At 47.0% G+C, this 115343-nt stretch carries 114 protein-coding genes and 1 tRNA gene (2 of these 115 only partly in view); 75 read left to right on the top strand and 40 right to left on the bottom strand.

The window, feature by feature from the left end:
- The 3 genes from H6626_14330 to H6626_14340 all read left to right on the top strand — a co-directional run.
- A protein-coding gene (locus tag H6626_14330; GenBank protein USN47345.1) for a hypothetical protein crosses the window boundary here: on the top strand, positions 1-333 show its 3' portion. 1983 nt of this gene lie to the left of the window's left edge; the window shows 333 of its 2316 coding nt (coding positions 1984-2316); its start codon lies beyond the left edge, outside the window; its stop codon occupies positions 331-333.
- A gap of 139 nt (positions 334-472) precedes the next feature.
- The gene (locus H6626_14335) at positions 473-2578 is read left to right on the top strand and encodes a hypothetical protein (protein ID USN47346.1); all 2106 of its coding nucleotides are present in this window, start codon (positions 473-475) and stop codon (positions 2576-2578) included.
- Positions 2579-2648: 70 nt separating this feature from the next.
- On the top strand, positions 2649-3965 hold the full coding sequence (locus tag H6626_14340; GenBank protein ID USN47347.1) for an amidohydrolase family protein: 1317 nt from the start codon (positions 2649-2651) through the stop codon (positions 3963-3965).
- Here H6626_14340 and H6626_14345 read toward each other — a convergent pair.
- The 7 genes from H6626_14345 to H6626_14375 all read right to left on the bottom strand — a co-directional run bounded on the left by H6626_14345 (position 3962) and on the right by H6626_14375 (position 7299).
- Positions 3962-5020, bottom strand: a complete 1059-nt coding sequence (locus H6626_14345) for a hypothetical protein (GenBank protein USN47348.1) — start codon at positions 5018-5020, stop codon at positions 3962-3964. The two genes, H6626_14340 and H6626_14345, sit on opposite strands and share 4 nt — an antisense overlap.
- A gap of 10 nt (positions 5021-5030) precedes the next feature.
- Positions 5031-5510, bottom strand: a complete 480-nt coding sequence (locus H6626_14350; protein USN47349.1) for a hypothetical protein — start codon at positions 5508-5510, stop codon at positions 5031-5033.
- Positions 5507-5674 (bottom strand): hypothetical protein, encoded by a 168-nt coding sequence (locus H6626_14355; GenBank protein USN47350.1) that lies wholly within the window; start codon positions 5672-5674, stop codon positions 5507-5509. The genes H6626_14350 and H6626_14355 overlap by 4 nt, the downstream gene beginning before the upstream one ends.
- Positions 5650-6309, bottom strand: a complete 660-nt coding sequence (locus tag H6626_14360; GenBank protein ID USN47351.1) for a hypothetical protein — start codon at positions 6307-6309, stop codon at positions 5650-5652. Before H6626_14360 ends, H6626_14355 begins: the two co-directional genes overlap by 25 nt.
- Positions 6306-6701 (bottom strand): hypothetical protein, encoded by a 396-nt coding sequence (locus H6626_14365; protein ID USN47352.1) that lies wholly within the window; start codon positions 6699-6701, stop codon positions 6306-6308. Before H6626_14365 ends, H6626_14360 begins: the two co-directional genes overlap by 4 nt.
- A complete protein-coding gene (locus H6626_14370; protein ID USN47353.1) occupies positions 6698-6949 on the bottom strand; it encodes a Flp family type IVb pilin in 252 nt (83 codons plus the stop codon). The genes H6626_14365 and H6626_14370 overlap by 4 nt, the downstream gene beginning before the upstream one ends.
- A 137-nt stretch (positions 6950-7086) precedes the next feature.
- Entirely contained in the window at positions 7087-7299 is a 213-nt protein-coding gene (locus H6626_14375; GenBank protein ID USN47354.1) for a hypothetical protein, read from the bottom strand.
- 518 nt (positions 7300-7817) lie between these two features.
- Between H6626_14375 and folD the strand changes: the two genes are divergently transcribed.
- Positions 7818-8696 carry a bifunctional methylenetetrahydrofolate dehydrogenase/methenyltetrahydrofolate cyclohydrolase FolD gene (gene folD / locus H6626_14380; GenBank protein USN47355.1) on the top strand — a complete coding sequence of 293 codons (879 nt, stop codon included), beginning with the start codon at positions 7818-7820 and terminating at the stop codon, positions 8694-8696.
- Between the two features lie 193 nt (positions 8697-8889).
- Here the strand turns inward: folD and H6626_14385 are convergent, their stop codons facing one another.
- Entirely contained in the window at positions 8890-10758 is a 1869-nt protein-coding gene (locus H6626_14385) for a hypothetical protein (GenBank protein USN47356.1), read from the bottom strand.
- 206 nt (positions 10759-10964) lie between these two features.
- Here H6626_14385 and gcvT point away from each other — a divergent pair, with 206 nt between their 5' ends.
- From gcvT to H6626_14410, 5 genes are all read left to right on the top strand, one after another.
- On the top strand, positions 10965-12068 hold the full coding sequence (gene gcvT, locus H6626_14390; GenBank protein USN47357.1) for a glycine cleavage system aminomethyltransferase GcvT: 1104 nt from the start codon (positions 10965-10967) through the stop codon (positions 12066-12068).
- A 1-nt stretch (position 12069) separates the two neighbouring features.
- A complete protein-coding gene (gcvH, locus tag H6626_14395; GenBank protein USN47358.1) occupies positions 12070-12459 on the top strand; it encodes a glycine cleavage system protein GcvH in 390 nt (129 codons plus the stop codon).
- Positions 12460-12528: 69 nt separating this feature from the next.
- A tRNA-Leu gene (locus H6626_14400) sits at positions 12529-12613 on the top strand.
- 19 nt (positions 12614-12632) lie between these two features.
- Positions 12633-12839 carry a hypothetical protein gene (locus H6626_14405; protein USN47359.1) on the top strand — a complete coding sequence of 69 codons (207 nt, stop codon included), beginning with the start codon at positions 12633-12635 and terminating at the stop codon, positions 12837-12839.
- Positions 12839-13387, top strand: coding sequence for a hypothetical protein (locus tag H6626_14410; GenBank protein ID USN47360.1), 549 nt, complete (start codon positions 12839-12841; stop codon positions 13385-13387). The genes H6626_14405 and H6626_14410 overlap by 1 nt, the downstream gene beginning before the upstream one ends.
- 82 nt (positions 13388-13469) lie before the next feature.
- Here the strand turns inward: H6626_14410 and H6626_14415 are convergent, their stop codons facing one another.
- Positions 13470-13760 (bottom strand): hypothetical protein, encoded by a 291-nt coding sequence (locus H6626_14415; GenBank protein USN47361.1) that lies wholly within the window; start codon positions 13758-13760, stop codon positions 13470-13472.
- Positions 13761-13910: 150 nt separating this feature from the next.
- Here H6626_14415 and H6626_14420 point away from each other — a divergent pair, with 150 nt between their 5' ends.
- Positions 13911-14513 (top strand): hypothetical protein, encoded by a 603-nt coding sequence (locus tag H6626_14420; GenBank protein ID USN47362.1) that lies wholly within the window; start codon positions 13911-13913, stop codon positions 14511-14513.
- Positions 14514-14701: 188 nt separating this feature from the next.
- Positions 14702-14974, top strand: a complete 273-nt coding sequence (locus H6626_14425; GenBank protein ID USN49049.1) for a carboxymuconolactone decarboxylase family protein — start codon at positions 14702-14704, stop codon at positions 14972-14974.
- A 6-nt stretch (positions 14975-14980) separates the two neighbouring features.
- On the opposite strand, the gene H6626_14430 is transcribed toward H6626_14425, so the two are convergent.
- The 3 genes from H6626_14430 to H6626_14440 all read right to left on the bottom strand — a co-directional run bounded on the left by H6626_14430 (position 14981) and on the right by H6626_14440 (position 17577).
- On the bottom strand, positions 14981-15235 hold the full coding sequence (locus tag H6626_14430; protein USN47363.1) for a hypothetical protein: 255 nt from the start codon (positions 15233-15235) through the stop codon (positions 14981-14983).
- A gap of 90 nt (positions 15236-15325) precedes the next feature.
- The gene (gene pip, locus H6626_14435) at positions 15326-16267 is read right to left on the bottom strand and encodes a prolyl aminopeptidase (protein ID USN47364.1); all 942 of its coding nucleotides are present in this window, start codon (positions 16265-16267) and stop codon (positions 15326-15328) included.
- Positions 16268-16278: 11 nt separating this feature from the next.
- A complete protein-coding gene (locus H6626_14440) occupies positions 16279-17577 on the bottom strand; it encodes a UDP-glucose/GDP-mannose dehydrogenase family protein (protein USN47365.1) in 1299 nt (432 codons plus the stop codon).
- Between the two features lie 213 nt (positions 17578-17790).
- On the opposite strand from H6626_14440, the gene H6626_14445 reads away from it, so the two are divergent.
- Together H6626_14445 and H6626_14450 are read left to right on the top strand one after the other, a co-directional pair.
- Positions 17791-18450: an SOS response-associated peptidase family protein gene (locus H6626_14445; protein USN47366.1), complete on the top strand. Its 660-nt coding sequence runs from the start codon at positions 17791-17793 to the stop codon at positions 18448-18450.
- 25 nt (positions 18451-18475) lie between these two features.
- Positions 18476-19447 carry a ChaN family lipoprotein gene (locus tag H6626_14450; protein USN47367.1) on the top strand — a complete coding sequence of 324 codons (972 nt, stop codon included), beginning with the start codon at positions 18476-18478 and terminating at the stop codon, positions 19445-19447.
- Between the two features lie 59 nt (positions 19448-19506).
- On the opposite strand, the gene H6626_14455 is transcribed toward H6626_14450, so the two are convergent.
- The 3 genes from H6626_14455 to H6626_14465 all read right to left on the bottom strand — a co-directional run bounded on the left by H6626_14455 (position 19507) and on the right by H6626_14465 (position 21481).
- Positions 19507-20310, bottom strand: a complete 804-nt coding sequence (locus H6626_14455) for a hypothetical protein (protein USN47368.1) — start codon at positions 20308-20310, stop codon at positions 19507-19509.
- Positions 20311-20319: 9 nt separating this feature from the next.
- Positions 20320-21048, bottom strand: a complete 729-nt coding sequence (locus H6626_14460; GenBank protein ID USN47369.1) for a hypothetical protein — start codon at positions 21046-21048, stop codon at positions 20320-20322.
- A 103-nt stretch (positions 21049-21151) separates the two neighbouring features.
- Positions 21152-21481, bottom strand: coding sequence for a hypothetical protein (locus tag H6626_14465; protein USN47370.1), 330 nt, complete (start codon positions 21479-21481; stop codon positions 21152-21154).
- 157 nt (positions 21482-21638) lie between these two features.
- Here H6626_14465 and H6626_14470 point away from each other — a divergent pair, with 157 nt between their 5' ends.
- Together H6626_14470 and msrA are read left to right on the top strand one after the other, a co-directional pair.
- On the top strand, positions 21639-22619 hold the full coding sequence (locus H6626_14470) for a TIGR01212 family radical SAM protein (GenBank protein ID USN47371.1): 981 nt from the start codon (positions 21639-21641) through the stop codon (positions 22617-22619).
- Positions 22534-23166, top strand: a complete 633-nt coding sequence (gene msrA / locus H6626_14475; GenBank protein USN47372.1) for a peptide-methionine (S)-S-oxide reductase MsrA — start codon at positions 22534-22536, stop codon at positions 23164-23166. Before H6626_14470 ends, msrA begins: the two co-directional genes overlap by 86 nt.
- 285 nt (positions 23167-23451) lie before the next feature.
- Here the strand turns inward: msrA and H6626_14480 are convergent, their stop codons facing one another.
- Positions 23452-24471: a hypothetical protein gene (locus tag H6626_14480; GenBank protein ID USN47373.1), complete on the bottom strand. Its 1020-nt coding sequence runs from the start codon at positions 24469-24471 to the stop codon at positions 23452-23454.
- Positions 24472-24557: 86 nt separating this feature from the next.
- On the opposite strand from H6626_14480, the gene H6626_14485 reads away from it, so the two are divergent.
- The 4 genes from H6626_14485 (at position 24558) to H6626_14500 (ending at position 27597) form a co-directional block, all read left to right on the top strand.
- The gene (locus tag H6626_14485) at positions 24558-25220 is read left to right on the top strand and encodes a class II aldolase/adducin family protein (protein USN47374.1); all 663 of its coding nucleotides are present in this window, start codon (positions 24558-24560) and stop codon (positions 25218-25220) included.
- Complete coding sequence (gene mtnA, locus H6626_14490) at positions 25217-26242, top strand: S-methyl-5-thioribose-1-phosphate isomerase (GenBank protein ID USN47375.1); 1026 nt, start codon at positions 25217-25219, stop codon at positions 26240-26242. The genes H6626_14485 and mtnA overlap by 4 nt, the downstream gene beginning before the upstream one ends.
- A gap of 2 nt (positions 26243-26244) precedes the next feature.
- Positions 26245-27093, top strand: coding sequence for an MTAP family purine nucleoside phosphorylase (locus H6626_14495; protein USN47376.1), 849 nt, complete (start codon positions 26245-26247; stop codon positions 27091-27093).
- Positions 27094-27177: 84 nt separating this feature from the next.
- A complete protein-coding gene (locus H6626_14500; GenBank protein USN47377.1) occupies positions 27178-27597 on the top strand; it encodes a hypothetical protein in 420 nt (139 codons plus the stop codon).
- A 3-nt stretch (positions 27598-27600) separates the two neighbouring features.
- On the opposite strand, the gene gcvP is transcribed toward H6626_14500, so the two are convergent.
- Both gcvP and H6626_14510 read right to left on the bottom strand, forming a co-directional pair.
- A complete protein-coding gene (gcvP, locus tag H6626_14505) occupies positions 27601-30471 on the bottom strand; it encodes an aminomethyl-transferring glycine dehydrogenase (protein USN47378.1) in 2871 nt (956 codons plus the stop codon).
- 17 nt (positions 30472-30488) lie between these two features.
- A complete protein-coding gene (locus H6626_14510; protein ID USN47379.1) occupies positions 30489-30974 on the bottom strand; it encodes a hypothetical protein in 486 nt (161 codons plus the stop codon).
- Positions 30975-31127: 153 nt separating this feature from the next.
- Here H6626_14510 and genX point away from each other — a divergent pair, with 153 nt between their 5' ends.
- The gene (genX, locus tag H6626_14515; protein USN47380.1) at positions 31128-32471 is read left to right on the top strand and encodes an EF-P lysine aminoacylase GenX; all 1344 of its coding nucleotides are present in this window, start codon (positions 31128-31130) and stop codon (positions 32469-32471) included.
- A gap of 56 nt (positions 32472-32527) precedes the next feature.
- Here genX and H6626_14520 read toward each other — a convergent pair whose 3' ends face one another.
- From H6626_14520 to H6626_14545, 6 genes are all read right to left on the bottom strand, one after another.
- Complete coding sequence (locus H6626_14520; protein ID USN47381.1) at positions 32528-32812, bottom strand: integration host factor subunit beta; 285 nt, start codon at positions 32810-32812, stop codon at positions 32528-32530.
- Positions 32813-32957: 145 nt separating this feature from the next.
- Entirely contained in the window at positions 32958-34202 is a 1245-nt protein-coding gene (locus H6626_14525) for a glycosyltransferase family 4 protein (protein ID USN47382.1), read from the bottom strand.
- 397 nt (positions 34203-34599) lie between these two features.
- Positions 34600-37332 carry a hypothetical protein gene (locus H6626_14530; GenBank protein USN47383.1) on the bottom strand — a complete coding sequence of 911 codons (2733 nt, stop codon included), beginning with the start codon at positions 37330-37332 and terminating at the stop codon, positions 34600-34602.
- Between the two features lie 172 nt (positions 37333-37504).
- The gene (locus tag H6626_14535; protein USN49050.1) at positions 37505-37939 is read right to left on the bottom strand and encodes a (deoxy)nucleoside triphosphate pyrophosphohydrolase; all 435 of its coding nucleotides are present in this window, start codon (positions 37937-37939) and stop codon (positions 37505-37507) included.
- Positions 37909-38937, bottom strand: coding sequence for a quinone-dependent dihydroorotate dehydrogenase (locus H6626_14540; protein ID USN47384.1), 1029 nt, complete (start codon positions 38935-38937; stop codon positions 37909-37911). The genes H6626_14535 and H6626_14540 overlap by 31 nt, the downstream gene beginning before the upstream one ends.
- A complete protein-coding gene (locus H6626_14545; protein USN49051.1) occupies positions 38931-40148 on the bottom strand; it encodes a Glu/Leu/Phe/Val dehydrogenase in 1218 nt (405 codons plus the stop codon). Before H6626_14545 ends, H6626_14540 begins: the two co-directional genes overlap by 7 nt.
- Before the next feature lie 266 nt (positions 40149-40414).
- On the opposite strand from H6626_14545, the gene rfaE1 reads away from it, so the two are divergent.
- From rfaE1 to H6626_14575, 6 genes are all read left to right on the top strand, one after another.
- The gene (gene rfaE1, locus H6626_14550) at positions 40415-41440 is read left to right on the top strand and encodes a D-glycero-beta-D-manno-heptose-7-phosphate kinase (protein USN47385.1); all 1026 of its coding nucleotides are present in this window, start codon (positions 40415-40417) and stop codon (positions 41438-41440) included.
- A 48-nt stretch (positions 41441-41488) separates the two neighbouring features.
- The gene (rlmN, locus tag H6626_14555) at positions 41489-42565 is read left to right on the top strand and encodes a 23S rRNA (adenine(2503)-C(2))-methyltransferase RlmN (protein USN49052.1); all 1077 of its coding nucleotides are present in this window, start codon (positions 41489-41491) and stop codon (positions 42563-42565) included.
- Positions 42566-42675: 110 nt separating this feature from the next.
- The gene (locus H6626_14560; GenBank protein USN47386.1) at positions 42676-43590 is read left to right on the top strand and encodes a sugar kinase; all 915 of its coding nucleotides are present in this window, start codon (positions 42676-42678) and stop codon (positions 43588-43590) included.
- Between the two features lie 68 nt (positions 43591-43658).
- Complete coding sequence (locus tag H6626_14565; GenBank protein USN47387.1) at positions 43659-44624, top strand: hypothetical protein; 966 nt, start codon at positions 43659-43661, stop codon at positions 44622-44624.
- 5 nt (positions 44625-44629) lie between these two features.
- Entirely contained in the window at positions 44630-45997 is a 1368-nt protein-coding gene (locus tag H6626_14570) for a GGDEF domain-containing protein (protein USN47388.1), read from the top strand.
- An 8-nt stretch (positions 45998-46005) separates the two neighbouring features.
- The gene (locus H6626_14575; protein USN47389.1) at positions 46006-47082 is read left to right on the top strand and encodes a metallophosphoesterase; all 1077 of its coding nucleotides are present in this window, start codon (positions 46006-46008) and stop codon (positions 47080-47082) included.
- 209 nt (positions 47083-47291) lie between these two features.
- On the opposite strand, the gene H6626_14580 is transcribed toward H6626_14575, so the two are convergent.
- From H6626_14580 to H6626_14600, 5 genes are all read right to left on the bottom strand, one after another.
- Positions 47292-48938, bottom strand: a complete 1647-nt coding sequence (locus H6626_14580; protein ID USN47390.1) for a PhoH family protein — start codon at positions 48936-48938, stop codon at positions 47292-47294.
- A 288-nt stretch (positions 48939-49226) separates the two neighbouring features.
- A complete protein-coding gene (locus tag H6626_14585; GenBank protein USN47391.1) occupies positions 49227-50345 on the bottom strand; it encodes a Fic family protein in 1119 nt (372 codons plus the stop codon).
- Between the two features lie 285 nt (positions 50346-50630).
- Positions 50631-51716 (bottom strand): hypothetical protein, encoded by a 1086-nt coding sequence (locus H6626_14590; protein ID USN47392.1) that lies wholly within the window; start codon positions 51714-51716, stop codon positions 50631-50633.
- Positions 51717-52112: 396 nt separating this feature from the next.
- Positions 52113-53024, bottom strand: coding sequence for a hypothetical protein (locus H6626_14595; protein USN47393.1), 912 nt, complete (start codon positions 53022-53024; stop codon positions 52113-52115).
- A gap of 35 nt (positions 53025-53059) precedes the next feature.
- Positions 53060-53527 carry a hypothetical protein gene (locus H6626_14600; protein ID USN47394.1) on the bottom strand — a complete coding sequence of 156 codons (468 nt, stop codon included), beginning with the start codon at positions 53525-53527 and terminating at the stop codon, positions 53060-53062.
- A gap of 648 nt (positions 53528-54175) precedes the next feature.
- On the opposite strand from H6626_14600, the gene H6626_14605 reads away from it, so the two are divergent.
- The 4 genes from H6626_14605 to H6626_14620 all read left to right on the top strand — a co-directional run bounded on the left by H6626_14605 (position 54176) and on the right by H6626_14620 (position 57638).
- Entirely contained in the window at positions 54176-55408 is a 1233-nt protein-coding gene (locus H6626_14605) for a glucose-6-phosphate isomerase (protein USN47395.1), read from the top strand.
- A gap of 34 nt (positions 55409-55442) precedes the next feature.
- Entirely contained in the window at positions 55443-56384 is a 942-nt protein-coding gene (locus tag H6626_14610; protein USN49053.1) for a GGDEF domain-containing protein, read from the top strand.
- A gap of 316 nt (positions 56385-56700) precedes the next feature.
- Entirely contained in the window at positions 56701-57303 is a 603-nt protein-coding gene (locus H6626_14615; GenBank protein USN47396.1) for a sigma-70 family RNA polymerase sigma factor, read from the top strand.
- Entirely contained in the window at positions 57303-57638 is a 336-nt protein-coding gene (locus H6626_14620) for a hypothetical protein (protein ID USN47397.1), read from the top strand. The genes H6626_14615 and H6626_14620 overlap by 1 nt, the downstream gene beginning before the upstream one ends.
- 18 nt (positions 57639-57656) lie before the next feature.
- On the opposite strand, the gene H6626_14625 is transcribed toward H6626_14620, so the two are convergent.
- The 3 genes from H6626_14625 to H6626_14635 all read right to left on the bottom strand — a co-directional run bounded on the left by H6626_14625 (position 57657) and on the right by H6626_14635 (position 60203).
- A complete protein-coding gene (locus tag H6626_14625; protein ID USN47398.1) occupies positions 57657-58709 on the bottom strand; it encodes an aminopeptidase in 1053 nt (350 codons plus the stop codon).
- The gene (locus H6626_14630; protein ID USN47399.1) at positions 58697-59317 is read right to left on the bottom strand and encodes an outer membrane beta-barrel protein; all 621 of its coding nucleotides are present in this window, start codon (positions 59315-59317) and stop codon (positions 58697-58699) included. The genes H6626_14625 and H6626_14630 overlap by 13 nt, the downstream gene beginning before the upstream one ends.
- A 64-nt stretch (positions 59318-59381) precedes the next feature.
- The gene (locus H6626_14635; protein ID USN47400.1) at positions 59382-60203 is read right to left on the bottom strand and encodes a TonB C-terminal domain-containing protein; all 822 of its coding nucleotides are present in this window, start codon (positions 60201-60203) and stop codon (positions 59382-59384) included.
- 88 nt (positions 60204-60291) lie between these two features.
- Between H6626_14635 and H6626_14640 the strand changes: the two genes are divergently transcribed.
- The 9 genes from H6626_14640 (at position 60292) to H6626_14680 (ending at position 67910) form a co-directional block, all read left to right on the top strand.
- Entirely contained in the window at positions 60292-60819 is a 528-nt protein-coding gene (locus H6626_14640) for a PilZ domain-containing protein (GenBank protein USN47401.1), read from the top strand.
- 85 nt (positions 60820-60904) lie between these two features.
- Positions 60905-62236 carry a PhoH family protein gene (locus H6626_14645; protein ID USN47402.1) on the top strand — a complete coding sequence of 444 codons (1332 nt, stop codon included), beginning with the start codon at positions 60905-60907 and terminating at the stop codon, positions 62234-62236.
- Positions 62237-62316: 80 nt separating this feature from the next.
- Positions 62317-62592, top strand: a complete 276-nt coding sequence (locus H6626_14650) for a cytochrome (protein ID USN47403.1) — start codon at positions 62317-62319, stop codon at positions 62590-62592.
- Positions 62593-62603: 11 nt separating this feature from the next.
- Complete coding sequence (locus tag H6626_14655) at positions 62604-63116, top strand: hypothetical protein (GenBank protein USN47404.1); 513 nt, start codon at positions 62604-62606, stop codon at positions 63114-63116.
- A 5-nt stretch (positions 63117-63121) separates the two neighbouring features.
- Positions 63122-64222, top strand: a complete 1101-nt coding sequence (locus H6626_14660) for a CpaF family protein (protein USN47405.1) — start codon at positions 63122-63124, stop codon at positions 64220-64222.
- Between the two features lie 117 nt (positions 64223-64339).
- The gene (locus tag H6626_14665; protein ID USN47406.1) at positions 64340-65767 is read left to right on the top strand and encodes a hypothetical protein; all 1428 of its coding nucleotides are present in this window, start codon (positions 64340-64342) and stop codon (positions 65765-65767) included.
- 22 nt (positions 65768-65789) lie between these two features.
- Complete coding sequence (eno, locus tag H6626_14670; protein USN47407.1) at positions 65790-67055, top strand: phosphopyruvate hydratase; 1266 nt, start codon at positions 65790-65792, stop codon at positions 67053-67055.
- A 334-nt stretch (positions 67056-67389) separates the two neighbouring features.
- Positions 67390-67662 carry a BrnT family toxin gene (locus tag H6626_14675; GenBank protein ID USN47408.1) on the top strand — a complete coding sequence of 91 codons (273 nt, stop codon included), beginning with the start codon at positions 67390-67392 and terminating at the stop codon, positions 67660-67662.
- Entirely contained in the window at positions 67659-67910 is a 252-nt protein-coding gene (locus tag H6626_14680; protein USN47409.1) for a hypothetical protein, read from the top strand. The genes H6626_14675 and H6626_14680 overlap by 4 nt, the downstream gene beginning before the upstream one ends.
- Before the next feature lie 232 nt (positions 67911-68142).
- Here H6626_14680 and H6626_14685 read toward each other — a convergent pair whose 3' ends face one another.
- Both H6626_14685 and H6626_14690 read right to left on the bottom strand, forming a co-directional pair.
- Positions 68143-69933: an ABC-F family ATP-binding cassette domain-containing protein gene (locus tag H6626_14685; protein ID USN47410.1), complete on the bottom strand. Its 1791-nt coding sequence runs from the start codon at positions 69931-69933 to the stop codon at positions 68143-68145.
- A gap of 7 nt (positions 69934-69940) precedes the next feature.
- Positions 69941-70186 (bottom strand): hypothetical protein, encoded by a 246-nt coding sequence (locus H6626_14690; protein ID USN47411.1) that lies wholly within the window; start codon positions 70184-70186, stop codon positions 69941-69943.
- Between the two features lie 217 nt (positions 70187-70403).
- On the opposite strand from H6626_14690, the gene H6626_14695 reads away from it, so the two are divergent.
- From H6626_14695 to polA, 4 genes are read left to right on the top strand one after another with little or no spacing between them, the layout of a single operon-like run.
- The gene (locus H6626_14695; GenBank protein ID USN47412.1) at positions 70404-70718 is read left to right on the top strand and encodes a septum formation initiator family protein; all 315 of its coding nucleotides are present in this window, start codon (positions 70404-70406) and stop codon (positions 70716-70718) included.
- Positions 70719-70752: 34 nt separating this feature from the next.
- The gene (locus H6626_14700) at positions 70753-70968 is read left to right on the top strand and encodes a cold shock domain-containing protein (GenBank protein USN47413.1); all 216 of its coding nucleotides are present in this window, start codon (positions 70753-70755) and stop codon (positions 70966-70968) included.
- A 34-nt stretch (positions 70969-71002) separates the two neighbouring features.
- A complete protein-coding gene (locus tag H6626_14705; protein USN47414.1) occupies positions 71003-71299 on the top strand; it encodes a hypothetical protein in 297 nt (98 codons plus the stop codon).
- A gap of 28 nt (positions 71300-71327) precedes the next feature.
- Positions 71328-73916, top strand: a complete 2589-nt coding sequence (gene polA / locus H6626_14710) for a DNA polymerase I (protein ID USN47415.1) — start codon at positions 71328-71330, stop codon at positions 73914-73916.
- A 177-nt stretch (positions 73917-74093) separates the two neighbouring features.
- On the opposite strand, the gene H6626_14715 is transcribed toward polA, so the two are convergent.
- Positions 74094-74573: a hypothetical protein gene (locus H6626_14715; GenBank protein USN47416.1), complete on the bottom strand. Its 480-nt coding sequence runs from the start codon at positions 74571-74573 to the stop codon at positions 74094-74096.
- A 118-nt stretch (positions 74574-74691) separates the two neighbouring features.
- Positions 74692-76038 carry a hypothetical protein gene (locus H6626_14720; GenBank protein USN47417.1) on the bottom strand — a complete coding sequence of 449 codons (1347 nt, stop codon included), beginning with the start codon at positions 76036-76038 and terminating at the stop codon, positions 74692-74694.
- A gap of 304 nt (positions 76039-76342) precedes the next feature.
- On the opposite strand from H6626_14720, the gene H6626_14725 reads away from it, so the two are divergent.
- Positions 76343-77776, top strand: coding sequence for a hypothetical protein (locus tag H6626_14725; protein ID USN47418.1), 1434 nt, complete (start codon positions 76343-76345; stop codon positions 77774-77776).
- 34 nt (positions 77777-77810) lie between these two features.
- Here H6626_14725 and H6626_14730 read toward each other — a convergent pair whose 3' ends face one another.
- Positions 77811-78455 (bottom strand): hypothetical protein, encoded by a 645-nt coding sequence (locus H6626_14730; GenBank protein USN47419.1) that lies wholly within the window; start codon positions 78453-78455, stop codon positions 77811-77813.
- Positions 78456-78541: 86 nt separating this feature from the next.
- Here H6626_14730 and H6626_14735 point away from each other — a divergent pair, with 86 nt between their 5' ends.
- Positions 78542-79504 carry a flagellar basal body-associated FliL family protein gene (locus H6626_14735; GenBank protein USN47420.1) on the top strand — a complete coding sequence of 321 codons (963 nt, stop codon included), beginning with the start codon at positions 78542-78544 and terminating at the stop codon, positions 79502-79504.
- A gap of 25 nt (positions 79505-79529) precedes the next feature.
- Here the strand turns inward: H6626_14735 and H6626_14740 are convergent, their stop codons facing one another.
- On the bottom strand, positions 79530-80783 hold the full coding sequence (locus tag H6626_14740) for a sigma 54-interacting transcriptional regulator (GenBank protein ID USN49054.1): 1254 nt from the start codon (positions 80781-80783) through the stop codon (positions 79530-79532).
- Positions 80784-81051: 268 nt separating this feature from the next.
- Between H6626_14740 and ysxC the strand changes: the two genes are divergently transcribed.
- The 14 genes from ysxC (at position 81052) to H6626_14810 (ending at position 96972) form a co-directional block, all read left to right on the top strand.
- Complete coding sequence (gene ysxC / locus H6626_14745; GenBank protein ID USN49055.1) at positions 81052-81657, top strand: ribosome biogenesis GTP-binding protein YsxC; 606 nt, start codon at positions 81052-81054, stop codon at positions 81655-81657.
- A complete protein-coding gene (gene kdsB / locus H6626_14750) occupies positions 81654-82397 on the top strand; it encodes a 3-deoxy-manno-octulosonate cytidylyltransferase (protein USN47421.1) in 744 nt (247 codons plus the stop codon). Before ysxC ends, kdsB begins: the two co-directional genes overlap by 4 nt.
- A 76-nt stretch (positions 82398-82473) precedes the next feature.
- A complete protein-coding gene (locus H6626_14755) occupies positions 82474-84174 on the top strand; it encodes a CTP synthase (GenBank protein USN49056.1) in 1701 nt (566 codons plus the stop codon).
- A gap of 5 nt (positions 84175-84179) precedes the next feature.
- Positions 84180-85163: a KpsF/GutQ family sugar-phosphate isomerase gene (locus H6626_14760; protein ID USN47422.1), complete on the top strand. Its 984-nt coding sequence runs from the start codon at positions 84180-84182 to the stop codon at positions 85161-85163.
- 89 nt (positions 85164-85252) lie between these two features.
- Positions 85253-85981 (top strand): outer membrane beta-barrel domain-containing protein, encoded by a 729-nt coding sequence (locus H6626_14765; protein ID USN47423.1) that lies wholly within the window; start codon positions 85253-85255, stop codon positions 85979-85981.
- A 438-nt stretch (positions 85982-86419) separates the two neighbouring features.
- Entirely contained in the window at positions 86420-87235 is an 816-nt protein-coding gene (locus tag H6626_14770) for an outer membrane beta-barrel domain-containing protein (protein ID USN47424.1), read from the top strand.
- Positions 87232-88839, top strand: a complete 1608-nt coding sequence (locus H6626_14775; protein ID USN47425.1) for a hypothetical protein — start codon at positions 87232-87234, stop codon at positions 88837-88839. Before H6626_14770 ends, H6626_14775 begins: the two co-directional genes overlap by 4 nt.
- Complete coding sequence (locus H6626_14780; GenBank protein ID USN47426.1) at positions 88814-92023, top strand: tetratricopeptide repeat protein; 3210 nt, start codon at positions 88814-88816, stop codon at positions 92021-92023. Before H6626_14775 ends, H6626_14780 begins: the two co-directional genes overlap by 26 nt.
- 1 nt (position 92024) lies before the next feature.
- Positions 92025-92840, top strand: a complete 816-nt coding sequence (locus tag H6626_14785) for a tetratricopeptide repeat protein (protein ID USN47427.1) — start codon at positions 92025-92027, stop codon at positions 92838-92840.
- A 68-nt stretch (positions 92841-92908) separates the two neighbouring features.
- Positions 92909-93151 (top strand): hypothetical protein, encoded by a 243-nt coding sequence (locus H6626_14790; GenBank protein USN47428.1) that lies wholly within the window; start codon positions 92909-92911, stop codon positions 93149-93151.
- A complete protein-coding gene (locus H6626_14795) occupies positions 93148-95211 on the top strand; it encodes an AgmX/PglI C-terminal domain-containing protein (protein USN47429.1) in 2064 nt (687 codons plus the stop codon). The genes H6626_14790 and H6626_14795 overlap by 4 nt, the downstream gene beginning before the upstream one ends.
- Before the next feature lie 105 nt (positions 95212-95316).
- Positions 95317-95913 (top strand): MotA/TolQ/ExbB proton channel family protein, encoded by a 597-nt coding sequence (locus H6626_14800; GenBank protein USN49057.1) that lies wholly within the window; start codon positions 95317-95319, stop codon positions 95911-95913.
- Between the two features lie 7 nt (positions 95914-95920).
- Positions 95921-96388, top strand: coding sequence for a biopolymer transporter ExbD (locus H6626_14805; protein USN47430.1), 468 nt, complete (start codon positions 95921-95923; stop codon positions 96386-96388).
- Entirely contained in the window at positions 96388-96972 is a 585-nt protein-coding gene (locus tag H6626_14810; GenBank protein USN47431.1) for a biopolymer transporter ExbD, read from the top strand. The genes H6626_14805 and H6626_14810 overlap by 1 nt, the downstream gene beginning before the upstream one ends.
- On the opposite strand, the gene H6626_14815 is transcribed toward H6626_14810, so the two are convergent.
- Entirely contained in the window at positions 96969-97670 is a 702-nt protein-coding gene (locus tag H6626_14815) for a DUF4339 domain-containing protein (GenBank protein ID USN47432.1), read from the bottom strand. The genes H6626_14810 and H6626_14815 overlap by 4 nt on opposite strands.
- A 117-nt stretch (positions 97671-97787) precedes the next feature.
- Here H6626_14815 and lptC point away from each other — a divergent pair, with 117 nt between their 5' ends.
- From lptC to H6626_14835, 4 genes are all read left to right on the top strand, one after another.
- Entirely contained in the window at positions 97788-98774 is a 987-nt protein-coding gene (gene lptC / locus H6626_14820) for an LPS export ABC transporter periplasmic protein LptC (protein ID USN47433.1), read from the top strand.
- Positions 98771-99493 (top strand): LPS export ABC transporter ATP-binding protein, encoded by a 723-nt coding sequence (gene lptB / locus H6626_14825; GenBank protein USN47434.1) that lies wholly within the window; start codon positions 98771-98773, stop codon positions 99491-99493. Before lptC ends, lptB begins: the two co-directional genes overlap by 4 nt.
- A gap of 9 nt (positions 99494-99502) precedes the next feature.
- Positions 99503-100945, top strand: coding sequence for an RNA polymerase factor sigma-54 (gene rpoN, locus H6626_14830; GenBank protein USN47435.1), 1443 nt, complete (start codon positions 99503-99505; stop codon positions 100943-100945).
- A gap of 243 nt (positions 100946-101188) precedes the next feature.
- Positions 101189-101647 (top strand): methylated-DNA--[protein]-cysteine S-methyltransferase, encoded by a 459-nt coding sequence (locus H6626_14835; protein ID USN47436.1) that lies wholly within the window; start codon positions 101189-101191, stop codon positions 101645-101647.
- Between the two features lie 38 nt (positions 101648-101685).
- On the opposite strand, the gene H6626_14840 is transcribed toward H6626_14835, so the two are convergent.
- On the bottom strand, positions 101686-103164 hold the full coding sequence (locus H6626_14840) for a prepilin-type N-terminal cleavage/methylation domain-containing protein (protein USN47437.1): 1479 nt from the start codon (positions 103162-103164) through the stop codon (positions 101686-101688).
- Positions 103165-103682: 518 nt separating this feature from the next.
- Here H6626_14840 and raiA point away from each other — a divergent pair.
- The 12 genes from raiA to carB all read left to right on the top strand — a co-directional run.
- Complete coding sequence (raiA, locus tag H6626_14845) at positions 103683-104027, top strand: ribosome-associated translation inhibitor RaiA (protein ID USN47438.1); 345 nt, start codon at positions 103683-103685, stop codon at positions 104025-104027.
- A gap of 422 nt (positions 104028-104449) precedes the next feature.
- Positions 104450-105469: a sigma-70 family RNA polymerase sigma factor gene (locus H6626_14850; GenBank protein USN47439.1), complete on the top strand. Its 1020-nt coding sequence runs from the start codon at positions 104450-104452 to the stop codon at positions 105467-105469.
- 182 nt (positions 105470-105651) lie between these two features.
- Positions 105652-106818, top strand: a complete 1167-nt coding sequence (locus H6626_14855; protein ID USN47440.1) for a methionine adenosyltransferase — start codon at positions 105652-105654, stop codon at positions 106816-106818.
- A gap of 20 nt (positions 106819-106838) precedes the next feature.
- A complete protein-coding gene (locus H6626_14860) occupies positions 106839-107066 on the top strand; it encodes a ribbon-helix-helix domain-containing protein (GenBank protein ID USN47441.1) in 228 nt (75 codons plus the stop codon).
- Between the two features lie 8 nt (positions 107067-107074).
- Positions 107075-108886: an elongation factor 4 gene (gene lepA / locus H6626_14865; protein ID USN47442.1), complete on the top strand. Its 1812-nt coding sequence runs from the start codon at positions 107075-107077 to the stop codon at positions 108884-108886.
- A 34-nt stretch (positions 108887-108920) separates the two neighbouring features.
- Entirely contained in the window at positions 108921-109628 is a 708-nt protein-coding gene (lepB, locus tag H6626_14870; protein USN49058.1) for a signal peptidase I, read from the top strand.
- A gap of 44 nt (positions 109629-109672) precedes the next feature.
- Positions 109673-110377, top strand: coding sequence for a signal peptidase I (gene lepB / locus H6626_14875; GenBank protein USN49059.1), 705 nt, complete (start codon positions 109673-109675; stop codon positions 110375-110377).
- Positions 110378-110386: 9 nt separating this feature from the next.
- On the top strand, positions 110387-111136 hold the full coding sequence (gene lepB / locus H6626_14880; protein ID USN47443.1) for a signal peptidase I: 750 nt from the start codon (positions 110387-110389) through the stop codon (positions 111134-111136).
- A gap of 44 nt (positions 111137-111180) precedes the next feature.
- On the top strand, positions 111181-112122 hold the full coding sequence (locus H6626_14885) for an aspartate carbamoyltransferase catalytic subunit (GenBank protein USN47444.1): 942 nt from the start codon (positions 111181-111183) through the stop codon (positions 112120-112122).
- Between the two features lie 3 nt (positions 112123-112125).
- The gene (carA, locus tag H6626_14890) at positions 112126-113196 is read left to right on the top strand and encodes a glutamine-hydrolyzing carbamoyl-phosphate synthase small subunit (GenBank protein USN47445.1); all 1071 of its coding nucleotides are present in this window, start codon (positions 112126-112128) and stop codon (positions 113194-113196) included.
- On the top strand, positions 113193-113849 hold the full coding sequence (locus tag H6626_14895) for a hypothetical protein (GenBank protein USN47446.1): 657 nt from the start codon (positions 113193-113195) through the stop codon (positions 113847-113849). Before carA ends, H6626_14895 begins: the two co-directional genes overlap by 4 nt.
- Positions 113850-113857: 8 nt before the next feature.
- Positions 113858-115343: the beginning of a carbamoyl-phosphate synthase large subunit gene (gene carB / locus H6626_14900; GenBank protein USN49060.1), read on the top strand. It continues 1715 nt past the right edge of the window; only the first 1486 of its 3201 coding nucleotides appear in the window; its start codon is at positions 113858-113860; the stop codon falls past the right edge of the window.

Genomic DNA, 115343 nt, shown 5'->3' on the forward strand with positions numbered 1-115343 from the left:
ACGGTGGGGGCCGTACTAGAAGGCGGTGGTCGCTGTTCAGCCGCCAGACAGCTGTATCAATTGAAGGGCCCAGGGAAGTCTTACACCACTGTGAATTTTCACTCTTATTTGGTGAAGGGCACAGGCCCCCAAGATCAATACCAGAGGGTGACCGGTGTTGTGGACAATGATTTTACCTATCATGTGGAAGCGGGCCAATTTCTACAAGGTGACTATAATTCGCAAAAAATGACCATGCACGTGAAAGAAGGGTGCGGAGATATTTATAATCGAACGTACGATTACCCCTGGAGAAAGGTCCGGGAAGCGCCCTTAAATAAAGGGGCTCGCTAGGCAGCGGTAGATGGGGGTTGGGTTTGTATAGGGGCTGGCAGCGACCAAGGTCAAGAATGCGGCACGAAGTGTAAAGTTTAGATTGAGAGAAACCGAACTAGGTCCAGGAGAAAAAGACTCGATAAGGAGTTGAAGGGTAATGAAGAAAATAGTGTTGATACAATTCATCGTAGCTATGGCGGGTGCCAGCTTTGCTCACGCTCAATTTTACGTGGGCGGTGGTGTTCAAGGTGGTATTAACGGATGTCCCTACCCTTATGGTTCTGGTGCCGGCGCCGAAAGTAAGAATGATAAAATTGCTGATGCAGAGCGGGACATTAAGGAAAAAGAAAAGGCTATTTCGGATGCTAAGCTAGTAAAACTTCGGGCAGAATCTGAGTTGAAGCGGCATGAACTCAATATTTCTACCGTGCTAAAAACAAAAGCAGAGGGTGGCGCCGATGTTTTTAGCGCCGTAAAGTACCACATTGATGACCAGAAAACATTGGACATGTATGGCGTGTGCGGCAAGGTTCAGCAAGGTAAGGATATACGAACAGCGTATTGTGTGCCAGCGGAGCTTTTGGCGGGCGCCGAGTCCAGAACTGGATCATCATATGTGTCCTTTGATGAACTTGCTAGGCGAGACGAGGAGGATTTGCGCAAGACCTATGAATCATTGAGTCGTTCGGGAGGCGCTTCTAGCCTAAAAGATTGCAAAACTACAAGAGTTGCCAACCAAGACAAAATAGAAATAGTCGACGAGCAGCCTTGGGAACGATTTTGTGGCGATGACCGTAGACACGCAGGTATGTGGGATTTTAATAGTTTTATTGGTGATTTTGGATTAGTGGAGCCTGGAATTTGTAGTAAGGATTCATTCATTAAACCAAGATATCATGTGGGTCAGTCAAAGAGCGATTCGGCCCAGAATGCCAGAGACAAGTGTGCCACCAGCATAACAGGATACATCGAAGTAAAAGCTAAAATTAAGGAAGCTGATAGTATAATTAAAGACAGCGAAGGAGAATTGACGAACTTAAAGAGCATACTCGAACTGGAAAAGAAAATCTGGAAAGAAGAGCAAAAACAAGCTCTCCGCGAAGGCCGTCAACCGGACCCTGGCGTTACTGAAGCCGGTGTTTGCACCACTGGAAATTGCCCCGGGTATCGTAAAGTGGACACTTGGGATCGTATCTTAAATGTGGGAATGGCCGCATTGGGCGGATACCTTTCTTATCAGGGAGTGAAATATGTCACAGACGCTAACACTTCATTGGGCTGGCAAACGAATCCCTATTTAGCTGTTGGCATTGGTTATCCCTTTTTGGCTGCGGGTCTCTATGGAGCCTTCGGCGGTGGTATAGGGGCCGGCGGTTTTGCTTGTGGTGGTTATCCGGCAGGTCCTTACGGCGGCATGGCTGGAATGTATGGTAACTTTGGTGGTGGGTTTGGCTTTCCCCCTGCCTGGGGAGCCGGTTATCCCGGGGGACCCTTTATGCCAGGCATGGGCCCATGGGGAATGGCCGGACCCTACGGCGGTATGGGTATGGGATATCCAGGAATGGGCGGTATGGGCTTTGGCATGGCAGGCGGTTATCCTGCAGCCGGAGGTATGGGCTTTGGCATGGCAGGCGGTTATCCTGCAGCCGGAGGTATGGGCTTCGGTATGGCCGGTGGATACCCAGCAATGGTGGGTTATCCCGCAGCTGGTGGTATGGGCTTCGGCATGGCTGGTGGTTATCCAGCAATGGCCTATCCCGCAGCAGGCGGCATGGGCTTTGGCATGGCTGGCGGTTATCCCGCAGCTGGAGGAATGGGCTTCGGAATGGCCGGTGGCTATCCTGCAGCAGGTGGCATGGGCTTTGGCATGGCTGGTGGTTATCCAGCAATGGGCTATCCCGCAGCAGCAGGCGGCATGGGCTACGTGGGTGGTTACCCAGCCATGGGTGGAGCGGGCTCGATTCAGATGCAGCAACAGTTAATGCAGCAACAAATGGCAGCCCAGCAGTACTATTTGCAACAGCAACAACGGTATTTCGCTGAACAACAACAGCGGTCTGTTTTGGTCGGACGACTGCAGCAAGAGCTTGTTAAGATTCAACAACAAATCCAGCAGATTTCTATGGGCGGCGGTGGCTATGGCGGTTACTCCGGTGGAGGATACTTGGGCGGCGGAGTCAATTTTGGCTATGGCGGCTCGGGTGGTTATGGAGGCGGCGGTTATTACGACCCTCGCAACACGGATCAGCAGCCAACAAGATAGTAGACAGGGCGCCCTATGCGCTCCGTTTGAAATCACGATATAAAGACCTCGCACATGGCGAGGTTTTTTTATGCCTATAGAGCGAATCGATCATTGTTATGACAGTCACGTTCATTGGTTGGCCACGGGTGAGATGCAATCCCGTTTAGACCTTCGTTCCCTTAAAAAGGCCGAAGACGTGGCTTCACTTTTGGTATTGCCTCAACATTTTAAAGATCGCTGGCTCATCGGATTTGGTTGGGATGAAAGTCTTTGGAGTTCTCCCGATGGATTAAATAGAAAAACTTTGGATCGACAGTTTCCTGATCATCCGGTGTGTTTTTCTCGGGTGGATGGGCACACGGTATGGCTCAATTCAAAGGCCCTAGAAGAACTGGGTTGGCTGAGAGGAGATTTGCCTCAATTTCAGGGTGGAAAAATCATTATGGATGACACCAACACACCAACGGGAATCGCCATCGATAGTGCTGCTAACTTTGTTCGAAAACAGATTCCGAAGGCCAATGCCACGCAGGTGGCGGCCTCATTGCTGCAAGCGGTGAGAGTGTTCAATAATCAAGGGATCACTCATATTCGCGATATGACTTGTTCCATAGAGCAATGGAGCGAGGCTGTGCGCTTAGATGACAGTGGTCTACTCACTCTAGCGGTAGAGCAATTTTTTAGCGCGGATGATCCAGCTGATTTTGACGATGCTTTTGAATTGGCCTTGCAGGCGAGAAAGACAACAACACCTCGGTTGCGAGCAAAAGGATTAAAGGTTTATTACGATGGAGCCTTGGGGTCTGAAGGCGCTTTTTTAAGTCAAGATTACCCCTCAGGGTCGGGTCGAGGCCTGGTGCTCATTGAACCATCTGAATTAAAACAGATGCTGAGGCGCTCATGGGAGCAAAAATTTGATATTGCCGTACACACCATCGGGGATCAAGCAGCCCAGGATGTGGTCGAAGTGGCCTGTCAGCTTTGGGACAAGGGGTTTAAAGGTCATCTGCATTTAGAACACGCCCAAGTGTTGCGACCAGAAACAGTTTCTCTGCTTGTGGGCAAAACCGTCACATGTCATTTACAGCCCAGTCACTGGCTCAGTGATAAACGCTGGCTAAAAGAAAAATTGGGGTCTTTATATGAATTCAGTTTTCCGTGGCGACAGCTGCAAGAAGCTGAAATTGAGTTTTATTTTGGAAGCGATAGCCCCATCGAGCCGGCAGATATCCCCCGTTCACTTTCTGCCCTGAATGACAGTGCCCTGCACGGCATCCCCAAACTACTGGGGCCGGGTCTGAAATACCACACCCATCCCGATCCCACCTGGGTGCCGGGCACTTTTTCTGAGTTTTCTAACGACCAAGTAAAAGCGGTGGTGTTTCAAGGTAAACATTTGTTTTAAAAACCATGTTTGTGGGTGGGGGGAGCGGCCTCTTCCACCACTTTTTGCGGTAAATTGTTCTTTACGATGAGAGCGCCAGTTACACCAGCCCCCAACCAAAACCAGGGATTCTTATACCAGGTTGTTGTTGGTTTTTTAAGGGCGTCAATGGGGATCGTCTTCGCAGATATTTTTGTATCAATAGGGCCAAGTTTTTGCTGTGGTTTTCCGATGCAATTCCCGTCAAAATAACCCCGGAGAAGACCTTTGTTTGTGAGACTCAACAACTGAGGGTCAACCTCCATCGATAAGCAGCTGCCCCGAACGGAGGGCCTTCTTTGCGGAGACCACCTTGAAAGATGTTTGCCCAACCCCGAATAGGTTTGTCGAACAAAGCTATTTGAATACAAAGTGATTCGCATTTGCTTTTTCGGTAGGCGAAGGATTGTTCCAAAAGAGAGATCTATCACTTCGCCATCAATGTGGGCCTGGGTGAAGTCGTTCCACTTTTCATCAACAACCCAGCTGAAAAAACTTTTGTGTTTTAGCACATCTTGAAATTTCTCAATAAGGGGTGGTGGAAAGAGATCTTTATTCGCGGTTGATTCACTTCCAAATTCTGCAGCCAAAGAGATCCAGTTTGACGATCTGTCCTGATCCAATTGAGCCAGTCGAAGTAGAGAAGTCATAATCAGTTTTCTCTCCGGAAGCTTCCAGTCTTCTAGAAACGCAAATCTCGACACTTCTGTAAATTTTTGCATGGATTCGTCGAGATGGCCTTGTAGAAACTGAAGTTGGGCTTCTGCAAACAGGTCTGTCAAAATTTTAATTTTGTCAGCTGTGGGAAACTCCCGGATTTGAAAATCCACGACCGGTTCAAAGTTGTCATTTACAAGCAAAAAAGCCTGAAAATCATTGTGACTTTTCGGGTTGCTATTGACTAGCACCAGCGCAGGAGGCTCCGCATGAGAGAGGTGCGAAAAACCAAGTGCAAATACGATCACGGCTAAGCAAAACCATTTCAATAGTGCCTCAGGTTGACGAGATTTTTTATTTTCTAATTTATCGGTCACCATGAGATTTCGCTTACTCCTCAGAAAGGTCAATAATTCGACGTCTTGCCGGTTTTCTATTTACAATCTTCGTTCCAGTTTTTTCCGGACTTTGCACGGCCACCGAAAATCGAGTGCCATTTTGTAAAATGGGGTTAACAAGATCGTCTCGTACAAGAACCGCTAGATGTTCTGGGCTGTTAGGGCTTCTCAGGATTTTTACTCCCTGCGCCACAAGCGTGGATTTGCCCTGTCCCTCGGTGGCCGTGTAAAGATCGACCACGCCGAAATTTCCAAGAATTTGGTCCAAGGCCCGATAATTTTCCACTTCAATGGGGAGCAACACATGACCTTCCGGAATATAAGTGTCAGCAGAAGCTGGATGCGGGTCTGTGTGGGGTGGTTTTTGGTTTTCCCACAGCCAAGACAGTAAACCCAACGCGAGAATGACGGCGCCGAGGGTCCATGGTGGCAATTTTTTCATTGAATAAGTGGACCACTTTTTAATGTTCATCTGTAGACCCTTTCCACAGTGTATTGAAATTTGTCGAGCGACCGGCGAGTTTGTTGATTCATAGAAAATGCCAGATAAACAAATAACATGATGGTGGTGATAGAAATCATCACCTCTACAATGACCTGACCGTTTTCATCTAGATGCTGAGGGCGGGATACCATTTGTTGTTCTCCTTTTTGATTGTGGCGGCACAGTGGCCGGGAAATAGACCTCTCACGATATTTTTAAATTCAAGTAAGGGCCCTTCAAAAGTTTTGATGGACCATCCCCAATTGATATGGGCTTTTTGTAATTGCGAAAAAAACGGCAAAGGATGATAGCTGGGAGTGAGCGAGGTCAGTGGAAGCCCTGAAACCGCCAAGTGGGGTTGATGAATCTGGACATTCTGAACCTCCGCAGATGCCGCGCCTGCAAGTTTTTGGGGAATAATCTGCTTGAATCGGTAGATCACACTTTTAGATTGATTCAGCAGAGACTGCTGCTCTTTTCGTAGGGCCACTTGCATAGCGATTACAGCAGAGAGGTGGGCGCGGGTCGCCGCAATGGCCGGGGCCACGTGTGAGGCCAGCGCAATTTTAAGATTTTTTTCGGCAATCGTTCTTTTCTTTCGAAGGCGTTCGGCCTTTGGGTTCAACTGCAAAAGGCGATGGAGAAGGTTTGCCAGTTCAAATTGCGTAGCCATTGTGTGAGATTGGCAAACGAAGTTGAGTTTTTGCCGAGTGATCAAGATTTGTGAAAGAATCGAAAGAGCGGCTAATAGAGTGATTATCACAGGTAAAAAGGTCAACAGGCTCACCACAACATACCCCTGTTGGTTTTTTTTGATTGTCTTAAAATTTGAGATTCCTTCAGAGACACTGTTTGGTGACTGTCTCCAATAGCCGGAATGGACCACGTGATATTCGCTGTGTAGACCTGTTGAGGCCGAGGGCCGGAGCGATGCAGTCTTAGGCTTTTGATGCCACCCCACTTGAGGACATTGGTGATTTGTTTTTGCGAAAGCCTTTCGCAAACCGAAGGTGATTGATCTTTGGCCAAACACAGGGCCGCCTCGTAGGTTGCAAAGTGAATCCAAACACTCACCATCAGAGAGTAAAGAATCACCAAAGCCACAGCCAGACCTGCAGACACAAAGGTTAGGCTCAGCGCCGCTTCGATGCTGACCCAGCCTTGTTGTGATCGAATCATTTTGATTTGCCACTGGTGGACCCATTCATAAAGTCGCTGAGGTCACGTTTTTTGTAAATGGACTCGTTCACAGCGTCCTTTTCGGAACGTTTTTTTGATCCCTTGATGGCGTAAATCACATCAGTGAATTGCGCATTAACGGTTTGATTCAGCGTTCGCACCACGCCGAGAGTGGCCACGGCCATCAGGGCTACAAGGATCAGGTACTCAACCAGTCCCTGGCCGCGAGAATTTTTTAATAGCTTCATAACAGACTCCTAAGGTTCTAGGATCTGTGAGAAGCAAATGCGTGCCAGTTTTCTATTTCGGTTTTATTCAACAATGGCGTCCGACTGCGGACGTTGAAGTTCGGATTTCAGGCCCTTACCAAAGGGCCACGGCGAGCCTAGTTCTTCTTTTTGCCTCTTGCGGCCTTTCGGCGCTCCACAATCTGGCAAAGAATATCATAGGCCTCTTTGCGTAATCCGTTATCAAAAATGAAACTGTAAAATCCTTGAATCTCTGGACTTTGACGAAACTTTTTTGCCGATGAGGGCAAGCTGTCAGACTGCTTAAAGACAATAGAACTTCCGTCTTTTGATAAATTCACTTTTGACATGAGGATCTCCTGGATGGGGACCAAGATATGTAACATCGTGCATCCAGTCAAGGTGGAGGTGTCGTTAATATAAGATAGTGGCTGCGCCTCGGCGTTGCCAGAATCTGTACTTGGGCACCGCCAGAATCCGCACCTCGGCGCTGCCATAATCTGTACTCGGGCACCGCCAAGATCCGCACCTCGGCGTTGTCATAATCTGTACTCGGGCACCGCCAAGATCCGCACCAAGGCCAGGCAAAGGGGGCCAGGCGAGGGGGCGTCGACGACCCACGGCACGAGTGGCCGCAGGTCGTCTTCGGATGGCGTCACTGCGTGCCGCCACCCGGATACGCCCTGCACATCGTGATGTGGGTCGTCGACGCCCCTTCGCCTGGCCCCCTTTGCCTTGGCCTTGGTGCGGATCTTGGCTGATCTTGAGGGTTTTTGTGGTCCTTATTTTTGGGTCATCTTTGTTTATTTCCTGGTTTTTGTTTGGTTTATTGGGGATACATTTTGGGTCAGCATCTGGAGGAAACACTATGATCATGATGGACGGTAAGGCTGTTGCGGCCTTGCATCGAGCGAAAATTAAGAAGCAGGTGCAATCTTGGGTGCAAAGCGGTCAGCGGGCGCCGGGCTTGGCTGTGGTGCTGGTGGGTGAAGATCCCGCTAGCCAAGTGTATGTGCGAAATAAAGGGCGAAGTTGCGAAGAGGTGGGTTTTGCTTCTTGGATTCATGCTCTCCCTAAAGAGACGACCCGCGAATCTTTGAAGGCTATTTTAGACGAGCTCAATAGGGACTCGAATGTGGATGGAATTTTGGTGCAGCTCCCTTTACCTAAACACCTTGATCCCGATGAGGTTTCTGGATGGATTTCTCCTCTAAAGGATGCTGATGGATTGACTGTTGAAAATACGGGACTGTTATGGTCGGGGCGGCCTCGGGTGAAACCCTGTACTCCTTGGGGTGTGATGTCCATTCTTGATCACTACAATATACATCTTGGAGGAAAGGAAGCTGTTGTGGTGGGGCGTAGCCATATAGTGGGCAAACCTATGGCCTATTTACTTCAAGAAGCCAATGCCACGGTGACGCTTTGTCACTCAAAAACAAAAGATCTTGTGGAACACACGCGGCGTGCTGACATCGTTGTGGTCGCAGCTGGGCAACCTCGGTTGTTGGGGCGCGAAGATTTTAAGGCGGGTTCCGTAGTGGTTGATGTGGGTATTCATCGAGATCCGTCGGGATCTTCCACCAATAAACCCGGTCTTTGCGGTGACGTGCGGTTTTCAGAACTCAATGGTTGGGTGTATGCAGCCACTCCGGTGCCAGGGGGCGTGGGGCCAATGACTATAACCATGCTTCTTGAAAATACTTTGCACCTTTACAAGCTGCATATGGGATTAGCTAAGGCTTGAAAATATAAAGAGGGTTATTAAGGCGGCCATCAGCAGGCAACATCTTCATCACAGCTTTAGGTTACCTTTAAAAGATTCTCATTCAAAAAGATCTCAACATATCGAAGGGGATACGCCTTGGCCTTTTCTCAATTGAATCTGTAAAGGGTAGCTCAAATCTGGGCGAATGCATTGCCGGCTTATGGCCGACCTATTAGATCCCTTTTAGTACTGTTGGCAGGGTAGATTGGGGATGAAAAAGAGTTTTCTTATAGGCGCTTTCATCGACACCACCACCAACACTAAAACCATATTGTTCGGGGTTGGCGCCAATGGTCTTTAACGCCAAGACGGCCCACAAGTAGCTCACATGCCGGCAATCAATCATATTAAATGCTTCCATTTGGGTGGCCGACAGGCCTTTTTCAGACAGAACTCGTAGATGTTTGTCGGCGCCGCCGGCGCCCGTATGATAGGCCATAATGGCTATGGCCGGATCGTCAGAAAATTTGCGGAAATGATCGCGCATCAATACACCTGCCATCAGCGTGGCTGATCCAAAATACCCGCGATCATCTCTTGGGTTGAGTTTTCTGGGCGACGCGGAACTCACCACCACGGGGAAGATCTTCATTTCTAAGCTAAATTCTTTTTTTAATTTTTTTTGTTGGTCGAGGGCCGTGGGCCGTTGAATTTGCCAGGGGCCAGAGGCTGCATTTTCTGGCACACTATAGCGCTCTTGATTCACCACCAGGTTTTGATAGCTGCCTGATACAGCATACTCAGACTCGATGGGCAAAATATAAGCTATCTCAGGCGTGACATCCAGCAGTCTTGAAATGCCATAAACGTATTTTCGTAAAGGAGCGGCATGGGTGAAAAAACCGTCAGCCTTTCGCTTGTTGGGTACGACTCCGCCATTGCACTTCGCCGCAAAGGATTGACCCGTCCAGGCATTCACCATGGCTTGCACGCCGGAAGAGCTATTGTAGCGGCTTAAGCCGATGGATTGCTGGCGGGCATTTTTGAGCTTCGGGTCACTTGCGGCAATTTTTAAAAACGCAGACTCTTTATTGGCATCGCCAGCTCGAGGATCACCAGTGTCCGGATTCAAAGTGGCACGTGGCGATTCAATAAAAATAAGAAGATTTTCATTGGAGTTTTTTCGATCTTCAATACTCAACACGATATCGCCATTTTCATAGTTATTGCCCAAGAGATCGCCCCGCAACGAAGGTGAACTCCCTTTGTCGAAGCCAACGACCTCCACCTTTTGCACCTCTGAGGGACCATCGTGTGTGGCCAGCAAATCCGTTTCAATGACCACAAGGGGGGGCGCCTCGGCATCATTCGGTGCCTGAATTTCAATATGCGAAAACGACCTTCCGCCGTCGATCATTACGGTAGTTCTTTCGGCCGTGATTGCGGGCCTTTCCCCAAGAGATTTGATTGTGTTCAGGGGCTTGGAGGCTATGGGTTTCGTATTCTTTGAATTTTGAATGCGCACTCTTGATTCTGTTAAAGTGATGAGCATCACCGTATCCAAGTGACTCTCGGGAGATTCTCTTCGCAACACGAGTTCGGCGATCACGCAATCGTGGTCGCGACAAGTCAACTGGGCGAAGACCTCGTCATTTGCCAGACCGGTTTTTGAGTCAGGGGCTTTAAATGGGGCTTGGTTTGAGTCGGTCAATACGGGCAGTCGAAAGCGCAAGGCCGCTTCGCTATTGTCAAATTGTGATCGTAAATAAACAGTGAGGTCGATGAGTTGAGGTTGAACTCGAGTCGGCCGGCCCTGTCCGTCGAGCAGTTTCAGCGTCACGTTTCTAACCGCACTTGAAATCTGCTCATCTGATGTGGTGCCCTTGCGCTTTTTAAGCTCCTCAAATTCCTGACTAAATCCACCTGTGGTGTAAGGAAGCTTTCTCAACTGACCTGAATAGGGGTCAATCACCGGTTTGGTACCGCCAGTTTGCTGCCAGGGTTCAAGATTATTACCCAAGTGCGGCTCGAATCCGCCCACATGACAACCGGATATCCCTAAACTGATTAAGCCCAAAGCAAGCCATCTTGTAACAATCACTGATCTCTCCTGTGCCGAAGGTGTTTTGGCCCATGACCAAAACTCCCTACCAGGCTCTATATTGAGCAAATTGGAGGCCACAAGAGGCGCCAAATAATGGGATATGGACCTGATTTCACTAATGATTTGGTCGAATTTTTCAACATCCAGCGACAAAAAATGGCAGGCCATTGACTGCGGCATACAGAACAGAGAGAAGAGGTCCCATGTCTAACTCACCTAAGAAAACCCCCTTATACCAACGCCATGTTGAGCATGGCGGTAAATTAGTCGAATTTGCCGGATGGATGCTACCTGTGGAGTATGCAGGTCTTCGTCGCGAGCATTTACATGTCAGAGAGAGTGTGGGTTTGTTTGATGTGAGTCACATGGGTGAAATTCGGGTGAAGGGCGATAAGGCGTTACCGACACTGCAGTGGTTGACGACTAACGATGTGTCGCGCCTCGAGCCGGGTCGGGCCCAATACTCCCTGTTACCCAATGAACAAGGCGGTTTGGTCGACGACATCATTGTGTATTGTCTCGAAAAAAACTCTGACTATTTGGTTTGTGTAAATGCCTCTAACACTGAAAAAGATTTTCAGTGGATGCTAAAACACAATCAGGGCGCTGAAATCACCAATGAAAGTCAAAACTGGGGACAGATTGCCGTACAAGGGCCAAAGGCGATGGCTTTGGTGGCAAAAATTTTTGGTGATGGCGTAAGTGATCTTCCTCGGTTTGCGTTCTTAGATACTGAATTTGAAGGCCAGCCTGCGCTAGTGGCGCGAACGGGCTACACAGGCGAAAATGGCGTAGAGATATTTGTGGGCTGGGATAGAACAGTCCAATTGTGGAATCGCCTGGTGGCTGACGGTAAAAGCCTCTCTGTTCAACCCATTGGTTTGGGTGCCCGCGACACTCTCAGAACCGAGATGGGCTATAGCCTTTATGGGCATGAGATTGACGACGCCATTAATCCCTATGCCGCGGGCCTTGGTTGGGTGGTGAAAGCCTCCGACAAAGACTTTTTGGGAAAAGGCCCCATGCTTGACGCTAGGGAGCGAGGAATTAAGCGAAAATTGGTGGGACTAAAGATGCTTGAGTCGGGCATTCCCCGATCGGGCTATCACCTGTTTTCTTTTGACAACAACGAAATTGGCACGGTAACAAGTGGTACGCTTTCACCGAGTTTGCAGCAGGGCATCGCATTGGCTTTTGTCGACACGGCTTTTGCCAGCGAAGGTACAGTGCTAGCTGTGCAAATTCGGCAACGGAAGGTGCGGGCCCAAGTGGTCAAGCTTCCGTTTGTGACACCTAAAGGAGTTTAAAATGGCGGGTTTTCGCGTTCCAGACGAACCCTATTACACTAAAGACCACGAGTGGGCCTTGGTGGATGAAAATTTGGTCACCGTAGGTGTCACTGAATATGCTCAAGACTCCTTGGGCGAAATTGTTTATGTGGAGCTGCCTGAGGTCGGGCAGAAGGTCACCCAAAATGAGCCTTTTGGTGTGGTAGAAAGTGTTAAAGCCGTAAGCGATTTGATGGCTCCGGTGTCTGGCACCGTCATTGAAGTGAACGAAAGCATCAACGACAATCCCGGAATGATCAACGATGATTCCATGAACGAAGGTTGGTTGGTGAAGATTGAAATGGACACGGAAAAAGAGTTAGCCAACTTGATGCGTGCACCAGAATATCGAAAATTGATTGAAAAATAAGTTGTTGCCCACGTGGTGGTGTTGGTAAAACCTTCGGACAGCTTTTTAGACTTTGAAAATAAAATAAATGCCCAATTGGTGGAATTGGCAGACACGCTAGACTTAGGATCTAGTGCCGAGAGGCGTGGGGGTTCGACTCCCTCATTGGGCACCACTTCTTTAAAGGTTCGCTGATGCGGTCCCCTTTAGATAAATCCAAAAAACAATCAGATAAGCTCACCCGCGGTCAAAAAAATATCTTAATGGCCGATCAAATGTTTAAGGATGCCTTCCTTGTTAAGAAGACCCGTTTTTCAAAATTGCACCCTGAGCTTTCGGATGAAGACCTTAACAAAATGACAGCCCAGTATTTTAGGGAACTCAACGAAAGAGAGTCCTAATGTCCGCTGGGATGCTTGATGTACTTAAAGATGTGACAGATCGTTTAGAACAGGAAAGCATTGAATACTTTCTGGTAGGCTCAATGGCCTCTATGTATTATGGTCGCCCTCGATTCACTCAGGATATTGATTTAGTTGTTAGAATTAAGGCAAGACACATTCCTCATTTTGAAAAGCTCTTTCCCATTGAAGATTACTACTGCCCACCCATAGAAGTGCTTCAAGATGAGGTTAGTCGTAAGGGGAGCTTCAATCTCATCCATCAAGGATCAGGTATTAAAGTGGACATTATACTTGATGCGGAGACCAGTTTTTCAGCGTCCGAGTTTTCAAGAAAGAAAAAAGTCGAAATGGCTCCGGGAATAGAAGTCTATATTGCTTCGGCTGAAGACATTATTTTAAAAAAATTAGATTACTATCGTGAAGGGGAATCTGAAAAACATCTCAGCGATATCCGTGAAATCATCATGAGTGAAAAGGTGGACAACTCCTATATTGAGGAGTGGTCCTCTCGTATGGGTTTAGAAAAATATTGGGAAAAGGTTTGATAGGGGAGCGTCAAAACAAAAGTTAAAGAACACTCTGGTTGAGCGCTACAAGGAGTGATTCAATTTTTTTTCGACTTAGCATTTAGGCCCTCGCCAGAAAATTTTTGTGTACAAAAATGTTTTTTGATCGAAATGCGTAGGGTGACTCAAGTAGCGCGGAGGCTTTTAGTGATTCAACTCCAGAGACAAACCAAGGCTGTTCCAGTGCTTTGGTGTCATTGGCCCACTTTGGAGCGGTTAAACCCACTTCTTCGCAAAGTGCGATGACGGTGGCAGCAATCAGGACGTGAATAGAGTGCGGGCATGACCGGTCGGGGTTGAGTGCGAACAGTCGCATATCACAGGTTTTTCTAAACTCATCAACCATGTCCATGAGGTGAATCTTCCAAGAATCAACCCCGTCTCTGGCCACCCGAAAACTAGGTTACACTTTTTGGGTGAATCTTCCCGTACTTAGGTCTTGTGGAGTTAAAACCCATCGGTTCCGATAAGCGAACAAAGTTCAACTCAGAGAGGGTCAACCATGAATAAAAAAATATTGTCCACGCTAGCTATTGCTTTAACCGTACTTGTTGGGTGCACCAGCGACGGCACTTCCACAGAGGCCTCGTCATCTGTTTTTGTAGGCGCGTGGCTTAAGAACAATTGCGAAGCTCTTGGATCTGTAGGCGGCAAAACGGTCTATGGGAATCAGGTGACCATGTCTATTGCGGCCAGCGTAGTTTATAATGTCTCAAGGGCATGGGTGGATGATTCATCTTGTACAGCTGATCAAGAGGCCTGGGTTGAAACCATGATTTTCAGCTATGTGACTTCGGCATCTGATTTAGGTTCGGACATCTATAATTTTGATTCCACCCTCGCTGGTGGTACGTGGGAAATCAAAACAGCAGACGGAGCCACTGTTTTAAACGGAGCCAGTCAATGTGGGCAAACAGATTGGACATCGGGCCAAACCTACGAGCAAGAAAGCAGAGGCTGTTTTGACAGCATGCCTATTGGTACGGTGTTTTACAGCATAGGCCAAGTTTCAGGAACAACTTTGACCTTTGCAGACAGTCCATCAACATCGGAGTCCACGCGCCCAACGGCATTGGGAACGGACGAGGTCTTTCAGAAGCAATAACAAAGCATTCACATTCATTTGTTGCCCTTGGGTTTGACCGCGCTATAGACTGATCAACGGTTGGCGGCCGTAGATGCCTGTGGCGTAGAGTTAAAAAATCAAGGGGGACAAAAATGAAGAACTTTCCAGCTCAATATAAGGAACTCAATGTATGGATGGAAAAGCTGGGCATGGCCCTACCAGGCCCAATGGCAGGCTTTGCCCAGCTCCATGAAAAAACCCTTGAGAAGGGCGCACTGGATTCAAAAACAAAAGAACTTATTGCCCTTGGCATTGCGATCACTGTGCGATGTGATGGGTGTATAGCGTACCATGTTCACGACGCGATGAAATCCGGCGCTTCCGAAAAAGAGATTGCTGAAACAGTCAGTGTTGCCATCCTGATGGGTGGCGGGCCTTCAGTGGTTTATGGCATTGAGGCCATGCAAGCCGTGCAACAATACAATGAAGTGGGATTGTAGTCTGACCTAAATGTTTGTTTCTGGCGGACGGGGTGTTGTTGGGCCTTTTGGAGTCTTTTGTTTTGTCGGCTGAGTACCATCAGCATCGATAGTTCGTGCGGACTCAAAATCAAAGGCCTCTGGGAGTGAGGCCATCTGTTGGGCTTCTAATTTCAGGCGTCGGCGTTTCCATAGTTGGGCATGGTTAAATCGGCCAATTCGGTCCGCAGCCGAGGCGTAGGTGGGGGCGGGAAATAGTTCAGTCCACTGTAAATCGCTCATTCCAGAACTCCTTTTTGCACCGCTTCTATGCTGTGATGCAATGCGTGGCAAGTGGTTCCGGGCCGAATGAAGATTTTTTCACGTATCTAACTAGATCGCATTAGTGAATCTTACCAGCTGTGCGGCCAGGGAGGCATCGAAACTGGCGTGGCCAGCATCGGGCACAATGGTCAGCTGAGATTTTGGCAGGGCCTTATGCAGGTCCCAGGCGCTTCGAACCGGGGTGATCACGTCATACCGGCCCTGGGCAATATTGCATGGGATGTCCGCAATGGGCTGCACATTCTCCAAAATCCAGTTGTCCGATTCGAAAAACATCTTGTTCTTAAAATAGTGGGGCCCAATGCTGCCAAAGCTTCGATAAATTCGGGGATCATCAAACGCTTTGATCAACTGAGGATCTGGAAGAAGTTTGGCCAGGCTCAGTTCCCACATGGTCCAGGATCGCATGGCCGCCAGGCGAACCTCTTCATCAGAGTCGGTGATGCGCTTGTGATAGGCATCAACAAGGTTTCCCTGTTCATTCAATGGGACATGATTTTTAAAAGTCTCAAACTTATCTGGATAAATCTCACTGGCCCCATATTGATAGAGCCATTTTACCTCAAAGTCGCGGCCCAAAAATATACCCCGAAGCTGCAATGTCAAAACACGATCTGGATGTTTGATGGCATAGACCAGCGCCAAGGTGCTGCCCCAACTTCCGCCGAACACATGCCATTTTTCAATGCCCAGATGTTCTCGTAAACACTCGATATCATCGACGAGATTCCAGGTGGTGTTCTCTTTAAGCTCGCTATTGGGACGGCTCTTACCTGCACCCCGTTGGTCAAAAAGCACCACATGAAATTTTTTTGGATCAAAAAATTGCCTGTATTCATTAACGATACCGGCCCCAGGGCCACCGTGTAGAAAAACAATGGGAATGCCGTCTTTATTGCCCACTTGTTCGTAGTAAAGAGAGTGCAAGTCTGAAACTTTCAAATGTCCTACAAAAAATGGGTCGGTGATTTTATGGATGCTACTATTCACATTGCGCCTTTTTATGACTGCTGTCCAATTCCGTAATATTCAAATCCGGCTTCCTTCATCGTCGACGGATCAAACAAGTTACGGCCATCAAACAGGATGGGGTTTTTCATAAGTTTTTTAAGTTCGGTAAAATCAGGAGCTTTGAATTCATTCCATTCGGTGACCAAAACCAGGGCGTCAGCATCTTTTGCGGCCTCCATGGCTGTGGCTGCCACAGTAAATTCGACCTCACAAGCGGCTTGGGCGTTTTCGCTGGCCACGGGATCATAGGCCACCACCTCGGCACCCTTTTCAACCAGGCTTTTTATCAACTGCAATGAAGGGGCTCTCCGAACATCATCTGTGCGGGGCTTAAAGCTCAAGCCCCACAGTGCGACCTTTAAACCCTTTAAACTGCCGAACCTTTCAAACAACCGCTCTGCCAAAATGGCTTTTTGGCGCTCGTTCACATCATCAGCTGCTTGCAATAAAAGTAAGTCAAGTCCGTGAGTTTTACCCGTCTGAATCAGGGCTCGTACATCTTTAGGAAAGCAGCTACCGCCATAGCCAAGTCCCGGATAGAAAAACGCCGGATTAATTCGATTGTCCGAGGTGAACCCTTTGCGAACCTCAAAAATATTCGCGCCCAATTTGTCTGCCAGCAATGAAAGTTCGTTTATAAAACTGATTTTCATCGCCAGAAAAGAATTAGCTGCGTACTTGGTCATTTCCGCTGAGGTGTTATCCATAAAATAAATGGGTGCATTGCTGTTTTTTAAAAAAGGCTCGTAAAGTTTCTGCATTAAATCCCGAGCACCTTGGCTCTTACAGCCAATCACCACCCGGTCGGGATGTAAAAAGTCGTTCACCGCCTCACCTTGTCGCAGAAACTCGGGGTTATTTACAATTTCAATTTCTGCACTGGCATGATCCCGGCAAAAGGCTTCGCATTCTTTGGCCGTACCGATGGGCACGGTGCTTTTCAAGACCACGTATTTCTTTTTTGTGGCACTTTTGCAGATTTCTTTGAGTACATGAAAAGTGGCCGTCATATCAGCACTGCCGTCAGGCATCTCTGGAGTGCCTACTGCGATAAATACTAGATCTGATTTTTGCACGGCCTCAGCAATGCTACCAGTAAATGCCATCCGTGCAAAATTACGCTGAAAAAGATCGTTAAGACCTGGTTCATAAAAGGGGAGTTTTTTATCTTTAAGTTTATTTAGTTTTTCTGGATTAGAATCTACACAAGTTAACTCATTGCCGGCATCTGCAAAACAAACACTCGCCACCAGGCCCACGTAACCTGTTCCAATAACTCCCACTCTCATTTGCTATCTCCCTCGGAAAAAACCACCTTGCAACAAAAGCTATCACAGAGCGGCATAGGGGTCTACCAAAGAGCCGAACAGTCTCACAATGTTTAAATATCAACAAATCTTGTTTTCAACCGTGAAAAATGACGTGGGTTGTGTGCAACAGAATGTTGCAGGGCGGTAGTTGTCGTTGTTGCTGGGAGCAGACAACTTAGCTAGCCTATCGACATGTGTGCGCAGTTCATTGTTAAAGGACACCTTAAGGATCTTGAAAAATTTTACGGAATAAGTGTGCCAGAGACTTGGTCGAAATCAGTGAATGTGCGAGTTCTTCCCCACCAACAAGCGCCAGTGATTGTGGCTAGTGGTGAAGCCTTGAATCTTGTATCTATGAGTTTTTCATTGATCCCCTCGTGGTCAAAAACGCGTCGAGTTAAGTTTGCCACACACAATGCTCGATTAGAAACGGTGGCTGAAAAGCCCACTTGGCGACGGCCTTTTGCTGAGGCCCACTGTGTGGTGCCAATGACATTCTTTGTCGAGCCTATCTATACCGGAGAATATGCTGGGCACATGGTGGCATTTTCAGAAAAACAAGAAGCTTTTCTACTGGCAGCTGGTGTATGGGATAGTTGGGTGGATCCAGAGACGGGGGAAGTTTTAGATTCTTTTGCCATTCTTACGGATACGCCAAACGAATTTGTTGCCCACACAGGCCATGATCGAATGCCGTTGTTTCTTGATCCATCGCATGTACCGCTGTGGTTAAAGGCAAAGGATAAGGCGCCCGGTGATTGGCTGAGCTTTTTAAAAGCTCATAGGGCGACATTGGGGATGAAGGTCAAAAAGGATCGAGCCATGCGCCCGGGGTGGGAAAAGCGGGCGTAGGTCCATGCACAATTGAGGGGGGAAAATGTTAGTTAAAAATTTATTGAGTTTTGTTTTTGTGGGGCTTGCTTCCACCCAGATGGCCGTGGCTTCCATTGATGCCGATACGATTTACGATGGACACCGGGTTGAGCCACAAAGCCTAGATAGTGTGATCGAAAAGATTCAGCCAGGAACTGTGGTGGTGCTCAGTGAATACCACGACTCTGTGGATCACCATAAAAAACAAGCATTGTTTTTACATCGGCTGGCCGAGGCTGGGTTTAACGTTAGCGTGGGTATGGAATTCATCGGCTACCCTTTTCAAAAACAGGTCGATGATTTCTTGGCTTCAAAAATCACTGAAGACGAGTTTTTAAAAGCCATTTTGTGGCCCGGAAACCCCTTCGAATTTTATCGTGAATTGGTGTTATTTCCGGCCCATCATTCGGGGCGAACCCTCGGGTTAAATGCCCCACAGTGGTTATCTAGAAAAATCAGTCAAGGGGGTTTTGAATCACTAACTCCTGAAGAGAAAGAATTCATGCCTCCTAATTTTGAGATGGGAAATGATCTCTATTATGAGCGGTTCAAAGAAGCTGTGGGGGGGCATGGTGCCGCTGCCGATGATGAGATTAAAGCCGAAGTGGCCATCAATGAAGAACCTTTTGATGATGGAATAAAATTGCACTCTCAAATGGTGAAGCACTCAAAAAATGAGGATGATAGACTTTATCGCTATTTCATGGCGCAAAGCCTTTGGGATGACACCATGGCATGGCAGGCCTCCTCTTACATAAATGAAAATCCGGATCAAGTGCTAGTGATTATTGTGGGAGACTTTCATAATGTCTATGGGGGTGGATTGCCCGATCGCCTCGTCGCTCGTGGTGTCCAACAGCTTTTGACGATCTCACAAACTCGCCTCTTTGATGATTCAAAGGCTGACAATTTTGCCAAAGTAGCCCCGCATCCCCGTTATGGTAATCGGGCTGATTATGTTTGGGTTTCAGAGTAAGCGTAGATAGTCTGAAAGCGGCACCTGTTTGAGCCAGAGCACTCACTGTCGCTTTCAGGTTAGTCCAGATCGACGATGGTCATCTGTATTTTGCCGTCACTGTCCCGGTCGGGGCTGACTACGACGTTGGCTGATGAGATCAAGAAACGAATTCTACCCAAGTTATTGTAGTCGGAATCCGAAGCGGGAAGTAGGCGGTGGGAAGTGGGAATGTGAAGATCCGTACTGGGCAGCCCGTGTACATCATTGTTTGATAGGTAGGGAAGGTCATCCGGTAGATGGTCTCGAAAGAGGCCCGACTGGCCGTTTCGAATGCCTAAGTTTTCAAGGCCAAAGCGCAGTTTGAGTTGGTTTTTAAAAGCCTCAAGGTTTTCTAAATAAGTTTCTGCAAGTTCTTGTTTGGTCTCGGGGCTCACTGATCGATCAACCATAAGGCTGTGCAGGTTACGGCCTTTCACATAACTGAGGTGCAGGGTTCTTTCGTCAGGTTGTCCCAATAGTCGAACAACGGGCATGGCAAAAGACCCATGTCTTTGCCGCGAAATTTCTAAGACACGTAAAAAAGCGCGGGCCGGTGGCAAGGTGTGTTCTTTCCAGTAGGTCTTCTCGGCCATAATGGTTTTAGGATTGTTGCGTTCCATGATTTTAAACACTTGACCATATTGACCCCGGCCGAGCGGGGCGCGCTCCTTGCGAGTGATGTGAAGATAGCTTGATAATGAGGTTCGCGGCTCTTTATGGGCATAGACATTCTGTCCCGCCATCAAGGCCATGCAGTTCAAAGCGACGCCAAAAGCGGCCGCAGAGGGCAAAAACCCGCCGCAGAGTCCTAATAGACACAGTGTCCAACGAAATGGTCGCATAGGGGCGCTTCATGCACCTAATATGCCAGAGGTTGAATTTCGCTTACCACCGAAGCCAGAGCGCATTTCCACGGTAAAACCGCTCTTTAAAAGGGATCTTTTAAGGCTCCCCGTGGCTGCATAGGTTGAAAAAATGCAATGTTTGTCTGCAAAATCTTCGAAAAATCGTATAAGAAATTCCTCATTCCAAAGCTCGGGTGACGTTTTTGAGCTAAAAGCATCGTACAAAATGCAATTGAATAAGTGAGGCGGGCGCGTCGAGCCGGTCAGGGCGCCGCCCGGAAGCCAATGTTCGCCTTTTTTCATTTCAAGAAGCCACTGGCGAATGGCCTCTGGGTTGACATAAAAATGCTCGGAGACTTTTTGTAGAACGATCTCATAGGCCGCGGTGAGATCAGGAAATTCGCTTTTTTCTTCAGACAACCATTGGACAAAATTATTCGTGAGCCAGGCTTCGCTTTCAAAACTCTGAATTTTGACTTTCTCATTTGGCGCAACTTGAAGCGAAACCATGTAGCCAGAAAGTATTAACTCATTGTATCCGAGCCCAAGACCCACCGACATAAAATGCAAGGGCCATTGTTTTGTCACACAAGTCCGCATGGCCTCCCAGTAGATGTAAAGACTTTCAGAAAAAGCCCCTTCGCGATTGTGCATGGTTTCGTTTTGATCTTCGATACGACCAAACTGTAGGGTTGGACTGCCGTCGGCAGTGAGGCTGACACAATATTGAGGCACAGTTTCTATTTCCAAAAATCAATGAATGGAAGAAAAGGCCCTATCTAGAGGAGAAGCCTGGCTAAGGCAAGGCCTCTTTTATAACAAAAATCAATTTGTCGACTTACCAGTTTTTCACAATCACTTGGCCTTTATATACATACTCCCTCAGTACCACATCGGCGGAGTACTCGCACCAAACAGCAAAAACTTTGTCTTCATGCACTTGGTTGACCGTGGCCAGCGCCCAGCTCTGGCACTTCTCGCGTAAGGCATTCTTGTCGGAACCGGATCGGAAAACCATTGAAATTTCTGGCATTCCCGAGAATTCCGGATGTTCCCCTTGTTGAACCACAGGAATATCGCTGACCGTTTTGATTTCGTTAACAGATGGTGTGGGCCAAGTAAATGCGGTGAGCGCAAGAGTGGCTAAGAAGTAGAGTCCGATTTTCATGATTTTCCCCTCCCTGGAGCGTCTATATTTGAAAAAACTATGGACTATAAAAGATTAAGATCTTGCCAGGCGTAACTCAAGGCAAATCTAGGCACAATAACGACCTGGGATTGGGCAAGCTCTTGCTATTTCACCGCAGACTAGATAACTAGGTGGCATGCTTACCGACGACCTGTGGCGGGGATTGCCCTATTTTCCTATCAGTCAGTACTATCAAAGTAAATTTGGAACCAAGGTTCACAAAATACCTGTGAGCGTGGCAGAGACGTGCCCCAACCGCGAGGGGTTGCGGGGGATGAAAACCTGTAATTTTTGTGATGCCTGGGGATCTGCGGCTTACCCGGATGTGCGAGAGCAAGATTTAAAAGATCAGATTTTAAATAATAAAATGCGAGTACAAAGCCGAGCAAAAGCATCAAAATTTTTGGTCTACTTTCAAGCTTATACTAATACTTTTTCAAAAACAGAGCGATTGAGGCAACAGTTTTCTGTGGCCAGCGAGTTTGAGGATGTAGTTGGGTTTGTTGTGGGAACTCGTCCGGATTGTTTGTCAGATAATGTTTTTGATCTGTGGAATGAATATGGTGAGAAAAAATATTTGGCCGTTGAGCTTGGCGTTCAGACATTTGATGAAGATCAGTTGATTTGGATGCGACGAGGCCACACAGCAAAAAAATCAATGCAAGCCATTGAGCGCATTGCCCGTAAATGTCCCCGTTTGAGTTTAGGCATTCACCTCATGTTTGGTCTAAAATCAGAAACAGACGAGCAAATCGTCGAGACAGCAAAGTTGGTTTCAACACTTCCTATTGACAACGTGAAGCTGCATAATCTGCACGTACTAAAAGACACTCCATTGGAAGAAGAGTTTTTGCGTGGAGAATTTTGGCCCATTTCAAGAGAAGACTATGCCCGGCGTGTGGTGTTGTTTCTAGAAAATCTGCGCCCGGATATTGCAGTCCATCGCTTGGCGGCCCTGGCAAGCCGGCACGACGAGCTTGTTGCACCGGCCTGGGCGAAGATGAAGATGGAAAACTACCAGTTTATATTGGATGAGTTTTCGCGGCGGGCCACTTTTCAAGGAAGCCAATGTATTTCGGTGGCCGAATTTTCGGAAATTGCGGCACCTCTGGTTTAAACAGGGAATATTTATGAGCTTTATAGAGAGTAAAGATTTTGAAACGAAGACCAGTGGTACAGGATGCGAAGTGGCAGTTTTTGGCGCCGGGTGCTTTTGGGGTGTAGAAGAGATTTTTCGTCAACTGCCTGGTGTTGCAAATACAGTTGTGGGCTATATGGGTGGTGAGCCCAATACTGCCATTTATAGTCAGGTAAAAACGGGGTCCACGGGACATGCGGAGTGTGTTCGTGTTGAGTTTGTTCCCAGTGAGATTACATATGAAACACTGTTGCAGTATTTTTTTCGGCTACACGACCCCACGACAATAAACCGACAAGGAAATGATGTGGGTTCGCAATACAGGTCTGTTATCTTCTACTATGATGATCGACAACGAACAGCCGCTGAGTGGGTCAAAGAACAGGTGAATGATTCAAAAAAATGGCCTAGGCCCGTTGTCACATCAATAGAGCCAGCCCAAGAGTTCTATCTTGCTGAAGAAGAACATCAAGACTACCTCCAGAAATACCCCAACGGGTACAGCTGCCACTTCTTAAGAGATTAGTTTTCGTCAGTCGAGTTCTCAGTCACAAGACTGATAACTGTTAAAGCCTCTTCAGATAAAGGCTGAAAAGGCTGTGCATCCACAGGTCTAATGAAAGCCTCGAAGTTGCGATCATTACTAGGGATTTGTCGACTGGCCTTCTCAACGGTGTTGAGCACAATGGTACCGATTATAGATTCAACATTAAATTTGACGTTATTTCTGTGAGTGTGGCATTGGCCAGTCGTGTCGAGAATAATATGCAATGGAGTAAAATTACCGATGACGTTACAAAAAACGGCACTATCAGATGAGCGTGAGGCCTCTGATTTCGTTTCCTTTTTTTTCTAGGTGAGGTGCAACAGGAATCAAACTTCCTCGGGGGATTTGCGGAGCCTCTCCATCGCGTTTGAGCCACCCCAAGTATTCTCTTTCATTATTGCGACAAATGGCCTGTCGGGTTTTGCCCTTCTCAAAAAGTGTATCGCCAATCACGCGAGCGACGTCGTCTGGGTGTTTGATGGGTTGGCGGCTCACCATGAGGTAAGAAAATGTCAGGGTTTTATTTTGTAGAGGAAGGTGTTTTTCAAGGTCTTTGTACCACGTGGGGAGTTCCACAAAAATTCGGTCGTGGCACCAGTCTTCTTTTGAGTGAATCAAAAGCGGGCAGTGCTGGAGATGGGTGCACGGGGCCCAGATGAACCAGCCCCTATCTATGTAATCTTGGCGAAGTTTCATTAATGCACGGCTTTGTTGTTTCGTTGAGGGCTCAACAAAGAGTAACTGACTGCAGTGTTCGGTCCACTCAGGGAGGTGATCAATTTCATTAAGTGAGTAAGAAAAAAGCCCAAGAGTATTTGGGGATGCCAGAACTTCATCGGGATTGATGCGAGGTTCTCTGAGATTGAAATGATGGAGTAGGGCTTTATGAAACTCCACCGGGCGAGAGTCTTGTTCAAGAGCCGTCCAATGCTCTGTGGATTGACCGGAGTCGAGCCAGGCCAGGTGAGCCGTTCCTGGTCCTGAACCGAAATCAATAGTATTGCTTACATTTGAAAAAAAACCGAGGGATTGGCCCTCGTGGAGCACGGCAGTTAGTCGAAGATAGTTGAGTGGCAAAAAATAGGCAAGATAGGCGGCCTGGTGTCCGGGATGAAGCCAGAGCGTGGAGAGAGCTTGCCGGTCAGCATAGAGGTCAGAGACTTTTTTCACCTGTTGTGCCAGAGCGGCGGGCTTTGCCAACGAATAACCCAATAAATTTAACTGGGTTTCTATGGCGCTGGTATATTTCTCTGGAAAACTGTAAGTGCGTCTATTGTTCATCATAAAAATTCCTGCTAAGCCTCTATACAACCCGCGAGGACAAATGCAAAGGGTTACAACCTTTGTGGGCAATATAGGACCAATATTTTATGGCACAGAAAGAATATGAGATAAAAATTTCTCAAGAAATAGTGAATGTTTGTCGACGATTGCATTCAAAAAACTACTTGGCGGCAGCCGATGGAAATATCAGCTACAGAGTGGATGAGTCTCGTATTTTAATAACTCCCAGCGGGAAACCAAAATTTTTGATAGAGCCAAAAGATATGTCTGTGGTGACTCCGTCTGGCGAAGTTCTCGTCGGCAAACCCTCATCCGAGATGGCCATGCATTTAGAAATCTACGATCGTTGCCCCAAGGCAAAGGCCGTAGTTCACGCTCATCCGCCCACAGCCATTGCTTGGACAGTGGCAGAACCAAAGCTTGAAGAGCTTCCCTGCACGGCCCTCAGTGAGGTGATTTTAGCAACAGGTGGCATCCCTATTGCGCCTTATGCGCGACCAGGTACAAATGAAATGGCCCTGCGCGTGCGCCCTTATTTGCCCCAATCTCGGGTTTTGATTCTGGCCCGGCATGGAGCCGTGAGTTGGGGAGAAAGTCTAGATGAAGCATACATCGGAATGGAGCGATTAGAGCACTCAGCTGAAATCTTAATGAAGGCTAAAATCATGGGAGGAGTCACTGAGTTGCCAGCTGATGAGGTGGATTTCTTGCGCGACTTAAGAAAAAAAATGGGACCAAAGATTTTATGAGAGATTTATTCGCCCTGTCGATTCGAAGAGTGGACGGTCAGCTGTCCATTATAGATCAAACGCTTTTGCCTCATGAAGAGCAGTGGGTGGACATCAATTCGCCAGAGGATATGGTTGCGGCCATTAAGCAACTGATGGTGCGAGGGGCTCCGTTGATTGGGGTGGCTGCCGCGTTAGCATTAGGGGATTTTGCAAATAAGGGCGCGTCTAACGAGCAGTTCTTGAACGCCGCAGAGGAGTTGCGTCGGTCTCGACCCACGGCAGTGAATCTCATGTGGGCCATTGATCGATTGTTGTCGGTGAAACCCTACAGTGCCGACTCCATATTAAGTCTTGCTGAATCGATTTTTGATGAAGATGTACAATTGTGTGAGAAAATAGCTTTAGCCGGGGCGACTCTCCTAGAAGATGGAGATTCAATATTGACCCACTGTAATACCGGTGGCCTTGCCACAGCGGGCGTGGGCACAGCATTGGGTATCATTCAACAGGCCCATCGTCAGGGAAAATCCATTCATGTGTATGTGGATGAAACCCGTCCCCTCCTTCAAGGTGGGCGACTGACAACATGGGAGCTTGAAAAACTCGCTATCCCATACACATTGATTTGTGACAACATGGCGGCCAGTTTGATGAAAGAAGGCAAGATTAGTAAAGCCATTGTGGGATCTGATCGCGTGGCTGCAAACGGAGATTTTGCGAATAAAATTGGAACCTACTCTGTGGCTGTGGCCTGTCAATATCATGGTGTACCGTTTTATGTGGCAGCCCCTTACACGACGGTAGACCTACAGTGTCCGTCGGGTCGGGAAATTCCCATTGAGATTCGGCGCCCTGAAGAAGTTAGGGGAGTAAAGGGTCAGTTTGGCGAGGTGATCTGGGCTCCGGAAAAGTCGAATGTGTATAATCCTGCTTTTGATGTGACACCTTCGGAGCTGGTTTCGGGATGGATTTTTGAACAGGGTGTGTTGTCAAAAGATGATATTAGGTCTGGGCGTTTAGCGCAGCTGAAAGGAGAATAGTGATGTGGGCCATTATTGGTGGATCTGGGTTTGAAAAATTTGATGGATTTGAAGTGATAGAGAATTTAAGCGAAGAAACTCCCTTTGGACGAACCTCTTCGGGTTTAAAACGGGTTCAAGTGGGAGACGTGGAGTGTTTGTTTTTATCGCGCCACGGATCTCATCATGAAATTTTGCCCAGTGAAATTAACTTTCGCGCCAATGTCTATGCTTTAAAAAAATATGGAGCTACAGCGATTCTTTCATTTTCTGCCATCGGAAGTCTTAAAAAAGAACTTAAGCCCGGCGACATGGTTGTGCCCACGCAATACATTGATCGAACTAAAAGTCTTCGAAATCACACCTTTGGTGGCGAAGGAGTAGTGATCCATTGCTCACTGGCAAAGCCTGTTCCTCAGCGACTCGTCGAAGAATTGAAACAGTTATCCCGCGATAAAGATTGGGAAAGTCATTTTGATAAGACCTATGTTTGTATTGAGGGCCCGAATTTTTCGACCCAGGCGGAATCAAACATGTACCGACAAATGGGGGCAGATATTATTGGTATGACAAACTACCCTGAGTTTGCTTTGGCCAGAGAGGCTGGTTTAGCCTATTTACCCTGTTGTTTTGTGACGGACTACGACTGTTGGGACGATGCCATTCCCCATGTGACGCTACCGCAAGTGATTGAAATCATGAGAAACAATAATGGAAAGGCCTTTTTATTGGCCAAAGATGTGGTGAAGATGAGCGCAGAGACAGTCTCTGAGTGTGGAATTATCGACCAGGGTCTGCGGACGGGCCTCATGACGCCCATTGAGCGGGTTCCTGAAAAGCACCGCGAATGGTTGGCCGTGCTTTTGAGTTGAGCAGAAAAATCACCATGGCCATTGACTGGCTGCGAAATATTGTACTAGTTTGCGGCCATTCCATTTAAAAAAAGGGGGGACGTCGTGATCCAAAAATTGCTGTTTATTCTGGTAAGCATTTCGGTTTTGCCGTCATACGGTCGGACGTTAGAGCACTATGAGTATTCATGCTGGAATCCCGATCGGGTTCTTGAAATCACCATGGATGCCTCAGCAGACCCGGCCTGGAAAAAAACCTTTATCAAGATTTTTAACTCAGACGGCACCTATTCTGAACTTGAAATAAAGGGGGTGGCCGGACAGCCCGTCGTCACAAGAAACAATATCTACTATCGGCACTTTGAGTGGCCCACCGGAGTCACAGGCTCAATGACGCTGTACCGCGCCTTTGATAGCCGGGAATCAAGCCCCTCAGCCCACCTTAAGCTTTTAATCCCCTACACAGCAAATGGTGAGAACTACACGCTCACTTCAGAAAATACTTTTTATTGTGAGGGCCGATAGCCCTCACGACTCACTATAAGCGTCGATACTTGGACAAGTGCACACGAGATGCCGATCTCCATAGGCATTGTCCACCCGCCGAATGGGAACCCAAAACTTATGATCTTTAACCCAAGGACGTGGAAATGCCGCTTGTTCTCTTGAGTATGAGTGCGGCCAATCAGAACCCATAAGCATTTCCATACTATGAGGGGCATTCACCAATGGGTTGTCGTTAGTTTCAAGCTTTCCTTCTTCAATGGCCTTGATTTCTTCCCGAATGGCAATCATGGCATCACAAAAGCGATCCATTTCTTCTTTGGATTCACTTTCAGTGGGCTCAATCATGAGTGTGCCGGCCACAGGCCAAGACATGGTGGGCGCGTGAAAACCAAAATCCATAAGCCTTTTGGCCACATCATCAACGCTGACTCCCGCAGATTCTTTAAAAGGCCTCAAATCGATAATGCACTCATGGGCCACCCATCCATTGTGACTTTTATAGAGGACTGGAAAATGGGGCTCGAGTTTCTTGGCGATGTAATTGGCATTGAGTACGGCCACTTGAGTGGCTTTGCGTAACCCCTCCCAACCCATCATTGCAATATAACCCCAAGATATTGGCAAGATGCTCGCACTGCCCCAAGGAGCTGCCGATACAGCAGGAATCCCAGAATCAGGGCCACAGTCCGGGACCACATCATGTGATGGCAAAAATCCAGCAAGATGTTTAGCCACACCAATAGGGCCAATTCCAGGGCCGCCACCCCCGTGAGGAATGCAAAAGGTTTTATGAAGATTTAAATGAGCCACATCTGGTCCAAATTCGCCAGGCTTTGCCACCCCGACCAGAGCGTTTAGATTGGCGCCATCCATATAAACCTGTCCACCGTTGTCGTGAATAACTTTGCAGATTTCACTAATGCCCTCTTCAAACACTCCATGTGTCGACGGATAAGTGACCATCAATGCTGCCAATTGATCTTTGTGTTTGTCGGCCTTGGCCCTTAAGTCTGCAATATCAATGTTGCCTTCGTTGTCACATCCGACAACGACCACGTTCATTCCGGCCATAACGGCACTGGCAGGGTTTGTGCCATGGGCGGATGATGGAATTAAACAAACGTTTCTTTGAGCTTGCCCTAAGCTATGGAGGTATTTTCGAATGACCAAAAGTCCTGCATACTCACCCTGTGAACCGGCATTGGGTTGCAGAGACACGGCAGAAAAGCCGGTGAGATCAGACAGCCAACGTTCCAATTGGTGAATCATTTCAAGATATCCCGTGGCTTGGTTTAATGGAGCAAACGGGTGTATTCCGGAAAATTCGGGCCACGTGACGGGAATCATTTCGCTGGTGGCATTGAGTTTCATTGTGCACGAACCCAACGGAATCATGGCACTGTTCAACGCCAGGTCTTTTTGTTCTAACCGATGAATGTACCGAAGCATTTCTGTTTCGGAGTGGTAGCTGTTAAAAGTGGGATGGGTCAAAAAAGCACTGCTGCGCTGAAGATCTTTTGCCACAGGGGAGGTTGTGGAAGCTGTGAGCTTTGTGACCAATGTCCCTTTGTTGCTGGCTTCGGCAAACAGATTGATCACCTCCAGGGTGTCATCCACTGTTTTCACCTCATCAAAGGCAATGATAAGGTCGTCTCCCACTCGGCCAAGGTTGACTCCTCGAGACTCAGCCAGCGACAAAATTTTCTCAGTGGTTTTTGCATCGGTACTCACACAAACAGTGTCAAAAAACTGGGCGTGCTTCACGGCAAAACCCAGTTTTCTAACGGCTTCGCTAAAGGCCACGGCCAAGCCGTGTATGCGTTGAGCAATGGCTTTGAGCCCCTCAGGCCCATGATAAACGGCATACATGGACGCCATCACCGCCAATAGAACTTGTGCTGTACAAATATTACTTGTGGCTCGTTCTCTTCGAATATGTTGTTCGCGAGTCTGCAAGGCTAGGCGTAAAGCCGGCTTTCCATCGACATCTTTTGAAACACCTATAATGCGTCCGGGTATGGATCTTTTGAATTCTTCTTTTGTCGCCATAAATGCGGCATGGGGGCCGCCAAAACCCATGGGAACGCCAAAGCGTTGGCTGGTGCCCACAACCACATCAGCTCCAAGTTCTCCAGGGGGAGTCAACAAACAAAGAGCCATGAGATCAGCAGCCATTACGACTTTTAATCCAGCGGCATGGGCCTTTTCGATAATGGCAGAGGGGTTTTCCACCGCGCCAGTCAGGCTGGGGTATTGAAGCAATACGCCAAATCCTCCCATTGAAAAATCGAATTGGTCAGGCGGAGCAATACACAATTCAATGCCAAGCGGCTCGGCACGAGTTTGCAACACTTCGATGGTTTGCGGCAGGCAATCAGAGGCGACGAAGAATCTTTTTTGATCTACTTTTCGTTGCACGTTCAGGCAAAGGTTCATGGCCTCGGCGGCGGCGGTTCCCTCATCAAGTAACGACGCGTTGGCCATCTCCATTCCCGTGAGGTCCATGATCATTGTTTGAAAATTGAGAAGAGCTTCCATTCGCCCTTGCGAGATTTCAGCTTGATAAGGCGTATAGGCTGTATACCAGCCGGGATTTTCAAGTATGTTTCTTAAAATAACTTTTGGGGTAAAGCAGTCATAGTACCCCATTCCAATGTAGCTTTTATTCAGAATATTTTTTTTTGCCACAGACCGGGCGAGGCTTAAAAACTCTTCTTCACTCAAGCCGCGACCAAGGTCAGCACGATTTTTCGACAAGATTGATTTGGGCGCTGCATTTTCAATGAGTCGCTCAAGTGATTCGGTTCCTACGAATTGAAGCATTTGCTCCATATCAGAAACACTTGGGCCCAAATGCCGGTCAGCAAAGCTGAGGCGAGGAGAATTTGGCATGGTTGACCTCGTCAATTTTAGGGAGTTTGTTTTTTTGTTGTTTTCTTTTTTGTAGTGGTCGCCTTTTTTGTGGTCTTCTTTTTTACCGTGGTGGCTTTCTTTCGCGTCGACCGCTTTTTTCCGGAGCTCGCTTTCTTGCTCACGTGGCTCAAGGCTTTTTCTATTTTCAGCTGTTGTTGTCTGACGTTGGTTTTAACTTCTTGAGCTTTCTTAGTGGCGTCCACTTTTGTTTTCTTTAATGTACGAAGCGCCTTGTTGAATTCGCGATCAAACTGACGTTGAGCTTTGTGTAGGGCTTTCAACAATTCATCATACTTTTTTTCAAGTTGTTTAAGGCGTGCGTTGGCGCCGGGGGTGAGGTGAGATTGAATATCGAATTTCTTTAATTCCGTTTTTATTTCACTTAACTCTTTTTTTAAGTCATCCAGATCGCGAATAGACAGCAAGTCATCAAGAATCTTCGACCAATTCACGGATTTGTTGGAATTATTTTTGGCAGTCACGATTACACCCCTTTTTTACATGATCAACGACGTTTCGTCGTGGCCTAGATTCGAGAAATTCCCAAATAAAGTCAAGTGGCGAACCTCGTAGTTTACGATTGATTTTCTAAAGGGAGATTTGACATTAGGCAATAGTTTGCTAACAACCGCCTCATGGATCGCAATAAGTATTTAGGTGAATATTGGCCCACTTATCCTTCGGCACCAGAAAACTGCCGAGACTTGCGGGATTTGGCCCTGGCGGTGAAAGTGACTCCCCCTGAGGGGCCCAGATGGTATGGCGGACGCGTACAAGGGGTCGACGACAGCCTGGTAATTTTGGCTGATGTGTGGGGAAATCATCTCAAACTACACAATCAGCACTTGTCGCCGGTGGCGTCAGGTGCCGGGGAGTGGTGTAAGGTCCTTCGTAGCGGCGATATTGTAGCGGTAAAACTGCACAGCTCTAAAGTCACCAAGGTCGAGGGAATGTGCATCTACGAGGGGGATTTGCGGGCTGAATTAGTGCTGTTGAGCATCGCTCAGAGGCAACCCATGTCTTTGTCCGTGGACCCGCAGCGGCTGGTACTGTGGCAAAGATTTTTACAAACCGTAAGAAACTACTTTTCGCAGCATGGATTTATAGAAGTCAACACCCCGACTCTGGTGGTTTGTCCCGGCATGGAACCAGAGCTGGAGCCATTTTCAACCGCTTTTGAAATGGGCCGTCGCTGGGAACAGTGGTTTTTGCCCACAAGTCCCGAGCTGCACATGAAAAAGTTATTGGGGCAGGGGCTTTATCCCATTTTTGAAATCAAAAGTTGTTTTCGTAATGGTGAAATATCGGCTCATCATCAGCCTGAGTTCTTAATGCTTGAATGGTATGAGGCCTTTGTCGGTCTTGACTCTGTTCAGAACCATATCCAGGGCCTTGTCGAAGAATTACGAAAGCATTCTATGGTGGTGGGCGAAGTCTCGCCACTAGAAGTGGTCACGCTCCCTGATCTTTTTAAACGGCATTTGGGAGAAAGACTCACTCCGCAGACCACCTACGATGAACTGGCAGCTTGGGCCAAGGAGCGTGATGTTTATTTAGCGGGAGACGAAACTTGGAATGATTTGTTTCATCTGCTGTTTTTGTCATTTATCGAGCCAAAGCTTATTCAATATGGACCACTTATACTGCGGAAGTTCCCCCCTCAACAAGCTGCATTGGCGCGCTTAGATGCTGAAGGTTGGGCCGATCGCTTCGAATTTTATTGGCGAGGTCTAGAAATAGGCAACGCCTTTCATGAACTGAATCATCCCGACGAACAACGACGGCGGTTTCAGCAAGACATCGTTACCCGCTACGAAAAAGGGCGTGCAAAGGTACCTCTTGATGAGGAGTTCTTAAAAACCCTGGATGCAGGAATGCCACCCAGTAGTGGAATTGCCATAGGGCTGGAGCGCTTATTCTTAGCTTGCCAAAATTTGCAGGATCTCAAGCAGGTGAGGCTATTTCCAAAAGATGAGTAAAGGTGGAAGTGGGGATCGCTTGACGGTTTAGCAGGGCAACCAAAGTCGCTTTCAGGCTAGTTGTTGCCTTGATCCACATCTCGTTTGAGTTCCTTTCCGGGGCGAAAAAACGGAATTTTCTTTTGATCCACATCAATCACTTCGCCTGTGCGAGGGTTGCGGCCTTTTCGCGCTGAGTATTCGCGATTTTCAAATGAACCAAAACCTCTAATTTCAATTCGATCATCTTTCATTAGAGCTTCGACCATCGAATCAAAAACAGTATTCACAACAGTTTCTGCCTTCACTCGAGTGATATTGGCCTTTTCTGAAATCAAGTTGATTAAATCTGCCTTGGTCATCGATGCCTCTCCGTTGCCGTATGCTAACGTATTGAAACCACTCATATTATAGACATTGGAGGGGCCCGATTCCAAGTTCAATCTGGTCCCAACATAAAATTCATCCAAGAAGGGTGGTTGATGTGAGACCTAAGGCCAGTAATGCCTAGCGTTGGTGGCCTGATTTCTTCAGCGTATTTCGGTAGGCTTCAAGAGTTTGATCGACCATTTTGTTAGAATCAAACAGATCAAGGACTTTGTTTCGAGCATGCTCGCCAATTTTCTCGACAGGGAGTTGCTCGGTAAAAATCTGTAATAATAAATGAGTGAGTGCCGTCGTATCAGCGGGTCGAATGAGAAAGCCGTCGTCTCCGTCTTCTACAATTGTGGCGATGGGGCTCACTTCGGAGCCAACGATGACCTTTTGTTGGGCCATGGCTTCAAGCAGATTGGGTTCAAAGCCTGTGGTGCGTGAGCTGATATTAATAAACACGTCCGCCAAGGCGATATAATCAGGGAGGTCACTGTTGCGAACCGCACCGGCAAACACCACGCGGGTGCCGAGGGCCAGCATATAAGTTTGGTATTCAATCTGTTTCAACTTAGGCCCAGACCCTACAATAATTAATCGGGCCGAGGGCTTTTTTACGGCGACTTTTTCAAAGGCAATAAGTAGGTTTTTGATTTCAGCCACCTCTTGCATATCTGTAATCGTGACGACCACTTTTGCATTGAGTGGAATACTTAGTTTTTGCCTCAATTCATTTGATTTTTCTCGGGGGGAGAGATCGCGAATTTCGATGCCATAGGGTACAAGATAAGTGTGATACTCAGGGTAAAGGTAATATCGCTCGAGGATAATTCTTTGCATGGGGTTAGTCACAAAAATGCCGTCAGCAGTTTTAAGCAATTTTCGGTCCGAGCTCCAGTAGGTGGTCATGAACTTGTAAAACACGGCAACGCTGGTCTGAAGCAGGCTACTGACAGTATCTCTGGCCATTCCTAAGATAGAAAACAGTTGGGCCATCTCAGTGGCCTCAACGTCATAGGCCATAGCGACTTTGAAGTTTTTCTTATTAAGCCCAATGAGGTAGCCATTTTTATCGATACTGTGAACAATCTGAAAAGGTTTTTCCCGATGCAAGGTCTCAAACTTTTTTAACACCAATTCCGGAAATTCGCTGCGGTCTAGGCCATAGGGCTCACCCAGAAAATAGGCCTGCACATTGTCTTGTTGAATTTCAGGCTTTCCCTGAGGATTTTTCCAAGCCAACACCGTGACATTATGACCGCGGCTAGCCAGCCCCCGAGCAATGGGCCACAAAAACCCATGGTCAGAAGCACGACCTAGTATGGGAAACCGCTCAGCCACAATACATATATTCAATGGGTCTACTAACTCAGGACTCATGGGCTCCACTTCACAGATCAGGGTCCCCACCCAAGCTCCGGGGTCAAGGAGGGGCCCACCCCGCTGGCCTCCGCAGACACGAGTGGCTGCATGTCGTCTTCGGATTGCGTCACTTGCGTGCCGCAACCCGGATACGCCATGCACATCGTGATGCGGAGGCCGGCGGGGTGGGCCCCTCCTTGACCCCGGAGCTTGGGTGGGGCTCTTGACCTAATATGCCATAAGGGTAGACCCGCCCGCAAACATCTCGGTTTCGGAGCGGATTTGATGGCGCTGGACAACTCGCCGCATCAGTGAGGCGGTGTCGCGATAGCGACCCGCCGTATCCTGAGCGAAGCGAAGGATCTCGTCGTGTTGGCAGGAATTTCGTTTATGACATTGATGGTTAACCACGCTTTTACGGCAATGTTCTCGCTTTTACTGGATGAACCAACAATTCGCTCACTTCGCTGGCAGCCGCTGAAAGGTCGTCTGACGTAAAGAGAAATTGCATAGTGCGAAGGCCTTTTCTAAATTCATCTTTGAGGTCAGGCGGAAGAGTGATCTCATATCTGTAGCGAGTGAATTTCATATCTTCACCATCATCATGGCGATGTGATCCGTAGGGGATTGGAACAAGTCGTCCCGCCACTTTGTACCGATTGATGAATCGGTCTCTTATTCCGATTTCAAAATCGTACAAATCCACATGTAACGAGTGGTCTTCCGGGATGCGTCGGCTAGTTTCAATACCCAAAACCAAAGCACCCGTTTCTTTGACCTCAAACACCTCCGAATGCCGAATGGTTTTTGGTGAGGAGATCATGTCATTCACATTGGCGATGGGCTCTTGATAGCCCAGATCAAAGGACTTCCACTTCTGACCACCAGAAAGTTCAATCACGTGGTCAAGTGCGTTCCCATTGAGATAGATATTGTAGTTCACCCCGTCGAATCCACCGTTTAGTTTTAACATGAGAAATGCCAAAACAGGATTGTGGCCCGCGGCTTCTGCCATTTTGGTGAATTGGCGAGTTCGAGCAAAATAATTTTTACCGTGTTTGATGTCTTTAAAAGCGTCGGCGAGGCGTTGAGTGAAGTCATAGAACGCAAAGCAGTCAACAAAATAGCCGTATTCTTGTAGCAAGCCCACAGCATCACAAGTTGCGGCCCCGTCGGGATTGCTTAGAAGATTGTCTCTGACCCAATGGCTCCGAGTCCTTTTATCGCGCCACACTCCCGGAAAGAAGATCTCATCGCCAATCTCATTCCAAACCTGATCAGTGCTTTGGGCGAGAATTCTAGTGATGGCCTCTTGGGAGTATTGAAAATTAACAAAGAAACTTTGGGAGGCGTCTTCTTCGAACTTCTGACTCATAAATTTTTTAAAGTCAGGGTGTTGAGTGATCTCAGGTCGGTCAGCAAAAAGATACTTTAAAAACTGCCCCATCACTTTAAACTCTCTGGGGCTGGTATAGTTATCTTCCCACAAGTAGCTGAGTGAAACCTCTGAATTGATAACCCCTTTGTCTTGTTTGGGTTCAATAGCCGATTCACCCATAAGATCGTTTCTATCATCTAAATGGGTAACAACCACAGAATTGATGATGCGATTTTCATCGTCTTTTTCACCATTGCCAAGATTGTATTTAAACGATCGACTAAACTGACTTTGTCCAGTGAGCACATTGGAGATCAGTTCATCTTGGTCTGAAGTGAATGTTTTTTCTTGTTTAACCGCTGATAAAGAATTTTTTGAGTAATCCAGGGCAAAGGGAAGATTCAAATTAAATTGTCCCGACCGCAGTTGAGTGAGCGTTTCACGGCGACCGATAACACTGGCAACCCAACCGCTTTTGTTTTGTATGGCCCGAAAAGTGGGTCCCACTTGCATCTTTAAAAGGGCATTAAATGCTTTTTGGGCGTCTGGATGCGAGAGGTCATAGTCGTAGACAAATTCAACGGCCTTGGTTTGTCCATCGGCCTGAATGAGTCGAAAGTATTCATAGTTTAAACGAGCAAAACCGAGAGACACACCCACTTCGCCCCTGACTCGAAGCCATTCGTAGCTTCTCGAATAGGCGATCTGCGTTTTTAGCCGCACGATACTGTCTGAAAGTTTTTTCACAGATGTGTGATAGGCAACGCGGCCCGTGGTGCTAATCCCAGCTTTTATGGTGCCGGCGCCGGCGTGGATGCCCGTTCCACCGTCAAAATAGGTGGTGAAAAACAACATTTCGTCATCTTTCATTTGCAAAACTTTTTTCCAGCTGATGGGGGCTAAATCACCATTGATGTCCATAAACCGCGCGGGCAATCTAAGAGGATCAAAGAGGCGAGCCACGTTGGCTTTGCCAGAATCGCTATCTACAAAATTGTTGGCCACACTTTGAGCGCCCTTTTCAAAGAACCCCACAATTTGGTCCCACTTGGAATCCATCTCGATTTGGGCGTCTTTTAAAACACTCTCCTCCACAAACATATTGGTTTGGTCTTCAACTGAAAAGACTGGGTCTAGCGATTCGGCCACTTCGGGGTGAATGGAATACCGGCTCGAAACATCACTCAAATGGCGAAGCTCCTGCAATTTATGAAGGTCTGTTTGTCTCACGTAGTGAAAGCTTGCGCCAGCTCCAAGAGCGACATGGGCACCCACATCGCTGTAGGGTACCACGACACCCAACCGCAATCGGGCCATCAAGCCGTTCACTTCGTAGTAGCCAAATGGTTTAGGCGAAGTGGCTGTAGCGGGGCCATCTAAAAAAATACGTCGACGAGACGCCAATTCCCAGGCGAGGTTCAAAGAGGCCTGCTGGTTGTCTTCTGTCGTAAAAAGATCTTGGCTAAAGAAATTTCCAGACACAGAAATGCGAGAGAGTCGGTCAAAAATACTATCGGTAATATTGTCTTGGCTACTCCAGAGCAAATTTCCTACCAGCGTTTCAACGCTAGAGAGTAAATTGGCATTGCCGTCCACTGTGCTCAAGACTTCGCGTGACTCCAGTGGAGTCACCTCTGATCGAGAGTATATAGGAGTCGGCGGCAGGTGCGGCTTTTCTACAGGAACATGATCAGCGTGCGCTGAAAGTTCAATTAAAGTAACAATAAATAAAGTGGCCCGTGTGGCTCGTCGAAAAAGCTGAAACACCATATATCCCCCCCAGTTTCCAAAAGGTATCGGATTACTTTTGGTAGCAAGCTTGCGTCATATTGGCGAAATTCAGATGAACAGTTGGTGCGATGAAATTCGCAGAGCGAATCTTCGTACGGTCCGCTCCTCGCAGAGAACATGATGAAAGCTCGTGCTCGGTTAGGTACCTAATTTACGGTAAAGTGGCAATGATTCGGTGCAAGACTTTTTTATTGGCCTCAGGCAGCGGTAAAGACTTCAGTTCTTTTTTGCCGGCCCATTTGAGGTCTTCGTGATAAATGGCGCGGGGCTCCCCCTGCCAATAAATCACGTCATAAAACAATATAATAACGCCCACATCTCCATAGTTGTGAGTGACGCTCAGGCGCAAAGGCCCCACTTCAACGGTGATTCCCAATTCTTCATCAAGCTCTCGGATCAGTGCGTCCTCGGGCGACTCCCCGGGCTCAATCTTACCGCCGGGGAACTCCCATACCGAGGGCACCGGTTCTTCATTGGGGCGAAAACCCAAAAGAAATTGGTCTTTCCGGCGAATCAAGCCCGCTACGACAGGGATCCATGTGGGGCGCTTCTTCTTCACTGTAGCTTCCCTGCCTTGTTGCGAGATCGGTACGCCTTAGCCGTTTGGCAAAAAAACCATGGTCCGTTAAAGATTAAAGTGGAGTAAACCTGCACCAAATCAGCCCCTAACTGCAAGCGTCGAAAGACATCTTCAGGCGTCATCACACCACCGCTAGACACAACCAATCGATCTTGGCGGTCATCTCCCAACGCCACGATGGTTTTTCGCAAAAGGCCTTCTGCTTTTTCGGCCAGCGGTTGCCCAGAGACTCCACCTTCTTGTGGTAGGCCCACGTGATTGTAAAGTTCAGTGGACGTGTTGCTAATCACCCATCCATCAATATCATAGTGAATGGAAACATCCAGCACCTGGTCCAACTGTTCGTTATCTAAATCGGGGCTGAGTTTTAGAATGAGCGGCATGGGAAAGCCCATAGTGGTGCGAATATCTCGATTTGCCTCGACAACTGGGGACATAAAGTTTTTCAAGTTTGTGGACTCTAGCAGATTTCTCAGTCCGCTGGTGTTTGGGCTACTAATATTGATCACAAACCCATCTACCAGGCCATCAAGGCCTCGAATGCATTTGATGTAGTCATCAGCAGCACTACGCAAAGGAGTTTCTCGGTTTTTACCAATGTTGGCAAAAATAGGCGTAAAGTGGGGCTGCTTCAGTGAAGTCAGTTGTGCCTTTGCATAGCTCAATCCCTTTGAGGGAAATCCCATTCGATTCCAAACGGCATGATGCCGAATGCGTCGGTCAAGTATCTTACCGGGATTCGGTCCTTGCGCTCGGGGAGTGATCGTTCCCACCTCTACAAAGCCGAGGCCGAAGCGCCACCAGGTGCGGACCATGTCTGCGTTTTTATCCACACCACCGCTAATTCCCAATGGATTATCAAATCGTAAGTGGCGCCATTTTTTGGATTCCCAAACAATTCTTTTTCGAGTTCTCAGGCGACTGAGGGTTTGAAGCATGATCGGGCTTAAGCTGTGAGCTGTTGAAGCTGGTAACCACAACCATGGCTTCAAATAATCTACCAAGCCTGCCCCCGCAACTTCATAGCCACTTCAAGCCGTTGAAGAGACACGGCCATGGCTGAGAGCCGCATATCTTTTTCATTTTTGTGGGCAAACTCCCAGACCTTGTCGAAGGATCGATACATGATCGTTTTTAGCTTTCTACGCACTTCATCTTCATTCCAGAATAGCCAGACAATGTCTTGAACCCACTCAAAATAACTAACAACCACGCCGCCACCGTTGGCCAAAATATCAGGAACAATCAGCAGGTTCTTTTCGCACAAAATTTCATGGGCCTCGGCGGTGATGGGCCCATTAGCGCCCTCAACGATGATGTCTGCTTTAACGTTGGCCACGTTTTCATGATGAATCACACCATCAAGGGCGCAGGGTGCGAGTACATCCACGTCCAATTCAATAAGATCTTGGTTACTGATCGGTTCTCCGTTAGGATAACCCGCTATGGCCCCTGTTTCTTTCGTATAGGCAACGAGTTCAGGAATGTTCAACCCCTCAGGGTGAAATAGCCCGCCCGATACATCGCTAACGGCGACCACTTTAGCTCCGAGAGCATGGGCTTCAATAGCGGCATGCATACCCACTTTACCAAAACCTTGAATGGCAATTGTAGAACCGTTGATGGTTTCATCGCGCGTCTCAAGAGCTTTTTCAATTATGTAAACAACTCCAAGCCCAGTGGCTGAGTCTCGGCCTTGTGAGCCGCCAATTTCCACGGGTTTACCGGTTACAACACCGGTTTGAGAAAAGCCTGTTTCTATGGAGTAGGTGTCAAGCATCCAAGCCATAGTCTGTGAATCGGTACCCACGTCGGGAGCTGGGATATCTTTGTCAGGACCAATAAATGGTGAAATCTCAGAGGTAAATCGGCGTGTGAGGTGTTCCAACTCATGCTTTGAAAGCGTGGATGGATCCACCTGAATGCCGCCTTTGGCGCCACCCAAAGGAAGATTCAAAAGTGAATTTTTAAACGTCATTAGAGCCGCAAGGCCGGCCACCTCACTGAGGTTCACTCCAGGATGGTAGCGTAACCCGCCCTTAAAAGGCCCAAGAGTTTGGTTGTGCTGCACCCGGTAGCCAGGAAAAACCTTAACGGTGTGGTCATCCATGCGAATCGGTACCGCCACGACGAGGGCACGTCGCGGCGTTCTCAGTCGCTCCACGGCATTAGGGTTCATGTTGATTAGTTTGGCCGCCGTATTCAGGCTGGTCATCGTATTTCGGTACAAGGGACCGTCTGTGAGCCCTTCCATTTGTGTACTCCCAAGGCGTAGTGAGGTTTTGTGAATTGCGACTTTTTACCTAAGAGCCTCAACTCATCAAACTCGATAACTTTTTATTCTTAAAAGGTTATTTAGAGTTTGGCTTGCGTTTTTGCACCGCTCATAAAAAATAGACAAACAAAAAGTAATAAAATACTGTGGCCCAAGCATTGTGGACGCATGATGTTAGCAGATCAATGAACGGGGACAGACAAGACATGACACAGAAGACTCTTGCCGGAACAGAACTCCAAGGTATTCAAAAAAATATCCTCAAGCGACTGCCTGAGTTAGAAGGCCGTAAGGTGATTGTGGTAGGCGATGTGGGCCTCGATGAATATGTTATGGGAAGTGTATCTCGAATTAGCCCAGAGGCTCCAGTTCCTGTTTTGGATGTTTCTGAAGAAGATCAACGGGTTGGATTGGCCGCCAACGTGGCGCAAAATATTGCCAGTCTTGGCGGTATCCCGCTTTTGGTGGGCGTGGTGGGAGATGATGCGGCCGCCGATGCTTTGAAAAAACACTTAGCCGCCTCACAGGTGTCTAATGATTTTCTCATCACTGACAAAACAAGACCCACCACTCGTAAAACCAGAGTGATGGCAGAACACCACCATTTGGTGCGCGTTGACTATGAGCATCGAAGATTTTTGTCAGCGGATGTGGAGGCCCAACTTTTAGAAAAAGTAGAGTCGCTATTGCCAGAAAGCGATGGTGTGATTTTGCAGGATTACGCTAAAGGTGTGATCAGTGAAAGGGGCGCTCAAAATATCATTGCCATGGCTCATCGGGCCGGTAAGCGCGTGTTAGTTGACCCTCATCGAAGCACTCCTCTTTCGTATTATCACGGAGCCGATTTGTTTAAGCCCAACCGTGATGAGGCTTTTATTCTTTCAGAGCTCAATCTGGATGAATTGCGCGAGAAAAAAGACTCCTATCTAAAAGTGGGAGAGACCCTCATGCGGCGAATTGGCTGTCAGCACCTCGTGATGACCCGTGGTAAAGCCGGCATGACTCTCTTTGAAAAAGACGAAGTGGTGGATTTACCCACCTATGCCCGCCAAGTGTTCGATGTGACCGGGGCCGGCGACACCGTTGTGGCGGCCATTGGGTTGGCCTGGCTATCCGGGCTAAGCCTTGAAGAAGCCTGTGTTTTAGGAAACTTCGCGGCCGGAGTGGTGGTCGGCAAGGTCGGTTGTGTCCCTTGCACCGTACCTGAGCTTACCGAATACATGGGCCGCTAAGAGCTACTATTTTGCATTAAGTCATAATCTGTGATAGTTACTGCCCTCATGCAAATGACGGCAGGGGCCCCAGCGGGGTCAGTGAATTTTTTTGATCTCAACGTACATGATCTGGAACGGTATCTCACAGGTTTGGGTAAGGAGCGTTTTCGTGCCCAACAACTTATAAAATGGGTTTATGGCCGTCGGATAGAGACTGTGGATCAAATGACTGATCTTTCAAAGTCGTTTCGTGCCGAACTGCCTCAGATCCTCAACTTTTATCGTCCCCCGATTGTGAGCGATTTAAAAAGTGCTGATGGAACCCGCAAGTTACTGTTTAGCGTTGGTGACGGACAAACAGTGGAGTCTGTATTGATACCGTCAGTGGGTCGGTTGACTCTTTGTGTTTCTTCTGAAGTGGGATGCAATCTTGGCTGTAAGTTCTGCTTTACGGGAAAACAAAAGCTAAAACGCCGACTCAATGCTTACGAAATTGTGGGTCAGTTTCTAGGTGCCAGTGATCTGCTTCAAGAGGGAGAGCGCATCACAAACATAGTATTTATGGGAATGGGCGAGCCGCTAGACAATCCAGATGCCGTATTCAAAAGCATAGAAATTCTCTGTAATGACTGGGGCGCCAATTTATCCCGTCGAAAGATCACCGTTTCAACTGCGGGTATTGTGCCGATGATTCCGAAGGTCACAGAGTCAGGTGCCCGCCTTGCTGTAAGCCTTAACGGCGCCGATGATGAAACTCGTGACAAGGTGATGCCGATTAATAAAAAATGGCCCATTGCAGAGCTACTTGAAGCATGTAGGCAACACGCTCGCGCCACCAAAGACAAAGTGACTTTTGAATATGTGTTGTTGAAGGGTGTGACGGACTCCATCGAAGATGCTCGTAAGCTCTACCGACTCACAAAAAGTGTTCCCTGCAAAATAAACATCATACCATTTAATGAACACCCAGGTTCAGGGTATCACCGCCCCGATGATGAACAGGTGGATTTATTTCAGGCTGAGCTGATGAGACTGGGTGCACATGTGTTGCGGCGAAAAACCATGGGCCGCGACATTTACGCTGCTTGTGGCCAACTGACATCAGCATTTGACGGGCGCCCAGAAAGAATGCACATCACATAAATCAATAAATTAAAAAGGGAAATTGACGGTGAGAGGGCCTAGGGGTTTTCTTGCAGTGCTTTTTCCATCTGTCGCCTTATATATCACGACTTACCTGTAAGGGGGATAATATGTCAGAAATACTAGTTGTTGGCAGTGTGGCCTATGATTCTATCACCACTCCTTCGGGGTATGCAGAATTCACATTGGGAGGATCAGCTAATTATTTTTCTGTGGCGGCCTCGCTTTATTCTCATGTCAATGTGGTGGGTGTTGTTGGCGAGGATTACAAAGACGAAGATTTGCAGTTACTAAAAAGCCGAGATGTTTCACTTGAGGGATTACAACAAGTGGCCGGAAAGACTTTTCATTGGGAAGGTCGGTATGAAGGTGACATGAATGATGCCATCACACTCGAGACTCAGCTCAATGTCTTTGAAAAGTTCAATCCAGTAATTCCAGATTCCTATAAAAAATCACCCTATGTGTTTCTTGCCAATATAGATCCTGAATTACAGGCAGAAGTATTAGATCAAATGGAAGAGCCAAAGTTGGTGGGTCTTGATACCATGAATTTTTGGATAGATTCTAAGATTGATTCTTTAAAGGCCATTTTGGCCCGGGTCGATGTGCTCCTCATCAATGAGGGAGAGGCTCGAAAGCTGGCAGACACTCACAATACGATTCAGGCTGTGGCTCGCTTAGGGCATATGGGGCCCAAGGCGGTGGTTGTAAAAAGAGGTGAGTACGGATTTGTACTTTACACCGACGAGAAGTTTTTTATTTTACCAGCATTTCCGGTGAGGCAAGTAATTGATCCCACTGGTGCCGGCGATACCTTCGCTGGTGGATTTTTCGGGTACCTTTCTAAAATGAACGGAAGCTGGAGTGTGGACGACCTCAAGAGGGCCTGCATCCAGGGCGTATTGTTGGCCAGCTATACAGTGGAAGACTTTGGTCTTGGAAGACTGCGCCAGCTAGACTGGGCCAAAGTGGAAAAACGCTTTGAAGAATATATGCAGGTGATATCTTACCCCCACCTATAGTCTAAGAATGCCCATTTAGCGCTCCGGATTATTAATGAAAATTCAAGATTTTCCGAAGAGTTAACTGGATGAATGCGAACAAGAAAAAGAAACCGATAGCCCTTGAGCTACTTGATGATCTGTTTGACGACGGGCCTAAGTTAGATCAAGACGATGCGGTCGAACTACCTAGTATCGAGATTGAGGCAGAATCTAACAGTTCTGTTCAGCAGGGAGCTGCGCCTTTTCCACAGGCCGAGGTTCCCCCTCCATCAGTGGATCAAGTCGCTCCACACGAAGAAACAATTCCGCCTTTTTCGCCCACTACTAAAACCATGGATGCCGGTCATCCCACGATGACGCAAAGGCTAGAAACCTCGCCCACCATGGAGCAAAGTACTTTTAGCTCCCAGTTGGGCACTCAGGCCCCACACAGATTGAATGTGAAAACAGCTGGTGTTGCAGATGTAAAGCTGGCTCAGTCTGAAAATCTGCGGTTTGCACAGGAGAAAATTCTTGATTTAGAAAGTGAAGTGGAACGCTTGCGTCGAGAAAATGAAGCCCTGGCTGCAGCCGGTGAAACCTTGCGCCGGCGGGCGGATGAGTTGTTGTCGAAGTCTGAGAGTTTAGAACATCGTCTGCGAGATTCGCATTCCGATCATGCCGAAGAAAAACAGATTTTGATGGATAGCCTTAGCGAAAGAAATAAAGCCGTTGAGGGGTTACAGTTAAAAATCGACGAGCTAGAAATGCGGCTCAATGTAAATATTAAAAAAATTAGAGTGCGAGAACGAGAACTAGAGAACCGCTTGGAGTTGGTAAAAATGGAGAGTTCTGCGGTTGTGAGAAGTAAAGATGAAATCATTTTAGACCTCAAGCGACAGGTGGATCAGCTGGCGCATGAACTGGAAAACTATAGAGACAAAGGACAAGAGCTGAACAAACGTTTGGCCGACAGACAAGAGGTCTTGAGACGTACGGTTAGGGCACTACGCATAGCTTTGACTATGCTAGAGGGCAGCGAAGATGAGACATTGAAGAAAAAGGCTGAATAATCGAAATGAAAATTGTTTTTGTTGGGCACAAATCAAGTTTAAGCATGGGGTTTTCTGAGGCCTTACAGGCCTCGTCGTGGCCGCTGCTTATGCTATCGCCGGGACCCGACCTGGACCGTGAAATCTCCAATGGCGAAGTGGCCCTATTGGTTTTTGCGCCAACCGGAAAGCCTGAGGATTGGCAACAGTGCCACTCCATTTTGGCGAAGTACCCACTGTTGCCCGCCATATATATAATGCCGAATGATCATTTGTTTTTAAAACAAACCGATGTGAGGGCTCATCGTGTGGTGATCAAACCACTCACCCGGATTCACAGTTTTTTAAATCGAGTGGGTGAGCTGTTCCAGTTGGGTGAACATTTGATGAAGAATTCGAAGAGTTCATCGAATCAAGCCGTAGTTGGCCAAAGTTTTTCAATGTACAATCTGGATCACGTAATTGATCGAGTGCTGGCGGATGTGGCCAGTCTCTCAGGTGCCACAAATGCTTTTTGGATAAGTGCGATGGCCCTTTCGGGTGTGGTGCAGAAATCATTGGTGGTTTCGGAAACTTGGCCAGAGCTGGATTTGAATCGCAGAAATCTTGTGCGAGCTCATCAGGACTTCCAAATGGATGAACTTTCGACGACTCTGCAAAAGTTTTCTCAAAAGTCCGCTCAAGCAGCGTCAGTGCAGCTGCAAACGGTGAATGAAAAGGGTCAAAGTCATTTGTTGGTTCCAGTGTTGGATCGATCTTTTGGGCAACCCTTAGCCTTTGTTTTGCTAACCCAAGTGGCTTATCAAAACCTTCAGCAGGTGGCAAAAACGGTAGAAGATCGACTCAATGAGTATGCTCTCATTATCGACTACAGTCATAAATACCAATGGGCTCTTGATCAGAGTTACATTGATCATTTATCAGGTTTATATAATGACCGGTATTTGCGGTTTGCGTTGCCAGAGGTCGTTGAGCACGCCAAGATTACACAACAGAAATTTGCAGTCTTGTTTATGGATGTGGACTATTTTAAGAACGTCAATGATCGCAATGGCCATGTGGTGGGATCGAAAGTTCTACGAGGCATAGGAGATGTGGTGAAATCGTGCCTTGGCCACAATGATATCGCCTTTCGCTACGGCGGGGACGAGTATGTAGTACTCAGTTTGGGTGCAGATGTGAAAAAGTCACAAAGGCAAGCCGAGGCCATTCGTCAGAAGATTGAACAAACTCCGTTCACCATTGACGGTCAGGTACTAAATGTGACAGTTAGTATTGGTTTGGCGGTTTTTCCAGACCATGCCCAAACAACAGAACGGATTATTCAAATGGCTGATGAAGCCATGTATTGCGGTAAGAACGGCAGTCGCAACATAGTCTACGTTGCAAGTTAGGCGAAAAAGTGAAACGGATTAAACTCGTCGTCAGCGATCTACATTTAGGAGTGGGTCGAATCCTCGAAGATGGAGCGATGAACTCCTTAGAAGAGTTTTATTTTGACGACAAGTTTGCAGAATTTCTCCATTACTACACCACGGGAAAATATGCAGACTATGAAGTGGAGCTTATCCTCAATGGCGACATTTTTAATTTTTTACAAGTCGACTTCAGAGGCCATTTTCTTAGTGTTATCACTGAGTCTGTGACTCTTGAGAAATGCCAACTTATCGTCAAAGGGCATCCGGTCTTTTTTAAGGCGATTAAGGAATTTGCCGCTAAAGACGGCAATAGCGTCACTATAGTTGTGGGCAACCATGATCAGGGCTTGCTGTGGCCAGCAGTAAGAGAATACCTCAACGAGGCCACGAGTACCCACATTCGTTACAAAAACATAGTTTACTTTTTTGATGGAGTGCATATTGAACATGGCAATATGCACGAGGCGGCCAATCGACTGGATCCCCGAAAATTCTTTTTAAAAAAAGATTTGCCAGAACCCATACTGAACCTGCCCTTTGGTTCACACTTTTTCTTGGATTTAGTACTCAAACTAAAAGAGCGACATCCGCACATAGACAAAGTCCGTCCCTTCACGGCGATGGTGCGGTGGTCGCTTTTCAATGAGCCCCTGTTTGCAATTAGAGGGTTGATACTGCTTTTTTGGTACTTCTTTCGGTCAATTTTCTTTTCAGACCCGCACAGATCTTTCCCGTTTCGAAGGGTGTTGCAGGTGGTGCTTGAGAGTGCCGTATTTCCTGATCTGGGCGAAGCGGCGCGAAAGATTCTGAAAGACGATCGTATCAACACGGTTATTTTTGGGCACACCCATGTGTACCAGTACCGTCAGTATGGCGGTGGCAAAGAGTATTTTAACACGGGAACGTGGACCGAACTGACGTCTTTGGATATAGCTTCTTTAGGCAAAATAACGAAGCTCACCTATGTTCTGCTTGAGTATCCGGAAGACGACGGCCGCCCACGGGGCCGCCTCAAAGAGTGGCGGGGCTATCACCGTATTGAAGAAGACCTGGCTATTTAGCGGCTGCATCGATGGCTTAATTTAAAAATAGCCTTGTATCTGGGTAAATCGGACACAAAAAATCAGGGGCCATTAAAACCGCGTTTGCCTTACATTCGGCTGCCTTAATAAAAATGGGGGCACCAGCCACTACGGGTTAACAATGCTTTGTGAAATTCACCACGAACATTTAGTCAACGACTGAATCATAACGGTTTTTTAGCGCACTTTTATTTAAACCAGTCGGTGGCCTCGTCAGCAAGGCGCGAGCGTTCGCCTTTTTTAAGTTCGATGTGGGACGATATTTCTGAGTCCCGCGATCGCCGAATCACTTCAGCAAAACCACTAGTTACTGCAGTTAAATAAGGTGTATCAATTTGCCCAAGATCTCCCAACAAGATGATTTTAGTATTTTCCCCGGCACGGGTTAAAATTGTTTTCACTTCGTGGGGCTCTAAGTTTTGAGCTTCATCAATAATCAGTATTTTGTTCGGAATACTGCGACCACGAATGTACGACAGAGGCTCCATAGACACCACACCCAACTTGATTAAATTGTCCACAGAGGTCAGTTCGTTATCCCCATCAGGGCCATTGCCTCTAAAATCTGAATTTTGGGCGTCATACCGATGTTGGCGCAAGACCTTTTGTTGTCGGCGTTTTCTACGGCGAGCCTGTTTTGAGGACTCGGGCTGGCCAGGAGCGTATTCATTGTGGTTGTCCTCTTTAAGAGCAATGTACTCTAAGATTTGAGCCAGGTTATCATAGAAGGGTTTTAAAAACGGACCGACCTTGTCTTCGATAGTACCAGGCAGTGCTCCCGGATCTTTACCCATGGGTATAATATGTCGAGCAATCATCAGGCCGTCGTACTCTGAGTGAGAGTCGAGTAGCACTTTTTGAAGGGCCGCAGCTAGTGACAAAAAGGTTTTTCCCGTACCGGCTTTTCCAGACAGGTTTACAAGCTTAATGTCATCATTAAGCAAAAGCTCTAAAGCCATGACCTGTTCTAAATTCTTCGGGTCAATGGCCAGTTTTTTCATCTCGGTCATGTTTAGAGGAACGAGCGCTTTTTTGTGGGGATTGTACCTGGCGATCCTGTCGGCGCCCTCAAGTGAAGCCAAAGAAATCTCTTCGCGACCTTCGATGTCAAAAAGTACAAATTCATTCGGCGCCAACTCTAAGTCTTCGGGCGGAGCCATTCTTCCCGTATCCTTATAGTTCTCCCATTGTTTACCGCTTATTGTGACCTTGTGTGCGCCGCTGGGCAGGCGGTCAATTTGGCTGGTCATGGCTCCGGTACTGGCGCTATATTCATAAGCAGGAATGCCTAAGACATCGGCCTTTAGGCGTATGTTTGTGTCTTTTGAGATGAGGTGCACTTTGTTAGGCTGGCTCTTGTCGAGCTCTTTCACCAGTCGAAGGATTTGGTTGTCCATCTTGCTGAACCCAAATTCATAAGGCAGGTTTTCTGTGGATTGGTCTTTGATATAAGACACTTTGATTTTGGCGCCATTGCCGAGGTCAATGCCATCCACAAGTGGGCCCTGCTGGCGGAGCCGATCCAACATACGCGAAAATTCACGGGCATTTTTGCCGATCATTTCTTGCAGAGTTTTTTTACTATCTAGCTCCTCAAGAACAACCAACGGGATGATTACCTCAGCTCCCGGAAAGTGATAAATCGCACGGGGATCATCCAACAATACGTTGGTGTCTAGAACCACAATTTTACCGGCCCACTCAACGGGTTCAGAAAGAAGGGTTCGACATTTGTCGTCGTCTTTTGCGTATGTTGGCAAAGATACAGAAGAAAGGCCAAACAGGACTAAAAAACTCAACAAGACCGATTTTAAGTAAACAAATTGAATACCCACAACTCTCCCCCCCCAAGTTAGGAACTCGACTTAGCGATTTTGCAGTTAACGGTGACGCGAAAGTAGCCGAGGACCATGCAAGTTCCAATTTGTTCAGAAGTATTTGTAAAAATAGCCAAAGGTACCCAGCCAAAGGTACCCGGTTCAATTTTGATTTGCGCCGCATCATAGCGCCACCTGTGGGCCGGAGGCATCACCAGGTCAATGGGTGACTATTTGTCGGTTACGCTGGAAACCAATATTGAACTGGGTACCTATGTAATAAATAGGCGTAATCCGCCAACCCATTCATCGGTCAAAGTCTAGTCGTAAGGAATAGCTAATGCTGCGCCCTTTGCCTGGGTTTCGTTTAAGAAGTCCCTTGTTCTCAAGGTCGACCAGATCACGCTTAGCCGTTTCGCGGCTGACCTTTGTAATGCTGACATATTTTTTGTTGGTTAAGCCACCTTCAAATCCCTTGGGTTCAGCTTCGAGGAGTTTTTTTACCACTTTTAGTTGTCGGCCATTGAGCGTGTGGCTACTAAAATGTTGCCAAAACTTGGCGATAAATGTGGCTTTTTTTATAGTTTGTTCAGAGGCATGAATGGCCTTGGTATACGTTTCAAGAAACCATTGAAGCCATTTGGTAATATCACATTCATTCTTTTGAGACTTTTCAAGCACTTCATAATATTCCATTCTCTCAGACACAATTTGTTTGGATAAACTGTAGAGGCGGCGGGAAGAATCTTCATCTTGTGAAAGTGCCATATCTGTAATAGCTCGCGCTATTCGGCCATTGCCGTCTTCGTAGGGGTGAATAGTCACAAACCAAAAGTGCGCAATGCCCGCGCGCAAAAGCCCGTCGAGGTTTTTCGGTGGATGCTGCCACCAACGAAGAAAAACTTTCATTTCCGTTGGTACTTGGCTCGAGGGTGGTGCCAGGAAGTGGATTTTTTCCCTGCCCGGTGGCCCCGATATCACTTGCATAGGGTCCTCACCTTTGCGCCATCGGCCCACTTGAATCTTTTGAATACCAGAAAATCCCGTGGGAAAAAGTGCGGCTTGCCAGCCATGAAGCCGGTTTGTTGTCAGAGGTTCTCTATGATTTTGGGTGGCGTCCATTAATAGTTCAACCAGGCCGTCCACATGGCGACCCTCGGGCGGTAAACCCGCCGTGGGTAGCCCCAGTCTTTTGGCCACAGAAGAGCGGATAAGATTGCGGTCGATATTCTCTCCCTCAATGGCTGCTGTGGAAAAAGCTTCTTCGACAATCATCTCGGCGTGTTCCTCAAGACCGACAAGCCCTGCCTGTACAAGAATACGCCCCTGGGCCTGCCGAGCCCGACCAAGGACAGGGATCAGCTCTTCCATTTTCCAGCTAAAATGTGGCCAATCTGGTTTTTGCCAGATGTACATTAAACCCATTGATGTCCTTTTATCGGGTCAAAATATGACCCAATTACATTATTTAATTGGGTCATGATTTGACCCAATTGTAAAGTCTTTTTGGGTCAGATCATGAAAAGATCTGGCTCAATGGCTACGATTGTGGGCGTACAGGCCTACGTAAAAACGGAAAAAACGTTCTATCGATACCTTCATTAGTAGCACTGTGAGGTGGCCGCTCAAACAAGTCTGTGCAAAAAAAACGCAGCATTTGATTTCGTGGCGCGGAAGGGAGAGGCCCCATAGGGCCCCTGTGACAATCGACTACTGGGTGAGTTCAATAACACTTTCAAGTTTTTCAAGTGCGCCTTCAGATTCAAAATCAAGGTCACCGTTTCTCGTGAAATAGCAATAGCCAATAGTTGAAATGTGAAGTTGCATTGAGGCAGATTGACCTATAAAAACGGCCCCGTCTTTGGTTCGCAATCCAGGTACATTGAGCCTCAAAACTAACTTCAGATTTTCTAATTTCGCCTTATCCGTGGCATAGTCTGCGACAAATTTATTTTTATTTAGTCTTGCATAATCATTTTCGTCGAGAAGTCTATAGACATTGGCAGCTGAATTGCCTGGGCCGAGCGAGGCCCTCACTTGGCCTCCACCACGATAACTTCTATCGGCATGCCAGTTCAACTTCAGCCCAGCATATTTGTTTTTAAGGCGTTCATAGTTTGAGGTGTCAAAACTTCTTCTCAAAATACCTTGCGCAATAATAGCTACATTTGGCTCAAAAAATTCGAGAACCCAAGGCGATATGGTGTTGTTTTCGATTTGCGTACACAATGGCTTAACGAAATTAGCGGATAAAGTTGTCGTCGAATTTTCGATACTAATTTTTAATAGGGTGGGGTCATTTGAAGTATCGTAGTATATGGCACGACAGTCGTCGCTCCAGCTCAAGATTGATGCGTCAGCGGGATCAATCTTCGTTTTGACTTCAGCACAACGTTTTTCATTTGCCATGGCCTCCGCTTTTTGTTGGGCTATATGAGTTTCAATTTGGGCTTTTGTAACTTCCAACTTTAGAATTTCGTTTTTGAAAAATTCGACTTTGTCACTTTTAGGGTCTTCAACCGTGAGATGGCCATTTCCATCGGCGATCTTGCAACTTTGCAAATGGAACGAGTGAGCCATTTGAGCAATTTCAAGACAACTAATAGTTTTATCTAAATTTAAGTTCGATACCAGTTCAGCGTCATTTTGACATTCGTCTGAATAATAGGGTCTATCGTGACAGTAGGGGGTGCCGGCAAGGGGTTCTACTTCACCCATTGGTGTAATTTCTTCTATCCCGCAACCGCTGAGAATAGATAGGGCTAAAATTGAGCCAATGAAATGAAATTTGAGCATCGTCTGCGTCCTTTTTCAATGAATAGACCGTAGTCGTTAAAAACCCTAGGTCAGAACTGCAATTCATTTGCCAACGTTAATTGCTGATTATTTAGAGATGAGGTCATATGGCCAAAGATTCCGTCTCAAATTTGAGAATTCTGCTGATGGATTTTGTACCAACTGGCTCAGAGCCGCGGGCTGCTGAATACTCGTCAACATAACCCGAGAGTGCAACGATAAAAACAAAGTCCTGACGACGTTGGTTTATCTGAGGGTCTCCCAAAGAATTAAAAAACCTCTACGGTCCAACCTGGTGGCTTGCATTTTAATGGTCGAGTCCCGTCAGTCTGAAGCTAGAGTGGACCAAAATGGAGAAATGGAGGAGTTCGCCTTAGCTTCCGGAATCGTCTAAATTCAAAAAGTATCCGCATCCCATTCTGGTGGCGGGCTGGCTTCCCTTCGGGCTTGGCGAAGTTCGCTCTTCTTTAGTTCGAGAGGCGTGTCGCTCACTTCGAATAGAACATCTTGGTCAATCATTGTGTATTGAGGCACATTCTCGTAGCTCTTGTTGATTTTCCAATACATTTCATCGCCGTAGCTTGTTATTGCCAGCGGCCGACCAAGTCCACGGTTGGCAATTTGATCTTGGAGATGGTTATCTCCAAGAATGTGATATGCACCGTAAAAAACTAAATAGCGCTGATCCGGGTGGGTCTTTTGGTGTTTTTCGATGGTGTCGGCCACGGCTTCATCCCGGGCAAGCAGCGTACGATCTTCATTAAAGTTCTCTGCCAACAGCACAGAGTCTACAACCCCTTGAGATGCTGAGAGTGTTTTCAGATAGCCACTTATATCAAAGGGCCAAGGATTGGCATCATTAAGCAGGGCTTGTTTAAGAGCGTCTGCCGCGAGATCAAAATTTAAATAATCGTTCACCGGTTGTAAGTTTCGCCCATCGATCCACTCCAGCACCAATGTCACAGGGCTTTCGCCCTTGGCCATGTGAGAGAAGACCTTAATTAGTTTTTCCTGATCTTTAAGGCTTCCGTGATAGTCGGACAGTATGACAACTTGGTGTTTGTCGATCTCAGAAAAATACAAGTCGTCATCGAGGGGCTGTAGGCCTTCGGTGGCGTTCAAAGTGCGGAGATATTCTTTTTCGTAATCGATAAACTCTGGATGTTGGTAGACGGGTCCCGTGAGTTCCGAAAGCTCCCGGGTCACTTTAAGATAATCCTGGTAGTCATCCTTATATGTGAACGCATTTGCCGGATTCAGCCCTGTGAAGAATAAAATTCCGACAATCACGACCCATGTGGTGGGCATTCCCCCTCCCCCCATAAAAAATCCCCTCTATCGACCTAGCCGGCCCCTAAATACAATTCAAAAAAGATTTCGCTGCCGATGGTATTGGTATTGCCAAACCACAGGGTTTGAAAGTCTTCCATTTGCCCCAGAAGTTCAAAAAACTCGCTAAAAGCTTTTCCGTCAGCCTCGCCGTTGACAACGAGCTCGCAGCGGCCCGAGGTTGAGTTTCTTAAAAGTCTAACGGAAAGTTTCTCCACCAGTGGGCCACTATAGCCTTCGTAGAGGTAGAGAGTGGCAGCTGTGCTTCCGGATTCGGAATTGTTAAATTCAATGCCTGCGGTGTCTTCGTTAAAAACAAAGGAATCTGAAGTGTCAAACGGGTCATCGGGCATATCTTTAAAGGTATAATATTTGCCCTCAAGGTTCGCAGAGTCACAGGCAGTACTAGAGGCCTGGGCGAAATTGACGCCGGCGCTTATGATAAATCCTAGAATTAATTGAGCTATTGTTTTTGCGTTCACTACCCCCACCCCTTATTGCTGAGTGGAATAAAACCACAGGAACAAGTGTTTTGGCAGAAAAATGATTTTTTAGCCGAGATAAGTGAAGGTTATGTCGGTGAGGTTTCAGTGAGGTGAATAAATATAGCCAGCTGTCGCCTCATTAGGGTGTAGGCGTGGATTTTATTAATAATTTAAGGAAGATACGAGCTTTCGTCGGCAGCCAAACGGTCGACTAGTCGACGCGATTTCAGTTATTAAGGCGGCCAAAAATAAGGCAACATCTTCATCCCAGCTTAAGGTCACCCTTAAAAGGTTCTCAATCAAAAAGACCTCAACATAGCGTGGAGGATACGCCTCGGCTTTTTCTCATTCGAACCTTTTAAACCTGACCCAAATCTGAGCGAATGTATGGCCTCACTTATGGCCGCTTTAGCAAATATGGCGCGGATGCAGTAGGCCCATCTTGGTCACCTCGTCGGGGTCGATGATCAGCCAGAAAATTCATTTTCCAAATAACCAAATAATTGATTTCAACTGAGAACCATACCAAAAAAGCGGATTTTTATTTGGATGCAGGCATGTTATCCGTAGAAAAATCGAAATTTTTCGTTAATAATTTCTCTGCCAGAAAAACAACAAAGTTAAGCGTACGCCAGGTGAGGACTTATGATTCGATTGGAAAACACAACAGTTAAAACAGAACCCCAGTTGTTGACAAAATCTTCGAAGGGTTTTGATCAGTTGCTACAGCGCAAGGACATTGGTTTTTTTAATATGCCCGGTCGCAACGAATATTGGGTTGAAAGTGCAGTGAAAGGCGATGACCTAAGGTCTCGATATACGACGCTGTGTGTGTTAGGGATGGGTGGAAGCAGTCTGGGTACTCGGGCCATTTATGACGCTTTACACGACCCTTCTGATGGCCGCAAGCTGATGTTTTTTGACAATATTGATGCGGTTTATTTTTGGCAGCAGATGGCGCAGTTGCCAGATTTGGAAAAAGTGCACTGGCTGATTGTCACTAAAAGTGGGTCGACTCTTGAAACTTTGGCCATGGCCAACTTCGTGAATCAATCTTTGAATGAGAAAGGCCTTCAGCTCGCTCGTCATTGCACAGTCATCTCAGAAACGAAATCCAGTCCCGTAGTGGAGTGGGCCCGAGAACATGATGTTTCTGTGCTTGAAATTCCAGAGGACGTGGGCGGGCGATTTTCAGTATTAACTCCGGTGGGTTTATTGCCAGCCCGTTTTATGGGTATTGATATTGGCGAGCTAAGGACCGGGGCCCAATGGGCCCTAGAGCAGAAGTCGCTGGTCAGTGAGCTGTCTGCACAGAGTCTGCAAAGTTTTGAGAGAGACGAGTGGATCACATTGCAGTGGTCTTATTCTAATCAACTGCAGGCTTTTGGATTTTGGTGGCAGCAGCTTTGGGCTGAGTCGCTGGCAAAGAAAGTGGGCGAGAGTGAAAATCCGGTGCCTCGGGTGAGTTCGCCGTTTAGTTGTTTGGGACCTCGCGATCAACACTCCATTTTGCAGCAGGTGTTTGAGGGCTTCGGAGACAAGTTTATCTGGTTTATGCGGGTAGAGGAAGCCGAGAAGTATGGGCCTCAACTTAGACAATCCCAGTTTTCGGGTCAGGACTATACCTTGAATCGAGGTTTAGGAGAAATAATGGCAGCCCAGTTAAAAGCCACCCGTCAATCCTTGGCTGAAGTCGGGGTGCAAAGTCTCACGCTGGAAGTATCGAAAGTCGATCCCCAAACATTGGGTGCTCTTTTTATGCTCAATGAGTTGGTGGTCGGTACTTTGGGACAGTGTCTAGGAATCAATGCCTATGACCAGCCAGGTGTCGAAGTCGGTAAACGTCTAGCAAAGCAGTTTATGCAAATGGGGCATTGAGAATTTTTTTTGCAACCAGTAGAATAAAATGAGTATGTCAGACGACGATAAACAAGATGATGAGATCACCCAGGATAAGACAAGTATTGTTCAAAGCGATACTTTTAAGATGCGAGTGGCTCAAGCCAATCAAGCGCCACCGAGTCTTCTTTTATTGGTTGGCCCAGCCAGCGCTGTAGGTCGTCAGTGGCCCATTGAAGACACCGGCCGTGTGGTCGGGCGGGATGTTAATAGTCATATCTATGTAGACGATCGCAGTGTGAGCAAGGCGCATGCAAAGCTCGTGTTATCCGGCGGCGAAGTTTCTATTATTGACCTTGAGTCCACTAATAAAACAGTTGTGAATCGAGCCGTATTGTCGCCATTGACTCCATGCAAGCTCAGCAACAATGATCAGATCAAGATGGGAAATGTGATTTTTAAGTTCCTAGAACGTGGCAATATCGAAACTGTATCGGCCGCTCAAACATTTGATCGTGGACATACAGATGCACTCACTGGGATCAATAACCGCACAGGCCTCTATGTTCGTGGGACAGAAATGTTTAAGCGCTCAAGGCTTCTGGGTATTCCGTTTACCGTAATTACCTTTGACATCGATCACTTTAAAAAGACAAACGATACTTATTTGCATACAGGCGGTGATTTTGTTCTGAAAGAGCTTTCTCACGTTATTCGCGATAAGCTCATTCGAGAAGATGATTTCTTTGCTCGCTCTGGGGGTGAAGAGTTTTGTTTGTTGTTGTTGGGCAGTCCGCTGGATCGCGCCAAAGAAATTGCCGAGCGGATCCGAGCCACGATTGAACACCACGAGTTTAATTTCGAAGGCCAAATTATACCTGTGACCATTTCTGTGGGTGTATCCTTAAGTGAACCCACTGACCAAACCTGGGAAGACACCTTTGAACGAGCCGATAAGGCCCTGTACGCCTCAAAAGGGAGCGGTCGCAACCGAGTAACAGTCGCCCCCATCTAAGCTCCGAGTTAGGCGAAATACTGAGCAGCATTTAGTTTTTTATGTCCAGCTAGGGCCATTTTGCCTCTACCCCCACGTGCGGTGTCAGATCACCCCTTGAAATTATTCAGGTTATCAGGCGATTCAGTTCGGCCCCGGTTTTGCTTTATTCCTAAGTCGAGGGGCAGCCGGTGGCGTTGAGCGACCGGCACATCTAGAGAGGGCATTTTAAGTCTACTATTTTACTTTTCATCCTTGATAGCTCACACCAGTTAAAAAAATTTTTTGATTTAACCGATCTGGACCAAAGCAGAGTCTAACAAGGGGTGTGACGCTTATGAAAGCTGATCATGAAATTATCGATGCAGTAAAAAGTGGGGACCGTGCGAAGTTTTCGGTTCTTGTGAGTCGCCATCAACAGGCCATGATGAGATTGGCCGTACGGATGACCCGGGATTGGGAGCAAGCGGAGGATATTGTGCAAGAGAGCTTCCTTAAGGCCTTTCAAAAACTCAATTCATTTGAGGGGCGCTCAAGTTTTAAAAGCTGGCTGTACCAAATCACTTTAAATACTGCCAGAAACAAGCTTCGTCGAAAAAACTTCGACTTCATTGATATTTCAGATGTGCCACTAGCCGTTGGACCCAAAGTTGAAAAAGGAATGGCGCAAATGGATACACAATATATGTTGCGATCTGAGATTGAAAAGCTGCCCAGTCGTCAACGCATGGCTTTAGAGTTGCGCATTTATGAAGATCTCAGTTTTAAAGAAGTGGCAGAGATTATGGATTGCCCCTACGACACGGCAAAGGCCAATTACCGTCATGCTCTATTGAAGATGCGGCAAGAGCTAGAGGGTTTAGATGGATTTAAGTACTTCAGTGAGTTTTTGAGCTCGTCGAACGGAAATTACAAAGGACAGTATGCGGAGGTGGATTGATGTTTAAAGAGCAAAGTGCAATGGATGAAGCTTGGTGGGTAGACTACGTGGAAGGAGAGGGGGATCCGTTTTGGCGGGAAACCCTCTCAGAGCTACTGGATCACTCAGAAATGGATCGCCATATCGTTGAAAATCTAAAGCGCACTCGGAGGTGGGTTTGGCAGAGCAACCCCACCCAACAGATAAGAGAGTTCGCCCCAGAAGGATGGGAAAAACAACAGCATGATAAAATCATGCAAGCCATTATCATAGCTGATATGGAACCGTCCCCACCAACGTGGCGGTCATTTCTACAAAAAAGCACCAAGTGGTTCAAGGTGGGCGAAGCCAGGTAGGTGAATCTCCAAAAGGTTTCACTCAATCCAATTTTTCAGTTCTTTGGCGGGGTCGCCGGTGCCCTCGAGTTTCTTGCAGGCGGCGATGAGTTTTTTAAAATCGCCGTCGAATTCAATTGCTAGTTTCTCGAAATCACTGAGGTCGTGAAAGTAGGTTTTATAAGATAACAAATTCGCATTATTGAGGGGCCGACTCGTAAACTGATCGTACTTCTGTGAGAGTAGTTTTGGTTGCAACTCGTTTTTGAAGCGATCTTTTATTTGTTGAATGCGATTTTCTTTTTCTGACTTTATTGTAAGCTCGGGCGTGTTTTCATACCAAGCTTGCAACTGTTTAAGCTCATGGCCAATAAACTGTGAAAAAAGTTGATCATCGTGATTTTCGTCCCGAATGACTTTGACTGTTTTTGAATTAGGTCCTTCTCGTTCTAAGTAGTAAAGTTCAGTGCCTTTGTTTCCTAAAAAGGTGGCAAGGCTTTCATTGAAGTTGGCATGACCCTTAATAAATATGGTGGCGTGTACGGTTTCATGAATAATGACATTAACAAGATCGTGGTCACGGTAGCGAAGCATACTTGATAAAATAGGGTCATCAAACCATCCCAGGGTGCTGTAGGCCGACACCCCCCGCACATAGGTGTCATACTTTTCTTTTGGAAATTCTTTCGCAGCGTCGTGGGCTTCTTGTTCCGAATAAAACCCTCGATAGGGCATGCTGCCTACAATGGGGTACCACCAGGTGTGGGGTTTAAGTTCATAGGCTGGTGCGGCTCGCAACACCCAGGTCACATAGGGTCGATCGAGATCAACGTAAGTTGTGTAGTTATCTGTGGGTGTAAGGCCCAGGTTTTTCTCGGCAAATTGGCGAGCATCTAATGCCAGTTGCAATTTTTGTTTTTTAGCTGGAGCCACCTTATTTTCTTGCATTACCGATTGGATCTCTTGACGAGCGTTTAGGATTTTTACGTGTTCATAACTTGATTTCACTAAGTAGGTTGCAAGACACCCAGGAAGTAGAGGGGTTATAAAAGCCAAAAGGACAACACCAGACTTTTCTTTTACAGAAACCATGATAAGCCAGCTCGCCCCGCATAGTCCCAGGTGACCGGTTCTGTGGTGTCTTCATTTTGAGGGCTTGACCAAGTCTCACCACCGATCTTGATAGAAAACGTATCAGATAAACGAATCTTAATCCCTATCCCAGCACTTGGAACGGTACCGTGTTGATCACCAGTCTTAATTCGACTGCCCTCGCTGGGTACTTCGAGATAAAGATTTTTTTCGAGGTAAGCGGCGCCTAATTTTATATACGGCTGAACGGGTTGCTTGCGACTAGCAAACGAAATCACAAGATCAAGACCTGTCATCTGAAATTGTGTTTTGTAAATTCGCTGTAAGTCAGAAGTGGCTTGGGCACTGAGTTCAGAAAGGCCATCGGTGTAACTGAGTTCTAGAGCCGACATATCCCAAAAATAGTAAGAAATCGAGCCAGTGTAAGAGTTTGATTGTTGGTAGTTGGCATCATCAAAACGTGAAGCCTTGTAGTTGATGGACCCACTGATTTCCATCAACCCAGCAAATGCAGACGGCAGCAGCAAAAATTGAACAGCAAAAAAAGGCAGAAAAAATTTACCGAAAGAGCGAGAATAAATCAGAGCATTGTGAACGAAAAGTTTCATACCTTTAATCATAACAGAAGACCGTCTTTGGCTTAACAGCATCTAGGGTGAGGGCGCGTGAACTCTACCTTTCGCCACGGGCAATTTGTCGAGGGTCCCAGAAAATATGAAAGGCATAATGAAGATGAATGTACCCGTCATCTTGAATCATTTCTTCTGGGGGGTTTATAAAGGGCGTGGCCTGTAAAAAGGTCTGTGTAACAGCTTCATCTAGCTCTTCAACGCCGGAGCTCGTATGAATCAACGTTTTATGGTGTCTGCCTTGCGGGTCTAAAATAACTTCCACTTGGGTCACACGCTCTTTGTTGGACCAATTATACAATTCACTCGTAGTGGCCCTGCGAATGGCGTCATTAACCTTCCACGACCACCGAGAACCCACCTGTTGATTAATGCGGGCGTAATAGGTGTAAAATAAAAATTGATCTGTATTTAAGCTTGTGAATCCGCCTTTAGAAATCATCGGGATGTAGTTTTGCGTTCCGCCGTCGCCAATGACCACATTTTCTTGAAGGGAATTTGGCAAGACGGAGGTTTCTTTTTTCACAATTTCAGAAAAATCATTTTTTGGAACGAGATTATTTAGTTTGTTAGGGGCTTTTTTTCCGCCGGGTTTACCATGGGCAATCTGCTGTTTTTTCACTCGTTGGGTGCGCTTAGAAACCAGTTGAGTTTGTTCGTCGATTTTTTTCTTAAGCTCTTCCAGTTTAGAGGTTTGGCCTTGATCTTCTACGACGGTTTTTTGCCCGTGTCGGTCGAGCACGACGATATCCACGGCGGATTTATTTCGAGATGGGGGGCTTTCAATTTGAGCGGCCGTCCACAGTAAAAAAATGTGGATGGCAACACTCAGTATAAGACCATGAAATATAAAGGTTTTTCTCAAACTTAACCCTCCGCCTAGCGATCATACCAGCAAAAAATTCTAAAGTTGAGACAAAACCTGCCGATAAGTCCTGTGGTTGGGGGACAGTATGCAAGACAAGTTTAATAATGTCATTGAGTTGCGTAAGTATAAGAAATCACAAGATAAGGGCCGGGAGCAGGGCGGAGTCAAGCCTGGGGCGCCGGTACTGGATATGACAGAGCGGCGGCAGCAGATTATTGATGATGAGCGCCGCGAAGTAAAACGAACAATTCTGACAGGATTCATCGGTGCCTTTGTTGTGGTGCCCAACCAGGGCCTTGTTAAGGTCGCCATCTACGACATCTCAGAAAATGGAATTGCATTTGATATGGTCTCAAGTGCCGGCCAATTTAAATCCGGAGAAGAAGTGGCCATGCGAGTTTATTTGAGTCACAACACCTATTTTCCATTTGTAGTGAAGGTAAAAAATATTCGTGAAGTGTTAGACGAGGGCGTAGTCCGCCATGGTTCAGGTTTTGTTGGTGGCACAGTGAACGACATGGCCCTTGAACATTTTGTGAAGTTTATCGAGAATGTCAGTGCAAGTCTAGAGAGGGATTCTGGCGACGTGATGGTTTCTAATCTTTCACGATAGAGCCCTGAGCGACAAATCACTGGCGTGTTGCGTCTGCTAGACGATTTTTCTTCACAACTTAAGTCCAATGCGTTCTCATGGACTTATGAATGCTCAAAATCGTACAAATCGAAAAATAGTTATTGATACCAACGTAATTCTTTTTGACGCTCTAGCGATCAACAAGTTTCGCAATGCCGATATTTATGTGCCCTTCGTAGTCATTGAAGAGATCGATCGATTTAAGCGGGACCTTGGTGAAAACGGTCGAAATGCGCGGCAGTTCAGTCGATTTATTGACGTACTGAGAGGCAAGGGCTCTTTGGCTGAAGGCGTGCTGCTGGAAAACAGCGGTTCCTACTTGTACGTCAGTTCTGATGCACCAACTGCGGGAATGCCCCCTGAGCTTGAGGGAATGAAAGCGGATAACCGTATTCTAGCAAAAGCGATGGAGCTTCAAACTCAATTCACTGACGCTCAGGTGGAGTTGGTAACAAAAGACATTAATCTTCGCATTAAGGCCGATGTTTTTGGCGTTGAGGCGAAAGACTATGAACCCGAAAAAGTACACTCCGACGAGATGTACACAGGCCTTGCTGAAATTGACGTAGACCCCGAGCGCATAGATGCGTTTTACAAAGAAAAACGTTTCGATGTAAATGATGATGATACGCGAGTCTATGCAAATCAATATGTGCTACTAAAAGACAGATCTAACCCCAATCACAGCGCCATTGGACGATACAGCGCTAAGGACAAGGGCGTGGTTCCGTTGATTTCACCCACCGAGTCCATTTGGGGGATTCATCCTCGCAATATGGAGCAAAGCTTTGCTTTAGACTGTCTGCTCAATGATGAAATTTTATTTGTTTCGCTTGTGGGAAAAGCGGGCACCGGAAAAACTCTTTTGGCCCTGGCGGCGGGGTTATATAAAACTCTTGATGAGGGCCGCTTTCAACGGCTCTTGGTGAGTCGGCCGATTTTTCCAATGGGGCGAGACATCGGTTACTTGCCCGGTGACGTTGAACAAAAGCTCAACCCTTGGATGCAACCCATTTTTGACAACGTGGAATTTCTGATGGGGTCAGACAAAAAGGCCGCCGGACGGGCCCGTGAGTTGATCAATCAGGGGATGCTAAACATCGAACCGTTGACCTATATTCGTGGGCGAAGCATTCCCAATCAGTTTTTGATCGTGGATGAGGCCCAAAACCTGACTCCACACGAAATCAAGACTATCGTCACACGGGCCGGACAAAATACCAAAGTCGTGCTTACGGGCGATCGTTATCAAATTGATAACCCTTATGTGGATTCTGCTAATAGTGGACTAACCTACTCGGTAGAACGCTTTAAGGGTCAACCGCTTTCGGCTCACGTCACACTCTCTAAGGGAGAGCGTTCAGAGCTGGCAGAGCTAGCGGCGAATATTTTATAAGTCAAAGGTCCAGATTCATTTAAGTTCTCTGCTCCTATTGCCGAATCAAAGAGTGAAGAAAAGCAATAGGAGTGCGCACTATGTATTTGCAGGGAAATTTGCAAGCCGTCTTTGATGCCCTTTACCACATGGGTGTCATTGATCCGGTTTTAGATATGGATTGGTCACAAGTCATGGATGAATTGCCATACCATTACGAGCAGTTTTCGCAAGTTGTAGCCGTGGCAAATCGAAATTTGTCCGTGGATGAGCTTGTTAGAGAACTCAATCAATTTGATGAAATGAGTTTAAGTTACTTGGCGATTGAAGTGGCTAAAGAGCTGGCTGATTTTCACAGCCGGGAGACATTGCACTAAGGATATTATCAATGGGCAATAAATTGAAGAAGGCGACAATACTATTTATAGCAGTTCTCACTGCATGGCCGGCAGGCGCTGAATGGAAGATTGACCTGTCAAGGCGCAAAGAAGAACTGGCAAGGCGAGACATTGCATCGGAGCAGAAAATTGCCGGTCCGATGGAAGGTCTCTTTGAACAGCTTGTGGGCCCGAACGAGCCCATTCAAGAAGTGGTTATACTGAACACAGAAAAAGGATTCTTGCCTAATTCAGTTCGTCTTTTAAAAGATCGCTACTATAGATTTCATGTTGTGAATGTTTCTGAGAACGTGAAAAACGTGAGCTTTGTGATGGACTCCTTTTCTGAGCACCATGCCACCTACTACGGAAAGATAGTGTCTTTTTATTTGCGTCCAAAAACTGAGGGTGTATTTACATTTGAGTGTCCTGAGACATCTGCACAAGGTCGGGTTGTCGTACATCCGGCCAAGGGTGAAGAGGGCATGGGCCCAGATGTTCGCCTTCCAGCCTCGAGGAACTAATTAAAATGGGCCAGGTTGCCGCCGACGTATTTGTTAACTCTATTAAAGGTTTCCTTGCCCCAATATGGCATCTCCTTGAGGACGAAAAAGTCACTGAAGTTATGATCAATGGACCGGACGACATATGGGTTGAGGTCGCCGGAAAAGTTAAAAAATCAGATGCAAAATTTCCTGACGAAGACGCTTTGCAAGCGGCTGTAAACAATATCGCTCAAAGTGTGGGGCGAACGGTGAGTGAGCAAGAACCTCGTTTAGATGCTCGCTTGCCCAACGGCTATCGAATTCATGCGGTACTTCCGCCCTGTGCACGAAATGGCACGACGGTGGCAATTCGCAAATTTTCAAAAGTTCAGATTACTCTTAAGCAGTATGTTGAGTGGGGCGCACTCACTGTCGATGCGGCTCAATTTTTAGATCTTAGCATGAAGTTGGGTAAAAACATTCTCGTCAGTGGTGGCACGGGTTCAGGTAAAACCACTCTATTGGGTCTTCTGTGTAATCGCATTCCCTCGGGGCAGAGAGTGATTGTCATTGAAGATGCCAGCGAGTTATCCATTGAGTACGAACATGTTGTTTTCTTTGAAACACAAATGGGTGATGAGCAGGGCAGAGGCGAAGTTTCAATCACCGACTTAGTGAAAAGCAGTTTGCGTCTGCGTCCGGATCGAATCATTGTTGGTGAGGTGAGGGGTGATGAGGCCCTAGATCTCATTCAGGCCATGAACACCGGGCACAAGGGTTGCCTTGGAACCGTTCATGCGAACTCATCTTCTGATGCCCTTGTTCGCTTGGAGGCGCTGGCCCAGGGAGCCGAGGGGGGAATCAGTGAAAAGGCCCTTCGTCACCAAATTGGGTCGGCCATAGATTTAATTGTGCAGGTCTCCCGCTACAGCGACGGGTCGCGGCGTGTGGCTGAAATCTCTGAAGTGGTGGGTTTTGATGAGGACGGCAACTACGATGTGCGCCCGATTTATGAGTTGCGTCGTCTGTTGAAAGGCGAAGATGGGCGACTGCATGGGCAAATTGAGCCTTCAGGAACGCTTCCCACCTTCATGCAAGAAATCGAAGATAACAAAATTCCTTTTCCGAGAAGTAAATTTGGTTAAAAAACCAGCAATCTCATCTGGGCGCTTGGCTCTCTGGGGCGACGCACAATTTTAGACGTCAAAGAGAAAATGCTTTTACCATTGAAATGCCAATAACGAGGCGATAGAACCTTTAGCGTGTATTTCAGCGGTAAAATAACCTATTCAGTCACTCAATATCTTCTGAAAAATGGCATCGACGCAGAAGAGCTGCAGGATATTGGTGATGTCCCCGTTGAACTCAGCCGTGACCCCACCTGTTGGCTAGAAGCCCCAAAAGTGGAAGAGTTTTTACAACTCATTGATAGTGAATTTTCTCAAAGATTTCCAAGTATCAATATTGTCGAGGCCGCGGGGCATGCAGCAGCGTCTCTTCGGGCGTGGGGTGTTCTCGATAGTGTTTTAAAGATGATGCAAAAACCAAATGAAATTTACTCGCAGCCGCAGAGGATCATCTCTTATTTTATATCGCCGGCGCCCCCCATTGCGAATCTCAGTCGAAGCGACAAATCTGTGGCATTTGATCTGCCCATGGCCGACACCGAATACCCGTACGTGTCCACCTATATTCGATCAGCCCTTGAGGCGCTGCCGACTTTCATGGGTCGGGATATGGCTCAAGGCACGTGGACCAAGACTCGGGTGACCATCAACTGGAGTCAAACTCAGAGCCAGTTGTTTTCGCTGGAAGATCGCGGTCAGAATATGAAGCCCGAGTTTTTGCAGGGCCTGCTGGCCAATTTAGAAGACACGCAAAAACAGCTGGAAGAAAAAAAGAAAGAGTTGTGTTTGCAGAAACAAGAAACCATTCAGTTGCTTGAAGAAAATGAGCGATTAAAAATGTCCCATCTGGCAGCTGTTTCGGAAACCGATGAGGTCAGAGAACGCCAATCAGAAGCTGTGTACTCCGCAGTTCAAGGGCCATTGCGTTCAGTGCAGCAGCAAGTGCACAAGCTCAGTGACTACGTGGCTCGTGCAGGGCAATTGGTCACACTATTGGTGGGCCAAAACCGCATGAACCCAGAGGTGCGAGAGGCCATGCGGCGTGTGGATTGGGAAATGATTCGCAGTGAGGCGCCCAAGGTTCTGCAAGAGACCTTGTCACAGATTGAGGCTGTAAAGGTGGCGGTGAAAGAGCCTATTCTGAGAGGTGACATAGAGCCTCGAAAGGAAGAAGACAAAGTTTCAACCAATTTAAATGCCCTTGTTGAGAAGGTGATCGCTGACGTTGGAACACAACGCAAAAATCAAATTAAGATTGATTCATTGCTGTTTTTAGATCGACCAGTGAGCGTGTTTCCAAAGCATATGGAGCAGGCTATTTTTGAAGTGCTAAACCAGTCGATGAATACGCTGGCCGACGAGGGCCGAGTGCGCATCGTAACCCGCCCTAAAGGACAGAGAGCAGAAATTGAAATTTCAGACACAGGTGCTGGGCTAAAAAACAGCCAAGTAAAAAAGGCCTTGGGTCGCGCCGATACCATCGTGAAAATGCATCAAGGTAATTTGATGGTGCAAAGTCGGATCGGCGAGGGGTCAACGTTCGTTATTGATTTACCAATGTAGAAAAAGTGAAGGAGATTGTGTTGTGGCCAAAATCACAATGATTCGTGCGCGTGAAATTTTAGATAGTCGTGGCAACCCTACCGTTGAGGTGGATCTATCTTTTGAATCCCAACCTTCTGTGCGTGCAGCCGTTCCATCAGGTGCATCAACGGGGGCTTATGAAGCTCATGAACTTCGAGACAACGACAGTAAACGCTATAAAGGCAAAGGCGTTTTAACCGCAGTACACAACATAAGTGAAAAGCTGGCTTCTGCCCTAGTGGGAAAAAGCTTTTCAAGGCAATCAGAACTAGATGCGGCTTTGATTGAATTGGATGGTACAGAGAACAAGTCGAATCTGGGCGCGAATGCTCTATTAGGCATATCGATGGCCTTCACAAAAGCGCTGGCGCAAACCAATGACCAGTGGGTTTACGAATCATTGCGCACGGCTGACGAATTTAAGTTACCCGTTCCGCTTATGAATATTCTCAATGGCGGGGCTCATGCGAATAACGGCCTTGATGTGCAAGAGTTTATGATTGCACCTGTCCGTGGTGCGAGCTTTCGAGAAGCTTTGCGTGCGGGAAGCGAAATATTTCACACATTAAAAAGCCTTTTGAACTCAAAAGGTCTATCCACAGCGGTGGGTGATGAAGGTGGTTTTGCGCCAGTCCTATCGAGCAATAAAGAGGCCCTCGACCTCATCATGCAGGCTATTGAAAAAGCGGGATACCGGCCGGGGGAAGATGTTCGTTTGGCTCTAGACGTAGCGGCCACCGAACTCTTTAAAGATGAAAAATACGATTGGGAGGGCGAAAGGCTTACAGGTAAGGAACTCTCTGATGTTTATGCGGAGTGGGCCCGAAACTATCCCATTGCCAGCATAGAAGATGGATTTTCTGAAGACGATTGGGAGAGCTGGAAATCAATGACCGCCTCCCACGGTCAGAGCTTACAGTTGGTGGGAGACGACCTGTTCGTTACAAACCCCAAGCGACTAAAAAAGGGAATCGACGAAAAAGCAGCCAACGCGCTTTTGGTAAAGGTGAATCAAATCGGCACAATCACCGAAACGCAAAAAGCAGTCTCATTGGCATCGAGCCATGGCTTTCACACTGTAATGAGCCACAGAAGTGGAGAAACAGAAGATACGTTGATTGCAGATTTGGCGGTGGCTCTGAATTGCCAACAAATCAAGACGGGCAGCCTCTGTCGAGGCGAGCGAATAGCCAAATACAATCAACTTTTGCGCATCGAAGAACGGCTCAAAGGTCACTCCGAATTCTGGGGAAAGCAGGCCTTTTAAAGGCATGCTTTTCAGACGCCGGCCAACAAACCTCGTGTAGCATTTTTAGAGTCCCTATATTTTAGAACCCAAATTTTTCATAGCCATGTCTGGTCGGTGTGTTATGGCGTTTTTGACAGCAAGTGAAATTTTACGCAATATCAATAGACTTTCATTGGCTATGTAATAGCGACGATTACAGTAGAGCCCCCCTCAAAAAGTCTCACTGAGGTATATTGCATTTTAGTGAAGGAATTGGAGAAACAGCTTGTTATAAATTGCCAAGCCTAGAACTACCAAGCCCAGGGTAAGAGGTTATTGAAATAAAGACTCTTGATTTGTAGCTACAAATGAGGTGCACTTAGTCACGACTGGGCTTCGTGGCAAACGCTGGTATTTCTTCGTATTGGATGATGACAACGAATTTCACCTTTCAGAGCATGGTGTTCGTTTCTGGGAGGCTGAGGAGGTGTTTTTTAACCCTTACGTCATTACTCCGAATAAAAAGAAACACGGGCCCAATCGGTATAGAATTGACGGTAAAACCAATGGTGGACGAAGGCTCAGACTTATATTCGAGGACTTGGGTTCTTCTACGGCCCGAATAATTACTGGATGGGACTTATGAAAAAAGTGAAAAAGAAAAAGTCAACAAAACCCAAATCTTATAGGTATGACCCCAGCGAATGGGACGAGACAAAGTCTGTTGCTGTAACTCCTGAGCCTCGTATGAAATCGGGGGTTTCCACCAGTATTCGCTTGCCTAAGGAAATGGTGACAAACCTTAAGAAAGTGGCCAAGCGTAAAGGAGATGTCGGCTATCAAACTTTGTTAAAGATTTGGATTGCCGAGCGTCTAGAGAAAGAATCTGCCTAACCCGCTTCATTTGGGGTGAGAGCGGAAATGGCCAAACTGGACAGGCCGTATTTCTTGATGCTCCAGGAAATTGATTCACGGTCATCCGTATACCGGATGACCTGGTGGCGCACCGTAGTCATATATTGAGCTGTGAATTGGCTGCGGACGAGGGTCAGTTTGCGGCAGCAGGCTCAAAATGAGATGGATTTGATGCCGACCAGTAGAGTAGCGCTCAAAATCGTAGTGGCGCCTAAAGTTGATTGTAGAGGTCGTCGATTTCTTTTTGGACTTTAGCCATTTGTGATGTCAGCTCGATGAGTTTCTGAGTGTCAGTGGGCGATAAAACCAAGACCTGGTTTTGAATGGCTTGAAGGTTTTCTTCGGCGGCTTCGATTTTTGACTCCAGGGCAGCTAGATTCTTGTTCGGTTTTGTTTCAGGTGCCTTTTTTGTTGGCTCCGATTTTTGGCTGTTTCTTTGAGAGGCTTTGGCTTGTTGGAGGTTTTCTTGCCAAACCATTTGTTGTTCGTGCCACTGTTGCCATTGATCGAGTCCTACCATCGGAAGGATTATTTTTGCGCCGGTTTCATCGATGCCGAACGCCAGTATTTGATTGGTCATTTGGTCCAAGAAATAGCGATCGTGAGTCACCAATATAATAGCGCCGTTAAAATCTTGCAGAACGTTTGACAGCGAGTCCAATGTGGCTATGTCAAGATCATTGGTGGGTTCATCCAAAACCAGCAGATTAGCTCTGGTCAACATCACTCTTGCCAGCAATAGGCGGCTTTGCTCACCCCCAGAAAGTTTTCGCACCGGCGTGTCCATCTGTTGTTGATGAAATAAAAATCGCGACAAGTAACTTCGAGCATGAATCATATTGCCGGCGAATTCAACGTGATCACCCGTGGGACAAATTGTTTTGAACACGCTGAGTTCAGGATCAAGACTTTCCCGATTCTGTTCAAAGTAGGCCACTTCAAGTCGTTCGGCGTGAAAAACTGTGCCTGTGTCGGGTTCTTGTTCTTTCGTAAGAAGTTTTATCAGGGTGGATTTGCCGCAACCGTTGACGCCCATAAGGCCCACTCGGCTGCGGGGTCCGATCAGGCAATCCATTTTTGGAATAACCACTCGTCCGTCAAAGCTCTTTGAAATACCCTTCGCTTCAATCAATTTTTTTGGGTTTTTTTCTGTGGATTGAAAATGAAATCGAACTTGGCCACTGCTGTTTCTAGCAGCGATTTCGTCCACAGCTTCCGCCAAAGCATGTGTGGCCTCTTGACGAGCTTGTTGCTTAGTCTGGCGGGCCTTAGCTCCTCTGCGTAGCCATTCCGTTTCTCGTCTTAAAGTATTGCGCAGCTTTTGCTCCTGGGTTTGTTGCGCTGACAAGAGATCCTCTCGAGATTCTAAAAAATCAGCATAACTGCCGCGAACGCTCAAAAGCCCCTCGGGGTGGCGACGGTCGATCTCAATAATTCGGTTGGCAATCTTTTGTAAGAACAGTCGATCGTGGGTGATTGTGACCGTGGCAAAAGGCGCTATTTCCAGCCACTCTTCGAGCCATAAGATGCTTTCTACGTCTAAATGGTTCGTGGGTTCATCGAGAAGGAGTAAGTCTGGTTGTTTCAAGAGTTCACGAGCCAGGGCTACTCGCTTCTTCCAACCGCCTGAGAGTTGGCCTATAGGCATTTCTTCGCCCCACTGAGTCAGGTCTAGCTTAGAGCAAAGTTCTTGGGTCCGAGACATCTCTTCCCAATCATAGGGATCTTCAGCTCCCTCCATAACAGTCGATTGAATGGTCGCGTCTGGTGAAAACTGCGGGACCTGTTCCAGGTACCCCACGCGCAATCCTTTTGTAAAGGTGAGTTGCCCATCATCGACGTTGATCTGGCCGGCCAGAACCTTCAGGAGGGTTGATTTGCCCGCTCCGTTGGGGCCGATCAGTCCGATGCGTTCGCCGCTCTCAATTGAAAAAGTGAGGTTTTCAAATAGCGGGCGCGCCGTGAAAGATTTGGTGATTCGGTGGGCGCCCACAAGGATCATAAAAAAATCAATCTTTTGTCTTTAAGCGATCATTGTTGTCTTCAATGAACGTTTTAATTTCATCAGAAATGCTCAAAAGTTTAAGCCATTGCTCTTTGTAGAGAGTCACAGGGAATCGGCCCATTCCGTAAACCGAAAGAGCACCTTTTTCACTCACTTTCATAGATAATGTTCCCCGGGGAGGCTTGGCGCTTTTTAAAGCGGCATTCTCAGCCTTTAGCCGTTCTAACTCAGCCTTTAGATCTTCAGACATATTTCACCTCAAAATAAGTTTTTTGCGACTATATCACAGACTCGTATGGGGCACAGGTTTCCTTGGCCAATTTGTAGAGACTAATGGATAGCGACACATGACTCGTGGCAGCATCGACAAGGGTACACTGAAGCCCCCGGACTTGCCGAAGCTCCACGCCGCTCTATGCCAAACCTAAAAGGTACACTTTGCCGTAGGTCGCGCTATAATCGTCCCAATGATTGTTTCTCCTTTTAAGCGGTTTTTTTCAGCCCTGAACGATCTGTTACATCACCCCTGGCGGGTTTTTTTCATCTGTTTAGCCTTTTTGTTTGTCAGCCTTGTCATAGAAGGCAGCCTCCTTCAATTGTGGCGATTGAATCGGGATGCCGAAGATATTGACCGTCGTATGCACCTCGTAAGGGAAGAAATTTCGCGATTAGATATGAAGATTGAAAAGGCCTCAGACCCCAGCTTTATCGAGCTTGAGGCTAGAGAGAGGTTTGATTTGGCCTCAGAAGGGGACCTCATTTTCGTTTTTTCAGAGCCATAAGATAATGGCTTCTGTAATGGCCAAGGAGGGAACTATGCACAATACCGGAAGAGTCATGTTTTTTGACCCGCAGCAGGGTTACGGCTTTATCGAGCACATCGATGGTCGCCAGGTCTATTTTCATTACACGGCCATCGCCAGAGAAGTGATAAATAAACATGTCTCATCGGGTATGAAGGTGTATTTTGACCTCCTTGAAACCACTTCTGGTTGGGAAGCGGCCAACGTTGTGGTATTCAACGGGTCGTAACAGGCCGGGTTGATCTTGGGGTGAGGAGTGAGAGATGAATTGGTCGCCAGAAAAAATTCGTGAGCTTCGACTGCGGTTGGGGTGGGATCTGTGTCAGTTTTCGCGCCGCCTTGGTGTTGATACTGAAATTGTGCGAAGCTGGGAACAGGGGGAAGAGCGCCCTTATAAAGAGTGCCTTCGCGAAATGAACCAATTGCATATGTATGCGGAGCAAAATTCGGAACACACCGCCTGTCAGCCTCTGGCAGATACGTTGATGCAAGAATACTCTTTGGATCAAATCACTATTTCCGAAGTGGTCAATAGCTCCTTAGACAACGATCCCACATAACATTTCATAAGCTACATATAAGGATCACATGAAAAATCTCTACCTCGTTGACGTCAGCAACATGTTTTTTCGCGCCTATTACGCTATTCCCACAATGAATAATTCAAAAGGTCTGCCGACCAACGCTCTTTATGGTTTTTTGGCTATGTCATTAAAGTTGCTCAGGGAGATTAAACCCGATTATTTGGTTTATTGTTTTGACCGAAAAGAACCTTCATTCAGAAACGAACTCTACGAAGAGTACAAAGCTAACCGAACAGAAATGCCTGAGGATTTGGTGCCCCAAATCCCTTACATTCGAAAACTCACGCAAGCTTTAGGTATAAAAGATCTGGATCTGCAAAACTACGAAGCTGACGACATTATAGGTAGTCTTACGGAGTGGGGAAAAAATCAGGGTGTCGATGTCACCATTGTTAGCGGTGATAAGGATTTTGCGCAATTAGTAGGGCGTGGGGTGACCTTGTACGACACCATGAAAAACGTGCGCTACGATGCTAGCGGAGTGGCAGAGAAATGGGGTGTGCAGCCAGAGCAAATCATTGATTATTTAGCCCTTGTGGGTGACAGCAGCGACAATATCCCGGGAGTGCGAGGCGTGGGGCCCAAGGGCGCAGAGAAACTTTTAGCAGAATATAAAACCCTCGACGGCATTTATGAAAACATTGATAAGATCTCGGGAGAAAGCCTTAAACAAAAACTGATCGACGGCAAAGATTCGGCTTATTTGGCTAGAAAGCTTGTCACCATTGTTTCTGATTTACAGTTTGATGTGGGGCCAAGTGATTTGAGCCTGAAGGCCATCGACAAAGGACATCTCTCAGAGTTGCTGGCTGAACTTGAATTTCAAAGTTTCGCAAAAAAACTCTCCGGTGACGTGGCCGTCGAACAAGAGCCCACTCCGGCGGGACAACAAAAAGGCAAAAAATCTACGTCTAAATCAGCAGCTGCACCAGGGGCACCGGTAAAGGTATCCTCGCTTCCGGTAGATAAACTCAAAACTGAAACTTGGTCTCTTGAAAAGTTAGATAAGAAAGTGACGCCTTATAGTGAAATATGGGCTGTGATCAACGAAAGAGGTTTTTGTCTTGGTGTAGGTGATACGGCTGTGCAGGTGGAGGCTTCACTAAATGAAGTGGGCCAAGTGCTAGACAACAAGTGGCTGTCTTGGTCTGGTTTTGACCTAAAACAAATTTGGACAGAATTAAAATTAGAAGCCCCAGGCCATGCCCAAGCAGACCAAATGTTGTCGGCCTATGTTTACCGTCCGGGCAATGTCACTGACTTTTCAAAGGTGTACAACCAAATAAGCGGGCAGGCATTGCCAGATTTAGCCAGTCCTTCAGATATTTTAGCGGCTCAATTGCAACTGGCCCCTTTGCTGGCGGACAAGGTCGTCGAAGTCAAGGGTGAGGGGGTATTGAAAACAGTCGAGCTTCCTCTGATCAAGGTCTTGTACCAAATGGAGAGGCGAGGCATTGGTATCGATAAAAAAGAACTTCATCGGCAAAGTGAGACCTTGGCTGTTGATATTGCTTATCTTGAAAAGAAGATTTTTAAAGAAGCCGGTGAGAGTTTTAATATTTCAAGTCCCAAGCAGTTGGCTGAAGTATTATTTAACAAAATGGGCTTGCCCGCGGGCAAAAAAACAAAAACCGGATACAGCACGAACAGTGACGTTCTGGGTAAGTTGGTTAACACTTATCCAATTGCGCAATATGTGCTCGACTATCGTGAATTGGCAAAGTTGAAATCCACCTACGTAGATGCTCTGCCGGAGATGATCGATTCAGTGTCGGGTCGGGTTCATACAAATTTTCGGCAAGCACTTACGGCAACAGGAAGGCTTTCCAGTGCAAATCCCAATTTGCAAAACATACCGATTCGAACAGAGCGTGGTCGTGAAGTAAGAAAAGCCTTTGTTGCGGCACCCGGTTGCCAGTTTATTTCTGTAGATTACAGCCAAATTGAACTTCGAATATTAGCTGAGATTTCTGGCGATGAAGGTTTGCTGAGAGCTTTTAACCACAATTTAGACGTGCATGCGGCCACGGCCAGTGAGATTTTTGATGTGAAACTTGAGGATGTGTCTCCTGAAATGCGGCGAATGGCGAAAGCTGTCAATTTTGGTATCGCCTACGGGCAGGGCGTCTTTGGTTTATCTGAAACATTAAATATCGACCGTGGAGAAGCCGCTGAAATCATAAACAATTATTTTTCGCGGTTTAAAAGAGTGAAAGACTATATGGAGTCCACCGTTGCGGAAGCCTACAAAACAGGTTACGTGGAAACCCTATTTGGCCGTCGCCGGTATATTGATGAGCTTAAGTCTAGAAATAACAATTTAAAAAAATTCGGTGAACGAGCGGCCATCAATGCTCCCATACAAGGGACCGCCAGCGACATTGTCAAACTAGCCATGATCAGCGTGTTTAATGATGTGTCCGCAAAGATGATCTTGCAGGTGCACGATGAACTGCTGTTTGAGTGCCCCACTGATGAACTAAATATTCAGTCTCAAGAGATCCAACAACTGATGGAGAACGTCGTCAGCTTGAAGGTCCCATTAAAAGTGAATGTGGCATCTGGTAACAATTGGGAAGATGCCCACGCTTGAGCAATCTAATTTTGGTGATGCTGATGGAATGGAGGGCGAAGTGAGGAAGGTCGTGGTTGAATTAAAGTTAAGTCGTCGTAGATGATTGAATTTGATTCGTGAATATTCAGGTGAGCTTTTATGAAAGCGAAAAAAAAGGCGACAGAAGTCGCCTTTTTTACCGGTAGATTTTAGTTATTACGGCATCACTTGGCAGTCTGAGTCTGTTAGAGCACCATTGGATAGGGCACTGTCTTTACAACAAAAAATGTCCCCCGTTTGCGGGCCGTCATCGCTGGGGCCGCCACCATTGTCCACAAAATTAAGCCATGCAATAGCTGTCGAGGCTCCGGGAATAGATGAAACGGGGTTGTCATAGTCGTCAAGCCATCCAGTAGATCCTGTGAACGAGCAGCTGCCACCAGAGCAGGTTGCAGCACCACTAATAAACGCGATCACAGAGCCTGTGAATTCGGCGCAGGATTGCGTGGCCCATCCCACATAAGTTTCGTTGCCATTCCCTCCGGTATCGCAAACCGAATCAAGGCCTGATGTGCAAGTGACTGAAATGCTGGGGATACTCGAGCTGCTGCCAGAGCTATCACTGTCTGACTTTAAGCAACCAGAAATAGCTAGCGACGTCACACCAATGATCACGGCCATTAAGGATTTTTTCATAGGATTCTCCTGTAGTCGTTAATGATTATTTTTGGAACCAATCATAACTATGAGGCTCGCCAACAGTGCGCTCAACTAGGGGAGAAATCCGTTTGATAAATCTGGACGTAGGTATTGTCTATTCAAGTCCAAGGGCGCGCAAGTCATCAATGGTGACGGCAGCGGCCCTGTCGTCTATCTCTACTACATAGAATAGCCCACGAATTCGGGATTCGTTACGAAAGGTGGGTGCGAGGCCAGAGGCCTTCATCAGTTCATTGAGTAATAACTGTTGGTCATTATAGGTTAAATCGTCATAGGTCTTTTCTCTTTGTGACACACAACCGATAGTTTTCACAAAGGGATGATAGGGGGCAGACGAGTCAAAGCTCCACCATCCGGTTCCATGGATACGAAAAAGACCACGGCCGGCATCGCGCGCAATACTCGCTTGCCGCCACCAGGTTTGGGTATGGTTTGATGGAGGGAGCAACAAACGGGTTTGGGCCTCATCGTTGCCGGCTTCTACAAAATTCATAATCACTCTTCTAAAATCACCATATTTAATTTTATTATCAGTGTCAGGCATCACCGAATCCAGTCGCCAAACACCTGCCGGCGTGTCGCCATTAGATTGGTAGTAGGGGCGGTCCTTTCGCGAATATCCCAGTGCCGGCTGTGACCAAAGTATTCCGTTGGTGTTTCTGACTAAGTCATGAGAGCGATCTGACAAAATCATCAGGCAAGGATACTGACGATGGCTGCGGCAAAACATAAATAGGCGAGGGGTATTTAGATAGCGACCATTCTTGTAATCAGCAATTCCCTCCGCAGGTTGCAGGACCAAATCACGAACCACATAAGCTGGCAGAGGACCTTTGCCTTTTGTTTTTGTCCAATCCCACTGGGGCTCTCGGATAGAAAAAAACATCTTACGCCAGTGTTCAAGCTTGGTGTTCTGCCAAAGCTTTTCTCGTGCGATCATCAAGACTGATACAGACTCGTCGAGTTCAGATTTTTCATGAAGGCGCGCCAGAGTCACATCAATGATTCGGCCGCTTTCTTTCGGTGCTACAGCAATAGACAATCCCGCCAGTCGAATCAGTGTGGCCAAACTGAGAGCGTTAAGATTGAGGCGATGGATAATCTCTGTTGTCTTATTGAAAAATCGACCGTCATCCACAAGAGTTTCGATCTGTTGGAGGGCGATATTAACAACTTCTCGGCAAGTGGAGTCAGTGCCAGTACATTGGAGCATCTCCACCAGGGCATCCATATCATTGGCCGCAAAAAGCGCAGGAATGCTCTCGTAAAGATTTTCCTTCTCCACTTCACTCAACATCGGCTGTGCCGATAAATGAAACGCCCCGCCAGCCATCAATAATAGAAAGAAACCAAAAACTCTGACCATGCCCAACGGTACCCGGTTCCGTTTGTAATAGGTACCTGCTTCCCTTTGTGGCGACAGTGCGTCAGGCGAGCCCATGCTCCCCACACACGGGCATCGACGTCCTCCCGATGTGCATGGCGTATCCGGGTTGCGGCACGAAGTGACGCAATCCGAAGACGACATGCGGCCACTCGGGTCGGCGTCGATGCCCGTGTGTGGGGAGCATGGGCTCGCCTGACGCACTGTCGCCACAAAGGGAAGCAGGTACCTATTACGCGTCGATGGATCTGAAAAAATTATAAAAGTGTCGCCCTGTTCGGTTTTTCTAAAAAGTTCATCGAAGTCATGGAAGCATCTCCCACTGAGGTCGGGGGACCTCGTTAAAACAGGAGGGGGGAATATGAAATCACCTTTGGGTCGATGGAAAAAGGCCGTGGTGTTGCTGGGTCTTACTAGTCTAGTGGCAGCTTGCGGATATGAATACGAAGATGATGACACGCAGCCGGCACCGCACACCGGAAACTCAATATACGAAAAGCAAGTGAGTCCGTTTTCACTTTTGGCGACACCGGCGAATCCGGGCCGAAGGATGTACGTGTACGCATCTCGCTTGCGAGTGAGATCGACACCAGAGATCAATGAAGACAACATTGTTGGCATACTGTCGATGAACGACGAGGTGGAAATTATCAAAGACGGTTTTGAAAACAGTTTTGTTGAAATCGCCATCATTACCACCAGCGATGATGTGGATCCGGCACCTCATTACTACGTTTCGAATCGCTATCTTGCAGATAAACAAGTGCAAGAGGTTGATAGGGTTAATAGCCCCTATTTTATGATTCAAAATGTGGCCACTGAAAAATTGCGGATTTACGAGCGCTCTTGTGCTTCGCGAGGATGTATCCATAAGATGGTGCTTGAAGCTGATTTGGCTGTGGGTGAAAAGACCAGGAACCGCCAGACCATGACCGTGATGGGAAACTTTAACATTATGTCGTGGCACAAGTTTTACCAGGATGCGGGAGCACTATATCCATCGTGGTATGATCCCACGTTTCCATCGCTGCCGCAGCCTGGAGCCTCTTTGACCTCGTGGTTAAGCAAGGATCTGTTGCCTGCATGGGGCGGATCATTGCGTGGCGCTTTTGGTTGGTACACCGCTAAAGTGGGCCCAGATGCGCGCTATCAATGGACTCACGGTACGTTTGGGTGGGGTGAGGATAAGAAAAAGTTCATTGAAGCCACCCGGGGTTTTTGGGCCAATTTGTTTGCAGACCCACGAAGTCACGGCTGTTCTCGTACAGACAATGAATCCATCGCCTACGTAAGACACCTGCTGCCTGTGGGTAGTCCTATAATCAAAGTATACGCCAAAGAGGCCTACGCGGATTCTCAACTGAGAAGCTATTCTCAGTCTAAACAGCGATGGGAATATATTCTTACCAAAAATGGCGTGCGACAGGATGGGCAAAAGCCTGACCGTCAAGGTGTGTTATCAGCAGGCACACCAAGCCATCAATGGCTAGAAGAGGGCACGTATCAGGTCAATGCCTGGCCGCAAGCCAAGGCATTTAGAGAGGGGTCTTTTGGTGCGACCAGTGGCGAAAATGGAAATGTCTATGCTCTGGATGACGATGAAATGCGAGGCGTGTTTCTTATCGACCAGGGGCGGTTGATCAACTACCGGCATCCATCAAATTTAGGTGTAGGTGGGTACAAAGACCAGTTGCTTCCAAGCTACGTCATAGCTGAGTCGGGCCTCGACTACACACTGCCAGAGCCGCCACCCACTTGGAATGATGAAGACGATGAGTACGATTATTTGAAATAATAATTCAGCACTAGTGGTCGGTGAGGAAAGTGCATTACTCGTATTTTTCCCAGCCGGCCACTCTGCCAGCTTCAAAGTAAATCACCCGTAGCTCTTTTTTATAACCCTCACTGGATGACACATAGGTTTTATATTGCCAGCGTTCATTGCCATACAGAGGGTTACCGGCCACTTCTACAAGATCGGGGTCGCCCCAACTTTGGCTCACCGCTTTTTTTGTCATTCCAACAACAATGTCTCGATTTTCAATGAGCTCTTCGACGGCGTCGGAATAGGCTTTTTCTTGGCTGCTGATTCCGCGGGTAGCGGCCCAACGGCTGCGGGCTGAATCAGAGGGAATACTCAGGTATTGAATGCGTTCGGCATCTGATTGTAGGTGAGGTTTAACTCGATAATACTGTTCTTTTGATCGCGATGATCCGAGTTGTCTCTCTAGTCGTTTCAGCTGCAGCCTTTGGTAAACTCGTTGTTGTTCAGCCGGGGTCAGCGGGCGCTCGGTGGCTATGCCTAAATCTTCTTGGGCTTGAATTCGTTCATGTTGCCATTTTTCTACCTGATATTTCTGGGCTGTTGATTGACTGAATCCGTAGTCAGATGTGTATCCACTGTATGGGCTTCGCTCAAAACTAGTGCAGGCCGAAAGTCCGGATATAACGCTGAAAAGAATAATTGTCCGCATAGTTACTCCTTGGATAGTTTCAAATCGGTACACGAGCTAAAAAAATTTAGACCCAATGAACATTTTTTTTGCAATAATGTTGAAATATGGCCGACGAAGTAAAAACAGATGACGAGTCACTTACCGAAGATGGGGATCTCTTTTCTTTAGATGACCTCGACAAAATGCTAGAGGACACCGATCCTGAGTTTGCTCAATCCCTCGACGAAATGAAAAACGACAAAGATCTACAGTCGGCTGAGGTTCAAGATATTGAGATCGATGAAGGTGAGTCCAGCGAACCAGGTCAACCGTCGAAAATGAAGTTGGCATTGAAGAAAGTCCTCAGGCCAATCAAAAAAAAGGTAATCACCCCCGCTCGAAAAATAGTGAATGCCGCAATTGGCCGGTTGGTCTGGACCAAGGCATGGGTTAAACGTACAACAAAAGAAGCAAAAACATTTGTAATCAATGATCTTCCTGACCGAATTAAATATTTTCGTTCCCATTTTAAGAAAACGGCCCATGACAGATGGTTGTGGTTTAAAGCTTTGTCTGGGATGCAAAAGACCCTGGTGGCCCTGGTTGTGCCGTTCATTAGCTTGGTCTCTGCACTGGTAATTATGGTTACAAAGGGGGTCTCACTACCTATGCTAGAGCCCCCGCTTATTGGAAATCTAGAGGAGTATGCCGACTCGGTGGTCAAATACAATGTGGCCACAGATATGGTCAATTACTACCGGGCATTTCGTCAAAACGAGTTTACAGTTCAACTGGATCGCATCGTTGTAAATATTCGTCCCAGTCAAAGTTCATCGTCGCTACCCATGGCTGCAATAAGACTGTATCTAGCTGGTTCAACACAGCAGACAGCCATTGAAATAAAAGACCGAGAAAAAGAGCTAAAAGATGTGATTTCTCGAGTGGTCGAAGACATGTCTTATGACGACTTAAACTCCACTCGCGGAAAAGAACAACTTAAAGAACGGGTGATCAATGCCGTCAATCAGCGCCTCAACGTGGGAATCGTGATGGCTGTCTACATGGAAACTTTTGTGATCAAACCCTAAATACAGATTGCTAGCGAAAAATACTTTATTTAAAGACTTTCACATCAATACTGTAGCTTCGAATGCGATCGTGCAAAGTGCTTTTGGCCATGCCTAGTTCTCGAGCCGTTTTGCGTTGATTGCCATTGTTTTTTTCCAGGAGTTCTAAGATTAGATTTTTTTCCATCTCTTGAATCATGTTGAGCCCGTTGGGGCGAGGAAACCAGTCCATATTTGAAATTGGCAAACCTTGATCGACAATCATAGGGATATGGTTGGGCTGAACGGCATGCCCATTAACGAGAGCCGCAGCTCTGGCCACCGCATTGCGAAGCTCTCGAATATTGCCGGGCCAAGAATAGGCTTTAAGTTCTTTAATTGTGGCCAGGTCAAATCGAACACGATATTTCTGCGCAAAAAAAGCCAAAAGTTCTTCAAAGTCCTCCATGCGTTCGGAAAGGGCTGGTGTGCGAATCTCCACCACGTGCAGTCGATAGAAGAGATCTTCTCGAAATTCTCCCGATTTAACTTTTTGTCGAATGTTCTTATGGGTAGCGGCGATGATTCGAACATCTGTGGAGACGGATGTGTCAGATCCCACGGGTTTGATTTCATTGTTTTCAAGGGCTCGCAGCATTTTTGGCTGTAGATTTATTGGAAGGTCGCCTATTTCATCGAGAAATAGCGTTCCACCTCTTGCGGCGTTAAATGCGCCTTTGCGGTTGTCGGTGGCTCCCGTGAAGCTGCCCTTTGTGTGGCCAAACAGCTCACTTTCAACCAGCGACTCGCTGAGCGCACTGCAATTGATGTTAATAAGTGGGCCACTTGAGCGTTGAGAAAGTTTGTGAAGAGTTTGGGCAACCACCTCTTTGCCTGAACCAGATGGACCTGAAATAAGCACAGGTAAATGGGATTGTGCAATCGCTGGTAGGCGGTTCAGTTGAGCTTGCCATTTGGCATTTTTGCTTGAATTTAGGACTTTCAGCTCAAGATCACCCAGTCGTTGAGAGAACAAAATTTGTGTTTGCCCCATTCGAACCTGATCATGGTGGCGCAGACGGGCGTGTAATACTTGGGCTCCGTTAACATAAGTGCCGTTGCGACTGCCAAGGTCTTGAATAAAGAATTGTCCCTCTTTATTTAGCACTCGCGCGTGCCTTCCTGAGGCAAAATCATCTTGGATCACCAGGGTATTGTCGGCACTTCGTCCGATGCTAGCAAATTGCCCAATTTCAACAGTGCGAACGGTTTTTTCAGAAACCAAGGTGAGGAATCCACGTTGGTTATATACTTCGGGCATCGATTCAATGGATTTTGTGGCCACGTTTTAACTCCTTGCTCTTAAAAGTCCCTCTACGTCACCGAAGGCAAATTCAATGGCTGTGCCAATGCAAAATGCGTTAAAATGCATTTAGAAGCCGGTTTGCCGGTGGATTTGTTTTGTTTTCTGGATTTTTGGACCGACTCTTTGGACCGCGCAGAGTTTTTCATGGATTCCGATAAAAAAATGGGTTTGGCCCCAGTTCAAACGTGGTTGTCGCCGAAGATTTGTGCTAACTTACCGACCCATGCGAATTCAATTTGTAAAAAGTGCAACAGAGCCAGAGCACTGGCCACAACCTGTGCGGCCGGAAGTGGCTTTGGCTGGCCGATCTAATGCGGGCAAGTCCTCCTTTCTCAATGCTCTTGCCGGCAGTAAAGTGGCAAAAGTGAGCGGCACGCCCGGTAAGACTCGTTTGCTTAATTTTTTTGATGCCGGAGAGTTTTACCGGTTTGTGGACATGCCGGGATACGGCTACGCGGCCCGGTCAGGTGGCGAGCGCCACAATTGGCAGCCAATGATCGAACGGTTTTTAACAGAGCGTGATGTGTTGGTGGGATTATTGTTGATTATGGATATACGACGGGAGTGGTCTGAGGATGAAAGTCTTTTGAAAAATTGGACAGATCGACAAAACGTGCCCTTAGCTTTGGTTTTGACAAAAAGTGACAAGCTGTCACGGGGAGCGGCCTTCAGCCGAAAAAGAAAATTGCAAAAAGACTCTGGGGTCAACAATGTGTTTATTGTTTCTTCATTAAAAAGAGATGGCCTTAAAGATGTGGAGCAATTTGTTTTTGAATCTTGGATTCGTTCCGTCGATGAGTTCGATGCCGAGGAGGAGTTGGAAAGATGAGAATCGTCGGTGTCATTCCTGCTCGCTATGGGGCCACACGATTTCCGGGCAAACCATTAGTGAAAATCGCAGAAAAACCCTTATTGCAATGGGTAATTGAAGGGGCCAGGCAAAGTAAAAAGTTAGATGAAGTGATTGTAGCGACGGACCATTCAGAAATTCAAGAGTTGTGTCGTGGATTATCGTGTGAAGTGGTCATGACAGATCCCGATCTTCCATCAGGCAGTGATCGAGTGTGGGCCACAGTGAAAGACGCTTCCTGTGACGTGGTCGTCAACATTCAAGGCGATGAACCTCTTATATCGGGTGATTGGATAGACCAATTAGTGACGCCGTTTGAAAATGACCCCGCCCTTGCCATGGCCACTCTGGGCCGTCCCTTGAAGCCAGGTGATCTTGAGTCTTCAACCACAGCAAAAATTGTGATCAACAAGAAGGGAGAAGCCATATACTTTAGTCGCTTCCCCATACCCTACTCTCGAAATGATGCAGAGCATTTTCCAGAGGGCTGCTTAAAACACATAGGGATGTACGCATTTTCAAAAAGTTTTTTAAAAGAATTCTGTGGGCAACCTCCCACGGTCATCGAGCAGGCGGAGGGCCTCGAACAGTTGAGAGCCCTTTATCTTGGGGCTCGCATTCATGTGGTGCCTGTTAACTACGAATCTTGGGGAGTTGACACACCCGAAGATGTGAAGAAAATTGAGTCCATTCTAAAAGGGGCGTCCTATGGCAGTTAGAACATCTAAAAAGAAAAAAGCAAAGTCGGTGAAAAAACGTTCCACAGCCAAGCGGAGCCCACTTAAAACCACAAAAATGCCCTTAGTACAAAAGTACATTTTTGTAACCGGTGGAGTTGTTTCTTCTATCGGCAAGGGGTTGACTGCTGCCAGCTTGGGAACACTTCTTGAATCTCGTGGTTTGAAAGTGACATTGATGAAGTGTGATCCCTATATCAACGTAGATCCGGGGACCATGTCGCCCTTGCAACATGGCGAAGTTTATGTGACTGAAGATGGGGCAGAGACTGACTTGGATTTGGGTCATTATGAGCGTTTCACCCATGTTTCTGTGAACAGAAGCAATAGTGTGACCGCCGGTCAAATTTATGAAAGCGTCATCGCAAAAGAGCGTCGAGGCGATTACCTAGGGGGCACGGTTCAGGTGATTCCCCATATTACAGACGAAATTAAATCCCGCATTCATGAGGCGGCTCAAGGTTCTGAGATCATCATTGTTGAAATCGGTGGTACCGTAGGGGATATCGAAGGCCTCGCTTTTTATGAAGCCATTCGGCAGATGCGGGTGGATGTGGGTGATGAAAACTGCATTTATGTACACGTGACTTACGTGCCCTATATATCGGCAGCGGGTGAGCTTAAAAGTAAACCTACTCAGCACTCGGTGAAAGAATTGCGTGAAATCGGTATTCAGCCGGACTTCTTAATTTGCCGTTCAGAAAAATCCATTGATCAAGAGTTGAAATCAAAAATTGGTTTATTTTGTAGTGTCAGACCCGAAAATGTAATTGCGGCTTCGGACTCAAGCACCATTTACGAAGTTCCCTTGGTCTTACATAAAGAACATTTTGATGAAAAAGTGGTGAATAGACTGGGGTTGGCCACACCAGAGCCGAAACTTGATGGTTGGCGTGAAATGGTGAAAACCTTAAAGAATCCTGAAAAGGAAACAACCATCGGTATTGTTGGAAAATACGTAAACCTAAAAGAGAGTTATAAGTCTCTCCACGAAGCCATCGTGCATGGTGGGATTGCCAATAGCACCCGTGTGAACGTGGTGTATATTGATTCAGAACCGCTGAATGCTAGTAATATTCACGAAGCGCTTGCTGGCGTGGGTGGTGTTTTAGTTCCCGGCGGTTTTGGCGAGCGGGGTGCAGAAGGTAAAATAGCAGCCATCCAATATGCGCGCGAAAATGCCATACCATTTTTTGGAATTTGTTTTGGAATGCAACTTGCGACCATCGAGTTTGCACGGAATGTCTGTGGAATAGAAAACGCCACCAGCCGAGAATTTGATACACCGGGAAAAGGTGTGAGAAATCTAGTTATTGATTTTATGGCTGATCAAAGAGATTTAAAAAATAAAGGTGGCACGATGCGACTGGGTGCTTATCCATGCAGTCTGCAAAAAGGCACTCGTGCCTATGAAGTGTACGGCCAATCGTTGATCCACGAGCGGCATCGTCATCGTTATGAATTTAACAACAAGTACAGACCGCTATTTAAAAAGAACGGAATGAATCTTTCAGGAATTTGTGAAGACAGAGATTTGGTAGAGATCGTTGAAATCAGTGAGCACCCATGGTTCGTTGGAGTGCAATTTCATCCTGAGTTTCGTTCGCGCCCCATGGGGCCACACCCTCTGTTTACGAGTTTTGTAGAAGCCGCATCGAAGTATTTAAGGCCACAACGTCGCTCGGAAAAAGCGGCTTCAGAACGCAAAACGCCTCGGAAGACTCGCCGGTCATCGGCATCTGTGCAGGTGGGGAGCTAGAGAACATGGCGAGAGAAGATATTGAAGAGGGGCGACGAGTTCTGCGAGTGGAGGCCGAAGCTATCTTGGCGGTGGTTGAGCGTTTGGATGACCAGTTTGCTCAAGCCGTGGAAAAGGTCTCTGGTTGCACCGGCAAAGTGATTGTTACCGGCATTGGTAAATCAGGGCAGATTGCTAGAAAGATTGCCAGTACAATGAGTTCTACCGGCACACCGGCTTTGTTTGTTCATCCCGCTGAAAGCTCCCACGGTGATTTGGGTGTGATTGCCAAAGATGATTTGGTGATCGCCATCAGTTATGGAGGTGAATCTGAAGAAATGGCTGCCATTTTCAACTATGTGGGGCGAAAAGGAATTTCACTGATCGCCATGACAGGCCGGCCAGAGAGTTCTCTGGGGCGCGCCGCCCAATTGGTTTTAGATATTTCAGTAAAGGAAGAAGCCTGCCCGCTTAAGCTTGCACCCACATCCAGTTCCACGGTGTCGTTGGCATTGGGCGACGCCTTGGCTATGGCTGTATTAAAACGCCGAGGGTTTAAGGAAGCTGACTTTGCAGAATTTCATCCGCGTGGGAGCCTGGGGCGAAAATTGCTGACCAGAGTCTGTGATGTTATGCACACAGGAGAGTCAGTGCCTCTTGTTCTTGAAGATGTAGATATGGTTCAAGTTATTGGCCAGATGACATCCAAAGACGTGCGGGGAGTGGCAGGAGTAGTAGATTCTAGTGATAAACTGATTGGTATTATTACCGACGGAGATATTCGTCGGCGTTTGGAAAAAAACAACAAACCCATCACGGAGCAGGCCAAAGATCTCATGTCGTGGGCGCCAAAGACCATTGACGCCAATGAGCTGGCAGTAAAGGCCTTGTTTATGATGGAGCAGTTTCAGATTCAAACTCTGTTCGTCACAGACCGGTCAGCGAACAACCCCTCAAAACCCGTGGGCCTCATTCATTTACAAGACCTTATTAGGGCAAGAATCAGTTAACTGGCCTTTAGGTGAGGCTGCGTGGTCGGGAATAGCTATTTTTTGGTCAAAGCATTAGGCTAGAAGGTACCTTTTATTAGGAGACTTTCATGCAAAATCTATTGCTTGCTTTGTTGCTACTTGTATCACTGCCGACATTTGCTGAGACCATTGAATTTTCAGAAGATGAGTTAGCCACTGAAACCGTTCTCCCGGTTTTTGATAAAACTCAAGTGGTTAAGAATCGAACCATATCAGTAAGTAAAAGATTTGAATTGGGTGCCGGCGCCGGTGTGAATATGACAGAGGCCCTCTATAACAATTTGATTCTAAATATTAGTGGGGCCTATCACTTTGATGAAATCCACGGGATTAATGTGAACGCCACATTAACCGGGTCAGGACTCTCTGCCATGGGAGAAAACTTAGCGCAGGGTATTGGGATGCAAGCTTCAGGACGAAAACTCGATGCGAGTCGGGCACCCTCAGTTAAGTATCTTGTATTAGGAAACTACCAATTGACGGCCTACTACGGAAAAATCAGCGTATCTAAGCAAACCACAATGAATCTTTCCCTTTACGGGTTAGCGGGTATGGGTCTAGTGGGTTTTGATGATTCCACAAATCTGGCCATGAGTTTTGGCTTCGGTCAGAAAGTCTATTTCACCAAGGAATTGGCCCTACGTCTAGATATGCGCCTCATTACCTATCAGGGTCCTGATGTAACAACAACGACGGACAATCTAGAACCAGGGGGCCCAAAACTAACTTCAGATGACCTGAGCTCCACAAACTTCTTCCACACCCACCTCACTCTAGGTCTAGTCTATCTCCTATAACCCATCCCCTCCCAGCAAGAATCCAGAAGACGAAGCCAAATCCAAAAAAGCCCAAACCAGGGCCCGGGTTCCATCTGCCGCTCACGGTGTGCATGGCGCATTGATTTGATGCAGAGGCAACCAGGGTTGCCGAACAACAAATCAATGGACTTGGGTTCGGGCTCTGATGCGTCCGTGCCAATTGCACGGCGCACCAGGGGGCGAACCTTCATTACATGGGTTGCGGCACGAAGTGACGCAATCCGAAGACGACATGCGGCCACAAGTGACAGGCAGATGGAACCCGGGCCCTGGTTTGGGCTTTTTTGGATTTGGTTGGCGTATGGCCTTTCGGCTAATTCTATAATGCTGGTCCAGATTCTTCTGCAATCAATTAGAAAATATCAACCATTTTGATATCTTAATAAGGTAGCAGCGAGTTTAATTGGAGTGCATCAGGTGACTACAGCAACGGCAAAATTCGTATTTCTAGCTGTCATTCTTGGAGCTATGAGTGGTGGTATATGTTCAAAGCCATCCTATGCTCAGGAACCAGCAGATGAAGTGGAATCTCTCTACGATCGTTTTGAAGATAAAGAAGAAAAAGAATCGCAATCCCGTCAAGAAGCTAAAAAATCACAAAAAACCATAAAACCATCACATATTTCTGATTTGGCTCAGCTCTCACCATTTGAAGATATAGCTGTGATCCAACGTCGATTCTTACCAAAAACCAATCGCTTTGAAGCGTCTCTTGTGGGAACCATTGCAACGAACAATGCTTTTTTCAATACGAATGGTGCTGCCTTAAAAGCGGCCTACTTCTTTAAAGAAAAGTACGGTTTAGAGTTCACCTACATGTTTATTAATAGCCAAGAAAGAACCATCACAGAAAACCTGCTAAATGTGCAACAGATTCAAACCTCAAGCTTTGTTGAGCCCAAAAACTATATGGGGTTGTCATTTAAATGGTCTCCCATATACGGAAAAGTGGCCTGGCTCGATAACCGCATTGTGCCCTTTGACATTTACTTTACGCCGGGGTTTGGCATGACAAAAACGGCGCTCGGAAAATCCGAAATGACCGCAAGTCTAGGGTTTGGCCAGAATTTCGGCTTATCAAAGAACTGGGCGATTCGGTGGGATTTCAATTGGAACTTCTACCAAGCCACAGTTATCAACCAGACTACAAGCCTAGAAGAAAACAAATTTCACAGTGATCTATTTTTATCACTCGGAGCGAGTTGGTACTTTCCGGAGGCGGACTACCGATGAAGAAGATTATACTCTTAGCTCTTGCCCTTATAGTTCCATTTGTCGCGCCAGCCAGTCCACCATTGGTATCACAGGCCCCGCAAATGGCAACGCCCCTATTGGTTGCCCAAGCGGCAAAACAACGTCGTAGCAAGAGCACTCGCAGTTCAGGCAGCGAGCTTGGCGAGGCTCTAAAGCTCGCCAGAGAAGGGAATTACCCGAAAGCCTCAGAGATGCTTTTTCGCCTCAGCCTTGATCCAAAATACAGATCAAAACGAACGCGCATCAAATATATTCTTGGTTTAATGCTCTATCATATGAAACTTTACCAAGTTTCTGCGTTTCAATTTATTAGTGTTATCCGTGAGGGGAACACAAAGTTTTTAAAAGAATCCCTAGAAAAACTCTCTCTCGCTGCGGATGCCTTGGGTGACGACACACTATTGAACTATGCTATCTCTCGAGCCAAGGCCGAGTCATTTCCTCGGGTTCACAGAGATATGCTATTTTATCGAATTGGTGAGTTTCAGGTTCGTCAGCAGCTATTTAAAGACGCAGCCCGCAGTTTTGATCTGGTAAAACCATCAAGCCCGTTTTACAGCCGAGCCAAGTATCAACAGGGATTTGCCTATGCCAAATCAAATGAGATCAAAGATGCCTTGAAGGCCTTTGAAGAATTGATGGATTCACGCATCGGACACCCGGTCACCGATCCGGCAAGGGTATCAGGTATGATGGGTAAGGCCCGAGTTCTCTATCAAATGAAAGATTGGGAAGCTGCCGTTGAAGCCTATCGAAGTATCCCTCGAGACACAGACGCTTGGCATGACACGATTTTTGAAAGCAGTTGGGCCATGTTGCGTTCGGGTCGATTTAGATCAGCATTGAGTAACTTTCAGTCTTTACACTCGCCCTACTATGAAGACACATACTTGCCCGAGTCATTGCTCCTGCGGGGCATAGTTTATCTTTATATTTGTCAATACGACGAAATGGACAAAGTTTTAAATATGTTTGATCGAATTTATGATCCTGTTTATCAAGATGTGAGTCGTTATCTAGATCAGGTAAAAAATTCGACGACCTACCTTAAAGATATGGTTAAAGCCCTCAAGGCAGCCAAAGAAAAAGGTTTCGAGCCCGCCAGTGCCAATTTACCCATTCCATACATTGTCGCGCGACGAGTGGCGAAAGAGGGCGATTTTCAAAGATCCTACGACTACATCAAGCAGCTCTTAACTGAAAGCCGACGCATGCGAGCTCAACCCGCCAGCTGGCGACAATCCGGAATTGGCAAATATGCGGAAAGAGTTCTTAAGCGAAGAATTGTAAAGGCGCGTACCCGTGCCGGGCGGCAGGTGCGAAGCCATATGGTTGAGATTCGACAAGAGCTTATTGATCTTATTGAACAAAAAGAACTTATCTACTTAGAGATGGTGAATGGTCGAAAGCAACAACTAGAGCAAAAAGTGGCCGGCAAAGACTTGCCCAGCGTACAAGTGGATGAAGACAACGAGAGAGATTATTACATTCAAAATGGATATGAGTATTGGCCATTTAAAGGCGAATATTGGTTAGATGAACTAGGTAACTATCACTATGTTGGAACGAGAAGTTGTCAGTAAATTAAAGTCTGGGCGCAGCCTTGCATTGATAATGCCGCTGATTATTGGCATTGTTGTCGGGATTTCTCCGCCAATGGCATTCTCCCAGCAGCAGAAGAAAAACCGAACTGTCGGTGATATTTTAAAGACCATTGAAAAACAGGCGCGCGAGAGCCAAATTCAAAAAGAAAAAAGCGCTCTCCCAGAAGCGGCCGCTCAACAAAAATCCGCACCTAAGACCTATAAGATCACGGCGCCGAAGTCTTCAAAGTTTTATTACGAGCAAGGCAGTGACGAAGGGGCTTTGGAGCAGGCCACAGACGACGCCATCAAGCAGACAGTGCGTGTGATAAAGCGTCTAGGGCGAAGTCCAAAGAGGGGCGAGCTTTGGTTGCGTTTGGCTGAACTCTATGTAGACAAAGCTAGGCTCATTGATTTTCGAATACAGAACAAGTATGACGAACAGCTTAAACTATACCAAGAAGGTAAAGTGAAGAGCCGTCCGAAATTAGTTTTGGATGAAGCTAATAAATACAATATTGAGGCCATCAAGCTATACGAACTATTTCTGAAAGACTTTCCGAAAGACGATAAGGTTCCGCAGGCACTTTACTTCTTGGGGTACAATTATTTCGAATTAGGTGATGTGGCTAAGGGCGAGGTTTTCTACCAGAGGCTGACAAAAGAGTATCCCAAAAGCACATATGTCACAGAGTCAAATTTCACATTGGGTGAGTACTATTTCGAAAAAGAAAACTACAAAGAGGCCCACAAGTACTACGTGCGCGTTGTAAAAGACAAGAGTCACAGGCTATACAGTTTTGGCTGGTATAAGCTAGCATGGAGTCTATTTAAATTAGGCGAGCATTCAAAGGCAATTGCAGGATTGCGCCAGGTTATTTTTATTGGTCGAAAAAATAAAGGCCAATCAGAATCTGATGGACGGGTGCCGCAAATTAAGCTGGCCTCAGAGGCCATCAAAGATCTCGTTTTGTTTTATGGAGAGTCGGGCAAATATAAAACGGCTCGTAGCGATTTCAAAAAGATTGTTGGAACCAAAAACCTAGACCGTATGATCGAGCGTCTGGGCTATTATTATGTAGACACCGGCAATCGCGATGGGGCGAGATATTTATTCAAGCAGTTGATCGAATCGGATCCCAATGCTGAAAAGGCGTTTGATTACCAATATCAAATTGTGAACCTTTATTCTTCGGCAGGCTCATCAAAAGTTCTTCGCTCAGAACTTTATGGTTGGATTCAAGGCTATGGGCCCGGTAGCTTGTGGGCGAAGTCAAATGCCCAAAATCCAGAACTTGTGACAAAATCCCATGCGTTGATTGAGACAACGCTCCGAAACTATGTTTTGCGCCAACATCAAGCGGCTCAAAATTCAAGGTCGAAATTTTCGCAGCAGCAAGCCAAGGCTGGATACCAGTTGTACTTTAATACATTCAAACAAACTGAAAAATCAGATGAAATGCATTTCTTCTTTGGTGAACTCCTGTTTGATGTGGGTGACTATGAACGGGCAGCGTATCACTATTTGTGGGTCTCTGATAACGCTCCCAATAGCAAGTACATGGAGCAGGCTTCTCTTAATGCCCTTTTGGCGTTAGAGAAGAATCTGCCTCAGCCTGCTGAGATTCGTAAAATTGTTGGTAAAAGCATCAAGCCTGTGCCATTTGATCGCACGATCAATGCTTTCATAAAAGCCGCTGGCAAATACACTAAATCCTACGGAGAAAGCGACAACTACGTAGCTATTCGGTACAAGGTGGGAAGTTTATACTACTATTACAATCATTTTGACGAAGCTTTGGAAATTTTTTGGGACCTTGTAGAGAAACACTCTAGCACAAAATACAGTCAATTTGCCGCTAATAATATTCTTGATATCTATAATCTAAAGAAAGATTACGTGGGTCTAGAAAAGGCGGCGGAACGACTTCTGGGTGTGCAGAATATTGCAAAATCTGATGTCGGGTCTCAGATAAAAGATGTGAAATTAAAAACCGCATTTAAGCAGGCCCGTCAACTTGAAGAAGGAAAAGACTATGCCGGTAGTGCGAAAGCCTATGAGAATTTTGCACTTAAAAATCCAATGAGTGAACTCGCAGTGAGTGCCTCGTACAATTCGGCAGTAAACTATGAGCGCGCGGGCAATCTAGCAAAAGCCCTGGGAATGTATGCCATTGTTTTAAGAAGTAACGATAAAAAGAACGAAGGGCTAAAGAAAGACTCTTTGAAGTTCTCTGCACTGGCCTATGAAAAAACGGGCCAGTATTTGAGCGCAGCTGAAGCCTACGAGAAATATGCAGCGCAAAACCCAAAGGACAGTCAGACTCCCGATTTTTATTTTAGTGCAGCCGTTATTAGAGAAGGCGTTTTTCAGTACTCATCGGCGCTATCGAGCTACCAAAAATACTTGGACAAATCGGGTCGAAAAGATCGCTGGGAAGCCCTGTATTTGATGGCAGGAATTTGGGAAAAGCGAGGCAAGTTGTCGAAGGCGGCGGAGCTTTACGAAAAATATATTATGAGCCCTTCGCAGAACTTTGCTGGCATAGTTGAGGCCATCCATAAGGTGGCGTCCCTTAATGAAAAAATGGGTCGAACATCTAAAGCCAACGAATGGTACACGAAGACCATTAGAGTTCAAAAACGATTTAAAGCCAGAGGCAATGACGTGGGTGTACGTTTTGCCGCAGATGCCCAGTTCAAATTGATCTATAAAACCTATGAAGAGCTGCGAGCCATCAAGTTGCCGAGTCCGAAGAGCCTAAAAGATCAAAGGCAGGTTTTGGCGTTTAATAAAAAACTTCAAAAAATCGAACAGCTGCAAAAAGAATTAAAGACAGTTGTGTCTTACGATGATGCAGACACCATAGTAGCTGCGTTAACACTTCAGGGCCAGGCGTTTCATGATTTGTCAGCAGCACTTGCCAACGCCGATTTGCCGCCAGGCCTAAATAATGATCAAAAGAAAATGATACGGGATGGTTTGAATGAGCAGGCCAAAAAGAACGCTGAATTAGCCTTTGGATTTTACGAAAATGCACTGACAAAAAGCTACAGTTTACATGCCTACAATATATGGACAAAGACAGCCCGACTGGGAGCTAACCAATTGGATAAGACAAAATATATTGATTATGGCTTTGAGATTTTCAGTAGCCAACAGGTGGACACTTTAGGGTTGTAGTATGCAAAAATGGATACAAATTTTAATTCTCACGATAAGCTGCGGGGTCGCACAATTGGCGGTAGCCCAATTTGAGGATTCTTCAGGCAAATTGGTGGAGAATACAGAGGCCAACGTTGATACGGTGACCCGAGAAAATCGAGACGCCCTAGAAAAGGCCTTCAATGGTTCAGATGAGCAGGCCTTCCTGGATGCAGTAGCCGTTGTTCTGGGTAAAGATGCCAAAAATGCTGAAGGCTTAAATGCTCTGGCAGCTTGGTACATTAAAAACAAAAAGTCCGGTCTTGCCGAAGTTATTTTGAATCGAGCTTTAGAAAGTCACCCTGAAGACCCCGCTTTACATAATAATTTAGGCGTAGTTTATCAAATGCAGGGCAAGTTTTTTGAGGCCATTGCGTCGTTTCGAAAAGCTGTGAGTTTTAAGACTGACCATATTGCCGCCGGCATTAATCTGGGTAGTGTTTATCTGGCCTATGGTGATTTCGAAAAGGCCGTTGAAGCATTAAGGCCTGGATATTTAAGTTTAGGTTCAGACCTTGGTCGCGGAAAAACACCTGCCGTAGAGGTGGCCAACAATTATGCAGTGGCCATGTTTGAAAAAGGTGACGGTGCTGAGGCGACAAAGATTTTTCAAAAGATTGATGAAAGTGAAGTTCGAAATGAGGTGGTTTTATTAAATTATGCTATACTATTAGCAAATACAGAGTCAGATAAGAAAAATGCGTTGCGGGTTATTAGTCGCCTTCGATTTCTGACGGAAGATCCGGGTGTTAGGAAGCGCCTTGATCAAATTGAACAACAGATGGATTCAAAGTGATGAGCCAAGGACGGATAAGATCAAAGAATTATGTCAGGCTGCTTGGCCTTTTCGGGGCATTCATTGTTGTGACAGTGTTGTCTTTCGCAACCCACGCACAATCTAAAAAATCAAAAGGCGACAGTAAGAAAACGCAGTCAATTAATTTTGAAGATGAGCTGATCGAGGGTGCGGGAAAAAAGCCTGATCTATTTTGGTTGCAAAGTAAAAAGAAGTTTAATTTTAGAAAGTTAATTAAATTAAGAAATGATTTTTTGCCTGAGATGGAACGAACGGCAGAGGACCTCAAAAGAGCAGGGAGTGCAGATTGAAGCAGCCAGTGTTCTTAAGAATATATAAAGGCGATCAGTTGGTCGAGGTTAAACAATTCGATCAACAACAGGTGGTGATTGGCAAAAATGGCGATTTGGACATTGCCTTGCAAGATCAAAACGTTTCGCCCATTCACGCTATGATCGAAGAGCGAGATAGCGGCTACTACGTGTCCGACTTGGGTTCGCAATTAGGCACCTTTCATAACGGTGAGAAAACCTTTGACGGCCAACTGAACTCGGGCGACGAGCTGACCATTGGCGCTTATAAAATTCAGTTTTTTATTGGTATTCCAAAGCCAGTGCAGCCACCTCAGGCCGCAGCAAAACCTGGAGCTGCGGGACTATCTTCCGACAAAGCTGTGTCTGGTGAAACAAAAATTATTCCGCCCGTTCCAGGCAAGGCACACGAGGCCGCAGCGGTCACGCCAGAAAGTGAAATATCTTTAGATGAGGAAACGGCCACAGGAATCGTATCTGAAGAAAATGAGATCACGCGAGAGATTCCCATTGATGGAGACACTAAGCGGATTTCACTTTCTGAACTTGAAAAGCTAGATGAAGCTTCGCAACCAGCGTCCAGTTCTGCCGGTGGCACTTTTGCGCCATCAAGTGAAGTGAGTGACCTCAGTGAAATCATCAAGCCTGACAAGGGACCCATAGTTGAAGTCATTGTGGCGTGGAAAGAGCGAATCTTAAGTACCAATCACTTTAGTGAAAAAGGCATCGTTTATATAGGCTCAGACCCAAATTGTGACATTGTAGTGCCCCTACTTGGTGTTGAAATGGGGCGCTATCCACTTTTGAGTTTGGACGCGCTGGCAATTATTAAAGTGCTCCCTACAATGGGTGGTCACTTTGTTCGCGGCAATAAGACAGAGCCCCTTGGTGATTTAATAAAGCAAAACCGACTAGTGTCTGTTGGCGGTCACTACGAAATGCAATTGGGCCAAGGTGAACTTCTAAACCTTCAATTAGAAGACGGCCTGATCAATGTGTATATTCGCTATGTTCCTGAAACACCCAAGCCAATAGCAGCACCACTTTTAGATCTGACCACGTCAGAAGCTGCAGGGGTAGTGGCAGCTATTGCGGTGGCCCTTATTTTTGCGCTGTATATGGCGGTGTATGCTCCTGGAAAGCTTGAAGATGAAAATCGTGTGGAAGAGCCCATTCGTAAGGCCATTGTTAAATTTACGCCACCCACTCCACCTAAAAAAGTGGAGGTGAAGCAAGAAACTGTCCCGACCCAGAAAAAAATCGTGAAGGTGACAGAGAAATCAAAAAAAGCAGAGGCTACAACAAAAAAAGAGCCAGGGCAGGCAGCACAAGTAAAACCAAAAGAGACTCAAACTAAAAAGAAAGTGGTTACTTCTGCCCGTCCAGGCGGTTCAAAAAAAATGGGTAAAGAAGCCTCTTCAGCTAAAACAGTAGAAGTGGACCCAACGCAAGTGGGGCTTCTGGGTGCATTTGCCGGCCGAGGAATGCAACAAAAATTGGATAAAGCGGCCACCGGAGCAGGGAGTCTGATGGGATTAGCTGATCAGCAAACCGGTCGCTCCGGTATGGGCGAAGACCGGCCCGGAGATCGCCTTGGAACACGTGGGTTTGCTGACGGAGCTGGTGGTAAGGGGTCATCCACAGTGGGCATTGGTGATGTGGGCATTAAGGGTGGCCGAGGGACCGGAAATTTTGGAAGTGGTGTTGGCGGAATTGGTCAGCGAGGACGGGTGGACGTAAATATTGGTGGGGATGATGCTGAGTTTGAAGGCACCATCGACCGCGAAGCCATTCGACGAGTGATTCTTGCCAACAAAAGGGCGATTAAAGCCTGTTATGAGCGAGCCTTAACCAGAAACCGCGGGTTAAGCGGTAAACTCGTTCTGCAATGGAATATCGAAGAAAGAGGCCGTGTGACAGCGGCCAAAGTCGTGAGTAACCAGCTCGACGACACTGTATCAAGTTGTATTATTCAGCGATTGAAAACATGGAAGTTCCCTGAACCACCCGCCGATCAAATTGCGCAGGTTCAATATCCTTTCGTGTTTTCGTCGCAATAATTTAAGGGGGTAATTAAAGTGGAAGAAACAGCCGTTGAAGTGGTACACCAGTGTGCCAATATAGACAATTTTATAGGTCGCGCATTTTGCGAAGGCGGGCCAGTGATGTATATCATCGCAGTGGTTTTCGCAGCAACAATGGTATTGGTTATCGAACGTATTTTGACGTTGCAAAAACTGACCATTGATAAAAGCAGTTTAAACGAAAGTTTATTCAGCATGATTTTACGGGGAGATCTCAAGCAGGCGATCACATTTTGCGATCGAAAGCCAGCTCCCGTGACAAACACATTGAAGGCCGGATTGGTGCAGGTGTTGAATCGCCGCCCAGATGAAGAGGTGCAAGTGGCAATGGATGCATCTGTTCTTCGCGAAACACCACGCCTTGAGGGGTGGACCGCATTTTTGGCTGTGTTCGGTAACGTCGCAGTGCTGATTGGTCTTATGGGTACCATCTTTGGACTGATTGCTTCATTTAGAGGTGTGGCTAATGCAGATGCGGCAACAAAGGCACAGATGCTTTCTGCCGGTATTTCTGAGGCGCTTAACTGTACAGCGTTTGGACTGCTTGTTGCGATCATAGCGATCGTGTCTTACGGGTTTTTCCAAATACGTATTGGACGGGCTATTAATGACATGCAAGAAAGTAGCATGAATCTTATGAACTTGGTTGTAGCAAACCGCGATAAGATTAAGGGTTAAGGTCTAGATGGCACATATTGAAGAAGGTGGCTCAGGTCGGCAAGCTAACGTAGAGGTCAATATCGTCCCCTTTATTGACCTTATGAGCGTGTTAGTGATCTTTTTGTTGATCACTGCCGTGTGGTCGCAGGTTTCAATGATTCAAATCGGAAGCTCAGTGTATGGGCAAAAGAGTGAGGATGAATCGGTTAAGCCTCCAGATCGTATTGAAATTCCATTTCGTGTGGATGTGAAAACGAGTGGTTACCGAGTTCAAGTAGGGCCGCAGAGTACTGTGATACCCAAGGTTGGTGAAGAGTATGATACGGCTCGGTTATTGACTGAGGTAAAAAAAGTGAAAGAGATTTACCCTGATAAAACTGATGTCGTAATCACTGTAGCCGATTCATTGCCATACAAAACTTTAATTGGTGGGATGGATGTTCTGCTGCAGGCAGGTTTTCCCCAAATTGCTGTGACGTCGGAGGTGCAATAATGCCAATCCATGTACCTGGTGTTCGCAATCGTCGTGGCCGCGCCGCTGGTGCTAAAAGAAGTGTGGTAGCGGTATTGTCATTAACTGCTATGGTGGATTTGTTCACGGTGCTAGTTGTATTTTTACTGCAAAACTACAACGTCACAGGACAAGCTCTTGAGATTCCAAAGGGCGTTGAACTTCCCTCGGCTCAAGAGGTCAAGGAGTTAAAGCCGGCCAATGTGGTGATTGTGGGAGAAGATTTTGTGAGATTGAATAACGAAGTCATCATACCTGTGGCAGATGTAAAACGCCAAACAGCGTGGGAAATTGACAAGCTGATTGCGCGGTTAAAGGAATTGATTGAAAAAGGTAAAAAAGAAGATCAATCGGTAGCCACAAAACTGCGTGACGCGGTCAAAAGAAAGTCTGAAAAGGAAGGCGAAGAGGAAGAGCTGCCAGAATACCGAAAGATAACAATTCAGGCTGACAAAGAAATAGATTTTCTATCCATTAAAAAGCTGATGTATTCAGCCACTCAGGCGGGAATTTACGAAATCAATTTTGCAGTGATGAAAAGAGCCGGAGAAAAAGACGCTTCTTAAGCGGCTTTTGCAGCTGTGGTTTTGTTGACGTATGCAATAATCTCATTTTGTGCTTCGGCAGAAATCCGCTCGAATTTGAACCCGACAAATCCTTCTTGGCTGACATACTGAACTATCGCGCGTACCTTAATCGACTCCGAAAGGAGTTCCGTTTTCAGTTCTGCAGTCACTAAGTTTCCTGCAGTGATACTGTCATCCAGTTGTACGGCTCCAAAACCACCGGCTCCAATGGTTGCGAGTCGGCCAATGACCACTCGTTCATCAGAATGAATGACCACAGATCCGGTGACCCGGGCCCGCGGAAACTCCCTGCGGTTAATCCCAAGGTCTTCGATAATGTCTTGAAAGTGAAATAAATCGGCCCAGGACTTCATTCCCTTTGTCCAAATGAGCACTTCTTTTTTTGTATCGATTTTCGCAAGAGCGTCTAAGAGTTCAGTTCGGGGCAAAGGTCCGAAGCTCTCTCCGAGGTAGGCATAGTGCCACATTTGCGGTCGCTTATTTTGTTGACTGGGCTGATTCAGAAGCTGATCCAATTGCGCCCGCCACTGTTGGGCGGTCAGCCACTCTGCCATAGCGCGTCCCCAGATCATCATCTCAGAGGAAAACTCACCAGTGTCTAATCCTTGTTTCACCTGATCGGTGGTGTAAGGTCCAGAGACTTCTTCATTTAAGCAGGCATACCATTTTATCATCATACATGACGTATCGGGTTATAATGGCAAAAACTTGAGTGCATAGGGGGAATATTTAAACAAATTTTTACTGCGTACGCTAAAATCGTGCCACTTTCGTGATAGAATGGAACAGTGAAAATGTTGGAGAAAAAATGGGCCAGTTGGGCTCTCACAGTGCTTTTTACTCTGTTGGCCGTGGAGATCATCATCGTGGCTCCCGATCATTTGGAGATTTCTCAGAGCCCTTCGGCCGAGTCTCAATCGGCACTCGCTGAAAGTCCAGATAGAGCCAGTCAGACAATGACCGGTGTGCACTTAGTGGAGACGCGAGAAAAGGCCAAGGAGTGGGAGTTGTGGGCGAAAAAGGCGGTGGGATTTGACCAGCGTGAGTCGTGGGCCTTGAACGATATTCGCGCCATGTTTTTTTCATCTGATGGCGTCACATTTACAGTGACAGGCGATCACGGCCGAGTGGATTTGGTGACTAAAAACATGCGCGTCACGGGCAACGTGGTGACTCGCTCCTCAAACGGCTATGTTTTTCAAACAGATAACGTGGAGTACAGATCGGATAAGCGAATTCTTGAAAGCGCGACTAAGGTGTTTATGGCGGGCCCCAAGGATAGACAGGGCGAGCGTCTGAAGCTGACTGGCTTAAAAATGGTGACGGACCTTACGGACTCCCTCATGAAGGTGTTTGATGAAGTCCGTGGCCAAAAAAAGACAAAAGACGAAAAGGTCATATCGGTGCAGAGTGAGCAAGCGGAATTCAGTGGTCGGTCCCAGCAAGCCCGCTTTTTGAAGAATGTGAAAGTGGGACTTGGTCCTATGAGTCTTACGGGCCCAGAGGTGGAATTTAATTTCGATCAAGATGCCGGGCAATTCACTACGATGGCGGTTTCCGGCGGGGTTAAAGTGAAAGACAAAGACAAGCAGGCCACTGCGGAAAAGCTTCACGTGGACTTGTCAAAAAATAAATTTGTCTTTACTGGTAATCCGAAAGTGATTCAGGATGACGATGAGTTGCAAGGGGATGAAATAGTCTTTCTCGACGGTGGACAAAGCGTGCGTATCAATAAAGCCCGCGCTAAAATGGGGGCTGATCGATTGGAGAGTGGATATTGAATCAACTAGTGATTAAAGGAATTAGTAAATCTTTTCGTCAACGTCAGGTTGTCGATCAAGTGTCGTTTGCCATCCATAGCAAGGAAGTGGTGGGACTTTTGGGGCCTAATGGGGCGGGTAAGACGACGAGCTTTTACATGGTTGTGGGACTGCTCACACCAGATAGCGGCACGATTTTATTGAATGACAATGATATCAGTCAGTTGCCCATGTATCAGAGGGCCAGGCTCGGGTTGAGTTATTTACCCCAAGAGCCCAGCATATTTCGTCGCTTGACTGTGAGAGAAAATCTTATGGTGGCGCTTGAGGCATTGTCCCTGACATCGGCAGAGCGGAGTGAGCGCCTAGAAAGTTTACTTGAGGAATTTAGCATTCAACATATTCGTGACAGTTATGGTTTTTCACTTTCAGGTGGTGAGCGGCGGCGTGTTGAGATTGCTCGATCTTTGGCTGGGCAACCTAAATTTCTGCTTCTAGACGAGCCTTTCGCCGGTATCGATCCCATTGCGGTGGGTGATATTCAAGATATTATAAAAAAACTTAAAGAACAGGGACTGGGCGTATTAATTACAGACCACAATGTCAGAGAAACCTTGGGAATTTGTGATTATGCGCATATATTAAAAGATGGGAAGGTTGAAGTTGCCGGTAGCCCTAATGAAATTGCGGGTTCAGAAGTGGCTCGTAGATTTTATTTGGGCGAAAACTTCACACTTTGAGGAGTCAGGATGGCGATTAATCTGAAAATGTCCATGAAGCTTTCGCAGAACTTGCGAATGACGCCCCAGCTGCAACAAGCAATTAAGCTTTTGCAGTTGTCGCGAATGGAATTAGAGACAGAAATTCGAAAAGAGTTGCTCGAAAATCCTGTACTCGAGGAAGTTGTTGATACGTCAGATGATGATCCCGCTAAAAGAGATCAGCAAACCGCTAGTGATGTTGCAAACAATGAGGGCCAAGACGGCTCTGATCAAGATCCCAGAAAGCAAGACGAATTTGAATGGGAAAATTATCTAGATAGCAACTACAAGACACCGCAAAGTTCAGGCGGTGGCAATGAAGAGATCATGAACTATGAAAACTTGATCTCAAGTAAACAGACATTGTCGGATCATTTGTTTTGGCAGATGCATTTATCTGGGTTTAATGATGAAGAAGAAGGTATAGCCACCGTTTTGATCAATTACATTAATGACGACGGTTACATTTCAGCACCCCTAGAGCAGATATCTGAAGATGAAAACATCAGTGTGCAAGACCTAGAGGATATTCTGCCTTTTGTACAAGAATTTGATCCCCCAGGTATTGGTGCCAGAAACCTGAAAGAGTGTTTGCTCATTCAAGCCCAACATTTGCAAGAAGATACCAATGACCTTGTCGCTTTGATAAATAATCACCTCTCAGATCTTGAGAAAAAGAACTATCCGGCCATTGCCAAAGCCATGGATCTAGATGTGGAAGTGGTTTTGGATATGGCAAAAATTGTTTTAAGTATGGATCCAAAGCCAGGGCGAGCGTTTGTAAGTAATGACACTCACTACATTACTCCTGATGTCTATGTATACAAAGTGGGCGAAGAATATGTGGTCTCGCTCAATGAAGAGGGATTGCCTCGACTTCGTGTCTCGAATCTTTACAGAAGTCTATTGCAGGCAAAAAAGCAGGCGAACCAAAGCGATACTCAAGAATACGTTCAGGATAAATTGCGCTCGGCCATATGGTTAATTAAATCAATCCACCAGCGGCAACGAACTATTTATAAAGTGACCGAAAGTATCGTTAAGCACCAGGAAGAGTTTTTTGAAAAAGGGCCAGGCTTTATTCGGCCAATGATTTTAAAAGACATTGCCAATGACATTGGTATGCACGAGTCCACTGTGAGTCGGGTGACAACTAATAAGTATGTTCACACCCCGCGGGGAATTTTTGAACTGAAGTATTTCTTTAATTCAGGGATTTCTCGAAGTGACGGCGACTCGGTAGCTAGTGAATCAGTAAAATTAAAAATCAAAGATATGGTCGATAACGAGGACGCGAAAAAACCACTTTCAGATCAAAAGATCGTGGACCTATTGAAAAAAGACGGCATCGTGATTGCCCGTCGAACTGTGGCAAAATATCGAGATATGCTAAAGATATTGCCATCATCAAAGCGAAAAAAGTATTACTAATAGGTACCTGCTTCCTTTTGTGGCGACAGTGCGTTGGACGAGCCCCCCCCCGTCCCACACGCGGACTCGCTGCCGGCCCGAGTGGCCGCATGTCGTCTTCGGATTGCGTCACTTTGTGCCGCAACCCGGATACGCCATGCACATCGGGAGGGCAGCGAGTCCGCGTGTGGGAAGGGGGGGGGATCGTCTAACGCACTGTCGCCACAAAAGGAAGCAGGTACCTATTACTTAGATGGGAGTGTTGTGTTTGATTCGGTTTATTTTTTGTCTCCGGTGGGTTGGCTGAGGATTTTTGCCGACGGGGGGGTCATTGTTCGAGTTTCATGGGTGCGCCGGGGGATTCCTGGTGACGCGTCTTCGCCGCTGTTGAGGCAGGCGCTCAAGGAGTTGGGCGAATATTTTTCTGGTGAGCGGAGGCAATTTGATGTGCCCGTGCGGGCCTTGGGCACCGAGTTTTCAGAGAAAGTATGGCATCGTCTTGCAGCAATTCCCTACGGCGAGACCCTTTCGTATTCCGCACTGGCTACTGATGTGGGATGCCCCGGTGGTGCGAGAGCCGTGGGTTCGGCCTGTGGTCGAAATCCCGTTCCGATAATTATTCCCTGTCATCGAGTGTTGCCACGTTCTGGGCAGTTGGGTGGCTTTGCGTGGGGGCAGAACGCCAAGCGAGTTCTTTTGCAGCTGGAAAATCAAACGTGGTAAAACCCAAGGTCACGGTGTAATCAACGCCAGAATGGTGATTAAAATAAACTGTTAAATGTGCAGTTCACCTTAACTCCCTCAGTGATACCCGTGCTTCCTGTTGGGTCAACAAAGGTGACCTCGGCTTTAGCCATCGAGCCAATGGGATCGGGGAGTTGGATAAATTTAATTCCCGCCTCCATATGAGAACTACCGGCTTGGCCCCATAGTGTGCATGACTGCATAGTGTGCCAGTTGCCGTCTGTCCATGCCATCGTGTTTGTGTCCCAACCTGAATCGCATTGGCCATTTTGGCCGGACAGATAATAAGTGGCATGTCCAATCTTATCGGTGGCAGTTATTCGGAAGTGTCCGTAATATCCAGCTTGCGGCGAACCCCAGAACTCCACCCAAGCTTCGACTCGATAGCTGCCGTTATCGCCCACACAATGGTCGTGGCCTAACAGGGAGCCTCCGCCGGAGTAGCCCGAGTCATAGGGGGATTCACCACCTGTGGGCGGGGTTTCATCTGTTCCGGTGCCACTTCCCGCCGCCACGCAAATGGGGTTGCCGCTGCTGTCATAGCCACTGATGGCTTGCCCTGAGGCGCAGTCGGGTAGATCGGTGCACACGCGGCTGCCATCTGCGTTGATGCCCTCTTCTTTTTGGCCGGGTAAGCAAGCAGAACCTAGTACAAAGTTGACGGGCTGGCATTGTTTTGTCCCATCGGCGTTGATTCCCGTCATCATTTGCCCGGCAGGACAGCTGCCCACAGCGGGATTGGTGAATGAACACCCACCATCGACAAAGGCCCCGTTCAAGGATTCGCATAGGGCTTCGGGATCCTGCCCGGTCCCATCTCCCGAAGGCAGTGCGCACAGTCCAGTGGCGTTGTCATAAGTCCCACCGATAGATTGGCACATCGTATTCACTGTGGCTGGGACGCCAGGACGCATAAGATCGAAATTATAGCGGGCGATATTAACGGGAAAACTACCGGTGCCTTGGTATTTTTCAAAGGTCACTTCCACAGTCACCGTCGGTGATTTACATGATGCGGTTGTGCACCCGGCCCCAATCATGGGTTTCCACTGGGCTCTCACGCCGATAGGGCACTCTATTGAAGGATAAGTGGAACAAGCCGATCCATTTTTGTCAAAACCTCTACCGTTATCTATATCCAGGTCGTAAGCCAGGTCATTGCTACTATTTACGATGGCTCTTATTTTGTTGGGAATGTCATTAGAGGTATTTTCTGCCGCTGTTTTGCACTCAAAACTATTGGCAACGTCTTTTAAACAGGCAGTGTCGTTTTGATCGGTGCCATTGTAGGAAACCGTATTGTCCCAAGGCACTTCATGGTTGATTAAAGTCTTGATGCTATCTCTGAGATCTTGAACGGCATAACGAAAGCTGAGGTGACTTTGAACGCGTAACATGTCGGCCATCATTGTGAGCGTGACACTCAGTATGATACTGAATATCCCGATTGTGACCAGCAATTCCACTAACGACAGACCACGTTTATTTTTAACCATGGGCCCCCCCCATTGATTCGATAATTATCCCATAAAGATATATCGGGCATTGCCGATAAAACTTTAGTCTGTACTTTGCCTGCCGGACGAATTTTGGTTAAAATTTGGCAATCTTGTTTTGTTAAAGAGAGAGATTTCAAGGAGTTGGGGCTGCTGTGAAATCTGTTAAATTTTGACATAAAAATTATTTGGGTGTCTCAAATTGGGATAAATTCGAATTGCTGGGCAACGCGACATACGAACAAAAAATTGATTTAAACACGTCCAGCCGGAAGGCGCCTTCGCCGCATCAAAGTGCTGCCAAAAGGTTACCTCTGCAACATAAAGGCCACGGCCAGATGTAGATCACAGGGGTCTCGCAAGGCTTGTCTAACAACGAAACAAAGATTTTAAGCGTGCCCTCAGAAAAAAGTTTATGTTTTTTTTCAATAGTAAGAACCTGAAAATATAAGTAATGCAGGCTAAGAGTGGGGGTTGTTTTTTAATCTCTTAGCCCATTCATAGACTTGGGGGACAGAATGAAAATAGAAATCCAGTTCAAAAGTTTAGAACACTCACCATCACTTGCCGGATACACCGCAGACCGATTACAGAAATTAGATAAACTCACAATGAAACACAAAAAGGCCCGAGTCCATTTCAGTGCCGTTCGCTTTCTTAAACAGGTAGAAATCGTCATCTATGGCAACGGGGCCACACTCTCGGCTTCAGCCAAATCCGATGATTTTCATACGGCGGTCGATTTAGCTGTTCACAAGTTGATGCGACAGCTTGAAAAACAAAAATCAATCATTCAACGCCACAAAAACTACGCTAAATCCCGAGCGGGGCGCTTAGAAAGAATGTTAAAAGAAGCGGCCTGAGTCTTTTTGAAAATTCATTTCGAGGCCTAGTATTAGTGAGACGCTTGTTCAAGTCTTGCGTAGCTGAGCCTCGCTATCAAGGATCACGACAAATTTTGCAAGTAGTGTGAGAAGGCCGCTACCGTGGATTTGTTTTCTTGTGCGATATTTTTTTCGTTTAATTTTACCGAAGGACCTCGAAAGTTCGTGGTCTGACAGTGGGTGACCGTGCGGTTTACGTTGCTTTCATGCAGTGCTCGAACCTTTGTGAGGGCACATTAGGGCTTGACCAAATTTTGCCCTAAAGGCAGAGATGTTCAGAATTTAAACACCCCAAATAGAATTTATTGGCCGTAGGCGCGGACCCGCTAATTGCAAAAGAGCAGGGGTGGTTCGAGATGAGTAGGCTCTCGAGTAAATATAAACTGAGGAGACTTTTGATCATGTGGTATTCAGCGACCTTGCGCGTTTTGTTGGCGATCTGCGCTATCAGTTTTAGCACCGTCAGTTCTGCCGATTTTCAGACTCCAAATGACGGCCCTGAGCCATGTGGCAGATCGCTGTCACTTGACCAGGCCTCCGACATCGACACGGAACCAGGCTTAGAGTTTTCAGGTGTACCTGCGGTCGGCGGGTACAATATCTATCCCCGTCCCTCGCGGAAGGAAAACGACATTATGTTGAGAGCTTATAAATCCGCAAAGACAGAGCCAGAGCGTTCTGTTTGGCAAAAAAAATTAGTAGAGGCCAATATGGGACTGGCGTTGAATTTATCGCGCAAGTTTCTGAGGGGTCAGACCGACGGCTTACGCGAATTTATGCAGGCCGGAGCCGTGGGATTGGTTAAGGCCATAGCGGACTATCGGTTTGATTACCAATCAGATAGGTTGGACGAGGGGCAAAGCGTGGCCTTTAGCTCCTTTGCTTATCCGTATATTCAAAATGAAATGCGTGAACAAATGCGGGTGTCGCGGTCCCTTGTCCTGTCGCCTCACAAAGAAAATGATGTGAAAATCTACCAACAGACTCGCCAGAATCTTTTGCGACAATTACAGAGAAATCCCACGGTGTCAGAAATCGGGGCGCACCTGCAGTGGACGGACTACAAAGTGAACCAGGTGGCGCAGTTGGCTCAAGAAACGATGTCATTGGATTTGCCACAGTTTGATGATTCCGATCAGTCGGTCCTTGATAGTATGGCGTCTCATCGGCCCGAATATAACCCGGCCCATGTGGTGGAATCTGAAGACTCAGAATCTCATTTGGCGAGAACCATAGAGCGTCTTGCAAGCAAATTCCCCAAGCCCATGCAAGTGATGAAATTAGTTCTAGAGGGCGCCCATGAAACCGGAGAGCTGCCCACTAACGTCGATATTGCTAGTAGGTTGGGCGTTACTCCCGAAGCCGTCCGCCAGCACCGCAAGCGGGGAGAGGACCTTCTGCGCCAACACCTCTCCATGTAAGCTGTTGCGCGTTAGTTGAGTTCTAGCGTGTAAGCGTCGGGAATGGCGGATTGTGCGACCAAGGATTGTCGATGCTATGCACCGCAAATTTCAAGTTGAAGTCGGCGACCTGGAATTCCTGACCAAGATAAGGTAGGACTACCACACTTAACTTCACGAAAAACCTAAGGGGATTCCTAGTTATGATGAAAAATTACCTTTTCACCAGTGAGTCAGTTTCTGAAGGCCATCCCGATAAAATGGCGGACCAAATCAGCGATGCGGTGTTAGATGCATTGTTGAGTCAGGATCCCAAAAGCCGCGTGGCCTGCGAGACAATGATCTCCACAGGATTCGTGGCATTGGCCGGCGAAATCTCCACGGAATGCTATGTCGATATGCCCACTATTGTGCGCGAAGTGATCAAGGATATTGGCTACGATAGCAGTGAAAAGGGTTTTGATTATCATACCTGTGCGGTACTCACTTCCATAGACCGACAAAGTCCCGATATTGCCATGGGAGTGGACGAGGGCTCGGGTAAAGAACAAGGTGCCGGCGACCAGGGCTTGATGTTTGGGTATGCCATCAACGAGACCCCAGAGCTTATGCCAATGAGTATATCTTTGTCCCATAAACTGGTCAGAGAGCTTGCCAGTATTCGTAAAAGTGGGCAGGTGAATTTTTTGCGTCCAGATAGCAAAAGCCAGGTGACCATCGAGTATCAAGACGGAGTGGCAAAACGCGTGGATGCCATCGTGTTATCCACTCAACATTCTGAAGATGTGACCACGAAAGAGATAGAGCAGCTGGTGCGGGAACAATTGATCCCAAAGGTGATCCCTGGTGATTGGATTGATTCAAAAACAAAAATATTTGTTAATCCCACCGGACGATTTGTTTTGGGCGGGCCCCATGGTGATTGCGGTCTCACCGGACGTAAAATCATTGTAGACACCTACGGTGGGCACGGCGCCCATGGTGGCGGCGCATTTTCAGGTAAGGATCCTTCTAAAGTGGATCGATCGGCAGCCTATGCCGCTCGTCATATTGCTAAAAACATCGTCGCTGCAGGTTTAGCTGATCGCTGTTTGGTGCAAGCGGCCTATGCCATTGGTGTGGCTGAGCCAGTGAGCTTAATGGTCGACGACTACGGCACTGGCAAAGTTAGCCCCGAAGTCTTAGCCAAAGCTGTGCGCCAGGTATGGAGTTTGAAACCCGCTGATATCGTGCGTGATTTTGATTTGCTAAAACCGCGATACCGAAAGTCTGCGACCTACGGGCACTTTGGGCGAACTGAAGAAGAGTTCACTTGGGAAAAAACCAACCGAGTGGATGCCCTTAAAGACGCCGTAAAAACTCTGTCTTAGTGGGTGAGGCGGCGACGTTCATGGGAAAAAAAGTCACAACAACAGTGTACATCACAGAAGATCAGCAGCGGGCGTTGCGTTTGCTGCATGATCGATCAAAAGTGCCTGTTGCAGAATACATTCGTCAGGGCATTGATTTGATCTTAAATAAATATCAAGATTTACTTCCTGGGCAAATGGAGTTTGGTGCGCTTCCCAATGGGCAAAAACCCGATGCTTTAACAATTGAGGAGCTTCGGACTCCGTAGAGCCTAAAATGGAAACAAAATTCATTCGAAATTTCTCAATCATTGCCCACATCGATCATGGCAAGTCCACTTTGGCCGATGGCTTGCTGTCATTTACCGGGGCCCTGTCTGAGCGTGAAGAAAAAAAGCAGTTCTTAGACAACATGGAGTTAGAGCGGGAAAGAGGCATTACAATTAAGGCCCAGACCGTTCGTCTTAACTATAAAGCCAAAGATGGCCAAACCTATGAGTTAAACCTCATTGACACCCCAGGCCACGTGGATTTTGCCTATGAAGTGTCGAGGTCTTTGGCCGCCTGTGAAGGGGCTCTCTTGGTTGTGGATGCGGCACAAGGGGTTGAAGCGCAGACATTGGCTAATGTGTATTTGGCATTGGATCATGACCTTGAAATCATTCCGGTGATTAATAAAATAGATCTGCCGTCAGCGGACCCTGAGGGTGTGAGAAAGCAAATCGAAGACGCCATCGGACTTGATGCTTCAGAAGCCATTTTGGCCAGCGCAAAAGAGCGTAAGGGCATTGACGAAATTCTGGAGACCTTAATAAAAAAGGTGCCTCCCCCGGCAGATAACTCCGGCGCCCCCTTGCGCGCGCTGATATTTGATTCTTGGTTTGATAGTTATCAAGGAGTGGTCATCCTTTGTCGGGTAGTGGATGGGTCACTCCGAGTGGGCGAAAGAATTCAATTTATGGATTCTGGGCAACAGTATGAGGTGTTGAAATTGGGGGCGTTCACGCCCTTTCCGGATACTTTAAAAGAATTGACCACGGGCGAGGTGGGTTTTGTTATTTGTGGGGTTAAAGACATTCGCGATGTGCGAGTTGGCGATACTATAACTCATGCAAAGACCACCACCACGCGCCCGGCCAGTGAGCCTTTGGCGGGTTTCAAACGGGTCAAGCCCATGGTGTTTTCTGGGATATTCCCAGTGGTTTCGGCGGATTTTGAAAACTTAAAAGATGCCTTAGAGAAGCTGGTATTGAATGATTCCAGTTTAACTTTTGAACCTGAAAAATCAGCGGCATTGGGGTTTGGTTTTCGCTGCGGATTTTTAGGGCTTTTGCATATGGAGATTGTGCAGGAGCGGTTAGAGCGTGAATTTGGACTGGATTTAATCTCCACCGCCCCGTCTGTGGTTTATCGAGTTCATATGAAGTCGGGTGAACAAAAAGAACTGGAAAACCCAGCCGATTTACCAGACCTCACTTTGGTGGAGTCTCTAGAAGAGCCCTATGTGAAGCTCACCTTGCACACGCCATCAGAATATATCGGAAACATTATTAAACTTTGCGAAGACCGGCGGGGCCAACAAGTGGGCATGGATTACATCACGGATAGCAAAGTGATTATTGAATATAAACTACCGCTCAATGAAATGGTGATGGATTTTTATGATCGCTTAAAATCCATTTCTAAGGGTTATGCCTCGATGGAGTACGAGGTTGTAGGGTATGAACCCGCAAACCTAGTGAAGCTGGATATTTTGTTAAATAGTGAACCCGTTGACGCCCTCTCTATTATTGTACATCGCACAAAGGCCGAGTACCGCGGCCGGCAGCTGACTAAAAAACTAAAAGAACTCATACCCCGACAACAGTACCAGGTGGCCATTCAGGCGGCCATTGGGTCAAAAATTGTGGCTCGAGAAACCTTAGGAGCGCTGCGAAAAGATGTGACCGCAAAGTGTTATGGGGGTGATATTACTCGAAAGCGCAAACTTCTTGAAAAGCAAAAAGAAGGTAAAAAGCGAATGAAGCAAGTGGGTCAGGTGAATGTGCCTCAAGAGGCGTTCTTGGCTATTTTGAAGGTGGAGGATTAGGTTGAAATTCGATCGAAAATTCTGGACTGAGGGAATGGGGTCATTTGTTGTTGCAATTGGTATAGCATTGACCATTCGTTGGGGGTTGATGGAGGCCTATGTTATTCCATCAGGCAGTATGTTGCCATCATTGCTGGTTCACGATCACATATTTGTGAATAAATTGGTTTACGGGCTGCGCGTTCCATTCACTGAAAAATGGATGGCTAAATTCAACGAGCCTGAGCGGGGTGAGGTGGTCGTATTTAAAAACCCTGAGAATAAAGACATATTTTTTATTAAACGGGTGATAGGTTTGCCCGGCGATAAGGTGTTCTATGAAAACGGTCATCTTTACGTCAATGACAAACTTGTGGATCGGACAGTGCCAGATCAGCTCGCCAGTGATTTTGATTGGCTCAGGGATTCCGATTTTCGCGGCGAGGGGCCGGATGGTCTTTCGCAGTTCAGTCATTGGCAGGAGAGCCTTGGTGAGAACACCTACAGCGTCTTGTTGCGCAAAGGCCGCCGGGGTATTTTTGGTCCCTATGAAGTGCCACCAGATCATTTCTTTGTGATGGGAGACAATAGAGACAACTCCAGAGACAGTCGCGTTTGGGGGTTCTTGCCCCGTGAAAATTTGGTGGGTCGAGCCATGTTTGTTTGGTTAAGTTGTGAGGATACTTTGCCGAAGATCACCTTTCTTTGTGATCCCACCACCATCAGATGGGGTCGGTTTTTTCACTCAGTTCACAATAATTGAGGTGGCTGTTGAGCGCTCAAGAAAAGAAAAAGTGGCACGAAGGGATGGGCTCCTTTTTGGGGGCTCTACTGCTTTTGTTGGGTGTGCGCTGGGCATTGTTTGAGCCCTTTGTGATTCCGTCTGGGAGCATGATTCCCACGTTGTTGATCAACGATCACATTGTCATCAGTAAATACAGCTATGGTTTGCGCATCCCCTTTACGAAAAAATGGGTGCTTGATTTTGGTGGACCCGGTCGGGGTGATGTGGTGGTTTTTCACTCAGTGGAACAAGATGATGTGTTTATGATCAAAAGAGTGGTTGGCTTGCCGGGTGATCAGATTGAGTATGATTCCAGTGGAAAGCTTTTCGTCAATGGGGAGCCGGTTTTACAGCGAGAAATGACCAGAGAGCAGCTCGTCGGCCGGGGCTACTATCCTGCCACGGACGGTGATCTAGAAGGTGATCCTAATGGCCTGCAATTTTTTGAAGAGCAACTGGATGAATCTCTGCACACGACTTTGTTGCGTCCCGATGGCTGGCATATGACCCAACCTTCTGTAGTTGTACCGAACGGGCAGTATTTCTTTATGGGTGATAATCGCGATAATAGTCGAGACAGTCGCTATTGGGGGTTTGTGCCGAAAGAGAACCTTGTGGGAAAGGCCCTGAATGTGTGGTTGAGTTGCGAGAGAACTCTACCCTTGGTGTCGTTTATATGCGACCCTTTAAAGCTGAGATGGAATCGGTTTTTTCACCCGATCAAATAGAGAGACAACATGACCCAAGTGGAACCACGAAGTGAAGAGCGCCATCGAGCCGAGAGCGTTCGATTGGGTGTAAAGCAAGTTCTGCGTGACTATGCTGAGGCCCTGGTTTTAGCTGTGGTCTTGGCTTTGGTTGTGCGCCTGTTTGTGATTTCTGCCTATAGTGTACCCACGTCTTCTATGGATCCCTCGCTAAAGGCAGGTGATTTTGTGTTTGCCTATAAGTTGTCTTATGGTTTGAGGTTGCCTTTTTGGCCAGGCAAAAAGGTCGGACAAAAGCTTCCGGAGCGAGGCGATGTGGTAGTCTTTAAGTGTTCTCGGCAGGCTCAGAGTCAGTACTGCGTGAAGCGCGTTGTCGGGTTGCCTGGGGACCGGGTGCAAATCCATAAAAAGCGCCTGCTGTTGAATGGCAAATATGCCACTTACAGTCAGCATGAGTTGGGAGGGGCTGCGGGAAATTTGGCAAAGAGGCCTGCAGGCGTGCTCTACGAAAACATTGCTGGTTCACAGCATTTAATTAAAATCACAAAGGCAGGCGATAAAGACCAGTTTGGTCCCTACGTGGTGCCGCCCGATCATGTTTTTGTCTTAGGAGATAATCGAGATTCCACTGAAGATTCTAGAGACTGGGGGGCGATCCCTGTGAAAGATGTCGAGGCCAGAGTCTTATTTGTTTGGATGTCCCTAGACTGGTCGGGTCATAAAGAGGGGCAGCGGTTGCCTCGCGTCAGGTGGAATCGATTATTTACGGGGCCTCACTGACATCCCATTGACTCAACTCATGGGCTTGTTTATGTTTCTTAGTCATGTCAATCCGCGGTCGATCACTTATTCATATAGACGATTTAGAATTAAGTCAGTTCCAGCAGCTGAACTCAAGAGCCCAATACTTCAAACGAGAGTTTTTGGAAAACAAAACCATTGATCACTTGATTCTGGGTCGAAATGTTCGGCAAGAAGTGATGGTGCAAGTGTATTTTGAGCCAAGCACTCGCACTCGAGTGAGCTTTGAAATGGCTGCCAAACGGTTGGGCGTGCGAAGTATCTTGGTGGGTGCCGATGGTAGTACCAGCGTTTCCAAAGGTGAAACATTTCAGGATACTTTAGAAAACGTGGCCGCCATGTTGCCTGATTTAATGGTGGTTCGATACAGCGGTGAGCCTGAAATCACTGAGGTGATGCGCACTCTTCCCTTTCCGGTTATCAGTGGCGGCAGTGGTATCAACAGTCACCCCACCCAGGCCCTTGTGGATGCGTTTACCATTAAAGAGCATTTTGGAATGGTAGAGGGCCGAAAGGTTTTGATCGTGGGTGACGTGGTCCATAGCCGCGTGGCCAGCTCCAACTTGAGTTTATTGTCTCGGTTGGGTGCTGAAATTGCGATCACTGGCCCGGAGTCAATGATTCCCAGTGAAGGCGATTGGGCGGATGTGAAGAAATTTGAAACTCTGCGCGCCGGCCTTGAGTGGTGCGATGTGTGTATGTGTTTGCGAATTCAAAAAGAGCGGCATGCGGCCAATTTCGGCGTGTCTCACGATGATTACAAAACTAGCTTTTTACTAGATCGATCAGGTCTTGAAATTCTCGGTAATCGAGGAATAGTTATGCATCCAGGTCCAGTAGTGAGGGATGTGGACATCGCATCTGATGTCCTTAGTGATCCTCGCTCAAAGGTCCGCACTCAGGTGACAAACGGGGTGTTCATTCGAGCAGCATTATTGTCGGCAATTCTTGGTATAGAGGTTTAGGCCATGAGTGCCCGAGCTTTTTTGGTACTTGAAGGCGGCCAGATCTTTGAAGGCCGTTGGAAGGGTGGCAAAGAGCGGGCAGGAGAAGTGGTTTTTAACACAAGCCATAGCGGCTATGAAGAGATGGCCACCGACCCGTCTTATTATAATCAAATTTTGGTGACCACCGCTCCCATGCAGGGAAATTACGGAATCAGCGACGATGTTTGGGAGTCTCGAAAAATTTGGATCAATGGTTTTGTGGCACTTGAGATTCAATCTTCTGCTCGCAGTAGTGATTGGCTATCCCGCCTTGATGAAAACAACATTCCGGTCGTAACAGAATTAGATACGCGACGATTGGTATTGCATTTGCGCGACCACGGCACGGTGTGGGGTGCCCTAGTAAAAGCAAATACCTCGGATGAGGCACTGAGCCGGGCCCGCCAATTGATTAGCGAAGGCAAAGCTCACGATAAAGATTGGGCCTTTGCGGTTTCAAGAACCGCGATTGAAACCTTTCAAGGTGAAAATCCAGCGGGTCCGAAAGTGGCCGTTGTTGATTTTGGGTGCAAAGAAAACATTTTGCGAGAGTTAAAAAAACGATGCAGGGAGATTCGTATATACCCTGTGCGAAGTGATGCCAGCGATATTCTTCAGTGGCAACCTCATGGTGTTTTGCTTTCCAATGGGCCCGGTGATCCTCAAGACGTAAAGGTGGCCGTGGACACAGTGAGAACTCTGTTGGGTCAGCGCTTTGTATTTGGCATTTGCATGGGGCATCAGATTTTGTCTCTGGCATTGGGGGCCACGACGAAGCCACTTCAATTTGGCCATCGTGGTAGTAATCATCCCATTAAAGATTCGCTGTTAAAGCGTGTGTATATGACCAGCCAAAACCACGGGTATGTGGTCTGTCAAGAGTCACTGCCTGCAGATGTTGACGTTACTCATGTCAATTTAAATGATAATACTCTGGCCGGGATTGCATGCTGGCCAAAGAAATGTATGAGCGTGCAATTTCACCCTGAAAGCCATCCGGGCCCTCACGATTCCGAAGGACTATTTGACGAATTTATAAAGCGGATCCAATGAATTACGACGGTTTGATTGAACAATTTATGCAACACTTCACTTCAGAAGCCTATCGGGGCGAAGTGAAGTTGGGGCGAGCTGAGTTTCACAAGATGGCCGGGGTGTTCGATGAAGAGTCGCCTGATTTTGAAGAGAAAATGTCGCAATTTGTGGATTGGTATTTGTTCGCAAGGCCGCTGAGCGAAACCGGGCGCACTCCGGTTGAAGAGGCCCACGCACAGCCGAAAAATCTCCCGTTTGCCGTCGATTCGGCTGTTTTACAAAAGCTAGTTGATAACAGGCCCAGTCTATTTGAGTTCATCAAACTCAAGGGTTCAGATTTATCGATCAAAGACATGTTCTCAGGGTATAAATATACTGTAAAAGACTCTCCCTTGGTTGTGGGCTTAGAAAAAAACGTGGTGTTCTCTGCTCGCCTGATACCCATAGAAGACGGCGTGGTCTTTTCTGGTGCATTTTGTTTTCATCCCATTCAAGCCAACAAGTTCATTCGCGCTGAAGTGAAGGCTGTGCAAAAACTTCCTCTTGAGCAGCAGAAAACAGCGCGCGAGAAGCTGTTGGCGAAACTGTTTTCCATGCGGCATAAATTCGATCAATATAGGCATGTTGAGGTGAAGGATATTTACTCCAATGATTCACGAGTGAGGCTATAGCTGTGGGTATGATTAAAGGTCTCAACAAAGTGGTGATTCTCGGTAGCGGACCTATTGTGATAGGTCAGGCCTGTGAATTTGACTATTCGGGTACGCAGGCCTGTAAAGCTCTCATGCAGCAGGGGCTTGAAGTCATCTTGATAAATTCGAATCCGGCAACAATCATGACAGATGCCGAAATTGCCACACGGGTTTATATCGAGCCTTTAAAAAAAGAATTTGTCGCTCGTGTACTAGAAGAAGAAAAACCTGATGCCCTAATTCCTACTTTGGGTGGGCAAACAGCGCTAAACCTGGCTCTCGAATTGAACGCAGATGGCGTGTTGGATCGACTCGGAATAAAAATGCTCGGCGCGCGCCCAGAGGTGATTCAGGCGGCCGAGGATCGTGAAAAGTTTTGCAAGATTCTTGATAGTGTTGGGGCGAAGTATCCAAAAAGCTTCATGGTAAAAAGTTTTGAACAGGGGATGGAAGTAGCCGATAAATTGGGTGCTCCGTTGATCCTGCGCCCTAATTACACTTTGGGCGGCGGCGGTGGTGGCATCGCCTTCTCCCTAGAAGAGTATAAAACCAAATTGGCCGCGGCTCTCCATGAAAGTCCCACTTCGGAAGTTCTCGTTGAAGCAAGTATCCTGGGTTGGAAAGAGTTTGAGCTAGAAGTGATGCGCGATGCCGCCGGCACTTTTGTGATCATTTGTTCCATCGAAAACTTTGATCCATGCGGAGTGCACACTGGCGACAGTATAACGGTTGCCCCTCAACAAACCCTTTCTGATCGTGAATATCAAGCTATGCGCGATGAAGCCCAAAAGATCGTAAATGCTGTGGGTGTTGAGACCGGTGGAGCCAATATTCAGTTTGCGGTAAACCCGGCCACAGGTGAGCGAGTGGTCATAGAAATGAATCCACGGGTGAGTCGCTCATCAGCTCTAGCTAGTAAGGCCACGGGTTTTCCCATTGCTAAAATTGCAGCGTTATTGGCCGTAGGCTATCACCTAGATGAGATAGCCAATGATATCACTAAGGTCACTCCCTCTTGCTATGAGCCAGCTCTAGATTATGTCGTGACCAAAATTCCGCGATTTGCCTTTGAGAAATTTCCAGGATCAAAAGACAGTCTCACCACGCAGATGAAGAGTGTGGGTGAAGTTATGGGGATTGGCCGCACATTTAAAGAATCATTGCAAAAGGCCGTTTGTTCATTGGAGGCCGATGATCGAGGTCTCTATCCTGTAGAATTTTGCGAAGAAAAGGTGACATATCCTAACAGTCAAAGAATCTACCACATTGCTCAAGCTCTGCGTGAGGGCTACACGGTGGAGCAGGTGCATGGGTGGACGCAGATCAACCCATGGTTTTTAGAGCAGATTCAAAATATCATAGATTTTGAATCAGAAATTCAGTCGGCGGGTTCATCCATTGACCGTCAACTTCTGCTTCGGGCCAAGCGGTTTGGCTTTTCAGATGCGTCGATTGGCTATTTACTTAAAAAAA

It is taken from the genome of Pseudobdellovibrionaceae bacterium, from assembly GCA_023898385.1.
In the GTDB taxonomy this organism is placed as follows: domain Bacteria; phylum Bdellovibrionota; class Bdellovibrionia; order Bdellovibrionales; family UBA1609.

What these genes read in the sequence shown, in the direction of transcription:
- H6626_14335 (USN47346.1), top strand. Translation starts at nt 473, where the DNA reads ATGAAGAAAATAGTGTTGATACAATTCATCGTAGCTATGGCGGGTGCC.
- H6626_14340 (USN47347.1), top strand. Translation starts at nt 2,649, where the DNA reads ATGCCTATAGAGCGAATCGATCATTGTTATGACAGTCACGTTCATTGG.
- H6626_14345 (USN47348.1), bottom strand. Translation starts at nt 5,020, where the DNA reads ATGGTGACCGATAAATTAGAAAATAAAAAATCTCGTCAACCTGAGGCA.
- H6626_14350 (USN47349.1), bottom strand. Translation starts at nt 5,510, where the DNA reads ATGAACATTAAAAAGTGGTCCACTTATTCAATGAAAAAATTGCCACCA.
- H6626_14355 (USN47350.1), bottom strand. Translation starts at nt 5,674, where the DNA reads ATGGTATCCCGCCCTCAGCATCTAGATGAAAACGGTCAGGTCATTGTA.
- H6626_14365 (USN47352.1), bottom strand. Translation starts at nt 6,701, where the DNA reads ATGATTCGATCACAACAAGGCTGGGTCAGCATCGAAGCGGCGCTGAGC.
- H6626_14370 (USN47353.1), bottom strand. Translation starts at nt 6,949, where the DNA reads ATGAAGCTATTAAAAAATTCTCGCGGCCAGGGACTGGTTGAGTACCTG.
- H6626_14375 (USN47354.1), bottom strand. Translation starts at nt 7,299, where the DNA reads ATGTCAAAAGTGAATTTATCAAAAGACGGAAGTTCTATTGTCTTTAAG.
- folD (USN47355.1), top strand. Translation starts at nt 7,818, where the DNA reads ATGATCATGATGGACGGTAAGGCTGTTGCGGCCTTGCATCGAGCGAAA.
- gcvT (USN47357.1), top strand. Translation starts at nt 10,965, where the DNA reads ATGTCTAACTCACCTAAGAAAACCCCCTTATACCAACGCCATGTTGAG.
- gcvH (USN47358.1), top strand. Translation starts at nt 12,070, where the DNA reads ATGGCGGGTTTTCGCGTTCCAGACGAACCCTATTACACTAAAGACCAC.
- H6626_14405 (USN47359.1), top strand. Translation starts at nt 12,633, where the DNA reads ATGCGGTCCCCTTTAGATAAATCCAAAAAACAATCAGATAAGCTCACC.
- H6626_14410 (USN47360.1), top strand. Translation starts at nt 12,839, where the DNA reads ATGTCCGCTGGGATGCTTGATGTACTTAAAGATGTGACAGATCGTTTA.
- H6626_14415 (USN47361.1), bottom strand. Translation starts at nt 13,760, where the DNA reads ATGGACATGGTTGATGAGTTTAGAAAAACCTGTGATATGCGACTGTTC.
- H6626_14420 (USN47362.1), top strand. Translation starts at nt 13,911, where the DNA reads ATGAATAAAAAAATATTGTCCACGCTAGCTATTGCTTTAACCGTACTT.
- H6626_14425 (USN49049.1), top strand. Translation starts at nt 14,702, where the DNA reads ATGGCAGGCTTTGCCCAGCTCCATGAAAAAACCCTTGAGAAGGGCGCA.
- H6626_14430 (USN47363.1), bottom strand. Translation starts at nt 15,235, where the DNA reads ATGAGCGATTTACAGTGGACTGAACTATTTCCCGCCCCCACCTACGCC.
- H6626_14440 (USN47365.1), bottom strand. Translation starts at nt 17,577, where the DNA reads ATGAGAGTGGGAGTTATTGGAACAGGTTACGTGGGCCTGGTGGCGAGT.
- H6626_14445 (USN47366.1), top strand. Translation starts at nt 17,791, where the DNA reads ATGTGTGCGCAGTTCATTGTTAAAGGACACCTTAAGGATCTTGAAAAA.
- H6626_14450 (USN47367.1), top strand. Translation starts at nt 18,476, where the DNA reads ATGTTAGTTAAAAATTTATTGAGTTTTGTTTTTGTGGGGCTTGCTTCC.
- H6626_14455 (USN47368.1), bottom strand. Translation starts at nt 20,310, where the DNA reads ATGCGACCATTTCGTTGGACACTGTGTCTATTAGGACTCTGCGGCGGG.
- H6626_14465 (USN47370.1), bottom strand. Translation starts at nt 21,481, where the DNA reads ATGAAAATCGGACTCTACTTCTTAGCCACTCTTGCGCTCACCGCATTT.
- H6626_14470 (USN47371.1), top strand. Translation starts at nt 21,639, where the DNA reads ATGCTTACCGACGACCTGTGGCGGGGATTGCCCTATTTTCCTATCAGT.
- msrA (USN47372.1), top strand. Translation starts at nt 22,534, where the DNA reads ATGAGTTTTCGCGGCGGGCCACTTTTCAAGGAAGCCAATGTATTTCGG.
- H6626_14480 (USN47373.1), bottom strand. Translation starts at nt 24,471, where the DNA reads ATGATGAACAATAGACGCACTTACAGTTTTCCAGAGAAATATACCAGC.
- H6626_14485 (USN47374.1), top strand. Translation starts at nt 24,558, where the DNA reads ATGGCACAGAAAGAATATGAGATAAAAATTTCTCAAGAAATAGTGAAT.
- mtnA (USN47375.1), top strand. Translation starts at nt 25,217, where the DNA reads ATGAGAGATTTATTCGCCCTGTCGATTCGAAGAGTGGACGGTCAGCTG.
- H6626_14495 (USN47376.1), top strand. Translation starts at nt 26,245, where the DNA reads ATGTGGGCCATTATTGGTGGATCTGGGTTTGAAAAATTTGATGGATTT.
- gcvP (USN47378.1), bottom strand. Translation starts at nt 30,471, where the DNA reads ATGCCAAATTCTCCTCGCCTCAGCTTTGCTGACCGGCATTTGGGCCCA.
- genX (USN47380.1), top strand. Translation starts at nt 31,128, where the DNA reads ATGGATCGCAATAAGTATTTAGGTGAATATTGGCCCACTTATCCTTCG.
- H6626_14520 (USN47381.1), bottom strand. Translation starts at nt 32,812, where the DNA reads ATGACCAAGGCAGATTTAATCAACTTGATTTCAGAAAAGGCCAATATC.
- H6626_14525 (USN47382.1), bottom strand. Translation starts at nt 34,202, where the DNA reads ATGAGTCCTGAGTTAGTAGACCCATTGAATATATGTATTGTGGCTGAG.
- H6626_14530 (USN47383.1), bottom strand. Translation starts at nt 37,332, where the DNA reads ATGGTGTTTCAGCTTTTTCGACGAGCCACACGGGCCACTTTATTTATT.
- H6626_14545 (USN49051.1), bottom strand. Translation starts at nt 40,148, where the DNA reads ATGACCAGCCTGAATACGGCGGCCAAACTAATCAACATGAACCCTAAT.
- rfaE1 (USN47385.1), top strand. Translation starts at nt 40,415, where the DNA reads ATGACACAGAAGACTCTTGCCGGAACAGAACTCCAAGGTATTCAAAAA.
- rlmN (USN49052.1), top strand. Translation starts at nt 41,489, where the DNA reads ATGCAAATGACGGCAGGGGCCCCAGCGGGGTCAGTGAATTTTTTTGAT.
- H6626_14560 (USN47386.1), top strand. Translation starts at nt 42,676, where the DNA reads ATGTCAGAAATACTAGTTGTTGGCAGTGTGGCCTATGATTCTATCACC.
- H6626_14565 (USN47387.1), top strand. Translation starts at nt 43,659, where the DNA reads ATGAATGCGAACAAGAAAAAGAAACCGATAGCCCTTGAGCTACTTGAT.
- H6626_14570 (USN47388.1), top strand. Translation starts at nt 44,630, where the DNA reads ATGAAAATTGTTTTTGTTGGGCACAAATCAAGTTTAAGCATGGGGTTT.
- H6626_14585 (USN47391.1), bottom strand. Translation starts at nt 50,345, where the DNA reads ATGGGTTTAATGTACATCTGGCAAAAACCAGATTGGCCACATTTTAGC.
- H6626_14590 (USN47392.1), bottom strand. Translation starts at nt 51,716, where the DNA reads ATGCTCAAATTTCATTTCATTGGCTCAATTTTAGCCCTATCTATTCTC.
- H6626_14595 (USN47393.1), bottom strand. Translation starts at nt 53,024, where the DNA reads ATGCCCACCACATGGGTCGTGATTGTCGGAATTTTATTCTTCACAGGG.
- H6626_14605 (USN47395.1), top strand. Translation starts at nt 54,176, where the DNA reads ATGATTCGATTGGAAAACACAACAGTTAAAACAGAACCCCAGTTGTTG.
- H6626_14610 (USN49053.1), top strand. Translation starts at nt 55,443, where the DNA reads ATGTCAGACGACGATAAACAAGATGATGAGATCACCCAGGATAAGACA.
- H6626_14615 (USN47396.1), top strand. Translation starts at nt 56,701, where the DNA reads ATGAAAGCTGATCATGAAATTATCGATGCAGTAAAAAGTGGGGACCGT.
- H6626_14620 (USN47397.1), top strand. Translation starts at nt 57,303, where the DNA reads ATGTTTAAAGAGCAAAGTGCAATGGATGAAGCTTGGTGGGTAGACTAC.
- H6626_14625 (USN47398.1), bottom strand. Translation starts at nt 58,709, where the DNA reads ATGGTTTCTGTAAAAGAAAAGTCTGGTGTTGTCCTTTTGGCTTTTATA.
- H6626_14630 (USN47399.1), bottom strand. Translation starts at nt 59,317, where the DNA reads ATGAAACTTTTCGTTCACAATGCTCTGATTTATTCTCGCTCTTTCGGT.
- H6626_14640 (USN47401.1), top strand. Translation starts at nt 60,292, where the DNA reads ATGCAAGACAAGTTTAATAATGTCATTGAGTTGCGTAAGTATAAGAAA.
- H6626_14645 (USN47402.1), top strand. Translation starts at nt 60,905, where the DNA reads ATGAATGCTCAAAATCGTACAAATCGAAAAATAGTTATTGATACCAAC.
- H6626_14650 (USN47403.1), top strand. Translation starts at nt 62,317, where the DNA reads ATGTATTTGCAGGGAAATTTGCAAGCCGTCTTTGATGCCCTTTACCAC.
- H6626_14655 (USN47404.1), top strand. Translation starts at nt 62,604, where the DNA reads ATGGGCAATAAATTGAAGAAGGCGACAATACTATTTATAGCAGTTCTC.
- H6626_14660 (USN47405.1), top strand. Translation starts at nt 63,122, where the DNA reads ATGGGCCAGGTTGCCGCCGACGTATTTGTTAACTCTATTAAAGGTTTC.
- H6626_14680 (USN47409.1), top strand. Translation starts at nt 67,659, where the DNA reads ATGAAAAAAGTGAAAAAGAAAAAGTCAACAAAACCCAAATCTTATAGG.
- H6626_14685 (USN47410.1), bottom strand. Translation starts at nt 69,933, where the DNA reads ATGATCCTTGTGGGCGCCCACCGAATCACCAAATCTTTCACGGCGCGC.
- H6626_14690 (USN47411.1), bottom strand. Translation starts at nt 70,186, where the DNA reads ATGTCTGAAGATCTAAAGGCTGAGTTAGAACGGCTAAAGGCTGAGAAT.
- H6626_14695 (USN47412.1), top strand. Translation starts at nt 70,404, where the DNA reads ATGATTGTTTCTCCTTTTAAGCGGTTTTTTTCAGCCCTGAACGATCTG.
- H6626_14700 (USN47413.1), top strand. Translation starts at nt 70,753, where the DNA reads ATGCACAATACCGGAAGAGTCATGTTTTTTGACCCGCAGCAGGGTTAC.
- H6626_14705 (USN47414.1), top strand. Translation starts at nt 71,003, where the DNA reads ATGAATTGGTCGCCAGAAAAAATTCGTGAGCTTCGACTGCGGTTGGGG.
- polA (USN47415.1), top strand. Translation starts at nt 71,328, where the DNA reads ATGAAAAATCTCTACCTCGTTGACGTCAGCAACATGTTTTTTCGCGCC.
- H6626_14715 (USN47416.1), bottom strand. Translation starts at nt 74,573, where the DNA reads ATGAAAAAATCCTTAATGGCCGTGATCATTGGTGTGACGTCGCTAGCT.
- H6626_14720 (USN47417.1), bottom strand. Translation starts at nt 76,038, where the DNA reads ATGGGCTCGCCTGACGCACTGTCGCCACAAAGGGAAGCAGGTACCTAT.
- H6626_14725 (USN47418.1), top strand. Translation starts at nt 76,343, where the DNA reads ATGAAATCACCTTTGGGTCGATGGAAAAAGGCCGTGGTGTTGCTGGGT.
- H6626_14730 (USN47419.1), bottom strand. Translation starts at nt 78,455, where the DNA reads ATGCGGACAATTATTCTTTTCAGCGTTATATCCGGACTTTCGGCCTGC.
- H6626_14735 (USN47420.1), top strand. Translation starts at nt 78,542, where the DNA reads ATGGCCGACGAAGTAAAAACAGATGACGAGTCACTTACCGAAGATGGG.
- H6626_14740 (USN49054.1), bottom strand. Translation starts at nt 80,783, where the DNA reads ATGCCCGAAGTATATAACCAACGTGGATTCCTCACCTTGGTTTCTGAA.
- ysxC (USN49055.1), top strand. Translation starts at nt 81,052, where the DNA reads ATGCGAATTCAATTTGTAAAAAGTGCAACAGAGCCAGAGCACTGGCCA.
- kdsB (USN47421.1), top strand. Translation starts at nt 81,654, where the DNA reads ATGAGAATCGTCGGTGTCATTCCTGCTCGCTATGGGGCCACACGATTT.
- H6626_14755 (USN49056.1), top strand. Translation starts at nt 82,474, where the DNA reads ATGCCCTTAGTACAAAAGTACATTTTTGTAACCGGTGGAGTTGTTTCT.
- H6626_14760 (USN47422.1), top strand. Translation starts at nt 84,180, where the DNA reads ATGGCGAGAGAAGATATTGAAGAGGGGCGACGAGTTCTGCGAGTGGAG.
- H6626_14765 (USN47423.1), top strand. Translation starts at nt 85,253, where the DNA reads ATGCAAAATCTATTGCTTGCTTTGTTGCTACTTGTATCACTGCCGACA.
- H6626_14775 (USN47425.1), top strand. Translation starts at nt 87,232, where the DNA reads ATGAAGAAGATTATACTCTTAGCTCTTGCCCTTATAGTTCCATTTGTC.
- H6626_14780 (USN47426.1), top strand. Translation starts at nt 88,814, where the DNA reads ATGTTGGAACGAGAAGTTGTCAGTAAATTAAAGTCTGGGCGCAGCCTT.
- H6626_14785 (USN47427.1), top strand. Translation starts at nt 92,025, where the DNA reads ATGCAAAAATGGATACAAATTTTAATTCTCACGATAAGCTGCGGGGTC.
- H6626_14800 (USN49057.1), top strand. Translation starts at nt 95,317, where the DNA reads ATGTATATCATCGCAGTGGTTTTCGCAGCAACAATGGTATTGGTTATC.
- H6626_14805 (USN47430.1), top strand. Translation starts at nt 95,921, where the DNA reads ATGGCACATATTGAAGAAGGTGGCTCAGGTCGGCAAGCTAACGTAGAG.
- H6626_14810 (USN47431.1), top strand. Translation starts at nt 96,388, where the DNA reads ATGCCAATCCATGTACCTGGTGTTCGCAATCGTCGTGGCCGCGCCGCT.
- H6626_14815 (USN47432.1), bottom strand. Translation starts at nt 97,670, where the DNA reads ATGATGATAAAATGGTATGCCTGCTTAAATGAAGAAGTCTCTGGACCT.
- lptC (USN47433.1), top strand. Translation starts at nt 97,788, where the DNA reads ATGTTGGAGAAAAAATGGGCCAGTTGGGCTCTCACAGTGCTTTTTACT.
- rpoN (USN47435.1), top strand. Translation starts at nt 99,503, where the DNA reads ATGGCGATTAATCTGAAAATGTCCATGAAGCTTTCGCAGAACTTGCGA.
- H6626_14840 (USN47437.1), bottom strand. Translation starts at nt 103,164, where the DNA reads ATGGTTAAAAATAAACGTGGTCTGTCGTTAGTGGAATTGCTGGTCACA.
- raiA (USN47438.1), top strand. Translation starts at nt 103,683, where the DNA reads ATGAAAATAGAAATCCAGTTCAAAAGTTTAGAACACTCACCATCACTT.
- H6626_14850 (USN47439.1), top strand. Translation starts at nt 104,450, where the DNA reads ATGTGGTATTCAGCGACCTTGCGCGTTTTGTTGGCGATCTGCGCTATC.
- H6626_14855 (USN47440.1), top strand. Translation starts at nt 105,652, where the DNA reads ATGATGAAAAATTACCTTTTCACCAGTGAGTCAGTTTCTGAAGGCCAT.
- H6626_14860 (USN47441.1), top strand. Translation starts at nt 106,839, where the DNA reads ATGGGAAAAAAAGTCACAACAACAGTGTACATCACAGAAGATCAGCAG.
- lepA (USN47442.1), top strand. Translation starts at nt 107,075, where the DNA reads ATGGAAACAAAATTCATTCGAAATTTCTCAATCATTGCCCACATCGAT.
- lepB (USN49058.1), top strand. Translation starts at nt 108,921, where the DNA reads ATGGGGTCATTTGTTGTTGCAATTGGTATAGCATTGACCATTCGTTGG.
- lepB (USN49059.1), top strand. Translation starts at nt 109,673, where the DNA reads ATGGGCTCCTTTTTGGGGGCTCTACTGCTTTTGTTGGGTGTGCGCTGG.
- lepB (USN47443.1), top strand. Translation starts at nt 110,387, where the DNA reads ATGACCCAAGTGGAACCACGAAGTGAAGAGCGCCATCGAGCCGAGAGC.
- H6626_14885 (USN47444.1), top strand. Translation starts at nt 111,181, where the DNA reads ATGTCAATCCGCGGTCGATCACTTATTCATATAGACGATTTAGAATTA.
- carA (USN47445.1), top strand. Translation starts at nt 112,126, where the DNA reads ATGAGTGCCCGAGCTTTTTTGGTACTTGAAGGCGGCCAGATCTTTGAA.
- H6626_14895 (USN47446.1), top strand. Translation starts at nt 113,193, where the DNA reads ATGAATTACGACGGTTTGATTGAACAATTTATGCAACACTTCACTTCA.